Source organism: Gibbsiella dentisursi, from assembly GCF_039539505.1.
GTDB lineage: Bacteria > Pseudomonadota > Gammaproteobacteria > Enterobacterales > Enterobacteriaceae > Gibbsiella > Gibbsiella quercinecans.
Map to the genome: position 1 here is coordinate 114,910 of NZ_BAABDG010000007.1, position 115,343 is coordinate 230,252.

At 56.7% G+C, this 115,343-nt stretch carries 95 protein-coding genes and 2 pseudogenes (2 of these 97 only partly in view); 36 read left to right on the forward strand and 61 right to left on the reverse strand.

Annotated features, from left to right (window positions below; translation table 11 throughout):
* A protein-coding gene (gene ompA / locus ABFX35_RS14855) for a porin OmpA (RefSeq protein WP_279026933.1) crosses the window boundary here: on the forward strand, positions 1 to 167 show its 3' end. Its footprint begins 910 nt before the window's first position; only the last 167 of its 1,077 coding nucleotides appear in the window; its start codon lies beyond the left edge, outside the window; it ends in the stop codon at positions 165 to 167.
* Positions 168 to 261: 94 nt separating this feature from the next.
* Here ompA and matP read toward each other — a convergent pair whose 3' ends face one another.
* A complete protein-coding gene (gene matP, locus ABFX35_RS14860) occupies positions 262 to 720 on the reverse strand; it encodes a macrodomain Ter protein MatP (protein WP_095848094.1) in 459 nt (152 codons plus the stop codon).
* A 209-nt stretch (positions 721 to 929) separates the two neighbouring features.
* On the opposite strand from matP, the gene ABFX35_RS14865 reads away from it, so the two are divergent.
* Together ABFX35_RS14865 and fabA are read left to right on the forward strand one after the other, a co-directional pair.
* Entirely contained in the window at positions 930 to 2,675 is a 1,746-nt protein-coding gene (locus ABFX35_RS14865) for a Lon protease family protein (RefSeq protein ID WP_279026935.1), read from the forward strand.
* Between the two features lie 68 nt (positions 2,676 to 2,743).
* Complete coding sequence (gene fabA / locus ABFX35_RS14870; protein WP_095848092.1) at positions 2,744 to 3,262, forward strand: bifunctional 3-hydroxydecanoyl-ACP dehydratase/trans-2-decenoyl-ACP isomerase; 519 nt, start codon at positions 2,744 to 2,746, stop codon at positions 3,260 to 3,262.
* Between the two features lie 210 nt (positions 3,263 to 3,472).
* Here fabA and rmf read toward each other — a convergent pair whose 3' ends face one another.
* The 6 genes from rmf to rlmKL all read right to left on the reverse strand — a co-directional run bounded on the left by rmf (position 3,473) and on the right by rlmKL (position 11,763).
* Positions 3,473 to 3,640, reverse strand: a complete 168-nt coding sequence (gene rmf, locus ABFX35_RS14875; RefSeq protein WP_095848091.1) for a ribosome modulation factor — start codon at positions 3,638 to 3,640, stop codon at positions 3,473 to 3,475.
* Positions 3,641 to 4,164: 524 nt separating this feature from the next.
* Entirely contained in the window at positions 4,165 to 4,722 is a 558-nt protein-coding gene (gene pqiC / locus ABFX35_RS14880) for a membrane integrity-associated transporter subunit PqiC (RefSeq protein ID WP_346081961.1), read from the reverse strand.
* Positions 4,719 to 6,365, reverse strand: coding sequence for an intermembrane transport protein PqiB (pqiB, locus tag ABFX35_RS14885; RefSeq protein WP_346081963.1), 1,647 nt, complete (start codon positions 6,363 to 6,365; stop codon positions 4,719 to 4,721). Before pqiB ends, pqiC begins: the two co-directional genes overlap by 4 nt.
* A 1-nt stretch (position 6,366) precedes the next feature.
* On the reverse strand, positions 6,367 to 7,665 hold the full coding sequence (gene pqiA, locus ABFX35_RS14890) for a membrane integrity-associated transporter subunit PqiA (RefSeq protein WP_346081965.1): 1,299 nt from the start codon (positions 7,663 to 7,665) through the stop codon (positions 6,367 to 6,369).
* Positions 7,666 to 7,735: 70 nt separating this feature from the next.
* Entirely contained in the window at positions 7,736 to 9,640 is a 1,905-nt protein-coding gene (locus ABFX35_RS14895; RefSeq protein ID WP_346081966.1) for an ABC transporter ATP-binding protein, read from the reverse strand.
* Positions 9,631 to 11,763 (reverse strand): bifunctional 23S rRNA (guanine(2069)-N(7))-methyltransferase RlmK/23S rRNA (guanine(2445)-N(2))-methyltransferase RlmL, encoded by a 2,133-nt coding sequence (rlmKL, locus tag ABFX35_RS14900; RefSeq protein WP_279027552.1) that lies wholly within the window; start codon positions 11,761 to 11,763, stop codon positions 9,631 to 9,633. The genes ABFX35_RS14895 and rlmKL overlap by 10 nt, the downstream gene beginning before the upstream one ends.
* A 102-nt stretch (positions 11,764 to 11,865) precedes the next feature.
* Between rlmKL and ABFX35_RS14905 the strand changes: the two genes are divergently transcribed.
* Complete coding sequence (locus tag ABFX35_RS14905) at positions 11,866 to 12,969, forward strand: YcbX family protein (protein WP_279027542.1); 1,104 nt, start codon at positions 11,866 to 11,868, stop codon at positions 12,967 to 12,969.
* Here the strand turns inward: ABFX35_RS14905 and ABFX35_RS14910 are convergent.
* Positions 12,966 to 13,517 (reverse strand): cell division protein ZapC, encoded by a 552-nt coding sequence (locus ABFX35_RS14910; protein WP_095848085.1) that lies wholly within the window; start codon positions 13,515 to 13,517, stop codon positions 12,966 to 12,968. The genes ABFX35_RS14905 and ABFX35_RS14910 overlap by 4 nt on opposite strands.
* A 174-nt stretch (positions 13,518 to 13,691) precedes the next feature.
* The gene (gene pyrD / locus ABFX35_RS14915; protein ID WP_279027539.1) at positions 13,692 to 14,702 is read right to left on the reverse strand and encodes a quinone-dependent dihydroorotate dehydrogenase; all 1,011 of its coding nucleotides are present in this window, start codon (positions 14,700 to 14,702) and stop codon (positions 13,692 to 13,694) included.
* Positions 14,703 to 14,984: 282 nt separating this feature from the next.
* Here pyrD and ssuE point away from each other — a divergent pair, with 282 nt between their 5' ends.
* The 3 genes from ssuE to ssuB are packed head-to-tail and all read left to right on the forward strand — an operon-like array spanning position 14,985 to position 17,171.
* Positions 14,985 to 15,563, forward strand: coding sequence for an NADPH-dependent FMN reductase (ssuE, locus tag ABFX35_RS14920; protein ID WP_279027537.1), 579 nt, complete (start codon positions 14,985 to 14,987; stop codon positions 15,561 to 15,563).
* Between the two features lie 49 nt (positions 15,564 to 15,612).
* Positions 15,613 to 16,407 carry an aliphatic sulfonate ABC transporter permease SsuC gene (ssuC, locus tag ABFX35_RS14925; protein ID WP_279027535.1) on the forward strand — a complete coding sequence of 265 codons (795 nt, stop codon included), beginning with the start codon at positions 15,613 to 15,615 and terminating at the stop codon, positions 16,405 to 16,407.
* Positions 16,404 to 17,171: an aliphatic sulfonates ABC transporter ATP-binding protein gene (gene ssuB, locus ABFX35_RS14930; RefSeq protein ID WP_346081969.1), complete on the forward strand. Its 768-nt coding sequence runs from the start codon at positions 16,404 to 16,406 to the stop codon at positions 17,169 to 17,171. Before ssuC ends, ssuB begins: the two co-directional genes overlap by 4 nt.
* A 59-nt stretch (positions 17,172 to 17,230) precedes the next feature.
* On the opposite strand, the gene pepN is transcribed toward ssuB, so the two are convergent.
* Complete coding sequence (gene pepN, locus ABFX35_RS14935; RefSeq protein ID WP_346081971.1) at positions 17,231 to 19,846, reverse strand: aminopeptidase N; 2,616 nt, start codon at positions 19,844 to 19,846, stop codon at positions 17,231 to 17,233.
* A gap of 455 nt (positions 19,847 to 20,301) precedes the next feature.
* Between pepN and pncB the strand changes: the two genes are divergently transcribed.
* The 4 genes from pncB (at position 20,302) to ABFX35_RS14955 (ending at position 26,048) form a co-directional block, all read left to right on the forward strand.
* On the forward strand, positions 20,302 to 21,507 hold the full coding sequence (gene pncB, locus ABFX35_RS14940) for a nicotinate phosphoribosyltransferase (protein WP_346081973.1): 1,206 nt from the start codon (positions 20,302 to 20,304) through the stop codon (positions 21,505 to 21,507).
* A 298-nt stretch (positions 21,508 to 21,805) separates the two neighbouring features.
* Entirely contained in the window at positions 21,806 to 23,206 is a 1,401-nt protein-coding gene (gene asnS, locus ABFX35_RS14945; protein WP_279027313.1) for an asparagine--tRNA ligase, read from the forward strand.
* Between the two features lie 299 nt (positions 23,207 to 23,505).
* On the forward strand, positions 23,506 to 24,609 hold the full coding sequence (gene ompC, locus ABFX35_RS14950; RefSeq protein WP_095848077.1) for a porin OmpC: 1,104 nt from the start codon (positions 23,506 to 23,508) through the stop codon (positions 24,607 to 24,609).
* A gap of 248 nt (positions 24,610 to 24,857) precedes the next feature.
* Positions 24,858 to 26,048: an amino acid aminotransferase gene (locus ABFX35_RS14955; protein ID WP_095848076.1), complete on the forward strand. Its 1,191-nt coding sequence runs from the start codon at positions 24,858 to 24,860 to the stop codon at positions 26,046 to 26,048.
* A 67-nt stretch (positions 26,049 to 26,115) separates the two neighbouring features.
* Here ABFX35_RS14955 and ABFX35_RS14960 read toward each other — a convergent pair whose 3' ends face one another.
* The 7 genes from ABFX35_RS14960 to cmoM all read right to left on the reverse strand — a co-directional run bounded on the left by ABFX35_RS14960 (position 26,116) and on the right by cmoM (position 36,934).
* Positions 26,116 to 26,763: an MBL fold metallo-hydrolase gene (locus tag ABFX35_RS14960; RefSeq protein ID WP_279027310.1), complete on the reverse strand. Its 648-nt coding sequence runs from the start codon at positions 26,761 to 26,763 to the stop codon at positions 26,116 to 26,118.
* Between the two features lie 60 nt (positions 26,764 to 26,823).
* Complete coding sequence (mepK, locus tag ABFX35_RS14965) at positions 26,824 to 27,372, reverse strand: peptidoglycan L,D-endopeptidase MepK (protein ID WP_095848074.1); 549 nt, start codon at positions 27,370 to 27,372, stop codon at positions 26,824 to 26,826.
* 181 nt (positions 27,373 to 27,553) lie between these two features.
* Positions 27,554 to 29,389, reverse strand: a complete 1,836-nt coding sequence (gene ldtD / locus ABFX35_RS14970; RefSeq protein ID WP_279027308.1) for a L,D-transpeptidase — start codon at positions 29,387 to 29,389, stop codon at positions 27,554 to 27,556.
* Positions 29,390 to 29,672: 283 nt separating this feature from the next.
* Positions 29,673 to 34,124: a chromosome partition protein MukB gene (gene mukB / locus ABFX35_RS14975; RefSeq protein ID WP_346081977.1), complete on the reverse strand. Its 4,452-nt coding sequence runs from the start codon at positions 34,122 to 34,124 to the stop codon at positions 29,673 to 29,675.
* Positions 34,121 to 34,849, reverse strand: coding sequence for a chromosome partition protein MukE (gene mukE, locus ABFX35_RS14980; protein ID WP_095848071.1), 729 nt, complete (start codon positions 34,847 to 34,849; stop codon positions 34,121 to 34,123). The genes mukB and mukE overlap by 4 nt, the downstream gene beginning before the upstream one ends.
* Positions 34,830 to 36,152 carry a chromosome partition protein MukF gene (gene mukF, locus ABFX35_RS14985; protein ID WP_279027301.1) on the reverse strand — a complete coding sequence of 441 codons (1,323 nt, stop codon included), beginning with the start codon at positions 36,150 to 36,152 and terminating at the stop codon, positions 34,830 to 34,832. The genes mukE and mukF overlap by 20 nt, the downstream gene beginning before the upstream one ends.
* Entirely contained in the window at positions 36,149 to 36,934 is a 786-nt protein-coding gene (cmoM, locus tag ABFX35_RS14990) for a tRNA uridine 5-oxyacetic acid(34) methyltransferase CmoM (RefSeq protein ID WP_121554776.1), read from the reverse strand. The genes mukF and cmoM overlap by 4 nt, the downstream gene beginning before the upstream one ends.
* A 152-nt stretch (positions 36,935 to 37,086) precedes the next feature.
* On the opposite strand from cmoM, the gene elyC reads away from it, so the two are divergent.
* A complete protein-coding gene (gene elyC / locus ABFX35_RS14995) occupies positions 37,087 to 37,851 on the forward strand; it encodes an envelope biogenesis factor ElyC (RefSeq protein ID WP_279027315.1) in 765 nt (254 codons plus the stop codon).
* Here the strand turns inward: elyC and ABFX35_RS15000 are convergent.
* The 15 genes from ABFX35_RS15000 to serC all read right to left on the reverse strand — a co-directional run bounded on the left by ABFX35_RS15000 (position 37,848) and on the right by serC (position 55,247).
* Positions 37,848 to 38,744, reverse strand: a complete 897-nt coding sequence (locus ABFX35_RS15000; protein ID WP_095848067.1) for a YcbJ family phosphotransferase — start codon at positions 38,742 to 38,744, stop codon at positions 37,848 to 37,850. The genes elyC and ABFX35_RS15000 overlap by 4 nt on opposite strands.
* Positions 38,745 to 38,898: 154 nt before the next feature.
* Positions 38,899 to 39,648, reverse strand: coding sequence for a 3-deoxy-manno-octulosonate cytidylyltransferase (gene kdsB, locus ABFX35_RS15005; RefSeq protein WP_346081979.1), 750 nt, complete (start codon positions 39,646 to 39,648; stop codon positions 38,899 to 38,901).
* Positions 39,645 to 39,827, reverse strand: a complete 183-nt coding sequence (locus ABFX35_RS15010; RefSeq protein ID WP_095848065.1) for a Trm112 family protein — start codon at positions 39,825 to 39,827, stop codon at positions 39,645 to 39,647. The genes kdsB and ABFX35_RS15010 overlap by 4 nt, the downstream gene beginning before the upstream one ends.
* Before the next feature lie 290 nt (positions 39,828 to 40,117).
* The gene (locus tag ABFX35_RS15015; RefSeq protein ID WP_346081981.1) at positions 40,118 to 41,344 is read right to left on the reverse strand and encodes a winged helix-turn-helix domain-containing protein; all 1,227 of its coding nucleotides are present in this window, start codon (positions 41,342 to 41,344) and stop codon (positions 40,118 to 40,120) included.
* A 109-nt stretch (positions 41,345 to 41,453) separates the two neighbouring features.
* On the reverse strand, positions 41,454 to 41,675 hold the full coding sequence (locus ABFX35_RS15020; RefSeq protein ID WP_095848063.1) for a cold-shock protein: 222 nt from the start codon (positions 41,673 to 41,675) through the stop codon (positions 41,454 to 41,456).
* 222 nt (positions 41,676 to 41,897) lie between these two features.
* Positions 41,898 to 42,107 carry a transcription antiterminator/RNA stability regulator CspE gene (gene cspE / locus ABFX35_RS15025; RefSeq protein WP_004928244.1) on the reverse strand — a complete coding sequence of 70 codons (210 nt, stop codon included), beginning with the start codon at positions 42,105 to 42,107 and terminating at the stop codon, positions 41,898 to 41,900.
* A gap of 361 nt (positions 42,108 to 42,468) precedes the next feature.
* Entirely contained in the window at positions 42,469 to 43,446 is a 978-nt protein-coding gene (lpxK, locus tag ABFX35_RS15030) for a tetraacyldisaccharide 4'-kinase (RefSeq protein WP_279023233.1), read from the reverse strand.
* Positions 43,446 to 45,194, reverse strand: a complete 1,749-nt coding sequence (gene msbA / locus ABFX35_RS15035) for a lipid A ABC transporter ATP-binding protein/permease MsbA (RefSeq protein ID WP_095848061.1) — start codon at positions 45,192 to 45,194, stop codon at positions 43,446 to 43,448. Before msbA ends, lpxK begins: the two co-directional genes overlap by 1 nt.
* Before the next feature lie 35 nt (positions 45,195 to 45,229).
* Entirely contained in the window at positions 45,230 to 47,536 is a 2,307-nt protein-coding gene (locus ABFX35_RS15040; RefSeq protein ID WP_428832199.1) for a ComEC family protein, read from the reverse strand.
* Positions 47,537 to 47,812: 276 nt separating this feature from the next.
* Positions 47,813 to 48,097 (reverse strand): integration host factor subunit beta, encoded by a 285-nt coding sequence (gene ihfB / locus ABFX35_RS15045; RefSeq protein ID WP_004928264.1) that lies wholly within the window; start codon positions 48,095 to 48,097, stop codon positions 47,813 to 47,815.
* Positions 48,098 to 48,159: 62 nt separating this feature from the next.
* Positions 48,160 to 49,833, reverse strand: coding sequence for a 30S ribosomal protein S1 (gene rpsA / locus ABFX35_RS15050; RefSeq protein ID WP_095848059.1), 1,674 nt, complete (start codon positions 49,831 to 49,833; stop codon positions 48,160 to 48,162).
* Between the two features lie 177 nt (positions 49,834 to 50,010).
* On the reverse strand, positions 50,011 to 50,700 hold the full coding sequence (cmk, locus tag ABFX35_RS15055; protein WP_346081995.1) for a (d)CMP kinase: 690 nt from the start codon (positions 50,698 to 50,700) through the stop codon (positions 50,011 to 50,013).
* A gap of 235 nt (positions 50,701 to 50,935) precedes the next feature.
* Positions 50,936 to 52,336 (reverse strand): GABA permease, encoded by a 1,401-nt coding sequence (gene gabP / locus ABFX35_RS15060; RefSeq protein ID WP_346081997.1) that lies wholly within the window; start codon positions 52,334 to 52,336, stop codon positions 50,936 to 50,938.
* Positions 52,337 to 52,766: 430 nt separating this feature from the next.
* Entirely contained in the window at positions 52,767 to 54,053 is a 1,287-nt protein-coding gene (aroA, locus tag ABFX35_RS15065) for a 3-phosphoshikimate 1-carboxyvinyltransferase (RefSeq protein WP_279023242.1), read from the reverse strand.
* Between the two features lie 108 nt (positions 54,054 to 54,161).
* Complete coding sequence (serC, locus tag ABFX35_RS15070) at positions 54,162 to 55,247, reverse strand: 3-phosphoserine/phosphohydroxythreonine transaminase (RefSeq protein ID WP_279023244.1); 1,086 nt, start codon at positions 55,245 to 55,247, stop codon at positions 54,162 to 54,164.
* Positions 55,248 to 55,833: 586 nt separating this feature from the next.
* On the opposite strand from serC, the gene ycaO reads away from it, so the two are divergent.
* The 4 genes from ycaO (at position 55,834) to pflA (ending at position 62,389) form a co-directional block, all read left to right on the forward strand.
* Positions 55,834 to 57,597, forward strand: coding sequence for a 30S ribosomal protein S12 methylthiotransferase accessory factor YcaO (ycaO, locus tag ABFX35_RS15075; RefSeq protein ID WP_346081999.1), 1,764 nt, complete (start codon positions 55,834 to 55,836; stop codon positions 57,595 to 57,597).
* Positions 57,598 to 58,049: 452 nt separating this feature from the next.
* Positions 58,050 to 58,907, forward strand: a complete 858-nt coding sequence (focA, locus tag ABFX35_RS15080) for a formate transporter FocA (protein ID WP_346082001.1) — start codon at positions 58,050 to 58,052, stop codon at positions 58,905 to 58,907.
* A gap of 61 nt (positions 58,908 to 58,968) precedes the next feature.
* A complete protein-coding gene (gene pflB, locus ABFX35_RS15085; RefSeq protein WP_346082003.1) occupies positions 58,969 to 61,251 on the forward strand; it encodes a formate C-acetyltransferase in 2,283 nt (760 codons plus the stop codon).
* Positions 61,252 to 61,648: 397 nt separating this feature from the next.
* Positions 61,649 to 62,389 (forward strand): pyruvate formate lyase 1-activating protein, encoded by a 741-nt coding sequence (gene pflA / locus ABFX35_RS15090; RefSeq protein ID WP_279023251.1) that lies wholly within the window; start codon positions 61,649 to 61,651, stop codon positions 62,387 to 62,389.
* 86 nt (positions 62,390 to 62,475) lie between these two features.
* Here pflA and ABFX35_RS15095 read toward each other — a convergent pair whose 3' ends face one another.
* The 7 genes and pseudogenes from ABFX35_RS15095 to lrp form a co-directional block, all read right to left on the reverse strand.
* Positions 62,476 to 63,621 carry an MFS transporter gene (locus ABFX35_RS15095; protein WP_346082005.1) on the reverse strand — a complete coding sequence of 382 codons (1,146 nt, stop codon included), beginning with the start codon at positions 63,619 to 63,621 and terminating at the stop codon, positions 62,476 to 62,478.
* 253 nt (positions 63,622 to 63,874) lie between these two features.
* Positions 63,875 to 65,167 (reverse strand): serine--tRNA ligase, encoded by a 1,293-nt coding sequence (serS, locus tag ABFX35_RS15100; RefSeq protein ID WP_346082007.1) that lies wholly within the window; start codon positions 65,165 to 65,167, stop codon positions 63,875 to 63,877.
* A gap of 110 nt (positions 65,168 to 65,277) precedes the next feature.
* Positions 65,278 to 66,621: a replication-associated recombination protein A gene (locus ABFX35_RS15105; RefSeq protein ID WP_279023255.1), complete on the reverse strand. Its 1,344-nt coding sequence runs from the start codon at positions 66,619 to 66,621 to the stop codon at positions 65,278 to 65,280.
* A gap of 7 nt (positions 66,622 to 66,628) precedes the next feature.
* Positions 66,629 to 67,240: an outer membrane lipoprotein periplasmic chaperone LolA gene (gene lolA / locus ABFX35_RS15110; protein ID WP_095848047.1), complete on the reverse strand. Its 612-nt coding sequence runs from the start codon at positions 67,238 to 67,240 to the stop codon at positions 66,629 to 66,631.
* 197 nt (positions 67,241 to 67,437) lie between these two features.
* Positions 67,438 to 70,008, reverse strand: a pseudogene (locus ABFX35_RS15115) (DNA translocase FtsK); the annotation flags it as partial.
* Positions 70,009 to 70,323: 315 nt separating this feature from the next.
* Positions 70,324 to 70,725, reverse strand: a pseudogene (locus tag ABFX35_RS24210) (DNA translocase FtsK 4TM domain-containing protein); the annotation flags it as partial.
* A 234-nt stretch (positions 70,726 to 70,959) separates the two neighbouring features.
* Positions 70,960 to 71,454, reverse strand: a complete 495-nt coding sequence (gene lrp, locus ABFX35_RS15120; RefSeq protein ID WP_004928318.1) for a leucine-responsive transcriptional regulator Lrp — start codon at positions 71,452 to 71,454, stop codon at positions 70,960 to 70,962.
* A gap of 86 nt (positions 71,455 to 71,540) precedes the next feature.
* Between lrp and ABFX35_RS15125 the strand changes: the two genes are divergently transcribed.
* The 6 genes from ABFX35_RS15125 (at position 71,541) to infA (ending at position 77,895) form a co-directional block, all read left to right on the forward strand.
* The gene (locus ABFX35_RS15125; RefSeq protein WP_346082020.1) at positions 71,541 to 71,870 is read left to right on the forward strand and encodes a hypothetical protein; all 330 of its coding nucleotides are present in this window, start codon (positions 71,541 to 71,543) and stop codon (positions 71,868 to 71,870) included.
* Positions 71,871 to 72,113: 243 nt separating this feature from the next.
* The gene (gene trxB / locus ABFX35_RS15130) at positions 72,114 to 73,076 is read left to right on the forward strand and encodes a thioredoxin-disulfide reductase (protein WP_095848045.1); all 963 of its coding nucleotides are present in this window, start codon (positions 72,114 to 72,116) and stop codon (positions 73,074 to 73,076) included.
* A 233-nt stretch (positions 73,077 to 73,309) separates the two neighbouring features.
* Positions 73,310 to 75,076 (forward strand): heme ABC transporter permease/ATP-binding protein CydD, encoded by a 1,767-nt coding sequence (cydD, locus tag ABFX35_RS15135; RefSeq protein WP_346082022.1) that lies wholly within the window; start codon positions 73,310 to 73,312, stop codon positions 75,074 to 75,076.
* A 2-nt stretch (positions 75,077 to 75,078) separates the two neighbouring features.
* The gene (gene cydC, locus ABFX35_RS15140; RefSeq protein WP_346082024.1) at positions 75,079 to 76,815 is read left to right on the forward strand and encodes a heme ABC transporter ATP-binding protein/permease CydC; all 1,737 of its coding nucleotides are present in this window, start codon (positions 75,079 to 75,081) and stop codon (positions 76,813 to 76,815) included.
* Positions 76,816 to 76,845: 30 nt separating this feature from the next.
* A complete protein-coding gene (aat, locus tag ABFX35_RS15145) occupies positions 76,846 to 77,571 on the forward strand; it encodes a leucyl/phenylalanyl-tRNA--protein transferase (protein WP_279023264.1) in 726 nt (241 codons plus the stop codon).
* A 105-nt stretch (positions 77,572 to 77,676) separates the two neighbouring features.
* Positions 77,677 to 77,895: a translation initiation factor IF-1 gene (infA, locus tag ABFX35_RS15150; protein WP_002211347.1), complete on the forward strand. Its 219-nt coding sequence runs from the start codon at positions 77,677 to 77,679 to the stop codon at positions 77,893 to 77,895.
* A 287-nt stretch (positions 77,896 to 78,182) separates the two neighbouring features.
* On the opposite strand, the gene clpA is transcribed toward infA, so the two are convergent.
* Both clpA and clpS read right to left on the reverse strand, forming a co-directional pair.
* Complete coding sequence (gene clpA, locus ABFX35_RS15155) at positions 78,183 to 80,459, reverse strand: ATP-dependent Clp protease ATP-binding subunit ClpA (protein WP_279023265.1); 2,277 nt, start codon at positions 80,457 to 80,459, stop codon at positions 78,183 to 78,185.
* 159 nt (positions 80,460 to 80,618) lie between these two features.
* Complete coding sequence (gene clpS, locus ABFX35_RS15160) at positions 80,619 to 80,939, reverse strand: ATP-dependent Clp protease adapter ClpS (RefSeq protein ID WP_279023266.1); 321 nt, start codon at positions 80,937 to 80,939, stop codon at positions 80,619 to 80,621.
* 410 nt (positions 80,940 to 81,349) lie between these two features.
* Between clpS and cspD the strand changes: the two genes are divergently transcribed.
* A complete protein-coding gene (gene cspD, locus ABFX35_RS15165) occupies positions 81,350 to 81,571 on the forward strand; it encodes a cold shock-like protein CspD (RefSeq protein ID WP_095848039.1) in 222 nt (73 codons plus the stop codon).
* Positions 81,572 to 81,690: 119 nt separating this feature from the next.
* Here cspD and ABFX35_RS15170 read toward each other — a convergent pair whose 3' ends face one another.
* Positions 81,691 to 83,343 carry an ATP-dependent endonuclease gene (locus ABFX35_RS15170; protein WP_346082080.1) on the reverse strand — a complete coding sequence of 551 codons (1,653 nt, stop codon included), beginning with the start codon at positions 83,341 to 83,343 and terminating at the stop codon, positions 81,691 to 81,693.
* 188 nt (positions 83,344 to 83,531) lie between these two features.
* Between ABFX35_RS15170 and ABFX35_RS15175 the strand changes: the two genes are divergently transcribed.
* Entirely contained in the window at positions 83,532 to 84,428 is an 897-nt protein-coding gene (locus ABFX35_RS15175; protein WP_095848037.1) for a LysO family transporter, read from the forward strand.
* A gap of 211 nt (positions 84,429 to 84,639) precedes the next feature.
* Entirely contained in the window at positions 84,640 to 86,361 is a 1,722-nt protein-coding gene (gene poxB, locus ABFX35_RS15180) for a ubiquinone-dependent pyruvate dehydrogenase (RefSeq protein WP_346082081.1), read from the forward strand.
* Here the strand turns inward: poxB and ABFX35_RS15185 are convergent.
* Positions 86,358 to 86,690 carry a DUF1294 domain-containing protein gene (locus ABFX35_RS15185; RefSeq protein ID WP_346082082.1) on the reverse strand — a complete coding sequence of 111 codons (333 nt, stop codon included), beginning with the start codon at positions 86,688 to 86,690 and terminating at the stop codon, positions 86,358 to 86,360. The two genes, poxB and ABFX35_RS15185, sit on opposite strands and share 4 nt — an antisense overlap.
* Positions 86,691 to 86,866: 176 nt before the next feature.
* Here ABFX35_RS15185 and ABFX35_RS15190 point away from each other — a divergent pair, with 176 nt between their 5' ends.
* A complete protein-coding gene (locus tag ABFX35_RS15190; protein WP_346082378.1) occupies positions 86,867 to 88,300 on the forward strand; it encodes a DUF2867 domain-containing protein in 1,434 nt (477 codons plus the stop codon).
* 165 nt (positions 88,301 to 88,465) lie between these two features.
* Positions 88,466 to 89,473, forward strand: a complete 1,008-nt coding sequence (locus ABFX35_RS15195; RefSeq protein WP_346082083.1) for an NAD-dependent epimerase/dehydratase family protein — start codon at positions 88,466 to 88,468, stop codon at positions 89,471 to 89,473.
* On the opposite strand, the gene ABFX35_RS15200 is transcribed toward ABFX35_RS15195, so the two are convergent.
* From ABFX35_RS15200 to ABFX35_RS15235, 8 genes are all read right to left on the reverse strand, one after another.
* The gene (locus tag ABFX35_RS15200) at positions 89,474 to 90,304 is read right to left on the reverse strand and encodes an N-acetylmuramoyl-L-alanine amidase (RefSeq protein ID WP_346082084.1); all 831 of its coding nucleotides are present in this window, start codon (positions 90,302 to 90,304) and stop codon (positions 89,474 to 89,476) included.
* A gap of 27 nt (positions 90,305 to 90,331) precedes the next feature.
* Entirely contained in the window at positions 90,332 to 90,655 is a 324-nt protein-coding gene (locus tag ABFX35_RS15205) for a heavy metal-binding domain-containing protein (RefSeq protein WP_346082085.1), read from the reverse strand.
* A gap of 100 nt (positions 90,656 to 90,755) precedes the next feature.
* Positions 90,756 to 92,717: a TonB-dependent receptor plug domain-containing protein gene (locus ABFX35_RS15210; RefSeq protein WP_346082086.1), complete on the reverse strand. Its 1,962-nt coding sequence runs from the start codon at positions 92,715 to 92,717 to the stop codon at positions 90,756 to 90,758.
* Positions 92,718 to 92,815: 98 nt separating this feature from the next.
* Positions 92,816 to 93,661, reverse strand: a complete 846-nt coding sequence (gene modD, locus ABFX35_RS15215; RefSeq protein ID WP_346082087.1) for a ModD protein — start codon at positions 93,659 to 93,661, stop codon at positions 92,816 to 92,818.
* Positions 93,658 to 94,476: a class I SAM-dependent methyltransferase gene (locus tag ABFX35_RS15220; protein ID WP_346082088.1), complete on the reverse strand. Its 819-nt coding sequence runs from the start codon at positions 94,474 to 94,476 to the stop codon at positions 93,658 to 93,660. The genes modD and ABFX35_RS15220 overlap by 4 nt, the downstream gene beginning before the upstream one ends.
* Positions 94,466 to 95,254 (reverse strand): ABC transporter ATP-binding protein, encoded by a 789-nt coding sequence (locus tag ABFX35_RS15225; RefSeq protein ID WP_346082089.1) that lies wholly within the window; start codon positions 95,252 to 95,254, stop codon positions 94,466 to 94,468. The genes ABFX35_RS15220 and ABFX35_RS15225 overlap by 11 nt, the downstream gene beginning before the upstream one ends.
* On the reverse strand, positions 95,251 to 96,243 hold the full coding sequence (locus ABFX35_RS15230) for a FecCD family ABC transporter permease (protein WP_346082090.1): 993 nt from the start codon (positions 96,241 to 96,243) through the stop codon (positions 95,251 to 95,253). Before ABFX35_RS15230 ends, ABFX35_RS15225 begins: the two co-directional genes overlap by 4 nt.
* The gene (locus tag ABFX35_RS15235; protein WP_279023282.1) at positions 96,240 to 97,262 is read right to left on the reverse strand and encodes an ABC transporter substrate-binding protein; all 1,023 of its coding nucleotides are present in this window, start codon (positions 97,260 to 97,262) and stop codon (positions 96,240 to 96,242) included. The genes ABFX35_RS15230 and ABFX35_RS15235 overlap by 4 nt, the downstream gene beginning before the upstream one ends.
* Positions 97,263 to 97,554: 292 nt before the next feature.
* Between ABFX35_RS15235 and ABFX35_RS15240 the strand changes: the two genes are divergently transcribed.
* The 6 genes from ABFX35_RS15240 (at position 97,555) to artJ (ABFX35_RS15265) (ending at position 102,172) form a co-directional block, all read left to right on the forward strand.
* Positions 97,555 to 98,097 carry a lipoprotein gene (locus ABFX35_RS15240; protein ID WP_346082091.1) on the forward strand — a complete coding sequence of 181 codons (543 nt, stop codon included), beginning with the start codon at positions 97,555 to 97,557 and terminating at the stop codon, positions 98,095 to 98,097.
* A gap of 236 nt (positions 98,098 to 98,333) precedes the next feature.
* A complete protein-coding gene (gene artP, locus ABFX35_RS15245) occupies positions 98,334 to 99,062 on the forward strand; it encodes an arginine ABC transporter ATP-binding protein ArtP (protein ID WP_095848024.1) in 729 nt (242 codons plus the stop codon).
* Positions 99,063 to 99,078: 16 nt separating this feature from the next.
* Entirely contained in the window at positions 99,079 to 99,810 is a 732-nt protein-coding gene (artJ, locus tag ABFX35_RS15250) for an arginine ABC transporter substrate-binding protein (protein WP_095848023.1), read from the forward strand.
* A 9-nt stretch (positions 99,811 to 99,819) separates the two neighbouring features.
* A complete protein-coding gene (gene artQ, locus ABFX35_RS15255; RefSeq protein WP_279023285.1) occupies positions 99,820 to 100,536 on the forward strand; it encodes an arginine ABC transporter permease ArtQ in 717 nt (238 codons plus the stop codon).
* Positions 100,536 to 101,204: an arginine ABC transporter permease ArtM gene (gene artM, locus ABFX35_RS15260; protein WP_346082092.1), complete on the forward strand. Its 669-nt coding sequence runs from the start codon at positions 100,536 to 100,538 to the stop codon at positions 101,202 to 101,204. The genes artQ and artM overlap by 1 nt, the downstream gene beginning before the upstream one ends.
* Before the next feature lie 233 nt (positions 101,205 to 101,437).
* Positions 101,438 to 102,172, forward strand: a complete 735-nt coding sequence (gene artJ / locus ABFX35_RS15265; protein ID WP_346082093.1) for an arginine ABC transporter substrate-binding protein — start codon at positions 101,438 to 101,440, stop codon at positions 102,170 to 102,172.
* A gap of 37 nt (positions 102,173 to 102,209) precedes the next feature.
* On the opposite strand, the gene rlmC is transcribed toward artJ (ABFX35_RS15265), so the two are convergent.
* The 8 genes from rlmC to ABFX35_RS15305 all read right to left on the reverse strand — a co-directional run bounded on the left by rlmC (position 102,210) and on the right by ABFX35_RS15305 (position 109,464).
* Positions 102,210 to 103,337 (reverse strand): 23S rRNA (uracil(747)-C(5))-methyltransferase RlmC, encoded by a 1,128-nt coding sequence (gene rlmC, locus ABFX35_RS15270; RefSeq protein ID WP_346082094.1) that lies wholly within the window; start codon positions 103,335 to 103,337, stop codon positions 102,210 to 102,212.
* A 71-nt stretch (positions 103,338 to 103,408) separates the two neighbouring features.
* Entirely contained in the window at positions 103,409 to 103,888 is a 480-nt protein-coding gene (locus tag ABFX35_RS15275; protein WP_279023292.1) for a YbjO family protein, read from the reverse strand.
* Positions 103,889 to 103,982: 94 nt separating this feature from the next.
* Positions 103,983 to 104,828, reverse strand: coding sequence for a putrescine ABC transporter permease PotI (potI, locus tag ABFX35_RS15280; protein ID WP_095848018.1), 846 nt, complete (start codon positions 104,826 to 104,828; stop codon positions 103,983 to 103,985).
* Positions 104,825 to 105,787: a putrescine ABC transporter permease PotH gene (gene potH, locus ABFX35_RS15285; RefSeq protein ID WP_279023294.1), complete on the reverse strand. Its 963-nt coding sequence runs from the start codon at positions 105,785 to 105,787 to the stop codon at positions 104,825 to 104,827. The genes potI and potH overlap by 4 nt, the downstream gene beginning before the upstream one ends.
* 23 nt (positions 105,788 to 105,810) lie before the next feature.
* Complete coding sequence (gene potG / locus ABFX35_RS15290; RefSeq protein ID WP_279023296.1) at positions 105,811 to 106,944, reverse strand: putrescine ABC transporter ATP-binding subunit PotG; 1,134 nt, start codon at positions 106,942 to 106,944, stop codon at positions 105,811 to 105,813.
* A 127-nt stretch (positions 106,945 to 107,071) separates the two neighbouring features.
* Entirely contained in the window at positions 107,072 to 108,181 is a 1,110-nt protein-coding gene (gene potF / locus ABFX35_RS15295; protein ID WP_279023298.1) for a spermidine/putrescine ABC transporter substrate-binding protein PotF, read from the reverse strand.
* Between the two features lie 395 nt (positions 108,182 to 108,576).
* On the reverse strand, positions 108,577 to 109,056 hold the full coding sequence (locus ABFX35_RS15300) for a type III secretion system chaperone family protein (RefSeq protein WP_095848014.1): 480 nt from the start codon (positions 109,054 to 109,056) through the stop codon (positions 108,577 to 108,579).
* Between the two features lie 114 nt (positions 109,057 to 109,170).
* A complete protein-coding gene (locus ABFX35_RS15305; RefSeq protein ID WP_346082095.1) occupies positions 109,171 to 109,464 on the reverse strand; it encodes a YbjC family protein in 294 nt (97 codons plus the stop codon).
* Positions 109,465 to 109,860: 396 nt separating this feature from the next.
* Here ABFX35_RS15305 and ABFX35_RS15310 point away from each other — a divergent pair, with 396 nt between their 5' ends.
* Positions 109,861 to 110,124 (forward strand): GrxA family glutaredoxin, encoded by a 264-nt coding sequence (locus tag ABFX35_RS15310; RefSeq protein ID WP_095848012.1) that lies wholly within the window; start codon positions 109,861 to 109,863, stop codon positions 110,122 to 110,124.
* A 45-nt stretch (positions 110,125 to 110,169) separates the two neighbouring features.
* On the opposite strand, the gene ABFX35_RS15315 is transcribed toward ABFX35_RS15310, so the two are convergent.
* Positions 110,170 to 110,562: an inner membrane protein YbjM gene (locus ABFX35_RS15315; protein ID WP_095848011.1), complete on the reverse strand. Its 393-nt coding sequence runs from the start codon at positions 110,560 to 110,562 to the stop codon at positions 110,170 to 110,172.
* 315 nt (positions 110,563 to 110,877) lie between these two features.
* On the opposite strand from ABFX35_RS15315, the gene ABFX35_RS15320 reads away from it, so the two are divergent.
* Both ABFX35_RS15320 and ABFX35_RS15325 read left to right on the forward strand, forming a co-directional pair.
* The gene (locus ABFX35_RS15320) at positions 110,878 to 112,566 is read left to right on the forward strand and encodes an aspartate:alanine antiporter (RefSeq protein ID WP_279023304.1); all 1,689 of its coding nucleotides are present in this window, start codon (positions 110,878 to 110,880) and stop codon (positions 112,564 to 112,566) included.
* Between the two features lie 447 nt (positions 112,567 to 113,013).
* A complete protein-coding gene (locus tag ABFX35_RS15325) occupies positions 113,014 to 113,949 on the forward strand; it encodes a glycosyltransferase family 9 protein (protein WP_346082096.1) in 936 nt (311 codons plus the stop codon).
* A 58-nt stretch (positions 113,950 to 114,007) separates the two neighbouring features.
* On the opposite strand, the gene ABFX35_RS15330 is transcribed toward ABFX35_RS15325, so the two are convergent.
* Positions 114,008 to 115,343, reverse strand: partial view of a TonB-dependent siderophore receptor gene (locus ABFX35_RS15330; protein ID WP_346082097.1) — the 3' portion only. Its footprint extends 782 nt past the window's final position; only the last 1,336 of its 2,118 coding nucleotides appear in the window; its start codon lies off the right edge, out of view; its stop codon occupies positions 114,008 to 114,010.

The following is a 115,343-nucleotide window of genomic DNA, read 5'->3' on the forward strand; positions in this document are numbered from 1 at the left end:
AAATCTCTGCACGCGGTATGGGCGAATCTGACCCAGTTACCGGCAACACCTGTGGTTACAAATCTGGCCGCGCTACCGCAGCACAGATCGCATGTCTGGCTCCAGATCGTCGCGTAGAGATCGAAGTTAAAGGCATCAAAGACGTTGTAACCCAGCCTCAGGCTTAAGTTACCGCTGATTAGTAAAAAACCCCGCGCTGCGGGGTTTTTTTTTGGCTCAAACAATAATACGGTTCAACACGCTAGCAGCGTTAAGCATGCATCACTCTTCGTCCTTACCGAGGATCGCTTTCAAATCACGCTTCAACAATGACATCTGGCTGGCATATTTCTCTTTGCGCTCCGCATCTTCGATCAGTTGCACCACCGTTTCAGACAGCGTGGCATTGCGCCGACGCGCCAAGGCGGCCAGCCGCTGCCACACTAAAAACTCCAGATCGATAGATTTTTTACGTGTGTGCTGATGCTCCGCATTGAAATGGCGTTTACGGCGGGCACGGATAGTCTGCTTCATCCGGTTGTTCAGCGCTGGGTTCATGTGCTCTGCAATCCATGCCAGCACGTTCACCGGTTCATTTTCCAGCTTGAGCAGTTGGTCGACCGCTTCTTGCGCGGCGCTGCTTTCAATATGGCGGGTAATTTGCTCCCCTTCCCGGTGCTTCTTCACCAGGTATTTCCATTTCCAACCACTCTCAAGATTTTCCAGTTGCTGATATTTCATCGTGAGCTCTTCAGTGACCACGTAACTTTAATAAGCATAACAGCTTTACAACAAATTTCCCTGGCAATTAGACGCCGTTTTAGCTGATTTTTTGCACAGTCGTCTAACAATGTCAAACTCACCGCAGGCAACGGCGACTCTGCGGGTATCAAGCTGGCGTTATTCTTGTATAATCGCTCTTTCCCTTTTTGACGATTGCATCTAACACTTTGACCAATAACCGACTTGAATGGCAATCTTTGTTGCCTGCCGTTACGCCTTACCAGGCGATATTCGATACCGCCTCTCAGTTGGCACCCTTGCCTTTTGCTGCCGTTCAGCCCAGGCTGGAAAACGCGTTGGCGCTGTTTTGCCACCCGCAGTCACAACCGCGCTTCATGCTGCTGAAAGCCCAGGAAACGCACGAATACCTGGCGCTAATCGCCCGCGCAGTGGCGCCACTGTATACGCCAGGTGCCGTTACGGGCAGCCGTTATCTGATCCAGGATGATGCCGTTGTCATTGAGCCCGCCGCCGATGGTGATGAACCTTTTGCCGCTGGGGGCGCCTGCCTGTATCAGGAATGGGTGGAGCCGGAGCAGCTGTTTGGCTGCGTGCGCATCCATCAGGGCAAAATTCATCTGCAACCCGGCCTGGTGCATCAGGCTAACGGCGGCGTGTTGATTTTATCCGCCCGCACCATTTTGGCACAGCCGCTGTTGTGGTTACGGTTGAAGCAAATGATCACCCAACGCCAGTTCCACTGGGTTTCGCCGGATGAGACGCGCCCATTGCCGTTGACAATACCGCCGATGCCTTTGGCCCTGCGCCTGATTGTGGTGGGCGATCGCCATAGCCTGGCCGATTTCCAGGATATCGAGCCGGAACTGTGTGAGCAGGCCGTCTACGGCGAATATGAAGACGATCTGCAACTCACCGATAACGACGACGTGGCGCTATGGTGCCGCTACGTCAATACGCTGATTGCCGAATACCAACTGCCAGCGTTAGCCGCCGATGCCTGGCCAACGTTGATGACGCAGGCAGTGCGCTTTAGTGGCGATCAGGGCAACATGCCCCTCTCTCCGCTGTGGGTTAACCAGCAGATTTCTGAAGCCGCGTTATACTGCGAAAACCCGTTGATCGACGCCAATGCCCTGGAAGCGGCGCTCAACGCGCGCGCCTGGCGCGAAAGCTATCTGGCCGAACGTATGCAGGATGATATCGAGCTGGGGCAGATCCTGATTGAAACCGAAGGGGAAGTTATCGGCCAGATCAACGGCCTGTCGGTATTGGATTTCCCTGGGCACCCGCGCAGCTTTGGCGAGCCTTCGCGTATCAGTTGCGTAGTGCACCTTGGCGACGGCGAATTCACCGATGTTGAACGCAAAGCGGAACTCGGCGGCAATTTGCATGCCAAAGGCATGATGATCATGCAGGCATTTCTGATTTCCGAACTGGAACTGGATCAACAGTTACCGTTTTCGGCTTCCATCGTGTTTGAACAATCCTACGGTGAAGTTGATGGGGACAGTGCTTCGCTCGCCGAACTGTGCGCGTTGATTAGCGCGCTGTCACAGCAGCCGATCAATCAGCAAATCGCAGTAACCGGCTCCGTTGACCAATTTGGCAACGTGCAGCCCATCGGCGGCGTCAATGAAAAAATCGAAGGTTTCTTCGACGTATGCCAACGCCGCGGCCTGACTGGCAACCAGGGGGTGATCCTGCCCGCCGCCAATGTGCGCCATCTGTGCCTGCGTCAGGATGTGGTCGATGCGGTGCGCGAGGGGCAATTCCATCTGTGGACAGTGGACTGCGTGGCAGAAGCCCTGCCGTTGCTGACCGGCTACCCGTATGCCGATGAACAACGGCCCAGCCTGCTGGCCGCGATTCAGGAGCGCATCGCGCAAGTGAACCCGCAAGAACGCCGGCGCCCGTGGCCATTTCGTTGGCTCAACTGGTTTAACCACGGCTGATCGGACTTGTTCAGCGTACACGTGTTAGCTAATCTGCTCCATTCATTAAATTAAGGCTTACAGAAAACATGGTAGATAAACGCGACTCCTATACAAAAGAAGACCTCGAAGCATCCGGCCGTGGCGAACTGTTTGGCGCCGGTGGCCCACCGTTGCCGGCAGGTAACATGTTGATGATGGACCGCGTGGTCAAAATGAGCGAAGACGGCGGCTCCCACGGCAAAGGCTATGTGGAAGCCGAACTGGATATTCATCCCGATCTGTGGTTTTTCGCCTGTCACTTTATCGGCGATCCGGTCATGCCCGGCTGCCTGGGCCTGGATGCCATGTGGCAGTTGGTCGGCTTCTACCTCGGTTGGTTAGGCGGTGAAGGCAAAGGCCGTGCGCTCGGGGTGGGTGAAGTGAAATTCACCGGCCAGGTGTTGCCAACCGCGAAGAAAGTCACCTATCGCATTAACTTCAAGCGTGTGATTACGCGCAAGTTGATCATGGGCGTTGCCGATGGCGAAGTGCTGGTTGACGGCAAAGTGATCTATACCGCCAACGATCTAAAAGTGGGTCTGTTCAAAGACACCGAAGCATTCTAAGCTGCGGTGTGCCTGTGACGGTGGCCAGCACTGGCCCCGTCCGTTTTTATCTCCCCTTCCCACCAACGCCGGCCTTCCGCTGCTCCGCCTGCGGATAGCCCCTTTATATGCCAAACCGGCGTCGTAAACGCACTCATCATTCTGGGCCCTAAAAAACGAAAGCCTCCGCGCAAAGGCGGAGGCCGTTCCCTACTCATGACAGGGGGCCGCTTAAGCGGTCACCGCCCTGTCCTCCATGGCCTGTCGCCAACCTCCCAGCCAATTTGCCCGGGCGTCTAAAGATTGATAGGGACAATGTTCCCTGGAACGCCCTGAAAGACCTGCCTGATAGCCGCGTGATTGAGCCCGTTCTAAACGATCTCGCTTTTGTCTCTTCATGCCTCGTTTCCCTCATTTTGGTCTGCTGGAAAGAAAACAGTGGCTGCTTTTTACACAACCACACCTAATCAATAGCGCTAAACGGAGGGAAGATCAACGCGCAAATTTCACGCCAATGTCACAATTGTGAGCTACATAGAGAAAAACAGTAACCCGCTGAAAAAGAAAGGATATGTTAATACATTGATCTGTAATGAAAACCCCTGCCATCCTGAAAGATGACTGTTCAGAATGACAGGGGGTTAGGTTATTTTTGTACAACTTATGACTAGGCTGTGTCCCGCAATAGGTCGTGGTGCCGTCGTTGCGTCCAAAGCCCGTCGGCGCAGGGCATAGTGGGCCTATGTTCAAGCCCGATAACGCAGAGGACGGGCCTTGGGGGCACGACCCTCCGGGCTGGGGCCATTGGGTTGCGCTTCTGCGTTGCTCGCCGTTTATTTGGGCCCACCAAACCTCACGGCTTGCGCCTTGACGCGCAGCCCAATGACCGCCAGCGGCACTTACGCACTATTACGGGACACAGCCTAAAACTGGCGAGCCTGCGCAGCTATCGCCTGCGCCTCCTGTTGCCACCCTGCCGCCAGAGTGCGCACCAACGAATCATAGCCGTCGGCATCCTGTTTCAACATCAGGCTAAACGGCTTCTTCACCAGGCGGCCATTTTGGCTCAATACCCATTCACCGCGGATCACCGCAGTGCCATCATGGCGCCCGTGGAAGCCCGTTACCGACACGTTCAGCACGTCCTGCCCGCTGCTCATCGGCTGCGAAGAAACCACCCATCCTGGCAGCGCGCTGCTCAGGTTGGCCACCAGCGCCTGCTGGAGCTGTTGATCCAGCGGGCTGGCCCACAGGTTGTTCTGGGCAATCACATACTGCACATCGTTGGTTTGGTAGACAATCCCATTCTGCGCCAGGTAATCCGCCACGCCAACGTGCTCCAGCCAGAGCTGGCGCGTTGCCGAAGTGGCCTCCACCTGGGCCGGCGCACCTAACGCCGGCAGTTGATAGTAGGTCTTCTGTGGAGAACTGCTGCAGGCGCTGAGCAACAGCGCCAACGCTATCGGAATCCATTTCATCATTTTTTGGCCTTCTTCGGCTGTGGATCGTCACTGCCCGCGGCTTCGAACACCAGGGCATTACTCTTTTCGTTCAGTGTACGCAGCACTGGCTGCAGCTCGCGCAGGACCTGATCAAGACGCTGCATATCAGCCACCATCTTATTGTAAGCCGGTGAGCCAGGCTGGAAGCCCTTCATGCTGCGGTTCAGTTCCTGCAGCGTTTTCTGCATATCCTGCGGCAGATCTTGCATCGACTTGCTGGAGATAATCTCATTGAGCGACTTCATGGTGTTCTGCGTTTCACGCATCACGCGCTGGCTTTCCACCAACGTATTGGTCGCCTGTTCGATCATCGGGTTCAGCGGCATCGCATTGATCTTATCCAGTACGCTGGTCAGCTTGTGCTGGATTTGCGTCAGGCCGCCGCTTACCGTCGGCATTAATGGGTAGCCGAACAGTTCACGCGGGCCTTTCCACTCTTTCGCATTCGGATCGAAGTCCAGATCGATATACAGTGAACCGGTCAGCAGGTTAGCCGATTTCAATGAAGCACGCAGGCCACGCACTTCCGCATCTTTCAGATGCTGTTGGAAATCGAAAGTCTTGCCGAGCTGTTTCTTGAAGCGATCCGGTTCAATGCGGATCAGCACGGGAATACGATAGTCGCTGTCCAGACGCTGTTCCAAACCTTCTTTATAGAACGGCACCTGCGCCACCGTCCCCAGCCGAATGCCGCGGAATTCTACCGGCGCCCCCGGTTGCAGACCACGCACGGAATCGGAGAAGAACATCAGATAGTCAACGTGTTCCGTGTACAGCGAGTCCTGAATACTGCGCTGGTTGTCATACAGCTGGTATTCCGCCTTCTCTTTGGCGAGATCGCCACGGTCCCACCCCTCTGGCACATCAAAGCTGACGCCGCCGCTGAATAAGGTCGCCAGCGAGCCCATTTCAACCCGCATCCCCTGCGCCGACATATCAAAGGCCACGCCGCTGTCTTTCCAGAAGCGCACGTTGGTGGTCACCAGCCGATCATAAGGCGAGGAGATAAACAGCTGATAACGCATGGCGCGCAGCGTAGGATCAAAGTAGCTGGTTTCCACCGAGCCCACGCGGTAGCCGCGGAACAGCACCGGATCGCCGGCATTAAGCTGCCCGGACTGTTCACTGCTCAGCAGGATCCGCAGCCCTTTGGCGTCCGGCGAAGCCAACGGCGGCGCGTCCAGCAATTGATACTCGCTCTTATCGTCATCGCCCTTGCTGCCGGGCTGTAGCTCGATATAAGCGCCGGAAAGCAGCGTCCCCAGGCCGGATACGCCACCGCGGCCGATTTGCGGTTTCACCACCCAGAAAGCGCTATCCTGACGCAACAGCTTTTCCATACCGGCATTCAGGCGCGCCTGCACCAAAACCTTGCTCAGATCTTTACTTAGCGTGACGCTTTCCACCATGCCGACATCCACACTGCGGCTCTTGATGGTGGTTTTGCCCGCTTCCAACCCTTCCGCGTTGGTGGTGTACAAGGTTACTACCGGCCCCTGATGGCTGAAGTGGTAAAACAGGATCCAGGCACCAATCAATGCGGTAACGATGGGAATAATCCACACCGGCGACCAGCGCTTGATCTTCTCAACGTCCGCGACGCTATGGTTAGTTTCCGTCACCTTACGGCTCCTTCTTTATTGTTTCACTTACGCGATCCCAGGTAAGACGAGGATCAAACGTCATGGCTGCAAACATCGTAAGGATCACGACCATGGCAAACAGCAGCGCCCCGGTAGCAGGATAAATACTCATCAATTGCCCCATACGCACCAATGCCGACAATACGGCGATAACAAACACATCGATCATTGACCAACGGCCAACAAATTCGACGACCTCATAAATCAAGTGCATACGTTCGTTATCTGCCTTGACCTTATGCTTATTTTTCACATCCCAGCAGAGCCAGCCGATAGCCAGCATCTTCAAAGAAGGCACCATGATGCTGGCGATAAAAATCACCAGCGCCACCGGGTAAGATCCTTCCCCCCACAGCAGCACAACACCGGCCATAATGGTCGACGTCATTTTATTGCCCAGCGCTTCCGTCACCATAATCGGCAATAGATTGGCCGGGATATACAGCATCAGCGAGGTGATCAGCAGCGCCATCGTCCACTGCACGCTATGGCGGCGGCGCACATAGCCCGTGGTGTGGCAACGCGGGCATTGTTGCTGTTCGGCAGGCAGGATTGCCCCGCAGCACGCACAATTGCGCAGCCCCTGGCGCAACCCGGTGCGCCCGGGCACCATCGGCAGGGCAACGTGCGGCGCCGGCTGGATATCATTCCATAGCCAACGCCGGTCAACGCACTGGAAAGCCCGCACCTGCAGCAGACAAAACAGGCAATAGGGAATAAAACTGGGGCCGATGCCGATATCGCCGTAGGCCATCAGCTTCACGAAACTCACCAGCACCCCGGCAAGAAAGATTTCAACCATGCACCAGGTTTTAAAGCGGAACAGCTGGCGGGCCATCCATTTTTTCAGCCCTGGCGCCATGCGCACTTTGCCGCACAGCAAAATAATGCTCAGCATGCAAAATGCCGGGATCAGTTGGACGAACACCATAAACAACGTGGCCAGGCTGGCGTAATCTTCCGCCACCATAACCTGTGGGATCTGCGTCAGTTGGATTTCATTACCCAGGCCGGCAACGCGCATATTGACGAACGGGAAAATATTGGCCAGCACCAGCATAAACAGCGCGCTAATCGCATAGCCAATCGGCCGTTTGCGCGGTTCATCCCAGCGGGATGACAGCACGGTGTGGCAGCGCGGGCAAACCGCTTTCGAGCCATAGGCCAACGGCGGCAGCCGCACCAGCATATCGCACTGCGGGCATAACATCATGTCACCCTGGCGATCGCCCGCATTTGCAGAGTTATGCTGCTCGTGATGGCTGTGTGAACACACCATATATCTCCTTTATGCAACATCGTTACCGGTGAAACGCCGCCCACTGCAGCACGTGGGCGGTATCGGCTGATTAACCGTTTTTCATGGCTTCCAATTCTTCCCAGCGGGTAAACGCCTCTTCCAAGCGTTGTTCCGCCGCGGCCAGATCGGACAGCACTTGCTGCGTCTCACTGTGCGGCCGTGAGAAGAAATCAGCATCGCTGACCTGCGCCTGCATGGCTTCAATTTCTGCCTCCAACTGCTCCAGCCGCTGCGGCAGTTGTTCCAGCTCGCGTAGCAAGTTGTAACTTAACTTCGCTGTGGTTTTTTTTGGCTGTTCGGCTTTTTTCGCTGCAACCGGTTTGGCCTGGCTGACGGCGGCCTGGCGGATAGGCTGCGCCGTCGCCCGCTGGTGATGGGCATCATAATAGCCACCGACGAAGGCATTGATCACGCCATTGCCCTCGAAGATCCAACATTCGGTAACCGAGTTGTCCACAAACTGACGATCGTGGCTCACCAGCAGCACGGTGCCCTGATAGCTGTCGATCAACTCTTCCAACAGTTCTAGTGTTTCAACATCCAAATCGTTGGTCGGTTCGTCAAGGATCAGCAGGTTGCTTGGCTTCAGAAACAGCTTGGCCAACAGCAGGCGGTTACGCTCACCGCCGGACAGCGCCTTCACCGGCGTCATGGCGCGCTTCGGATGGAACAGGAAGTCCTGCAGATAGCCGAGCACATGGCGGGAACGGCCATTGACCATCACCTCCTGCTTACCTTCCGCCAGGTTGTCCATCACCGTGCGTTCTGGATCCAGCTCAGCGCGGTGTTGGTCAAAATAGGCCACCTCCAGTTTGGTGCCGCAGTGCACTCGCCCGCTGTCCGCCTTCAATTGGCCGAGCATCAGCTTCAGCAACGTCGTTTTGCCGCAGCCGTTCGGGCCCACCAGCGCAATTTTGTCGCCGCGCAGCACCTGCGCGGAGAAATCACGCACCAGCACTTTATTGCCAACCTGATAATTGACGTTTTCCAACTCAAACACGATCTTGCCGGAACGCACCGCCTCTTCCACCTGCATCTTGGCTGCGCCCATCACTTCACGCCGCGCAGAGCGTTCCATACGCAACGCCTTCAGCGCCCGCACGCGCCCTTCGTTACGGGTGCGCCGCGCCTTGATGCCCTGGCGGATCCATACTTCTTCCTGCGCCAGCTTGCGATCAAATTCCGCATTCTGCAATTCTTCAACCCGCAGCGCTTCTTCTTTACCCAGCAGGTACTGATCGTAATTGCCCGGCCAGGAAACCAGTTTGCCGCGGTCAAGATCCACAATGCGCGTTGCCATATTGCGGATGAATGAACGGTCGTGGGAAATAAAGACGATGCTGCCCTGGAATTCTTTCAGGAACCCTTCCAGCCAGTCGATCGTTTCAATATCCAGGTGGTTAGTTGGCTCATCCAGCAACAGCACGCGCGGCGCGCTGACCAGCGCCCGGCCAAGCGCCGCTTTGCGCAGCCAGCCGCCGGACAGCGATGAAAGCTGGGCATTGCCGTCCAGGCCAAGCTGCGCCAGCACTTCGCTGATGCGGCTATCAAGTTGCCACAGGCCCTGATGATCCAGCACTTCCATAATCTGCGCCATGCGCGCCAGGTTTTTCTCGCTCGGATCCTGCTCCACCCGCTTGGAAATGTCATGGTAGGCTTTCAGGTGCTCCGCCTGCTCCGCCACGCCTTCGGCCACAAAATCAAACACGGTGCCGCCGATATTGCGCGGCGGATCCTGTTGCAGCCGGGCGACGATCAGATCCTGCTCATACACGATACGCCCATCATCAAGCGGGATTTCCTTGCCGAGGATCTTCAGCAAGGTGGATTTCCCGGCGCCATTGCGCCCCACCAGACAAACGCGTTCGTTGTCTTCGATATGAATTTCGGTGTTATCTAAAAGCGGCGCATCGCTGAAAGACAGCCAGGCGCCGGACATGCTAATTAACGACATAACTCTTCTTTTCCTTCGCCGGCATGGGTCACCAGCCAACAGTTATGGATCTGACGGTTACGGGCAAAATCCAGCGACAGCGTCTGAGCGGTGATCTCTTTCGCCGCCAGACCCAATGCGCCAAGACCGGCCAGATCCATTTGGAAGCCGCGCTTATTGTTGGAGAACATAATCGTCCCGTTACGGCGCAGCAAACGTTTCAAATCTTTCATCAGCGCCAGATGATCGCGCTGAACGTCAAAGGTGTTTTCCATCCGCTTGGAATTGGAGAAGGTCGGCGGATCGATGAAAATCACGTCGAACTGTTCGTTGGCATTATGCAGCCAAGACAGGCAATCGGCCTGTATCAATCGGTGCTGTCTGCCCACCAGGCCGTTCGCCCGCAGGTTCTTTTCCGCCCATTCCAGATAGGTGCGCGACATATCCACGGTGGTAGTGGAACGCGCGCCGCCCAGCCCGGCGTGCACGCTGGCGGTGCCGGTATAAGCAAACAGGTTAAGGAAATCCTTGCCGGCGCTCATTTCCCCGAGCATACGGCGCGCAATACGGTGGTCGAGAAACAGCCCGGTATCCAGATAATCCGTCAGGTTCACCCATAGCTTGGCGCGGTATTCTTCCACCAGCATAAATTCCCCCTTCTGCGCCAGCTTCTCATACTGGTTTTTGCCTTTCTGGCGCTCACGGGTTTTCATCACCAGTTGGTTGGACGACAGTTCCAAGACCGCCATCGTGGCGTTGATCACGTCGAACAGGCGCTGGCGAGCCTTCTGCGCATCCACCGTTTTCGGCGGCGCATACTCCTGCACCACGACCTTGCTGCCATAGCGATCCACCGCGACGTTATACTCCGGCAGATCCGCATCGTACAAACGATAACATTCAATACCCTGCTGCCTGGCCCATTTATCCAGTTTCTTCAGGTTTTTGCGCAGGCGGTTGGCGAAATCCTCCGCGACTTGCACGCCGCTCCCCGCCGCCGTTTCCGCCAACCGATAATTTTTCTGCACACAGTCCAGCGGGCCGTTTTTCGCCTTGAACTGGCGCTCGGCACGCAGTTGCAAGCAACTCAACAGCTCTGGCGATGCGCTGAACAACGAGAGTTGCCAACCGCCAAAGGCGCTTTTCATCACCCGCCCCAGCATATTATGCAGGGCAATCAGCGCCGGCTCGCTTTCCAGGCGCTCGCCGTAAGGCGGGTTGCTCAGCACGGTACCCACCGGGCCGTCCGGCAGCGGGTTAGTCAGCTTACTGACGTCATTGACATTAAAGGTTATCAGTTCGCCAACCCCGGCGCGGCGCGCATTAGCGCACGCAATCTCAATCACCCGGCGATCGATATCCGAGCCGAAAAAGCGGGAGGGGGTTTCCTGCAGGCCGCGGCGTGCGCGCACCTGGGCTTCGGCAAGCAGTTCGCGCCATAGTTCGGCATTATGCCCGCGCCAGGCGGTAAAGCCCCAGTGCTGGCGTTGCAGGCCCGGCGCGCGATCGCTGGCGATCATCGCCGCTTCGATCAGCAAGGTGCCGGAACCGCACATCGGATCGAGCATCGGCATGCCCACCTGCCAGCCGGAGCGCTGCACGATGGCCGCAGCCAAGTTTTCCTTCAGCGGCGCCAGGCCAGTGAGATCGCGGTAGCCGCGCTGGTGCAGGCCTTCACCGCTCAGATCGAGTGCGACGCTTGCCGTATCACGCTGCAGGAACACGTTAATGCGGATGTCCGGCTGTTGCTTGGCAACGCTCGGGCGCTGATCAAGCTTGCGAGTGAAACTGTCGACGATCGCATCTTTCACCTTCAATGCGCCGTATTGGCTATTGCGGATCTCTTCATTCACACCGCTAAAATGCACGGCAAAGGTGTCATCGACGCTAAAGATCGTTGACCAGTCAATGGCCTGTACGCCAAGGTAAAGGTCCAGATCGCTGTGCACGCGGAATTCGTTGAGCGGCAACAGAATACGTGAAGCCAGGCGGCTCCACAGCAGGCTTTGGTACAGAAGACGATCGTCACCCTGAAAATGTACCCCACCCTGCACCACTTTGCAGGCATGGGCGCCAAGCGCTTCCAGTTCGCTTTTTAACAGTTCTTCCAGGCCACGGGCTGTGCTGGCAAACAGAGAGTTCATATCGTACTTATCACCAAAAAGAAAATTGTTGCGCATTATAGCTAATCCAGACCGCTTGTCATAAAGTTGCCTCTTTCTATTTAATAATCACATGGAGATAAGGTGATTACACTTTCGCGTCTTTATGTCCATCCGGTCAAATCGCTACGCGGTTTGCAGCTCTCCCATGCGCAGGTTGCACCCCAGGGGTTGGCATTTGATCGTGCGTTTATGGTCACCGAGCCGGACGGCACTTTTATCACCGCACGCCAATACCCGCAAATGGTGCTGTTCACGCCGGCGCTGCTGGCCGATGGCCTGCATTTAAACGCGCCGGACGGCGAAAGCATGACTATCCGCTTCAGCGATTTTAGCCAGCAAGCACACCCCACTGAAGTATGGGGCAACCACTTCACCGCGTTAATCGCGCCACCGGCGGTGAATCAGTGGCTTAGCGGCTATTTCCGCCGCAGCGTACAGCTACGCTGGCTGGGGCCGGAACTCACCCGCCGGGTAAAAAAACACCCCGAAGTTCCGCTCTCCTTTGCCGATGGTTATCCCTTTTTGCTGGCCAATGAAGCCTCATTGCATGATGTACAGCAGCGCTGCCCCAGCAGCGTTAAAATGGAACAGTTCAGGCCGAACCTGGTGATAAGCGGTGCCGCGGCCTGGGCCGAAGACGGTTGGCAAACTATTCGCATCGGCAATGTTATTTTTGACCTGGTGAAACCCTGCAGCCGCTGTGTACTGACCACCGTCAGCACCGAACGCGGGCGCAAGCACCCCAGCGGCGAGCCCCTGAGCACGTTACAGCAATTCCGTACCGCTGAGAACGGCGATGTGGATTTTGGCCAGAACATGATTGCACGCAACAGCGGCATTATTCGCGTGGGGGATACGGTCGATGTTTTGGCCCTGAAGCCGCCACGCCCCTATGGCCGCGGGAAGGTCGCCGAGAGCGTGCAGGCGCCGCAGCAGCGCGAACGGCAGGTTACGATTGAATATGCAGGGAAGAGCTTTCAGGGCAATAACCAGCAAATCCTGCTGGAACAGTTGGAACAACAAGGCATCCGCATCCCCTATTCCTGCCGCGCGGGCGTTTGCGGCAGCTGCCATATGGCGTTGCTCAGCGGCAAAGTCGCACCGTTGAAGAAAAGCGCCGTGGCGGCAAATGGCACCATACTGGCATGCAGTTGCATACCGGAAAGCGATCTGAAGCTGGCTTAGGCCGTATTACGCAGCGAGGCGCGGGGAGCGGCGTTGGCCTGTTCATAGGGCTTGAGGCGATCGTGCATGACCTTGATGGCGTCGCCCAAAATCATGGTGCGGCCCGCCAACGACAGTTGCCCCTGCGCCAGCAGGCACAGGCTGGCGTTATCGCCAGCTTCCACCACCAACAGGCGTGCTTCTTCATTGCTGGCCATCACCTTCACCGCCGCCAGTTCGCCGTTTTTCGGCTGCAGCGGAAAGTGTTGCTGTGAGAAGTGCCAGCTTTTTGGCATCAACGGCTTGAGGAAGCGAAAGGCCACCAGCGCGTTCAACACCAATTCGGCCCGCTGCTCGTTGCTCAGGTTAATTTGTTTGCATTGCTCGTCATAGGTGAAATAAAGCGCGGCATCGTCAACACAAAAAGCGCATTCAGCAAACGCATCCGGGGTTAGCATTTTCGCCGGAAAACGCGAACGGAAGATCATACCATTAGCTAAATCGAGCATTAGCCGATCGTGTTCAGCGTCAAAATACCAACGCCAATTATCGTCAGGTTTTATCTTCATTAGTTATCCTTTTCGCCTCGAGCCAACGCCGTATTTACCCCAAGCGACGATGCTAACATCGCCAATGCCGCTTAAACATCGGATAATTCCGCGAACAATATTTATGCCAACGAACAAAATATAAACGAGCCGGGAGCAGAAATAAACCCCCAGCACGATATGAAAGGAAAAATATTAGATATGGGTAACGATATCTTTAATCAATCCTGGGCCACGGAAAATGAACCCGGAATAAATTTGTATCAGCGAAGCGCCCGCAGCCATTTTTTCACGCGCGGCCATCAGCGAATCAATACCGCCAACGCCAATGATGGGCAAACGCCCCTGAAGCTCTTGTGATAAACGGCGTATCACTTCAGTGCTGCTTGACTGTAATGGACGGCCGCTCAAGCCGCCGGTTTGTTCGCAGTGATTAAGGCCCTGCACCAATTTACGATCCAGCGTGGTGTTGGTTGCAATCACGCCATCAATATTATGGCGCACCAGGCTATCGGCTATTTGGATCAATTCTTCTTCAGAAAGATCCGGCGCGATCTTTACCGCCACGGGGACATATTTATGATGGCGGGTATTCAGCTCTGCCTGCTTATTTTTGATCGCCGCTAAAAGATCGTCCAGCGCTTCACCGTACTGCAAGGATCTTAAACCAGGGGTGTTAGGGGAAGATATATTGATCGCAATATAGCCGGCATAAGGATAGATCTTATCCATGCAGATCAGATAATCATCTTTGCCTTGCTCAACCGGAGTATCTTTATTCTTGCCAATATTAATCCCAAGAATGCCGCCGAAGTGGGATTTTTTAACGTTCTCAACCAGGTTATCCACCCCATGATTATTAAAGCCCATTCGATTTATCAGGCCTTCCGCTTCGACAATGCGAAACAGGCGGGGCTTTTCATTACCTGGCTGAGGGCGCGGCGTAACCGTTCCCACTTCAATAAAACCGAAGCCCATCGCGCCCAGGGCATCGATGCAGTCACCGTCTTTGTCCAGGCCGGCGGCCAGCCCTAACGGATTTTTAAACGAGAGCCCCATACAGTTTACCGGCTTTGTCGGCACGGACTGGCGAACCAGAAACTCAAGCGGGGTGCCGGTAATACGGCGCAGTTGTTGGAAGGTTAATTCATGCGCGCGCTCTGGATCGAACTGGAATAGCGCTTTCCTGACGAGGGGGTAGTACATGTACTCTCCTGATTTCCCGGTTGCAGACCGGGGGCGTATTATCCGGGATCCCAGCGCCAATTGGAATTGATTCAGGGCAAAAAATCGCGTGTTCATGGCGTCATTTCCCGCCTTCTCCCTGCCGACAGATTAACAATCTCATCATGCAGGCAACCTAATCCCAACTAACTCATAACAAAATTAAAAAAAGAGATTTAAACAACGCCCTACTTTGCTGGTAGTTTTAAAATACTTCATAAATATTTTCTGATTAAACCTAACTTTTAGTTATAAGGAGCCGTCATGCGGGTTATATCACTGGCGGGTAGCCCTCGTCTCCCCTCTCGTTCAGCAGCGCTGCTCACCCTCGGGCAAAAATGGCTGCAACAGCGTGGGGTGGAAGTGATCGCCTATACCTTGCACGATTTTGACGCTGAAGATTTGCTGTACGCCAACTTTAATAGCCCACAAATCAAGGCATTTACCGCGCAATTGGCACAAGCCGACGGTTTACTGATCGCCACGCCCGTTTATAAAGCATCGTTTTCCGGTGCGCTAAAAACCCTATTGGATCTGCTGCCGGAGCGCGCGCTGGATCATAAAGTGGTGTTGCCGCTGGCAACCGGGGGTTCCATTGGGCATATGCTGGCCGTGGACTACGCCCTGAAACCCGTGCTGGCGGCGCTCAAAGCGCAGGAAGTGCTGCACGGCGTGTTTGCCGACGACAGCCAGGTATTACAAAACGGCGACGATATCCAACTGCAGGAAGGTGTAGCGGCGCGTCTGGAAGAAGCGCTGGAAAGCCTGTATCTGGCGTTGGGCCGCCGCCGCCCCGTCACGGCCAAGACCACGTCGCCGTTACTGACCGGCCAATCGGCGTAATGCGCCACGGGGAACACTATCATGAGCCTTAACGCTGAGGAGCCCAAACATGGCGAGTAATACTACGCGTATACTGCACCGGTTGGCCCCCTGGGCCTTGCCGGTAACGCTGATCGTGCTTTGGCAAATCGCCGTCGAAGCCGGCTGGCTGTCAAACCGTATCCTGCCGGCACCCAGCGCGGTGATCACCGCCTTTTGGGCATTGGCGAAAAGCGGCGAACTGTGGCAACACCTGTCAATCAGCACCTGGCGCGCCCTGATCGGTTTTAGCATCGGCGGCAGCCTGGGATTGACCCTGGGCTTTATTACCGGGCTGTCACGTTGGGGTGAGCGCCTGCTCGACAGTTCTATCCAAATGATCCGCAACGTGCCGCATTTAGCGTTGATCCCACTGGTGATCCTGTGGTTCGGCATCGATGAATCCGCCAAGATCTTCCTGGTGGCCCTTGGCACCCTGTTCCCGATTTATCTCAACACCTATCACGGGATCAAAAATATCGATCGCGGTCTGCTGGAAATGGCGCGCAGCTACGGGCTAAGCGGCTTCCAGTTATTCACTCAGGTCGTGCTGCCCGGCGCCCTGCCCTCGATTATGGTGGGTGTGCGCTTTGCCCTCGGCTTTATGTGGCTGACGCTGATCGTGGCCGAAACCATTTCCGCCAACTCCGGCATCGGCTATCTGGCGATGAACGCCAGAGAATTCTTGCAAACCGACATCGTGGTGGTGGCCATCGTCCTGTATGCCCTGCTCGGCAAACTGGCCGACGTCAGCGCTCAACTGCTGGAGCGCGTTTGGCTACGCTGGCATCCGGCTTACCAACTGAAACAAGGTGAAGCGTTATGAGTACGCCAACTCGCATCCCACAAGGCACGCCAGTCACCCTGGAATCGATCGCCAAACGGTACGGTAACCGCACCGTGCTCAACAATATTCAACTGCGCATTACCGCCGGCCAGTTTGTCGCCGTCGTTGGCCGCAGCGGCTGCGGTAAAAGTACGCTGCTGCGCCTGATGGCCGGGCTGGAAACCGCCAGCGGCGGTGCGCTGTTAAGCGGCAGCGCCCCACTTAGCAGCGTGAAAAACGATACCCGCCTGATGTTCCAGGATGCACGCCTGCTGCCGTGGAAAAAGGTTATCGACAACGTTGGCCTTGGCCTGCGCGGTAACTGGCGCGAGGACGCGCTGCAAGCGTTGGAAGCCGTGGGCCTGGCCGACCGTGCCAACGATTGGCCCAGCGCGCTCTCCGGCGGCCAGAAACAGCGCGTCGCGCTGGCCAGAGCGTTGATTCATCGCCCCCGCCTGTTATTGCTGGATGAGCCTTTGGGGGCGCTGGATGCCCTGACGCGCATTGAGATGCAGGGGTTAATTGAAAGCCTGTGGCAGCAGCACGGCTTTACCGTCTTGCTGGTGACGCACGACGTCAGTGAAGCGATCGCCCTGGCCGATCGGGTGATTTTAATTGAGGAAGGCAACGTTGGGTTGGATCTGACTGTCGATCTGCCGCGCCCACGCCGCAAAGGCTCCGCCAAACTGGCCGAGCTGGAGGCCACCGTGCTTGACCGGGTGCTGACCCCCACCGTAGCGCCAGCGCAGCGCCTGGCTAATTAAAAAAGGGCGGCCCACGAATGTGCCGCCCTTTCCTTCATCACCCTAAAGGCGCCCTGCGCTTAGGCTTCCAGCGCCTTGGTGATTTTCTCGTACAGATCGCCTGACAGGTTTTCCAACCCTTTCAGCTGTTCCAGCGCGCTACGCATCAACCCCTGGCGCGAGGCATCATAACGTTTGAGGCGGATCAACGGTTCAATCAGCCGTGCGGCCACCTGCGGATTGCGCGTGTTCAAATCGCTCAAGATTTCCACCAGGAACTGGTAGCCGCTGCCATCCGCCGCATGGAACGCCGCCGGGTTGGCCGAGGCGAAAGCGCCAATCAACGCGCGCAGACGGTTCGGGTTGCTCAGGCTGAATGAGCGGTGTTGCAGCAGGCTGCGCACCTTGGCTAATACGTTGGCCTCCGGGCTGGTGGCCTGCAGCACAAACCATTTATCCATTACCAGGCCATCCTGATGCCAGCGCTCGTCAAACGCCGCCATCAGTTCATCACGGCACGGCAGTTGCGCGCTGACCGCCGCCGACAGCGCGGCCAGCGAATCGGTCATGTTATCGGCCTGCCGGAATTGCTGCACCACCAGCTTATCGGCCAGCGCCACTTCGCCAAACGCCAGATAGTTCAGGCAGACGTTGCGCAAGGCGCGTTTGGCGATATCCCCGTGCTCAACGCGATAGCCCGCCGTTTTGTTGGCGTGGTAGACGGCCAGCCATTCATCCGCCATTTCATCCGCCAGGCAGCGGGTCATGGCGGTACGCACCGCGGCGATCGCTTGCGGATCAATGGTGGTGAACAACTCGGCGATCTCACTCTCCGTCGGCAGCGTCAGGATCTGCGCCGCCAACGCCGGATCGAGTTTCTCATCCAGCAATACGGCACGGAATGCGTCCACCACATGTAGCGGCAGCGACAGCGGCTGTTGCTGCTGATATTTGGCGACGTTAAGCTTGATATAGGTCGCCAGCAGGCTCTGTGCGGCATCCCAACGGGCGAAGTCGTTGCGCGCGTGCTGCATCAGGAAGGTCAGTTGCCGATCGCTGTACGGGTAATCCAGCTTCACCGGCGCAGAAAATTCCCGCAGCAGCGACACCACCGGTTTTTGCTCGACGCCGTCAAAAATAAAGGTCTGCTCAGCCTGGGTGACATTCAGCACATTGTTGACCGGCTGACCGTCTTTCTGCAACGCAATCACCTGGCCTTCACTGCCATACAGTTCAATATCCAGCGGAATATGGAGCGGCAGTTTTTCCTGCTGTTCCGCCGTTGGCGGCGTTTGCTGGCTGACATGCAGGCGATACTGTTGCTTCTCGGCGTCGTATTCATCGCGCACCGTCAGCAACGGCGTGCCGGCCTGGCTGTACCAGCGGCGGAACAGCGACAGATCGACGTTGGAAGCGTCTTCCATCGCCTGCACAAAATCATCGCAGGTGGCGGCGCTGCCGTCATGACGTTCAAAATAGAGCTGCATCCCTTTCTGGAAGTTCTCTTCGCCCAACAGGGTATGCATCATGCGGATCACTTCCGCGCCTTTCTCATAGACCGTCAGGGTATAGAAGTTGTTCATTTCGATCACTTTATCCGGCCGGATGGCATGCGCCATCGGGCTGGCGTCTTCAGCAAACTGCGCGCCGCGCATCACTCGCACATTATTAATGCGGTTGACCGCCCGCGAGCCGAGATCGGAACTGAATTCCTGATCGCGAAAGACCGTTAGCCCCTCTTTCAGGCTAAGCTGGAACCAGTCGCGGCAGGTAACGCGGTTACCGGTCCAGTTGTGGAAGTATTCATGGCCGATGACCGCTTCAATATTCAGGTAATCCTTGTCCGTGGCGGTTTCCGCCTTGGCCAGCACATATTTGGAGTTAAATACATTTAACCCCTTGTTTTCCATGGCGCCCATATTGAAGAAATCCACCGCGACGATCATATAGATGTCGAGATCGTATTCCAGGCCGAAGCGCGTTTCGTCCCACTTCATCGCATTTTTCAGCGAGGTCATCGCCCAGCCGGCGCGATCCAGATTGCCGCGATCGACAAACAGCTCCAGCGCCACTTCGCGCCCGGAGCGGGTGGTGAAAATATCCCGTAGGACGTCAAAGTCCCCCGCCACCAGCGCAAACAGGTAGCAAGGCTTCGGGAACGGATCCTGCCACTGCACCCAGTGGCGGCCATCGTCCAGTTCGCCCTGCGCCACGCGGTTGCCGTTGGAGAGCAGGAAGGGGTATTTGGCCTTGTCGGCCACGATGCGCGTGCTAAAGCGGGCCAGCACGTCCGGCCGATCGAGATAATAAGTGATATGGCGGAAACCTTCGGCCTCGCACTGGGTGCACAGCGCATCGCCCGACAGGTAAAGCCCTTCCAGCGCGCTGTTTTGCGCCGGGTGAATATCTGTGACGATGGTCAGCGTGAACTGCGCCGGCAGTTGCTCAACCACCAGTGTATTCTCCTGCTGGCGGTAATGGCTCCAGTCCTGCCCGTCAATCTGCAGGCTCACCAGCGCCAGATCTTCGCCATCCAGAATCAACGGGGCATCGATGGCGCCCTGGCGCTTAACCTGGCTGACGGCCGTCACGCGGGTGGTGGCGGCATCCAGCTCAAAATTCAAATCAAGATCGGTAATGGTATAGTCAGGTGCGCGATAGTCGTGGCGATACTTCGCCCGAGGCTGCTGAGTCATAAAAAACCTTCTTATTCCGGAATTACGGGAGTCCCGGCACCATCAACCGCGCGGGCGTTTCGGCTGACCAGAACGCAGTGCAGCAGTAATGTGCCTGATTGTAAACAAACTGTATCACAGCCACAGAAAAAACCCAGAGCCGGAGTCGGTCGCTTTTCAAGGCGGCATCATCTGCCCTCCCGCGTAAATATTTTTCGTTAGATGTAGTGTTTAAAATAATTAACACTATAATTTCTATTACTAAATAAGCTAAGTTCGCCACCTGACTGGTTTACTTGGCTTTTATGCCAGCCCCCCTGGCACCGGCGAGAAAACGGCACGTTTAATCCTCGACCCGCTCCGGCGATTTGTGGTGTCATGGGGCTTCAATCACAGGATAATCCGGGTATACTCCTGCAAAATTTTTATATTGCGCCGGATTTGGACACGCGCCTGACGAGGATGCTGTAACGCATATGACTCAATACGCTTCCCCAATTTTGACATCGTTGCTTGATACCGATGCCTACAAGCTTCATATGCAGCAAGCGGTGTTCCACCGCTACCCTGCGGTTACCGTGGCGGCCGAGTTCCGTTGCCGCGGTGATGAATTGCTGGGTGAGTATGCCGATGAAATCCGCGAGCAGATTGCGCTGATGCGTGAACTGGCGCTGACCGAAGCCGAAAGTCACTATCTTTCGACGCTGCCCTTTTTCCGCCAGGATTACCTTAGCTGGCTACGCAATTTCCGCTACGATCCGCAGCAGGTAAAAGTGACCAATCAACACGGCCGCCTGCATATCCGCATCGCTGGGCCGTGGCGCGAGGTGATCCTGTGGGAAGTGCCGTTGCTGGCATTAATCAGCGAAGTGGTGCATCGCCACCGCTCGCCGCAGGTGACCACAGAGATGGCAACCGACCGCCTGCGCACCAAGCTGGTGCATTTCCAGCAGGTGACGGCCGATCTGGATATTTCGCGCTTTAAACTGATGGACTTCGGTACCCGCCGCCGTTTCTCCCACGGCGTGCAAAAAGCCATCGTCAGTACGCTAAAAGCGGAGTTTCCCTATTTTATCGGCACCAGCAACTACGATCTGGCGCGCCAACTGCAGCTCACGCCCGTCGGCACCCAGGCGCATGAATGGTTCCAGGCCCATCAGCAAATCAGCCCGGTGCTGGCCAACAGCCAACGTGCGGCGCTACAGGCGTGGGTGGATGAATATCCCGACCAGTTGGGGATTGCGCTCACTGATTGCATCACGATGGATGCGTTCCTGCGCGACTTTGGCCAACAGTTCGCCCAGCGCTATCAGGGCTTGCGCCATGATTCGGGGGATCCTTTCGACTGGGGTGAAAAAGCCATCGCCCATTATCAAAAACTGGATATTGATCCGCTAAATAAAACGCTGGTGTTCTCCGACAACCTGGATCTGGACAAGGCGCTGGCGCTTTACCGCCACTTCGATCGGCGCGTCAACCTGGTGTTTGGCATCGGCACCCACCTGACCTGCGATATCCCCGGCGTGAAACCGCTGAATATCGTCATTAAGCTGGTGGAATGCAAAGGCAAACCGGTGGCTAAACTGTCGGACAGCCCGGGAAAAACCATCTGCCAGGACAAGGCGTTCGTCAAAGCCTTGCGTAAAGCCTTTGATCTGCCGTTGGTGAAGAAAGCCAGTTGATCCCCCAGCCGGCGGCACCCGCACGCCGGCTTTGCCTTTCCTTTTCCCTGATGGCCCCCGGCCGGGTAAGAACGTAAAACAGGCAAACCAACGCATAGGCAAGCTGAAGCCGGCAAAGTTGGCCTTTTCACTTCCTTTATATAGCTGTGCTCATCTGCCCTGCGCGGGCATACGAAATGTTGCACCGATTTGGCGATTTCTACTTGTGCTCTGCACCGCGGCAAGTAACATAGTGAGGCTCCCATACTATGGGGTTGTTAGCTATTCCTGAACCAAAAACCTATAAAGAGAGAAATCTATGAGCGTAGTGCCTGTAGTCGACGTACTGCAAGGCCGTGCCCCGGTTGACAGTGAAGTCACGGTGCGCGGTTGGGTACGTACCCGGAGAGATTCTAAAGCTGGTATCTCCTTCCTCGCCGTTTATGACGGCTCCTGCTTTAATCCGTTACAGGCCGTTGTGAATAATTCTCTGCCCAATTACCAGGATGAAGTGCTGCATCTGACCACCGGCTGCTCCGTGGAAGTCAGCGGTAAAGTCGTGGCCTCACCCGGTGGCGGCCAAAGCTTTGAGCTACAGGCAACCGCAGTAAAAGTCGTCGGCATGGTTGACGATCCGGATACCTACCCAATGGCGGCCAAACGCCATAGCATCGAATACCTGCGCGAAGTCGCCCACTTGCGCCCACGCACCAACCTGATCGGCGCCGTGGCTCGTGTGCGCCATACGCTGGCCCAGGCGATTCACCGTTTCTTCCATGAAAATGGTTACTTCTGGGTATCCACCCCGTTGATCACCGCCTCTGATACCGAAGGCGCCGGCGAAATGTTCCGCGTTTCGACGCTGGATCTGCAAAACCTGCCGCGTGACGATAAAGGCGCCGTCGACTTCAGCGAAGATTTCTTCGGCAAAGAAGCGTTCCTGACCGTATCCGGCCAGTTGAACGGTGAAACCTATGCCTGCGCGCTGTCTAAAATTTACACCTTCGGCCCGACCTTCCGTGCCGAGAACTCCAACACCAGCCGCCACCTGGCGGAGTTTTGGATGATCGAGCCTGAAGTCGCCTTCGCTACGCTGGAAGACATCGCCGGGCTGGCGGAAAACCTGCTGAAATATGTCTTCCAGGCCGTGCTGAATGAACGTGCTGATGATATGCAGTTCTTTGCCGAGCGCGTGGATAAAGATGCCGTTGAGCGTTTGTCTCGCTTTGTTTCTTCTGATTTCGCCCAGGTGGACTACACCGAAGCGGTTGAGATTTTGTTGGCTTCCGGCCAAAAATTCGAGAACCCGGTATCCTGGGGTATCGATCTCTCTTCTGAACATGAACGCTATCTGGCGGAGCAACACTTCAAAGCGCCGGTGGTGGTGAAAAACTACCCGAAAGACATCAAAGCGTTTTATATGCGCATGAACGATGACGGCAAAACCGTGGCGGCGATGGACGTTTTGGCACCTGGCATCGGCGAAATCATTGGCGGTTCTCAGCGTGAAGAACGCCTGGCGGTGTTAGATAGCCGCATGGAAGAGATGGGCCTGAACAAAGAAGATTATTGGTGGTACCGCGATTTGCGCCGTTACGGCACGGTTCCTCATTCAGGCTTTGGTTTGGGCTTTGAACGCCTGGTTGCTTATGTTACCGGTGTGCAAAACGTGCGAGACGTGATTCCTTTCCCACGTACGCCGCGAAACGCAACGTTCTGATTGCTAAAACCAAACAGACAACATACCTTTTAGTTACAAAATAAAGGCCAGCTCAGCTGGCCTTTCGCATTTTCTATACTTGACTTTCATCACAAAGTTCCCTTATTTTTACATTCTGTTACAGCATTTTTCTTTTTGAAACCGGATTAGGATATTAGTAGCATTTTCGCTCTAGATTAACCCGGCTTTGAATGGAACACTGCGTGCAGACACAGGACGACACCAAACTATCTACAATAGTTCCCAAGAATTATTGGCGGCAGTGGCAAGGTGTCCGAATAACACCAATGAGGGTAATAATGATGAAGCGCAACATTCTTGCAGTGGTAATCCCGGCTCTGTTAGCGGCTGGTGCTGCTAACGCAGCAGAAATCTATAACAAAGACGGCAACAAACTGGATCTGTACGGTAAAGTTGACGGCCTGCACTACTTCTCTAAAGATAACAGCGCAGACGGCGACCAGTCTTACGTCCGTTTTGGCTTCAAAGGTGAAACCCAAATTACCGACCAACTGACCGGTTACGGCCAGTGGGAATACAACGTTCAGGCGAACCACACTGAATCTGAAGGCACCGAAGGCACCAAAACCCGTCTGGGCTTTGCAGGCCTGAAATTCGGCGACTACGGTTCACTCGACTACGGCCGTAACTACGGCGTATTCTACGATGTAGTTGGTTATACTGACGTTCTGGCTGAGTTTGGTGGCGATTCAGCTTACACTGACGTCTTTATGTCTGGCCGTACCAACGGCGTAGCAACCTACCGTAACACCAACTTCTTCGGTCTGGTCGACGGCCTGAACTTTGCTCTGCAATATCAGGGCGCTAACAATGAAAGCAGCAACAACGGCCCAACAGGCCGCAGCGCTCAGAAATCCAACGGCGATGGCTACGGTTTGTCTGCTTCCTACGATTTCGGCCTGGGCATTGGCGCAGTAGCCTCTTACAGCAGTTCAAAACGTTCATTAGCCCAAAATTCGCTGGCTTACGGTCAGGGTGATAAAGCTGAAAGCTGGGGTGCTGGCCTGAAATACGACGCCAACAACCTGTACCTGGCAACTATCTACACCGAAACCCGTAACGCAACGCCATTCTCTGGCACTGTTAACAACAATGATGTAAGCGGTTTTGCCAACAAAGCCCAAACCCTGGAACTGGTAGCTCAGTACCAGTTTGATTTCGGCCTGCGCCCATCACTGGCATACGTTCAGTCTAAAGGCAAAGACATCGAAGGCATCGGCGACGCTGACCTGTACAAATACGTTGACGTTAGCGTTAGCTACGCATTCAACAAAAACATGTCTACCTACGTTGATTACAAAATCAACCAACTGGACAACAACAACCCACTGGGTCTGAACACCGACGACACCGTGGCTGTTGGCCTGGTTTACCAGTTCTAATTTGTTAAACGCCTGACAGTGGCGGTTTACTGCCACAGGTGTGAAAAACAGGGCTACGGCCCTGTTTTTGTTTTTGCTGCCTTTGCCCCTCTGCGTCTTTTCATCCCTGCTCTTTCATCACCTTTTCCTGCGGATTATGCCGCGGTCACAAGTTCGAGGTATTTTTCTCGCAAACGGTTGGCAAAGCGCATAACTGGCGCTACCCTGAACCTTCTGACTGCTTAACTCTAGGCCACGGAAGCATCTGAATGTTTGAAAAAATCACTGCTGCACCGGCCGACCCGATTCTGGGTCTCGCCGAAACTTTCCGCGCGGACGCCCGCCCTAATAAAATCAACCTCGGGATCGGCGTTTATAAAGATGAAACGGGTAAAACACCGGTGCTGACCAGCGTAAAAAAAGCTGAACAATATCTGCTGGAAAATGAAACCACCAAAAGCTACCTCGGTATCGAAGGCATTCCCGCATTCGCAGCGTGCACCCAGGCATTGCTGTTCGGCAAAGACAGCACAATTATTGCCGAACAACGTGCGCGCACGGCGCAAACCCCTGGCGGTACCGGCGGCTTGCGCGTGGCGGCAGACTTTATCGCTACGCAAACCGGTGCCAAACGCGTGTGGATCAGCAACCCAAGCTGGCCAAATCATAAAAACATCTTCAACGCGGCGGGCCTTGAGGTAGTGGAGTATGACTATTACGACGCGGCCAATCATGCGTTGGATTTTGACGGTCTGGTTAACAGCCTGAAACAGGCGCAGGCCGGCGACGTGGTGGTTCTCCATGGGTGCTGCCATAACCCGACAGGTATCGATCCAACCGAAGCACAATGGCAAGCGCTGTCCGATCTGGCCGCGGCCAACGGCTGGCTGCCGCTGTTTGACTTCGCCTACCAGGGCTTTGCCAACGGCCTGGAAGAAGATGCTCAGGGGCTGCGTATTTTCGCCGCGCAGCATAGTGAACTGATCGTCTCCAGTTCATATTCGAAAAACTTTGGCCTGTACAACGAACGCGTTGGCGCCTGTACGCTGGTCGCTGCTGATGCACAAACGGCCGAGCGCGCATTCAGCCAGGTTAAAGCCGGCATCCGCGCCAACTATTCCAACCCGCCGGCTCACGGTGCGGCTATCGTTGCAACTATCCTGAGCAATGAGTCACTGCGCGCGATGTGGGAACAGGAACTGGCCGATATGCGCCAACGTATCCAGCGGATGCGCCAACTGTTCGTCAATACGCTGCAGGAAAAAGGCGCCCAGCAGGACTTCAGCTTTATCATCAAGCAAAATGGGATGTTCTCATTCAGCGGCTTGACCAAAGACCAGGTGCTGCGCCTGCGTGAGGAATTCGGCGTCTATGCGGTAAATTCCGGCCGCGTCAACGTCGCCGGGATGACGCCAGACAACATGGCGCCACTGTGCGAAGCCATCGTCGCCGTGCTATAAATCAGCACGCATAGATATAACAAAGGGGCGCAGAAGCGCCCCTTTGCTATTCTGCAACGCCCTGCCACTACCAGATGGCAGGTTCGTCGCGCAGAAACGGATTGGTCTGGCGTTCATGCCCTAAGGTGGACATAGGGCCGTGGCCGGGAATAAAGGCCATGTCATCCCCCAACGGCAACAGTTTGGTGCGGATCGCGTTGATCAACGCCTGGTGGTCGCCGCGCGGGAAGTCGCTGCGCCCAACGCCGCCATTGAACAGCACATCACCCACCAACGCCAGGCGTGCCTGTTGGTTGATAAACACGATATGGCCTGGCGTATGCCCTGGGCAGTGCAGCACCTGCAGCGTCATTTCCCCGACCTGCACGCTATCCCCTTCCTGCAACCATTTGGTCGGGGTCAAGGGTTCACACTCCTCCAGGCCGAACATGCGGCTCTGTGCCGGCAGGCCGTCAAGCCAGAAGGCATCTTCCTTATCCGGGCCGATAATCGGCACCTGATAGTGCTGGGCCAGCTCTGCCGCCGCACCCACGTGATCCAGATGGCCGTGAGTCAGCAAAATCTGCCCGACGGTGACGCCCTGGCGAGCGACCTCGGCTTTCAGTTTTTCCGCCTCACCACCGGGATCCACCAACGCGGCCTGCCCGGTTTTGTCACACCATATCAGGGTACAGTTCTGGCTGAACGCGGTGACGGGAATAATCTGGTATTTCATAAGGCTCCATAACAATCACATTGCGGCGTAACCATACAGCTTACCGGAACAGATTGCGGGTTACCAGGTTCTGACCGGCCCGGTATCTATATGCACAAAATTGCTACGCGGATAATATCCTACGCCGCCGGCGCGCATTTTTAACGCCGCTTTACGGATATTGCTTAGCTGAATGCCTTCAATATGAAAATCCATCGCCTGCCCTTTGGTGTGATAACTTTGTTTTGCCACACCGCGGCTATGCCCACGCAGTTCATTATTGGTAGCCAGGGAACGATAACCCGAAATTAATTGAATTGGCTTATGAGTGCCTAACATGCCTTGCAGGCGATAGAGATGATCAAATAAACGCGGATCAATTGATTTGATTTTATTGGCACGGTAATCACGGAACAAATGGTTAAGGCGAGCTAACTCATCGCTATTGTAATTTTTCCCGTCGAAAAACTCGGCCTTAAGTGATTCCCCCGTATTCAGGTTATTGACCACCAAAATACGCGGACGAGAGGTGGATAAACTGGCAAACGCCTGCTCTGGCAGCAGCGCTAACCCCAAGGCGGCGCTACCCAACGCCAGCCATCTACGGCGGTGATGATCGATGTTGTCCATGTTTCTGTCAGACCCGGAAAGAATATCGGAAAAATATGCACAGAAAAGCGCACTACCCGAACCATAACCGCCCGGCCGGGTTGAGTCAACCCGTGTGCCGCGTGGTTTGCGGGCAGAAAGCAAATACCTGCCCGCAGGATGGCCAAATATTCTGACCGTTAGTTATTTAGAATTACTGCATTTACTGCAGTAATTTTTCTGCCTGAGCCAAAATTTGCGCGCCAGATCTCACCGTATCGTCATAATTGTAAATATCTGTACGAAATTGTGGCTTTCCATCATCAGAAACCCAGGCCGTTAAATAATACAGTTTGACCGGAATATGCTGGCGAATATTGACGTAGGTCGTGTTGCCGCCCTTCAGGGTCGAAGAGACGCGGGAATCATTCCAGCCCGCATCCTGCAGCAGCATATTCGCCAAATCAGACGCTTTATTCACACGCACACAGCCGGAACTGAGTGCCCGAATGTCTTTCTGAAACAGCGCATGATTCGGCGTATCGTGCAAATAAATGGCATCGGAGCTTGGCATATTGAATTTGAAACGCCCCAGCGAGTTATTGGTGCCCGGCGCCTGGCGGATGCGATACGGGAAATTACGGGCGGAAACCGTGTTCCAGTCAATCATCGCCGGGTCGATCACCGTTGCGTCGCTGCTCCAGCCTGACAACAATGTATAACCGTGTTTCTGGAAATAGCTGGCGTCACGCATCGCTTTCGGCACGATATCCTCACGCACCAGCGTCGTTGGCACGTTCCACGGCGGATTCATCACCACGTTATTAAGCACGCTGCTCATCATCGGTGTTTTGCGGCTTGGCCGGCCGACAATAACCCGGGATGACAACACCTCATTACCATTTTGGTAGTAAGTCAGCGAATAGTTAGGGATGTTCACCATAATGCCGGTATTGACACTGTTGGGTAGAATACGCAAACGTTGGATATTCAAGGCCAGCAGAGAAGCGCGCATGTTGGGCGACACATTCAGCCACTCGCGCGTACGCGCGCCGATAACGCCGTCGTCGCTCAGGCCCTGCCATTTTTGGAAACGTTTTATCCCCTCCACCAGATCGCCAGTATAAATATTATCGCTAACCGCAACCGGCCCGGCCGGCTGCTGCGCTGTATCCGCCGTTACTGAAGGCGCAATATCCTTTACCGGCGCAGCGGATGGGCTAACCACCGCTGGCGGAGCTTCCTGCGCTTTCTCTTCATCAACGGAAAGACCGCCGTCGTCGCCGGCATTCGATGAAATCAGCACGGCGGCAGGCTCCGTTGCCGGCGCCACCGCTGCAGCGCTTAGCATGCCATTGCGCGTCAGAATTTCGCGCAGCGCCGGGATATCATTGCTCATTTGGCCGGGGCGCAGGCTTGGGCCATTGGCCAACCGCGGCCAGGGGCGACTATCCGCCAGCATGGCGCGCAGCGCCTGGTGCATCTTGGCATACTGCGGGTGTTGCGGCGCCAGGGATTCAACATAGGCTAGGGTTTTCCCATCGCGCACCGCCAACTGCCACTGGTTAATCACCGTATTGGGCGGCAGGCCCAGCTTGTAAGGAATATTACTGTACAGCCAGTCATTGCCATTTGCCGCAATCGACGACACGAATTGCAGGTAGCCCAACATGGCGTCCGACAGCACAATATCACGCGCCATACCGCTGATTGCCGGATCCGTCAGTTGCTTGACCCATTGAGTAAACTGCGGCTGCACGCCGGAGATCGCCAGCTCGGCCAACTGCTGTTGAAACTGCCGTACCGCCTCGCGATCCTGCCACATGGGCTGCATATGATGCCCGGCATACAGCACCGCCAGCGTAGAGAGGTTATGCGGCGTGACGCCAGACGGCAACGCCGCCATCAATTCAACACGACTTTGTGCGGCAGAGATGCCGGATGATGAAACCGGAAACGCTGGCACGGCTGCCCGTGTAGGTAACGACGCACTAATACTGCATGCCATAGCACAACTCAGTGCGAGACGCCGTATAGAGCCTCCATTTTCAAGCAACATCCTTTCCCCCTGTTTGCCCACAAAAAAACAACAATATTACCAGGTCGCCCGGCAAGAGCATTAACGGGCTTTTTTACTGAACGGCACCACGAACCCACTACAAAGACAACCTAGGTTTAGTATACAAACAGAAAACCCGTTTTGCTCTCAGGCGCCGTAGAATAACTGTTTATTTCATGGCGCTACAGCATTCCTGGTAATAAAAACGGCCAGATCATCTCCTTGATGAAAAAAATAGCCATCCTTTGATGGCTATTTTCAGATTTTTAGCAGGCCTTTTTACCTATGGCGTCTCCGCCGCCGCCGAGTCACGCGCCGCTGGCTCGTTAATCGCGAAGCCACGCAGCCCAACCACATGCACATGTTCGTGGTTTTGGAACACTTTACGCACCAGCTTATAAGTGGTGCCTTTTTCCGGGCTGATATTTTCCGGCGCGGCGATAATCAGCTGCATCTCCAAGCGCTCGCACAGTTCGAACAGCGTAGCGATAGACTTCGCATCCAAACGTGCGGCTTCATCCAGGAACAACAGGCGGCAAGGCGAAATGTCTTTACCGCGCAGGCGGCGGGACTCTTCTTCCCAGCTTTGCACCACCATCACCAGGATCGACATACCGGTACCGATCGCTTCACCGGTCGACAGCGCGCCGCTTTCCGCACGCAGCCAGCCGTCGGAGCCACGGAACACTTCGACCTCCAGCTCCAGATAGTTGCGGTAATCAAGCAGTTCCTCACCGATGGTCTGCGGCGTACGCTGCCCCATATCAATCTGCGGGTTCAGGCGCTGATACAGCTTGGCCAATGCCTCAGAGAAGGTCAGGCGGTTGCTGTTGAACAGATCCTGATGCTGCTCCTGCTGTTCAGACAACACGTCCAGCAACGTGGCGTGCGCTTCCCGCACGTTCACGTTCAACCGCACGCTCTTCACCTGGCCGAAGGACACCGCCTGCAGCCCCTGGTTAAGCATACGGATACGGTTTTGTTCCCGCTGAATAGTTTTGCGAATAATGTTGGCCACGCTTTTCGAACTAATCGCCAACTTCTGTTCGCGCGCGGTCAGCTCTTCCGTCAAGCGGCCAAGCTCGATCTCCATCTGTTCAATCGCTTCGATCGGATCGTCCGTGCGGATAATATCCTGGCGAATACGCTCGCGCAGATGCTGATACACCGCAATATAGAACTGGATCTTACGCTCCGGCCGTTTAGGATCTTCGGAAAGGCGCAGCACATCACGCAGGTGTTCGTTATCCGCCACCGCCAGACGCAACGCCCCCAACGCCTTATCCGACATCGAGCGCAGTTCGTCGCCGTCCATATAGGCCAGCTCACGCCGGTGCAGGCGGCGCTCCACGCCGTTGTCTTTCACCAGGCGCATCACCGCGCACCAGCCGGCCTTGGCGGTCACGACCTGTTCGCGCATCTGGTGATAATCACGCTCCAGCTTGCGCAGTTTTTTCTGCAGGCTGTCCATTTCCGCTTCGCAGAAGGTCAGCTGTTTTTCCAACTGATTGCGGCGCGCGCGGTTAGTGCTTAACGCCGTGTGCAGTTCATCACGGCGGATACGCGCGCGCTCTTCAGCATTGGCATCGGCCTGCACGCCGATATCCACCAGTTCCTGGTTAAGCTCTTTGAGCATGTCGCGCTTGGCGTCATACGAACTTTTCAGCGAAGCCAGCACCTGGCTGAACTGGGTGAACTGCGCCTGATACTGGCGCAGTTGGTCGCGGGCACGGCTGCGTTCAGCCTCCGCCTGCTCCAGCCGCTGACGCAGTTTTTCGTTCAGATCGTTATTGGCGTTCTGCATGCCGGCGGAATCGGCATAGCTGAAGTGCGCTCGCCGTTGCACCACTTCCGTCAGCGCAAATGCCTGCTGCTTAGCCTGGCGCTGCGCGTGCTGCGCCTGCTGATAATCCTGCTGCAATTGTTCATGCTGCTGCGGATCGCTCTGCAGCACGGCCAACAGCGGTTCCAGCTTCGCCAGCGCGGCGCCGTGCTGCTGGATATAGCGCGCGGCATCCTGCGCATCGTCAAGCTCATCGCGGATCTCATCGACGCGATCCTGCAACGTGTCGTCGTTGAGCAGGGAAACCAGCGGCATCAGGCGGTTGAGCGCGGAAATGCCCTCTTTGGCCTGCTCATACTGTTGGCGCTGCTGCTGGTTCTGCGCTTCATGGTTATTTAGCGCGCGTTCAATTTCGCCCCGGCGGCCATTGAGCGTGCGGATTTCCGCTTCAGGATCGGCATCGAACGCCACCGCCAGGTGGGTACCGATAAAGCGGCTGAATGCCTGATGCGCACGTTGCGTTTTTTGCACATCAAACGACAGCGTCGCGTAACGCTCTGCCAGAGAATCGCGTTCGGCATGCAGCACTTCCAGGCGGCTTTCCCGCGCCGCACGGCCAAACAACGGCACTTCCGGGAAACGTGAATAACGCCATTGACGATCGGCGATTTTCACCACCACCGCCTTTTCCTGCTCTTCAACGGCGAACACGCTGTCATCGAACGACTGCGGATCCCCTTCAATCAGGTAAAGATCCTCTGGGCAATCCTCCAGCCCTTCAAGCAGTTCGCGCACCAACGACAGATCCGGCACCACAATCGCGTGGCGCGACGGGCCGTACAGCGCGGAGAAGTAAGGCGCATCATCAATGGTGACATCGTCGTAAATTTCCGAAAGCAGCACACCGCCAAAACGTTCGGCCAGCGTGACCAGGCGCTGATCTTCCGCCCCGCTCGGCTGGCTGAGGCGCTCAATCTGCGCTTCAGCCGCGCGCTTACGCGCCGCCACTTCGTCGCGCTCGACGGTGGTTTCGCGCTCGCGCTCCAGCAGTTGCTGCATGTATTCGGTAACCTGCTGGCTGTCTTCCAGCGCTTCGCCGCTCTGTTCGCTAAGCTGGCTCAGGGCATCCTGGGCGGCCAGCCAGACCGGCGCGCGCGCGGTCAGGGCTTTGATGCGCTGCTGGATCTGCTCCAGTTCCTGGCGCATTTCCATACGGCGCTCGCCGGCTTCGCTCACGTTTTGCGATAGCGACTCTAGGCGTTCTTCCAGCTCTTGCTGCAGGCTTTCCAGATCGTCAGGCTGATAGTCCTGCCCATGCCGTTTGCAGAACTCCTGCAACAGGCGCTCGGCGTCTTGCTGTGAGCGCAGACGCTGTTCCAGCTCGCTTAGGCGCATCCGCAGCGGCTGCACACGCTCGGCCAGGTGTTGCTGTGAAGGCCAGTCGCGCAACAGTTCGCGCGCCGTCTGCCAGGCTTCGCTGCGGCTAACTTCGCCGGCAATCTTGCCCACCAACTGATAGGCCTGTTCAAACTGGCCGTGAGCCGCATCGGCCACGCTCAATTTTTGTTCAAGCAGCAGCAGCGCTTCCGTCGCCTCTTGCTCCCGCGCCTGGAAGGTATCCAGCCAGGTTTCCGCATTTTCAGCGGTCAACTCCGGCAGTTGGCACAGGCCGCGGGCCCGCTCTAACGCCTGCAACGCCTGCTGATACTGGATGGCACGGGTTTGCTGCACATCCAGCGCCTGCTGGTAATCCGCCAGTTGGCTCTTCAGCTCATCGACTTCCAGTTCGGCGGCTTCGGCCCGCGCTTCGTTATCGGCCTGTTGCTCACTGGCCTCGGCGACCACCTCATTCTGTTCTTCCAGGCGATAGGACAGCTCTTCCAGATCGGCCTCGTAGCGCTCAACCTTCTCCCGCTGACGCATCGCCGTCTGCACCAGGTTGAGGTGATCGCTGGCGGCCTGGTAATCGGTTTCCAAATCGGATTCGGCGCCGCTTTGCTCAGCCAGCTCGCGCGCCATTTCTACGTGACGGTACTGCTCAGCGGCCAGTTGCTTACGGCTGGTGAACAATTCGCTGCGCAGCGCAATGGCGCTATCCAAATGAATGCGGCGCTCATTGGTATGGCGCATATAGTCGGCGGCCACATAGGCGGTGGCGTCGGCGATCAAGTGTTTGAACAGATCGCGATCCGACTGCGTGACGCGGATCGCTTCCAGCGTCATACGGTTCTCGCGCAGCGCGGCTTCCATATCCTGGAACGCCTTGCGCACGCCGCTGTTTTCCGGCAGCAGGTAATCACGCAGCGAACGGGTAATGGCGCTGGAGATCCCGCCGTACAGAGAGGCTTCAATCAGCCGATAGAACTTGCTGCGATCGGCCGAAGAACGCAGGCGCTTCGGGATCACCCCTAAATCGAACATCAGCGAGTGGTAATCGGTAATGGAATTGAACTGCTTGAACTGCACCCCTTCCATTTCCTCCACGCGCTCTTTCAACTCCTGCAGCGGCAGCACGCGCGCCTGGCGCTCGCCCACCGTCTGCGTGAGCAGTTCCGTGGGCTGGATTGATGTCGGCAAACCCTGAATGGTGAACGGTTTAATGTCCACCTTACGATCGCGGCCGGCCACCTGCTGCAGACGCACACCAACGACCACGCGCTGGTGGCGCGAATTGACCACATCCAGCGTGGAATAACACACCCCGGCGCGCAGTTTGCCGTGCAAGCCCTTATCGCGCGAGCCGCTGGTGGCGCCGGCTTCGGTGGTGTTACGGAAGTGCAACAGCGTCAGATCCGGGATCAGCGCCGTGACGAAGGCCGCCATGGTGGTGGATTTGCCTGCGCCGTTACCGCCGGAAAGTGTCGTAACCAGTTCATCAAGATCAAAGGTGCGGGCGAAAAAGCCGTTCCAGTTAACCAGCGTCAACGAGCGAAATTTACCGCGTTCAATCATTCCTGTTCATCCTCTGCACTGTCCTGGGCATTGGCTGCCGATTGCTCATCGCCTTCGTTGTCATCATGCAGTGACAGGCTATTTTCAATCGGCATGGCCTCACCGTCGCGAATCATGCGCAACTGCGCTTCCCGCGGATCGTCACCGCTGCGCACGTCTGCGCCAAAGCGGAACACCGCTTCGGTAATGCGAAATTTGCTGCTGTCGCCGCCCATGAAGTAAACCATCCCCAAGCGGCGCAGGCGGTTAAGCGAGGTGCGCACCTTTTCATGCAGTTTCTGCCGATCGAGATCGGAACCGGTTGAACGTTGGTTGACGAACTTCAGCAGTTTGCTTTCATCCGCCAGGCTCAGCAGTTCATCATACAGTTCCTGATGGCTGAAGATGCCCTCGTGCGCCAGGCGCTCTGGGCTGAGGTAGAGATAACAAAGGATTTTGCCCACCATCATATCCAGCTCGGACAGCACCGAACGTGCGATCAGCGTGGTAGAACGCGGGCGCAGGTAGAAAAAGCCTTCCGGCGCACGGATCAACTCCACGTTGTAGCGGCCGTAGAACAGCTCAAGCTCTTCCTGAAAATCCATCAGGAAGGCGTGGTTGTCCAGCTCATCAATACCGATGTGGCGGCCGGCGCGTAGTTGGCTGTCCAGCGCCGGGAACAACGCATTAGACAGTGCCTTGGCCAGTTTAACTGGCATTACTTGTTCAATATTTGTCGATGACATGGGCCTGTACCTTGGCTCCGTAATCATTGATTGCCTGCCATTCGGCCGGCAACCCTGAAAAATCAGCTTCAGCCACACCAAGACGCACAGCCTGGTCGACCACTATACGCGCCACGTCAAAATGACGGGCACGCGGATATTGCGCCAGATAATCGCGCATTACCGTTCCTAAATTGAGCGGTATTTTTTGTTCCTGATAAACCTGTAGCGCCTGCTCGATCATGGCGGCCAACTGCTCGCGGATCTCGCTAAACTCTTCGAATTCCAGATCCGGCGGCAGTTCCCCGGTCACTTCCTCGCTGCGCAGCGCCAACTCTTCATCACGCATGTCCAGCAGGCGATCGGCATTGGCGAAGGTCAGCGCCCATGGGTTGTCGAAATAGTTTTGCACCGACTGGCGCAGGCGTTGTGAGAACACCCGGTTTTTATCCATATCGATGGCGGTACGAATGAACTTATGCACGTGGCGATCGTAGCCGATCCACAGATCGATGGCCTGTTGGCCCCAACTGATGATGCGATCCAGCTTGCCCTGCAGATCAAACACCAGCTTATCGACAAAGCTTAGCTCCGCGTCGCCCAGGGTGGCGTCCTGGATACGCAACAGGTTTGCCTGCAGCTTATCGCCTGCGGCTTCCAACGTATCTTGCAGTTCGCGCAGGGTACCGGAAGTTTCCGACAGCAGCATTTCGCAGCTGGAAATGGCTGCGCGCCAATCCTGATTAAGCAAGGCGGCAATGTCTTCTTTGACGCTTTGCTGCTGCTCGTCCATCACGCGTTGGGTCATATCGATGCTGTCGAAGATTTCCGCCACCGAATATTTCAGCGGCGCGAACACGTTACGGTGCCAGTGGAAATCATCCCCGCCCTCTTCCGCGGCGTCCGCCGCGCGTTTGAGCTCTTGCGCCACAATAGACAGTTGCATCGACAACCGCAGCGTCGAAAACTCGCGCTGGCGGATATAGTAGTCGGTAATGCCGATGCCTAGCGGCGTCAGGCGGTAGATGGCATTGCCGTCCGCCAGTTCGCTGGTAAAGCGGTTCAACAGGCGCTGGCGCACCATATCGTTAATGGCATTATTGGCACGAATCGCCACCGTTTCATGCGTCTGCTCAAAGCCTTTGCTGACATGACGAAAGGCATCAACCAGCTCCCCTTCGCTCATCTCGCCATCCAGCCGCTCGCCGTTTAACGTGGCGATAGCGAGCAGAAACGCAAGACGCTCCGTTGGGAGCGAAAGAGAGAAATCATTTTTCCGTGCCCAGGCGACCAGTTCGGGTACAGTCTGGGAAAACTCACTCATAGTTCGTCCTTCAGGTCGGGTTTATGCGCCATCACGTGAATATAGCGCCCCAAACTCACGTACGGCTCTTGCCGGCAATAGCGCTGTTCAAGCGCCAGTAGCTCTTCAAATTTTTCGGTTTGTAACTGCCGGCTTTGCAGATAATCATGGAACACCCGCACACCAGTTTTGCCGCTAATGCGCAGCCCCAGTTGTTCCAGCCAGCCGTAGACATCCTGTGGCTGGTGCGGGTACTGCGGCGACAACGAACGCTTTCTGCGCCTTCTAACCTGCGGATCCACTAGCTGGAAGTTCCCCAACACCACGTTGCGCATCAGCAGACCGTTGGCGTTAAAAAACATCAGCGACAGCGCGCCGCCCGGCGCTAAACAGGCTGACAACGCGCGCAGCGCCGCCAGCGGTTCAGCGATCCATTCAAGCACCGCGTGAAACAATATCAGATCGACAGGCTGTTCCAAGTGCTGGCCGATATCCTGAACAGCATTTTGTCTAAATTGCATGTTCTGGCTCACACCTTTCTGTTCTGCCAACATCGCCGCCCGTTGGATCATCTCACCGGAAAGATCGCACAACAAGACCTGATGTCCTAATTCGGCCAGTTGGCAGGCCATATGGCCTTCACCGCCGCCGGCATCCAAAATGCGCAGCGGCCGCTGCGGCAGTTGCGCCAATAACGCGTTCAGATCCTGCCAGAGCACCGCCTGGCGAATCTTCCCTTTGGTGGTGCCATAAATATTACACGCAAACTTTTCAGCAATATCGTCAAAATTGCGATCCTGCATAAGACAGTGACTCCACTGCTTTTATTCTGGCTCCGGCAAAACGCCCGCCTATTCAAACCTGCTATTTTGGCACAGACTGGCTTAGAATGAATCTTCTTGCAGCCAGATTGCGCCTGGATGTCGTTTTTTCACCCAAAAGGATCGGATTTTTGATGCTGTTTGACCTGAAAAAGTTCATCGGCGGTATTTTGATGCCGCTGCCCGCCCTGCTTTTGCTGATGGGGCTGGCACTGTTACTGATATGGTTCACCCGCTGGCAGAAAAGCGGTAAAGCTATTTTAACCCTGAGTTGGCTGTTTTTATTGCTTTTCAGTCTGCAACCGGTCGCCGATCGCTTATTGCGCCCCATCGAAGCGCAATACGCCACCTACCGCGGCAACGATGCGGCAAAGTATATCGTGGTGTTAGGCGGTGGCTACACGTATAACCCGGACTGGGCGCCGAGCTCCAATCTGATCGGCAATAGCCTGCCGCGGGTTACCGAAGGTATACGTCTCTATCAGGCACGCCCCGGCAGCAAAATGGTGTTTACCGGCGCCAGCGGCGCCAATATGCTGAGCAACGCCGAGACCGCCGCCAGAGTGGCGGAGAGCCTGGGGGTGCCGCGCAGTGATATCGTGGTGCTCGATCGCCCGATGGATACCGAACAGGAGGCTGGACAAGTCGCCGAACTGGTGGGGCAACAGCCGTTTATTTTGGTCACCTCGGCCAACCACCTGCCGCGGGCGATGCGTTTCTTTACCGCCAAAGGGTTGCACCCGATTCCCGCGCCGGCCAACCAGTTGGCAATCACCTCACCGCTGTATTTTTGGGATCGCATATTGCCTTCGGCCATGTTCCTGGGGCACAGCGAACGCGCCTGGTATGAAACGCTGGGCAGCCTGTGGCAACGGGTGAAAGGCGCCGATAAGGATTAACCCGCCAGCCATGGCAACAGTTGCTGCGAAGCATTGCTGAACAGTTGCCGATCAAGCTTGCCGGTGTGGATCATGCGCGCGGCGGCTTCCCATACCGTGTACAACCAGCGGCGCGCCATGAAAGATTCCGCCACCGGCGCCCGCTGCAAATACTCGAACAGCAGTTGGCTTGGCATACCGGGTTCGCTTAGCCGGAAAAGATCGTATTCACGTGGCGCCCAAAGCATCATGCCTGGGTTAAACATCGCCAACAGTTGGTCGGTTTTGGCGTCTTTGAGCATACTGCGCAGCGTCAGGTTGCCGTGCACCAGCACACAGGGATCGTCAAAGCCAACAAAAAAATGGGTCAATGCTTCGCGCGTGCGGTACAGCAAGCGGCGATCGTCCATCGTCAACTGCGGCGAGTTCAGGTTGGTGAGCGTCGACCATAACACCTCGATCCGCTGTTGATACCAGCAAAACCAGTCGTTTTCCTGCGTGCTGTCGACGGTGCCAACGTTACCGTGGCTGTCGATACGATGCCAGGCCAGCATCCCTTCCACGATCTGCCCCTTCAACATATTCCAGCGATCGGGCGTGCGCGTCGGCGCTTCAACCGGCACCCCGCGCAGCCGCTCAATCAGCAGAATTTCCTTATACGGCGCCTGGTGGGTATACACCACGCCAAACACCGTCGGCAAACGGATATCTCCCTCCCGCGCCAGCATTGAAAGCTTATAGGCTTCTTGTTGGGCGATCCCCGCGCAGACATAGCTTTTCGCCATCAACGGAATGGCGTGATCATGTTGATCGTACAATGAGTACATGTGCGCGTAGGGCTGCTCGCTGACGCGTTCAAGGCGGCTGATTGATTCGCCCAGCACAATACTCAGTTCGGCACGTAACTGTTCCATCAAGCGAAACCTCTGGAGGAAAAATAAAGCGCTTTACATCATCAAACGCCATGCGGGGAAATACTTCAATGCAGATCAACAAAACGCAGAACAACGGGCAAAAACGCAACGGCCAGCGCTATGCTCCGCTGGCCGTTCTATCACCCGGCGGAAATTAGCCGCGCAGGGTATCGCGCACCCGTTGGAGATCGTCCGCCGTATCCACCCCAACGGTTGGAATGGCCTTGGCGACCGCTACGTGGATTTTCTCGCCGTACCACAGCACACGCAGTTGTTCCAGCAACTCGATCTGCTCCAGTTGGCTGGGCGCCCAGCGCACATAGCGGCGCACAAAGCCGGCGCGGTAGGCGTAGATGCCGATATGGCGCAGCAGGCTGTCGCCGATGGCGGCTTTTGAGACGGCAAAACGCTCGCGATCCCAGGGAATGGTGGCGCGCGAGAAATACAACGCATATCCCTGTGCGTCCATCACCACTTTCACCGCGTTGGGATTAAACGCCTCTTCCGCGCTTTCAATCGGCACCGCCAGCGTCGCCATGCCGGCGCTGCAAGCCGCCAGGTTTTCCGCCACCTGGCGGATAATCACCGGTGGGATCAACGGCTCGTCACCCTGGACGTTGACAATGATCTGATCATCGGCAAAACCGTAATGTTCAATCACTTCCGCCAAACGCTCCGTGCCAGAGTGATGATCCGGGCTGGTCATACACACTTCGCCGCCAGCCGCCGCCACAGCATCTGCCACATCGGCATGATCGGTGGCGACAATCACGCGCGCCGCGCCAGACTCGCGGGCGCGTTCCATCACGTGCACCACCATGGGTTTGCCATGGATATCCGCCAGCGGCTTGCCCGGTAAACGCGTTGATGCATAACGCGCAGGAATAATCGCGATAAAGCTCATGCGTGTCTCTCTTCCAGTGACAGGGCGCGCGCTTCGTTTTCCAGCAGCACCGGAATACCATCACGCAGCGGATAGGCCAAACCATCCACCTTGCAAACCAGTTCCTGATTCTCTTTATTGTAGTAAAGCTTGCCGTTACAGACCGGGCAGGCAACGATTTCAAGTAAACGGTGATCCATGCTCCCTCCAGGGTGGAGATATGACTTCAGGAAAAGATGCATGAGAATAACATAACGTGGTGTTACGGTTAATCATCGGCTGAACCCTCGATGACATTTCCGTGAAGGGGTTGAATTGCTTTGGCCGCAGGCGTAGAATTTTGTGTGACAAGCATCACATAATTAATCATAAGCAGTCGATGGTGCTTTCTGCCACTCTGTTTTCCCGGTAGTACCGCAAATAACACCACGTATTGTAACGAACGGCGCTGGCACTCGTTTTACCCCCCTTTTTATGGCAACGCCGTTCGTTATTCCACTTGCCAGCCGCAGCCCCAATGCGCAGCCAATTCATCCGGCAGCGTTTTTAACGCCACCTGTCGCGCCCCGTGCCATTGCGCGCAACGGGTAATGGCCTGATACATATCCTGGCAACGCTGTTTGCCCAGGCGAACCCCCGGCTCAACGTGCAAACTGCGTACCTCGAATATGCCCACACGGCGGTGCATTTTGGCATCAATGCGCCCAATCAGTGCGCCGCGCTGCAATATCGGCAGGGTAAAGTAGCCGTACTGCCTTTTTTCGCTCGGGGTATAGCATTCCAGGCGATAATCAAAACCAAATAATTCACTGGTGCGGCGGCGATCCCACACCACCGGATCAAACGGCGACAGCAGCGTGCACACCGTCGATGTCAGTTTGCCCTGCTCGGCCAGCGCCAGTTGCGCGGCCAGCGAACGGTGGACGTAGCATTCCGCTTCCCAACCGGCGACGGCGACAGGGATGATCTCCCCCTGCTGTTGCAATTCGGCAAGCAGTTTTCCTGGCGCGACGCGCTTTAAGCGATAATAGTCCGCCAGCCATTCCGCGCGGAAAAAGCCCAGATAGCGGCAGGTACGCCGGAGCATCTCTCGCCTGGCTGCGTGTTCTGGCAACGCATGTTGTGCATCATCCCATTGCGGCATCAGACGTTCAGTAAGATCGTACACCCGCTGGAAATTACGGCGTTCGGCCACCATCAGCCTGCCGGAAGTAAACAGCAGTTCAAGATGGCGCTTCTCCGGCTTCCAGTCCCACCAGCCGCTGTTGCCTTTGTCCCCGTTGCTGAAATCCGCCGAGCGCACCGGTCCATTTTCCTCAATGAGCTGCACCAGCGCCTCTATGGCATCCTGATGCTGTTCAGCCCACTGCGCCGAATATTTCCAGCCCATGCCCTGTGGCGCCAGCATGCGATGGCGCATCAGAGGAAAGTCGTCAATGGGGAGGAAACAGGCTTCGTGCGCCCAGTACTCAAACAGGCGCCGCTGCGCTAATGCCTGATCCAGCCATGCGGGCGAGTAATCGCCAAGCCGGCTGAACAGCACCAGATAAGGGCTGCGGGCAACGACGCTGATGGTATCGATTTGCAGTAAGCCCATCCGTTGAATCGCCTGGATAACATCGTCTGGGCGAGCTTTACGCCGGACCGGGGTTAATAAGCCCTGTGCGGCAAGGTGTAGTGCGCGGGCGGCGGCCAATGAAATAACCGGCAAAGGCATCCTGTCGTCCTGCTGAAAAGGGGATTATTTGATAATAGCGGAATTGGCGTGATTTTTCTTCGCCAGTGCAAAGTAGCGGCAGCGCCGGCACTGGCGAGGAGGAAGAGACTTAGAACGCGATAACGTCTGCGGCCGACAGCCCATTGGAGCCACGGCAGATCGAAAACTCAACGTTCTGGCCTTCGGTAAGTGATTTGTTTTTGGTATTGGCAATCGCCTGGCGGCTGACGTATATTTCGCCACTGCCATCAACCGGGGAAATAAAACCATAGCCTTCAGCCTGATTAAACCATTTCACCCGACCCATTTTTAACATCCGATTTTTTAACATTACTGATTTCCTTTTTTTGTGGGCACCCGGAACTACGCCATGCGTATTTGTTATCTGGATGCTACCAGCCCATCCTAAGTTTTTCGTCATAAACTCCTTATGAGCAAACATAAAAAAGCCCGCACGCTGGCGGGCTTATTGAACTTAATATCTTCCGCAATAATGCCAGCCTACCGGCTGCATTATGGTTGTATTAAGATCTCGATACGCTATTCCCTGAACTTACAGGGCAACAACGTTGGCGGCAGCCGGCCCGCGCGGGCTGTCCTGAATGGTGTACTCAACACGCTGGCCTTCAGCCAGGGTTTTGAAACCGTCGGTCATGATAGCAGAGAAATGTACAAACACATCTTTACCACCGTCGTGCTGTTCAATGAAACCAAAACCTTTGCTCTCGTTGAACCACTTAACCTGACCCGTCTTCTTAGACATTACATTTACCTTTTAAATATATAAAAACTTGCCATAAGGCACTTTGGACTGCTTGCAGAAACATTACTTATGGGAGGTACTTAGAAGGTTCGTCTTTGAAGCGGAATCGACTGATAACGGCTTTGAAGGAACTGCTTAACTCTAAACTCTGGCATAAATAGGTCTGTATCAAAGGCCGAGGCTTATTTACTCATAAAACAACCGGCTACACAAGCGGGTTTAACATTTTATTTTCATCATCATGCATGATGACACATTATCCCTATGATAATACTTGATTATTTATTTTCTTTTTTATTACAAAAAACGTTTTTTATCAGCGCTGCACGCCGCCCGGCCCTGGGGCTAAGCGGCTTGCAGGTTATTTCAGCAGCGCCTCAATGCGCTGTAGCAACTGTTCGGCCTGTTGCTGGGGCAACTGCGCATCAACCGGTAAATACCACCAGTTCGGCTGAGCAAACGCTCTGCATTTTACAGCGTCTTTTTCGGTCATCAATAGCGTCTGCTGTGGCTGAACCAACGCGGCCAACTGCGACAGGCTATAGGCCTGATGGTCGGCAAACGGAACTTCTCGCACCATTTCAACGCCCTGCTTTTCCAGCGTGGCGAAAAAACGCGGTGGATGGCCAATGCCGGCCATGGCAACCACCTGGGGCAATTCAGCCGCCGGGCGCCGCTCACCACTGAGCAGGTTCACCGCATCCCGGGCCTGCAGCTTCATGGCGATTTCACCCGCCTGGGCCATGCCACCGTTAGCAATGCAAACATCCACGCTGTTTAGCCGAGCAGCCCTCTCGCGCATCGGGCCAGCGGGCAACCACCAGCCGTTGCCAAAACGCCGCACGCCGTCAATCACCACCACTTCAAAATCACGCTGCAGCGCATAATGCTGCAACCCGTCGTCAGTGATCACCACATCCACCGCGTGCTGCTGCACCAATGCCTGTACCGCGGCCACGCGCTTGGGCGCAACGGCAACCGGCGCCCCGGTACGTTGGTAGATCAGCACCGGCTCATCACCGGCCTGCGCCGTTGTGGTCGCGCCATCCAGCAGCAGCGGGTAACTCGCTGACTTGCCGCCATAACCGCGCGACACTACGCCCGCGCGGTAACCGCGTTGCTGCAACTGCTCCACCAGCCAAATCACAACCGGCGTTTTACCGTTGCCGCCGGCGGTCAGGTTGCCCACCACAATAACCGGCACCGGCGCCCGCCAGCTTTTGCGCAGCCCCAGGCGATAGCTTAAGCGGATTAAGTTGCTCACCAAGCCATACAGCCAGGAAAGCGGCAACAGCAGCAAATAGAGCAGTGAACCGCCAGACCAGATGCGCTCGATCATTATTGGCCAAACTGCAAACGGTGAAGCTGCGCGTAAGCCCCATGCCTGGCGAGCAATTCGTCATGCCCGCCACGCTCGACGATACGCCCGTCTTCGATAACCAGAATCTCATCCGCTTTTTCAATCGTGGACAAGCGGTGCGCAATCACCAGCGACGTGCGGTTTTTCTGCAGTTCGTCCAGCGCCGCCTGAATCGCCCGTTCAGACTCCGTATCCAGCGCCGAGGTGGCTTCGTCAAGGATCAGGATGGGACAATCGCGCAGCAGTGCCCGGGCAATGGCAATACGTTGGCGTTGCCCACCGGAGAGCATCACGCCGTTCTCGCCGATCACCGTATCCAGCCCCTTTTCCATCTTGTCGATAAAGTCCATGGCATAGGCCATGCGCGCCGCCTGTTCGATCTCGGCGCGGCTATAGCGATCTTCACGCGCATAGGCAATATTGTTGGCGATGGTGTCGTTAAACAGGTGGACGTTCTGCGATACCAGTGCGACCTGATCGCGCAGGGATGCCAGCGTGTACTCCCGCAGATCGTAACCGTCCATCAGCACCGCCCCTTCCTGCACGTCATAGAAACGGGTCAACAGGTTGGCGATGGTCGATTTACCCGAGCCGGAGCGCCCAACCAGCGCCACCGTTTTGCCTTCAGAAATACTCAGGTTGATGTCACGCAGCGCCGGCGTTTCTTTGCCTGGGTAGAAGAAGGTGACATTGCGGAACTCAATATCCCCTTTGGCGCGTTTTACTTCGCGGGTGCCGCTATCTTTTTCCTGCTCCATGTCCAGAATGCTAAACAGCGTTTGGCAGGCTGCCATACCGCGCTGGAACTGGGCGTTAACGTTGGTCAGCGATTTGAGCGGCCGCATCAGGGCGATCATCGATGAGAACACCACGGTAATGGTACCGGCCGTCAGGGTTTCCATCACACTGGGGAAACTGGCGGCAAACAGCACAAATGCCAGCGCCAACGATGCGATAAGCTGAATGATCGGATCGGAGATGGACGATGCGGAGACCAGCTTCATGCCCTGCTGGCGCATGCGATTGCTGACCGAGTTGAAACGCTCGGTTTCAACCTGTTGGCCGCCGAAAATCAGCACTTCTTTGTGCCCTTTCAGCATTTGCTCGGCGCTGGTCGTCACCTGCCCCATGGTATTTTGCATATTTTTGCTGATATTACGAAAACGCTTCGATACCAGGCGAATCGCGAAGGAAACGATCGGCGCCAGCACAATCAGGATCACCGAAAGCTGCCAGCTATAATAAAACATCATTATGAAGAGGCCGATAATCGAAGCCCCTTCGCGCACCACGGTAACCAGCGCGCTGGACGACGACGACGCCACCTGCTCGGAGTCGTAAGTGATACGCGACAGCAGCGTCCCCGTTGACTGCTGGTCGAAAAAGGCCACGGGCATACGCATCATATGGCCAAACAGGCGGCGGCGCATTTGCATCACCACCATCCCCGACACCCAGGAAATGCAATAGCTGGAAATAAAACTGGTGAGGCCGCGCATAACCATCAGGCCGATAACCACCAACGGCATCCAGACCAGAACGCTGCTGTCTGCTTTGCCAAACCCCTCATCCAACAGAGGCTTCAACAGCGACAACATCAATGTGTCACCGGCAGCGTTCAACACTAACGCGATAGCGGCTACGATCAGCCCAGTTTTAAAAGGTGTGATCATCGGCCATAAGCGACGGAAGGTCTGCCAGGTCGAGAGATCTTTATCATTCATCATGCAAATACCAGCATTGGAAGAAATAGCGGCTCATTTTACTCATTATCCTCCATAACACCAAACCACCGATGATACCAACGGGGCACTAATTGCTCGCGAAAGCCTTGAATCTGCCAATCTTTGTCGAAGAAAAAGACGCTCAGTTGCCCTGAGCGGGCTGTGTCATGCCAGTCCGCCTGATAGCCCACATATCTGGTAACAATTTTCTCGGCAGGGAAACGCCATCTGTTATAACGCGAAGCCGAAGCCAACGCGGCTTTGGGCGCCACTGCGCGAATAAACGGCGAAGAAGACGAGGTTTTGCTGCCATGGTGCGGCACCTGCAGCACCGTTGCCGGCAATAAATGCCGCTGCTGTTGTAATAGCAGCGCCTCCCCTTTCTGCTCGACATCGCCCGTCAGCAAAACGCTGTATTGCCCATCACTCACCCGGACGATACAAGAGTCGTTGTTACCCGCGTCGGCCACCAGTTTGCCAGGCCCCAAAACGCGAAAATCCAGAGTTTGCCATTGCCAGTGCACACCGGCCATGCAGGGCAGATGGCAAGCGCCGAGTTGTGGGCTGCGCACGCTGGCCTGTGGGAATGCCTGCCGCAGCGTTGCCAGCCCGCCGGTATGATCGAGATGATTATGGCTGATGATGATCTGCTCAACAGCCAGGCCACGCCAGGTGAGAAACGGCAGAATATAACGCTCCGCCGCATTGCCGCTCTGCCACTGCCCGCCGCTATCAAACACCACCGCTTTCCCCTGGGCTGAAATCACGACGGCCAGACCGTGCCCAACATCCAGCATATCCACGCGCCAACGGTAGGGATCGTGGCGTTCACGCCACAAAAAACCGCACAGGGCCAAAGCCGCGATCCCGCCGGCATAATGCCACCAGCCGTTGAAACGCCAACAGACCACCAGCAACCACCCCGCCAGGCTGATAAACAAAGATGAAGCGCCAAGCTCAACCCAGCCCCGTTGCAAATAGCCTAACGGGATAAACACCCACAGCAGCGTTTGATCGGCCAGCCACCACAGTGCGGCGCTGAACGTGGGGAGCGCCCCCAATACAATAGCCAGCAAAATCAACGGTACGGTCAAAAAGGAAACCAAGGGCACCGCCCACAGGTTGGCCGGCAACGAGGTTAACGTCATCCCCAGAAACAACCCGGCCTGCATGGGAACCAGCAGTAACGTGATGCCTAACTGCAGGTGCAGCCAGCGTACCGGCGCCCAAAACCAGGCGGTGCGCACACGCTCGCTCAGTGGCACCCAGTCAAACCAGAAGATCAGTGAGGCTACCGCCATAACGGATAGCCAAAAGCTGTCTGACAGCACGGCCAACGGATCGCACAACAGGATTAAACTGACGCACCATAGCCAAACCTGCCACGAGGAGCACTGCACGCCGCCAATACGCAACAACATCCACAGGGTCAGCGCCACTCCGGTGCGCACCGCAGGCGGCTGGCCGCCGGCCAACCAGACATAAATCACAGTGAAAAACCAACTCACGACTAACGGCAAGCGATAGCCAATCCAATAGGGCGGGAAAAAAAACTGCACGCCGCGCAGTAATAACCAAACCAGGATTGCCGCCATCGCCACATGCAGCCCGGAAATCGCCATCAGGTGGGCTATACCGGTTTTCAGCATTAGCGTGCGCAACGCTTTCTCCAGCGACGTTCGCTCGCCAAAGGCCAGCGCCAGCAACACCGATTTATAATTCACGGCGGGAATATTCTGTTCTGCATGGTGGATAATGCGCTGGCGCAGGTTACAACGGGGATCCAGCAGCGCCGCCTGGGTTATCCGCCCGGTAAGCGGTTGCCGCTGCGCCAGTGCCCAACGCTGGCTATCAAACCCACCCTGATTAAGAATGGCGTGTACCGGGCGTAAACGAACCTGCAACCGCCAGCGTTGACCAGCACAGGGGAGCTCCTGCTGCCAGCCGGCACTGAAGTAAAGCGCCGGCAACAGCCAACGGCCATCAACCTGTTCGATGCGAAAAATCACCCGGCCAGGCGCTTCATCCTGCAAGCGGATACTGCTTACGGTGGCGATAAGATTTTGCGGTGCGCCAATTAGCGCGGTGATCTGCCCCACCAATACGCGGGCGCTGCCGCTCGCCAATAAGAAACCGCATAACAGCCAGCACATTGCCTGGCAGAAGGGGTTCTGCGTTTGCCGCCACAACAGCAGCGCGATAGCGGCAATAATCATTAGCCATGGCCAGGGGGGAAGCTGCGGTAACAGCAATAATGGCAATGTGCCGGCAGCCACCCCGATGGCTGCGATATCGACCGAGGTTTTGATATGCCGTCTCCCTGGCTTGCTCTGGTGTCCACACACAGATATAGCGCCAGGCAGTAATGCTAACCAGCCACAAATAGCAAACGCTGAATGCGGAGCGCAGAGGTTTGCAGCAAGCCATGAAACAGAGCAACCGCACTGCGCGCTTTCGCACAAATGAAAGAACCGGTGAGTGGCAACGCCCGGGCAGCGTTGGGCGCGCATCGCAATGCAGCGCGATCACCAAGGAAGTAATAACTGCGGGGGGAATTAAAAAAAGAAAAACGGCGCCATCAGGCACCGTTTTGTATTCGTTACAAGCAACAACTCTATGGATTAACCATAGATATTGGCACGGTCACGCAACTCTTTACCCGGTTTGAAGTGAGGCACGTATTTACCGTCCAACTCAACCTTGTCACCGGTTTTCGGGTTACGCCCAACGCGCGGAGCACGGTAGTGAAGAGAAAAACTGCCGAATCCGCGGATTTCGATGCGTTCACCCTCGGCTAACGTTGCAGCCATGTGCTCAAGCATTTCCTTCACGGCATCCTCAACGGCCTTAGCCGGAATATGAGATTGCTGGCCAGCCAGTCTTTCAATAAGTTCAGACTTGGTCATAGTTCCTCCAAGCTTTTCAGCTAAACTACCGTATCGGGGCGGCCAAAAACCGCCCCCCGTCATTACTCGCCTTTAGCCGCTTTGAAAGCTTCAGCCATAGCGTTAGAGAAGTTACCGTCTTCCTGTTTGTTGTTAACAGTCGCGATAGCGTCTTTCTCGTCAGCTTCGTCCTTAGCACGTACGGACAGGCTTACAACGCGGTTCTTACGATCAACACCGGTGAATTTAGCTTCAACGTCATCACCAACGCTCAGAACCAGAGTTGCGTCTTCAATGCGGTCGCGAGAGGCTTCAGATGCACGCAGGTAACCTTCTACGCCGCCTGCCAATTCAACTGTAGCACCTTTAGCGTCAACAGCGGTGACTTTACCAGTAACAATAGAACCTTTCTTGTTCAGAGACAGGTAGTTATTGAACGGGTCTTCAGCCAGTTGTTTCACGCCCAGAGAGATACGTTCGCGCTCTGCGTCAACCTGCAGAACAACCGCTGCGATTTCGTCGCCTTTCTTGTATTCACGAACTGCTTCTTCGCCTGCAACGTTCCAGGAGATGTCAGACAGGTGAACCAGGCCGTCGATGCCGCCGTCCAGGCCGATGAAGATACCGAAGTCAGTGATAGACTTGATTTTACCTTCAACGCGGTCGCCCTTGTTGTGGGTTTCAGCAAATTGCTGCCATGGGTTGGATTTGCATTGTTTCAGGCCCAGGGAGATACGACGACGTTCTTCGTCGATGTCCAGAACCATAACTTCCACAACGTCGCCCACGTTAACCACTTTGGACGGATGGATGTTTTTGTTGGTCCAATCCATTTCGGAAACGTGTACCAGACCTTCAACGCCTTCTTCGATTTCTACGAAGCAGCCGTAATCAGTCAGGTTGGTCACGCGGCCAGTCAGCTTGGTGCCTTCTGGGTAACGTTTCGCGATAGCAACCCATGGATCTTCGCCCAGTTGTTTCAGGCCCAGGGAAACACGCGTACGTTCGCGGTCGAACTTCAGAACTTTAACAGTGATTTCATCACCAACATTGACGATTTCGCTTGGGTGCTTAACGCGTTTCCAAGCCATATCAGTGATGTGCAGCAGGCCATCTACGCCGCCCAGATCAACGAATGCACCGTAGTCAGTGAGGTTCTTAACGATACCTTTAACTTCCATGCCTTCCTGCAGGTTTTCCAGCAGTTGATCGCGCTCTGCGCTGTTTTCGGATTCGATGACGGCACGGCGAGAAACAACAACGTTGTTGCGTTTCTGATCCAGCTTGATGACTTTGAACTCAAGCTCTTTGCCTTCCAGATGCAGGGTGTCGCGTACTGGGCGCACGTCAACCAGGGAACCTGGCAGGAACGCACGGATGCCGTTCAGCTCGACAGTGAAGCCACCCTTCACTTTGCCGTTGATCACACCGACAACAGTCTCAGCGTCTTCGTATGCTTTTTCCAGCGTGATCCAAGCTTCGTGACGCTTAGCTTTTTCACGGGACAGCAGAGTTTCACCGAAGCCGTCTTCAACAGCGTCCAGAGCAACGTCAACTTCGTCGCCAACCTGGATTTCCAGTTCGCCCTGGGCATTTTTGAATTGCTCTGCCGGAATGGCGGATTCAGATTTCAGACCGGCATCAACCAGTACTACGTCTTTATCGATAGCAACAACAACGCCACGAACGATGGAACCCGGGCGGGTTTCGATTTCTTTTAAGGATTCTTCAAAGAGTTGAGCGAAAGATTCAGTCATGTTTAATCTTCAGGGTTCTTTAGTTTAACGTCCATTTAGCTTCATGCCGAATGGGGTTGTTTCACATCCCTGCCTCTGCTCCCTGCCGGCAAGGTTACTAATTAGCGGTAAATTTTACCTAATATATCAGAATAGTGCTATGACAATACGCTAACAAAAACAAATTACGCCGCCGAGCTATCGCTGCGGCAACGCCAAAATGGTTTGCGCATGTGCCAACGCACGCTGGATGACCTCGTCGATCGACATACTGGTTGAATCCAGTATGAGCGCTTCAGGGGCCGGCACCAGAGGTGCGACAGGCCTGTTGCGGTCGCGAGTATCCCGTTCCTTTATCTCGGCTAAAAGACGTTCGAAGTTAACATTAAAGCCTTTTTCTTGCAACTGCAGCATGCGCCGCTGCGCGCGTTCTTCCGCGCTGGCGTCAAGGAAAATTTTCACCGGCGCGTCCGGGAACACCACCGTGCCCATATCGCGGCCATCGGCAATCAGGCCGGGCGCTTCGCGAAACGCGCGCTGGCGGCGCAGCAGCGCTTCACGCACGCGTGGAAAGGCAGCGGCCTGGGATGCCGTGTTGCCGACGGTTTCAGTGCGGATCTCATTACTGACGTCCTCACCTTCTAAAATGACCTGTAGCCTGCCGTCCTGGGCAATAAAACGGACGTCAAGATGTGCTGCCAGCGGTACCAGCGCTTCTTCTGAAGCGATATCGACCTGGTGGTGCAAAGCGGCCAGCGCCAACACGCGATAGATCGCGCCGGAATCCAGCAAACGCCAACCAAGGGACTCGGCCAACGCTTTGCACAGCGTGCCCTTGCCTGCACCACTTGGCCCATCAACGGTTATCACCGGGGCTATAGCCGTCATTTTCTTCTCCTTCAGGTAAAAACCGTGCAAGGGGCCTGGCGGCGCCCCTGCTGGCCTGCGCCATTGTCGGGCAGGTTCGGGGCATATTATACCTAGCCATAACGGGAACTGTTACCCTGGAACTGTCTGGTTGTTAAAAATAAGCGCTGGCGCGCATTAATGGGGACGCCAAAAGCACAGGCCGCACAAGGCGGCCTGTTTAACGCAGAGATAGCACTTACCCACAGCGCCGCGTTTAATAGCTGTCCACCAGCACGTCACGCCGCCGGTTGGCGCTCTTTTTCCTGCCCTGGACCACGATCCCCACGGCAATCACGCCCAGGCTAAGCACGCCGGTCGCCACGATCTCCATACGATGGGCCGGCATGATGAACATGACCGCCAATACCGCCACGATAAAGGCGATCACCAGATAGGTTAGCCCTGGGAACAACCACATTTTAAAGCTAATGGTTTCGCCCTGCGCTTCCCGTTGGCGGCGCATGCGCAGGTGCGCGATGGAAATCACCAGGTAAACCAGTAACGCAATCGCCCCCGAACTGGCCAGCAGGAAGCTGAACACCTCGGCTGGCGCGACGTAGTTGGCGAAGACGGCCAAAAACGCCGCGATAGTCGACATCAATACCGCACAGTACGGGGTGCCCACGCGGTTAGTGCGTTTGCAGACGGCCGGCGCATCACCGCGTGCGCCAAGAGAAAACAGCATGCGCGACGAGGTATAAAGTGCGGAGTTCAGGCAACTGGTCACAGCCACCAACACCACAATATCCACAATCAGTTTTGCATGCGGGATCCCCATCCGCTCAAGCACCGTTTGATAAGAGCCAACGCTGGGCAGGCTGCTGTCATTCCAGGGAACCAGCGCCAGTACGATGAAAATGGAAAGCAGATAGAACAAGCCAATACGCCAAATCACCGAATTGGTGGCCTTGGTGATTTCCCGCCCTGGGTTTTTCGATTCGGCCGCGGCGATAGTCACGATTTCCGTCCCCATAAAGGAAAACATCGTGGTCAGTATCGCCGCCAGCACGGCGCCAAAGCCGTTGGGCATAAAACCATGGGTATCATAGAGATGAGAAATGCCGCTCACGCTGCTGCCCGGCAGCAAACCAAAAATCGCCAGCAGCCCCAACGCGATAAAACCGACGATGGCCGCCACCTTCAGCAAGGCGAACCAGAATTCAAACTCACCGTAGTTTTTCACGCTGAACAGGTTAGTGGCGGTGAGCAACAGCGTGATCACCAAAGTAAATACCCAGATGGCGATGCCGGGGAACCAGGCGTGCAAAATCGTCGCCGCGGCGTTCGCTTCCAGTGGAATCACCAACACCCAAAACCACCAGTACAGCCAGCCGATGGTAAAGCCGGCCCAGCGACCGATCGCTTTTTCGGCGTAGGTTGAAAACGATCCGGTATCCGGTGAGGCAATCGCCATTTCCGCCAGCATACGCATGACCAGCACAACCAAAGCCCCCGCCGCCGCATAAGCCAGTAACACCGCCGGCCCGGCTTCAGCGATAGCATGTGATGAGCCGACAAACAGCCCTGCTCCAATAACCCCGGCAATTGACAACATCGTGACATGCCGTGGTTTCAGTCCTTGCTGGAGGTGATTCCCATTAACACTATGACTCATTAGTACCCCATCCCGCTCTGACATCATTTATTCCGGCTTATGTTTTTCACTCATTGATAAAGCCGCCATAAAATAAACAGAGCAAATTCCATGCCACAAAAAACGGCCAGTGCACATGGGGTTCTAGGTTTCAGTGATAACAACAAGATGATTTGTAAGGCGTTTGTTTTTTATCCAGCCTGGCTGGGAGATAAAATGCGCCATACTGCAGCCATGCACCACCAATGGGCACAAAAGTAGTGCACAGCGACACACTTAAAACTGATAAGTATAAAAAGATAAATATCGTTATATACCATTATCTTGCTTATATTTAGCAGGCAGCGCTTAAGCCCGGCACTTATAAGGGAAACGTATGTCCCCGTCTCGCCAAAAAGCAAAACCCCCTGCGGGCCAAAGGCCGACAGGGGGTTAATACCAAGGGCGGCAATTATGCCAATTGGCTAATACGGATTAACTGCTCAAAATAGTCCGGGAAGGTTTTCGCGGTACATTTCGGATCGAGGATCGTCACTGGCGTATCAGACAGCGCCACCAGTGAGAAGCACATCGCCATACGGTGATCGTTATAAGTACCGATTTCAGCTGCGCGCAGCTTGGCCGGCGGCACCACACGGATAAAATCCTCACCCTCTTCCACTTCCGCGCCGACTTTACGCAGTTCGATCGCCATCGCCGCCAGGCGATCGGTCTCTTTCACGCGCCAGTTGTAGATGTTGCGGATGGTGGTCGGCCCTTCGGCAAACAAGGCGGTGGTGGCAATGGTCATTGCCGCGTCAGGGATATGGTTCATATCCATATCAATGCCTTTTAGGCTACCGCGAGTGCACTCAATAAAATCATCGCCCCAAACGACCTTCGCGCCCATTTTTTCCAGCACGTGAGCAAATTGGGTGTCGCCCTGCACGCTGTTCTTACCAATGCCGGTAACGCGCACCGTGCCGCCCCGAATGGCTCCCGCCGCCAGGAAATAGGAGGCAGAGGAAGCATCGCCTTCCACCAGATACTCGCCCGGGGAACGGTAGGTTTGCTGCCCACGGATGTGAAACACGCGGTAGTTTTCGTGGCTGACCGCAACGCCGAAGGTTGCCATAAGGTGCAGCGTGATATCAATGTAGGGTTTAGAAACCAATTCTCCTTTGATATGGATGTGGGTGTCTTGCTCCGCCAGCGGTGCAGTCATCAACAATGCCGTCAGGAACTGGCTGGAAACGCTGCCGTCAACGCTGACGTCGCCGCCACGGAAACCACCGCGCAGGCGCAGCGGCGGATAACCGCTTTGCTCGAGATAATCGATCACCGCGCCCCCCTGGCGCAGCGCATCCACCAGGTGGCCAATCGGCCGTTCCTTCATCCGGGGTTCCCCCGTCAGCACCACATCGCCGTGCCCCAGGCACAAGGCCGCTGCCAGCGGGCGCATGGCGGTGCCGGCGTTGCCCAGGAACAGTTCCAACGGCTGTTTGGCCTGCAACGGCCCCGCTACGCCGGTCACGCGGCAGGTCGTACGATCGTCAGAGAGCTGGTAAGACACCCCCAACGCCTGCAGCGCATTAAGCATATGGCGCACGTCATCACTGTCCAACAGGTTAGTCAGCGTCGTGGTTCCTTCGGCGAAGGCCGACAGCAACAGCGCCCGGTTGGATACGCTCTTCGAGCCAGGTAAGTTGACGGTGCCATCGACCAAAGCAACCGGTTGTAACGTCAGGGAATCAGCCATGTAAACCACACTCTCCAAATCTGATAAACGAAACGGCCCCGGGCAAAACCGGGGCCGCTTTAACATACAGGAACAACAGCCCGCCCACCGGGGATTGGGCTAACACAATTAACCGTGGCGGCGCTCGAAATCAACCATAAAGTCGGTCAGCGCCTGAACGCCGGCCAACGGCATCGCGTTATAGATGGAGGCGCGCATGCCGCCCACCACGCGATGCCCTTTCAGCGCCTGCAGGCCCGCCGCTTCGGCTTCGCTGAGAAACACTTTATCCAGCGCGGCATCGGCCAGTTGGAACGGCACGTTCATTTTGGAACGGTTAGCCGGCGCCACCTGGTTGCGATAGAAATCGGAGCTGTCAATGGTGCCATACAGCAGTTCGGCCTTGGCCTGGTTGCGTTTTTCCATTTCCACCAGCCCGCCTTGCTCTTTCAGCCATTTAAACACCAGGCCGGAGAGATACCAGGCAAAGGTCGGCGGCGTGTTAAACATGGAGCCGTTTTCGGCCAGAACGGTGTAATCAAGAATCGAAGGGACTTCCTTGCGCGCGTGGCCCAGCAGATCTTCACGGACAATCGCCAGCGTCAGCCCCGCCGGGCCGACGTTTTTCTGCGCGCCGGCATAGATAACGCCAAAACGGCTCACGTCTATCGGGCGGGAAAGGATGGTGGAGGAGAAGTCGCCAATCACCACGCTGTCAGCGAAATCGGGGGTTTCATCAATAGCCACGCCGTCGATGGTTTCGTTCGGGCAGTAGTGAACATAAGCCGCATCGGCGCTCAGCTGCCATTCGCTCATCGGTTTGATCGCCCGCAGCCCGCCGGCGGTGGTTTGGACGTCGATAACGTTCGGCGTGCAATATTTTTGCGCTTCTTTAATCGCGCTGTGGGCCCAGTAACCGCCGTCAATGTAGTCAGCGCTGGTTTTATCGCCCAGCAGGTTTAACGGCAGCGCGGCGAACTGCGCGCGGGCGCCACCATGGCAAAACAGCACCTTGTAGTTGTCAGGGACTTTCAGCAGATCGCGCAGATCCTGTTCCGATTGCTCAGCAACGGCGAGAAATTCCTTACTGCGGTGGCTGATCTCCATTACCGAAGTACCAAGGCCATGCCAGTTGCACAGCTCCTGTTCCGCACGACGCAATACTTCTACCGGCAACATCGCCGGGCCAGAACTAAAATTATAAACCTGAGTCATTTCCCCTCACCACATTCACTATTTTTGCCAATGGTTCTGGCTTAGATAATACGCCCGAAACCAGACGATGTCTCGCAATTGGTCGGGCGCCGGCTCCCCAAGGGCAACCCACAGCGATCGCGCTCAATGGCAAAACACCGCTTCATTATGTTGAAAACACCTTTGACGGTTTTATCACTCGCGCCATACGGCTGCAATGCTTATTCGCCCTCTGGCAAGGCATGCCAGGCGCAGGCCCCAGCAGGCATTGCCGGTATGGCCGCATTTTTTACCACAGAAAGCGACGAAGCTGGATGATTCAATCGGTTAGCCTGGTTTTTTATGCTGTATTCCGCCACGCCGGCGCGACAGCCCAACTGTTGAATAATTTATCGTGTAAACGCACGGCGGGAAGAGCCGCCTGGCAATATGGCGCTATACGCGGCGTATGCCACGCGCGTTGATGTTCCCGCAGAGCTAACCCATTGATTCACAATTATTACACTCACAGTTTTTAGGGTTTTAATCCACCTGGCGGAATACATGGAGCTTAAGGTTAAAAGCCCGTATTATGGTGGGTTTCCGTCCGCTCAAAATAGTGAAGGCCATGACGCAAACTTTTATCCCAGGTAAAGACGCCGCGCTGGAAGACTCCATAGCCCGTTTCCAACAAAAACTCATCGATCTGGGTTTTAATATTGAAGAAGCCTCCTGGCTTAATCCGGTGCCGCACGTATGGTCGGTGCACATCCGCGATCGCGACTGCCCGCTGTGCTTTACCAATGGCAAAGGCGCCAGTAAAAAAGCCGCGCTGGCCTCGGCGCTGGGCGAGTACTTTGAGCGCCTGTCCACCAACTATTTCTTCGCCGATTTCTATTTGGGCAAACGCATCGCCGAAGGCGATTTCGTGCACTACCCCAATGAAAAATGGTTCCCGATTCCGGCCGATGAAACGTTGCCGGCCGGCATCCTTGATGAACGGTTACAGGCATTCTATGATCCGGAGCAAGAACTGCGCGCCAGCGATCTGGTCGATCTGCAGTCTGGCAATGTTGAACGCGGGATCTGCGCCCTGCCGTTCACCCGCCAGTCCGATCGGCAAACCGTGTATATCCCAATGAATATCATTGGCAACCTGTACGTTTCCAACGGCATGTCTGCGGGCAACACCGCCAATGAAGCGCGCGTGCAGGGTTTGTCGGAAGTCTTCGAACGCTACGTGAAGAACCGCATCATCGCCGAAGCCATCAGCCTGCCGGAAATTCCTGCCGCGGTGCTGAACCGCTACCCTGGCGTGGTCGAGGCCATTGCCCGGCTGGAAGAAGAAGGCTTCCCAATTCTGGCGTATGACGCCTCTTTAGGCGGCAAATACCCGGTCATCTGCGTAGTGCTGTTTAACCCAACCAACGGCACCTGCTTTGCGTCCTTCGGCGCACACCCGGATTTCGGCGTGGCATTGGAGCGTACCGTCACCGAGCTGCTGCAGGGCCGTAGCCTGAAAGATCTGGACGTGTTTACCGCGCCGACCTTCGATGATGAGGAAGTGGCTGAACATGCCAACCTGGAAACCCACTTTATCGACTCCAGCGGCCTGATATCCTGGGACATGTTCAAGCAGGATGCCGATTATCCTTTCGTTGACTGGACGTTCAGCGGCAGCACGGAACAAGAGTTCGCCACCCTGATGGGCATCTTCGATCAGGAAGGGGCCGAGGTGTACATTGCCGATTACCAACATTTGGGCGTATACGCCTGCCGCATTATCGTTCCCGGTATGTCGGATATTTACCCTGCGGAAGATCTGCTGTTGGCCAACAACAGCATGGGGGCGCACCTGCGTGAAACCCTGCTGCAGTTGCCGGGCAGCGAGTGGCAGGGGCCAGAGTATCTGGCGTTGATTCAGCGCCTGGACGACGAAGGCCTGGATGATTTCACCCGCGTCCGTGAACTGCTGGGCATCGCGCCGGGCAAAGACAACGGCTGGCATACGCTGCGCGTGGGCGAACTCAAAGCGATGCTGGCGCTGGCCGGCGGCGATCTGGAACAGGCGCTGGCCTGGGTTGAGTGGACGCAGGATTTCAACGCGTCGGTATTTACGCCCGCACGTGCTAACTATTACCGCTGCTTACAGACGCTGCTGCTGTTGGCGATGGAAGACGAGCGCGACAGCGCGCAATACTATCATGCGTTTGTCAAAATGTATGGTCAGGAGGCGGTAGAGGCGGCGTCGGCCGCCATCAGCGGCGAGGCGTGTTTCTACGGATTATTCGCCGTTGATAGCGATCTACAGGCCCTGCCGGCCCATCAGGCGCTGCTGGCTGCCTATGAAAAACTGCAGCAGGCAAAACGCCGTTATTGGGCGCAGGCATAAGCCATTGCCTTCAGCGCCGGTTTTACGCCGGCGCTATTTAGCCAGAAGTTCAAATACATTAATTAAATTTAGGTATTGCCGAATTTAGCGCGTATTTTTTATTTTCTTAATTAAACAAGCAGTTACCGGTATTCTTACCCGTTCGCCAATTAATTGTTGCACATTGGTAAATTAATAATTAAACGATGATGAAAGTTTAATTTCCGAAAAGCGATAAAACCAGCAGTGTTTTATCCGCAAAAATGGCTACAACGTCACATTTTCAAAATTTTACGTAAAGATTAAAAAATATTTTTTCATTTTAAATCAATAAAATAACACCATTACCCGTAGTTTTTTTGCGGTTTTAGGCCTCTTTACTTCCTTGCGTTATGATCCAAATCAATTTTTACCCTATACTGCTTTGCTAGTATCTCATTGCGTTGTTTTAACCCTTTAGAGCGAGAGTTGGTGTGAAAGCTGACAACACCTTTGACCTGTTATTACCTGCCGCAATGGCGAAAGTCGCCGAAGATGCAGGCGTTTATAAAGCTACTAAGCACCCGCTAAAAACTTTTTATTTGGCGATTAATGCCGGCGTATTCATTTCCATCGCATTTGTGTTCTATATCACAGCAACCACCGGCACCGCCGGCGTACCCTTCGGCCTGGCAAAACTGGTCGGCGGTATCTGCTTCTCCATGGGGCTGATGCTGGTAGTGGTATGCGGCGCCGATCTGTTTACCTCAACGGTATTAACCGTCATCGCCAAGGCCAGTGGGCGCATTACCTGGCGCCAACTGGCAGCCAACTGGATCAATGTCTATATTGGTAATCTGATCGGCGCGCTGTTCTTCGTCGCTTTAATCTGGTTCTCCGGCGAATATATGGTGGCAAACGGCCAGTGGGGGCTGAATGTGTTACAAACAGCAGACCACAAGGTTCACCACACGTTCATCGAAGCGGTCTGCCTCGGCATTCTGGCTAACCTGATGGTGTGCCTGGCAATCTGGATGAGCTATTCCGGCCGCACGCTAATGGACAAGATGTTCGCCATGATCCTTCCGGTAGCCATGTTTGTTGCCAGCGGCTTCGAACACAGCATCGCAAATATGTTTATGATCCCTATGGGTATTGTGGTTAAAGACTTCGCCACGCCTGAATTTTGGCAAGCCGTAGGGGCAGCACCAGAGCAGTTCGCTCACCTGACCGTAAGCAACTTTATCATTGATAATCTGATCCCCGTCACCATTGGCAACATCATCGGCGGCGGCCTGCTGGTTGGGCTGACTTACTGGGTAATTTATCTGCGCGGCGCACAACAGCACTAAACTGTGTTATGACCGCAGCGACGGGTTTACAAAGAAATCCACATTAGAAGGTAGGTGTACAATGACCGAACTTAACGAGAAGTTAGCCAAAGCCTGGGAAGGTTTCAGCAAAGGCGACTGGCAGAATGAAGTCAACGTTCGTGACTTCATCCAGAAAAACTATACGCCTTATGAAGGTGACGAATCCTTCCTGGCTGGCGCAACTCAGGCCACCACCACTCTGTGGGACAAAGTCATGGAAGGGATCAAACTGGAGAACCGCACCCATGCGCCAGTTGATTTCGATACCAGCCTCGCTTCTACCATTACTTCTCACGATGCCGGCTACATCAATAAAGATCTGGAAACCGTGGTTGGTCTGCAGACTGAAGCCCCACTGAAACGCGCGCTGATCCCATTCGGCGGCATCAAAATGATCGAAAGCTCCTGCAAGGCGTACGATCGTGAGCTGGATCCACAGCTGAAAAAAGTCTTCACCGAATACCGTAAAACCCACAACCAGGGCGTATTCGACGTCTACACGCCGAACATCCTGCGTTGTCGTAAATCCGGCGTGCTGACCGGCCTGCCAGATGCTTACGGCCGTGGCCGTATTATCGGTGACTACCGTCGCGTAGCGCTGTACGGGATCGACTACCTGATGCAAGACAAGTTTAACCAGTTCACTTCGCTGCAAAGCAAACTGGAAAACGGCGAAGATCTGGAAGCCACCATCCGTCTGCGTGAAGAAATCGCCGACCAACACCGCGCTCTGGGCCACATCAAAGAAATGGCGGCCAAATACGGCTGCGACATTTCCGGCCCGGCGACCACCGCTCAGGAAGCCGTACAGTGGACCTACTTCGGCTATCTGGCTGCGGTTAAATCGCAGAACGGCGCTGCCATGTCCTTCGGCCGCGTGTCTACCTTCCTCGACGTTTACTTTGAACGTGACATCAAGGCTGGCAAGCTGAGTGAAGAACAGGCTCAGGAACTGATCGACCACCTGGTGATGAAACTGCGTATGGTTCGCTTCCTGCGTACGCCGGAATATGATGAACTGTTCTCCGGCGACCCAATCTGGGCCACCGAATCACTGGGCGGTATGGGCGTTGACGGCCGTACTCTGGTCACCAAAAACAGCTTCCGCTTCCTGAACACCCTGTACACCATGGGGCCGTCTCCGGAACCGAACATGACCATCCTGTGGTCTGAAAAACTGCCACTGAACTTCAAGAAATTCGCGGCGAAAGTGTCCATCGATACTTCTTCCGTTCAGTACGAAAACGACGACCTGATGCGCCCTGACTTCAACAACGATGACTACGCCATCGCCTGTTGCGTCAGCCCAATGGTTGTGGGTAAACAAATGCAGTTCTTCGGCGCGCGCGCTAACCTGGCGAAAACCATGCTTTACGCCATCAACGGCGGCGTTGACGAAAAAATGAAAATGCAGGTTGGCCCGAAAGAAGCGCCAATGATGGACGAAGTGCTGGACTATGACAAAGTCATGGAACGCATGGACCACTTTATGGATTGGCTGGCCAAACAGTATGTGACCGCGCTGAACATCATCCACTACATGCATGATAAATACAGCTACGAAGCATCACTGATGGCACTGCACGATCGCGACGTTTACCGCACCATGGCCTGTGGTATCGCCGGCCTGTCCGTGGCTGCCGACTCCCTGTCCGCCATCAAATACGCGAAAGTTTCCACCATCCGTGACGAAGACGGCCTGGCGGTAGACTTTAAAGTTGAAGGTGAATATCCGCAGTTCGGTAACAACGATCCGCGCGTTGATGACATCGCCTGCGATCTGGTTGAACGTTTCATGAAGAAAATTCAGAAACTGACCACCTACCGCAACGCAGTGCCAACGCAGTCCGTCCTGACCATTACCTCTAACGTGGTTTACGGTAAGAAAACCGGTAACACCCCAGATGGTCGTCGCGCTGGTGCGCCATTTGGTCCTGGTGCCAACCCAATGCACGGCCGCGATCAGAAAGGTGCTGTGGCTTCCCTGACTTCCGTAGCTAAACTGCCGTTTGCCTACGCGAAAGACGGTATCTCCTACACCTTCTCCATCGTGCCTAATGCGTTAGGTAAAGATGAAGATGTGCGCAGAACCAACCTGGCAGGCCTGATGGACGGTTACTTCCACCATGAGTCCGCTATCGAAGGTGGCCAGCACCTGAACGTTAACGTGATGAACCGCGAAATGCTGCTGGATGCGATGGAAAACCCTGAGAAATATCCTCAATTGACCATCCGCGTATCTGGTTACGCCGTGCGTTTCAACTCGCTGACCAAAGAACAGCAACAGGACGTTATCACCCGTACCTTCACCAAAACCATGTAAGGTACTGTGAGCGGGCGCTTCTCCGCCCGCTTCCTGGTAAATCAGGGCCGGTCTATTCCGGCCCTTTTAACAACCAAATCAACATCCCTGACTCGCATGAGTCTGCTTTGCCAGGCAGCTATTGCCCTAAAACTTAAGTAGCAGGAATACGGAACGCCGGCGGATTACGCCGCGAACCGACAGGCTGAGTAATAAAGCCAACGCGCCTGCAACTTGCAGTACGACAGGTATATACTTGATGGATGTCCGGCAAAACAGTTATTCGGCATAATCGCCGGTTAGCAGGAATGATTTCACTTGCCCCTAGTGGGCAGCCACATCGCATCCCCCTGCTCCCCGCAATAAAGCCGGTTTTTAGAGGCTGCGTTTGACAGCCCATATTGGAGAGATTCCCGCAATGTCAGTGAAAGGTCGCATTCACTCTTTTGAATCCTGTGGCACGGTTGATGGCCCCGGGATACGTTTTATCGTTTTCTTCCAGGGTTGTCTGATGCGCTGCCTGTATTGCCATAACCGCGATACCTGGGATACCCACGCCGGGACGGAAGTCACCGTGGAAGACCTGATGAAAGACACCGTATCCTACCGCCACTTTATGAACGCCTCCGGCGGCGGCGTTACCGCATCCGGCGGCGAAGCCATCCTGCAGGCCGAATTTGTCCGCGACTGGTTCCGTGCCTGCCATAAAGAAGGCATCAACACCTGCCTGGATACGAATGGCTTTGTTCGCCGTTACGATCCGGTCATTGATGAACTGCTCGACACCACCGATCTGGTCATGCTCGATCTCAAACAGATGAACGATGATATTCACCAGAACCTGGTCGGCGTGTCCAACCACCGTACGCTGGACTTTGCCCGCTACCTGGCGAAACGTAATCAGCGCACCTGGATCCGTTACGTGGTGGTGCCCGGCTGGTCCGACGACGATAAGTCCGCCCATATGCTGGGTGAGTTCACGAAAGACATGGGCAATATTGAGAAAATCGAATTGCTGCCTTACCACGAGCTGGGCAAGCACAAATGGATTGCCATGGGGGAAGAGTACAAACTGGATGGCGTGCACCCACCAACAACCGAGACAATGGATCGCGTAAAAGGCATCCTGGAAGGTTACGGGCATAAAGTCATTTACTAACCTTCCCTGCCCTGGCCCCTTCCCTTATCGCAAGGGGCCATACTCATTCCGCAAATAAAATACGCCGGGTTATCTGGCGTGCATTATCAAGCCGCAGCCAGCGGCGTGTGGTGATGATCCGGTTTGCGCAGCAGCATAACCAGGTAGACCAGCGCCACCAACGCAATCATCACGAACAGTAAGCGATCGGAGTAATTCTGCATCAGCATGGCGGTCATGCTGGGGCCAAGCAGGCTACCGATGGTGTAGCTCATCAACAGCGCCTGGTTCATCGCCACCAACTCATGCGGCAACGCTTTCTCGCAGGCCCAGGACATGGCAACCGGGTACAGCGTAAAACCGGCGCAGCCGAGCATAAACAGCGACGGCGCCATGCCGTAGTTGCTCAGCATCGCCACGCTGGCGAGGATCACCATAAACACCTGAATACGCAGCACCAGCAAGCGGCCATAGCGATCGGCCATGCGCCCAACCGGCCACTGGCCGACGATGCCGGCGCTGATCAACAACGCCATCCAATAACCGACGTGAGCATCGTTCATCCCCTGATGGGATAAATACAGCGGCATTAAGCCGTACAGCGAACCCAGCACCATGCCGGAGATGATACAGCCGTGCATCCCCAGCCGTGCGCTGCGGCGCTTCAGCATCGGCCAGACGGCGACCCGTGCGGGGGTATTATCTTCACGGCCGACGCGGGCAAACAGCATCGGTAACATCGCCGTGGCAACCAACGCGATCGCCCAGGGCAATACCTGCATCAGTTCCGTTGAAACCCCGCTAAGCAGGATTTGCCCGGCCACGGTACCCAGGTAATACACCATCATATACGCGGCCAGCAATTGGCCACGGTTGGCCAGCGTACCGCTGCGCAGCAGGGCGCTTTCAACGATCACCCAAATCCACGCGCAGCCCACGCCGGCAAAAAAACGCCAGCCCATCCAGCTCCAAAAATCCAATGACAGCGCCATGCCGGCGGTGGCTACGGCAAACAGTAAACAAGAAAGATGGTAACTGCGGGTAAAACCGATGCGCTGAATCAGCTTACCGGCCGTCAGGGTGCCGACCAGGTTGCCGGTAAAATAGGCCGAACTCACCATGCCGATTTTCCAGGTTGACAGCTGGGCGTGGGTTAACCAAAGCGGGACCAAAGTATTCAATACGGCAATCGAAACCGTAAGCAACAACAAACCACAGAGCAGCATCAGCACTGGGCGAGAGTATGCGGACATAGTGAGATGGGAACCGAACGCGCAATAGAAAGTGCGCGCATCATGCCACTGGCGATAAAAAAGTCAATCCACTCTGTGGGGTACAGCGCACAATATGTTTATCGCCGCCGAGACAAGGAGCCAGAGCGGGGATTTAAAGGGAAAAAATACTTAATAGAAGCGGAGGGAACAGGCGTATTGATGCGGGGAAAACGGCACTGCCAGCCAAACAACGTTCCCCCTCGCCGGGCGGCGAAGAGGAACGAAACACCGATCAGCCGATGAACTCAAGACCATTCATATAAGGGCGTAACACTTCAGGCACCTGAATGCGGCCGTCGGCCTGCTGGTAGTTTTCCAGCACCGCGACCAAGGTGCGGCCGACAGCCAGGCCGGAACCGTTCAGCGTGTGTACCAGGCGCGGCTTTTTCTCTGCCTTATTGCGGCAACGCGCCTGCATGCGGCGAGCCTGGAAATCCCACATATTGGAACAGGAAGAGATTTCACGGTAGGTGTTCTGTGCCGGCAGCCAAACCTCAAGATCGTAGGTTTTGCAGGAACCAAAGCCCATATCACCGGTGCACAACAGCACTTTGCGGTATGGCAGGTTCAGCAACTGCAGCACTTTTTCCGCATGGCCGGTAAGTTCTTCCAGTGCATCCATGGAATCTTCAGGGCGGACGATCTGCACCATTTCAACTTTATCAAACTGGTGCATACGGATCAGGCCGCGGGTATCGCGCCCGTAAGAACCGGCTTCCGAACGGAAGCATGGCGTATGCGCCGTCAGCTTCAGCGGCAGGGTTTCTTCATCCAGGATTTCGTCGCGTATCAGGTTGGTCAGCGGCACTTCCGCCGTTGGGATCAGCGCATAGTTGCTGGTCGCCGCTTCTTCTTCCAGCGGGCGGGTATGGAACAAATCCTCGCCAAACTTCGGCAGTTGCCCAGTACCATACAGCGAAGCGTGGTTCACCAGGTAAGGCACGTAGGCTTCCTGATAGCCGTGCTGCTCAGTGTGCAGATCCAGCATAAACTGCGCCAGCGCGCGGTGCATCCGGGCGATTTGCCCTTTCATGACCACAAAGCGCGCGCCGGAAAGCTTCACGCCGGCGGCGAAATCCAGCCCGCTGGCCATTTCGCCCAGTTCGACGTGATCGCGCACCGGGAAATCAAACTGGCGCGGCTCGCCCCAACGGCTAACTTCCAGGTTTTCGCTGTCATCTTTACCTTTCGGCACGGCGTCGTCCGGCAGGTTCGGGATGGTCAGCGCATAGTCACGGATGGTGTTCTGCAGTTGTTCCAGCTCGGTTTTAGCGGCATCCAGCTTTTCACCCAGTTCACTGACTTCACGGCGCAGCGGCTCAATATCTTCCCCACGCGCTTTTGCCGCGCCGATGGATTTCGATCGGGAGTTACGTTCTGCCTGCAATGTTTCAGTTTCTACTTGCAGAACCTTGCGGCGTTCTTCTTGCGAACGCAGCAGATCCAGATCCAGTTTGAAGCCTCTGCGAGCCAGTTTTTCGGCGACTGCGTCTAGCTCATTACGCAGCAGATTGGGATCGAGCATGCTAATCCTGTGCTTGTTGTTATTGAAAGAAAAATTGTCGTTTTACGCCGCGATGAAAAGCAGCGTAAAAAGGGAAACGAATACCCGCTAACCTTACCGCAACGGCAACGCTAGCGGTAGCGTTTTGTCGGGCTATTTTGGTCCTGATCCGCCAGCCACGCCAGCTTTTCGCCGATTTTCCCTTCCAGCCCGCGCGAGGCCGGGTAGTAGTAGCGCGTATTGGCCATTTCCTTCGGGAAGTAGTTTTCACCCGCGGCGTAGGCATTGGGCTCATCGTGGGCGTAGCGGTACTCGGCGCCCAGCCCCATTTCTTTCATCAGCTTGGTTGGCGCATTGCGCAGGTGCTCCGGCACGTCATAATCGGCCATCTCTTTGGCATCGCGCATGGCCGCTTTGAATGCGGTATATACCGCGTTGCTCTTCGGCGCACAGGCCAGATATACGATGGCCTGGGCGATAGCGCGCTCGCCTTCCGCCGGACCAACGCGGGTGAAGCAGTCCCAGGCGGCGATCGCCACCTGCATCCCGCGCGGATCGGCATTACCGACGTCTTCCGATGCGATCGCCAACAGCCGGCGCGCCACGTAGAGCGGATCGCCGCCGGCGGTAATGATGCGGGCGTACCAATACAGTGCGGCGTCCGGCGCAGAACCGCGCACCGATTTATGCAGCGCCGAGATCAGATCGTAATAGCGGTCGCCCTTGTTATCAAACCGCACGCTACGCTCGCCGGAGACTTCTTTCAGCAACGCCGGCGTCAACTGGCGAATACCGCGGGCATCGGTTTCAGCCATGTCAGCCATCATCTCCAGGCTATTCAGCGCGCGCCGCGCATCGCCGTTCACCAGTTCGGCGATCATGCGGCGCGTTTCATCAGGCAGCTCAATGTTCTGCCCCGCCAGGCCGCGGCTGCTGTCATTCATCGCCTGATCCAGCACCTGGCAGATATCCTCCACCGTCAACGCTTTTAGCAGATACACGCGCGCGCGTGAAAGCAAGGCTGAATTCAGCTCGAACGAAGGGTTCTCGGTGGTTGCGCCGATAAAGGTGATGGTGCCGTCTTCAATATGGGGTAGAAAAGCATCCTGCTGGCTTTTGTTGAAACGGTGCACCTCATCAACAAACAGGATGGTGCGGCGCCCGGCATCGCGGTTGTGCCGCGCACGCTCGATCGCCTCACGGATCTCTTTAATCCCGGAGGTAACCGCAGAGATCCGCTCAACGTCCGCCTGCCCATAGCGGCCTATCAGTTCTGCCAGCGTCGTTTTCCCCGTGCCTGGCGGCCCCCACAGGATCATCGAATGCAGTTGACCGGCCTCGATGGCTCTCGGCAGGGGTTTGCCCGGCGCCAGCAAATGCTGCTGGCCGATATATTGCGCCAGCGTGGTTGGCCGCATACGCGCGGCCAACGGCTGGAACTCATTTTGAGAAAAATCGAGTGACAGATTACTCACGCAGACCTCACTGGCGCTGGTCGTCCAGCGTCACCCCCTTTGGCGGGGTAAATGTAAACTTGGCCGCATCAACGCCGCTGTTTTGTTGGCCTTTTAAGCTATAGGCGCTGCGTTGGCCGTCCTGCTCAACGGCGGCGAAGCTCTTGATGGTGCCGCTGTTGCTGACGGAAATCGCAAACTGCTTCAGATTACCGCTGGCCGATTTCGGCGTTAATTCAAAATCATCGCCTTTCTGCTTGATATTGTACTGTTTCCAGTCGCTGGCGCTGTTGCGGGTAATCAGCATAAACGGCGTATTGTTGGTGGCGCTTTTCAGCCAGGTCGCCGTCACTTGTTCCACAAACGGATTATAGAACCACAGCGTTTGCCCATCGGAAACCAGCACGCTTTCATCCGGTGAGGTCATATGCCAGTTAAACAGGTTCGGGCGCTTAACCCACAGCTCACCCTCACCCTGTTGCACGGCGGCGCCATCGCTGCTGGTGACCGCCTGCGTGAAGCTGGCATGGAAACTGTTCACCTTCGCCAAACGGCTTTGCAGATCCTGTGCGGCATCCGCCAATGCTGAAGTGGCGACGAAACCAGAAAGCAAACAACAGGCAACTAACAGTTTTTTCATTATTCCAGATACCTTATGCGTTACATGAATCGCCGGGCCTAATCATGCGCCCAACAAATGACTATCCTGCGCCATTGTAGCCAATGTCTGCCCGGCGCGGGCGGTGCATTACTCCTAGAAACGCCTGGGTTTACGCTTCTTTGCACAAGGGCCGCTAAGCGGCCCTTGGTGATACAATCAAGCTGATAAGAAACCCTTTAACCATGCCGCGGCGGCGCCAGCACCTCGCGGTTGCCGTTATGGCCCTGCTCGCTGACAATGCCCTGCGCTTCCATCTGTTCAATGATGCGCGCGGCGCGGTTATAGCCGATACGGAACTGGCGTTGAACGCCGGAAATGGAGGCGCGGCGTTTATCCACCACAAACTCCACCGCCTGATCAAACAGCGGATCCAGCTCTTCGTCGCCCTCGATCCCACCACCTTCGCCGTCTTCTCCGCCGCTCAGGATACCCTCTTTATATTGGGGCCGTTCACGCGCTTTCCAATCCTTAACCACCGCATGTACTTCCTGATCGCGCACAAAGGCACCGTGCACACGAACCGGAATCGAAGAGTTTGGCGCCAGATACAACATATCCCCCATGCCGAGCAGCGATTCCGCCCCGCCCTGATCGAGGATAGTGCGTGAGTCGATCTTGCTCGATACGGTAAAGGCAATGCGCGTTGGGATGTTGGCTTTGATCAGGCCGGTGATCACATCCACGGAAGGACGCTGCGTCGCCAGCACCAGGTGAATCCCCGCAGCACGCGCTTTCTGCGCCAGGCGAGCGATCAGTTCTTCAACTTTCTTGCCCACCGTCATGATCAGATCGGCAAACTCATCCACCATCACCACGATGTACGGTTCTTTTTCCAGCGTCGGCGGCGTGATATCCATGCTGTCCGTCGGCTTCCAGAATGGATCCGGGATCGGGCGGCCCATCGCTTCGGCCTGGTCGACGCGCTCGTTATAACCGGCAATGTTACGCACCCCAAGCGCCGACATCAGCTTGTAGCGGCGTTCCATCTCGGCCACGCACCAACGCAACGCATTGGCGGCATCTTTCATGTCGGTGACCACGTCAGTCAGCAGATGCGGGATCCCCTCATAGACCGACAGCTCGAGCATTTTCGGGTCGATCATGATAAAGCGCACTTCTTTCGGCGTGGCCTTATACAGGATGCTCAGGATCATGGCGTTGACCCCGACCGACTTACCGGAGCCGGTAGTACCGGCAACCAACAAGTGCGGCATTTTGCCCAGATCGGCCACCACCGGCTCGCCGGAAATATCTTTACCCAATACCACCGACAGCGGCGACAGGCTATCGCGGAACGCCGGGCAGTCCAGCACTTCGCGCAGATACACCGTTTGGCGTTTGGTGTTCGGCAACTCCAACCCGACATAAGGCCGGCCGGGAATCACTTCAACCACACGCACCGCCGAGGTTGACAGCGAACGCGCCAGATCGCGCGACAGGTTGGAAATACGCGCCGCTTTCACCCCAGGCGCCAGATCCAACTCGAAGCGGGTAATCACCGGGCCTGGCAGAATATCGACAACGTCGGCCTTCACCCGGTAATCCGCCAGGCTGGCTTCCACCAGGCGCGCTTTTTGTTCCAGGGCGAACATATCCACCGGCTCCACTTCTTTCGGCGCCGCCGCCAGCAGATCCAACGTCGGCAGTGGCGTCGTTGGCTTCTGCAACGGCTGATCGTTACGCATCAGGAACGGGTGAATCAGGCTGTCCATCGCGGGTTGTTGTGCCGCTGGCGCTTGCTGCACCTGGCTACCAGGGTGGGCAGACGGTTGTGAATAGCCGTGCTGTACCGGTTGCTGCGCAATGGGGGCCGATGGTGGATCGGCAGGCGTAGCTGGCTGGCTCTGAGCCAACGGCTGAGCGGCGGCCTCTGCCTCTTGCGGTGACAGGGTAAACAACGGCGCTTTCGGCCCCTCGTCGACCAGATCGGCTATCGGCGAGAAGCTGAACGCGTTGCGGGTATCCACCGGGTTTGATGCGGTTGGCTGTGCCAATTCCTCATCTTGCTGGCCGTAGCGCGCCTGCTGTTGTTCAGCAAAGGCCTGGCTTAGCGCCGCTTCCTGCAGGGCGTCTTCATCGTCGGCCTGAGAGGATTGTTCGCCATAGCGGGCATTTTGCTGTGCCAAAAACTCCTGGCGCAGCGCTGCCTGCATAGCTTCGTTATCGTCATCCTCCGCCCCATGCGCACCCTGCGGTTCAGGCGCCTGGTGACGCTGCTCCTGTTCGGCCTGGCGCTGCGAAGGCAGCTTGATGCCATAGGAAGCCAGCTCACGCCGGGTGGGGATGCGCACCGGGTTCGGGCGCGGCAGTTCCGGGCCTATCCCCTGCTTCACCTGCGGGTTATCGTCGCTGGTGGCGCTGAAGGCTGGCATAAAGGTCGTGCTTGCGGCGGCCACTTCGGCTGCGGAAGGGGAAGGCACTGCCGGTTTGGCGCCCGCGGCGTTGAAATCAAAGTCCGCGCCGATATCTTCATCACGCTGCGCGGCGGAGAAATCGAATGGGGAATGCGGGGTGCGTTCCGGCTGCGCCGGCGCGTTCCAATTGCCCAGGCGAGGCTCGTCGTCTTCCTGATAGGCCGCCTGTGGTGTTTTAGGTGCGGGCGTTTCTTCCGGCAATTCAAATGAATACAGCGGCGGCGTTTGCGGCTGCGCTGCTGCATCGGCGGCAGGCGCTTGCGGCTCGGCGTTGGCAACCGGCGCTTGCGGCGCCGCAGGTTCGCTATGCGCCGCTACCGGCTGGGCATCTGCCTGCGGTGGGGCTTGTTGCGCATCCGCTGCCGCGTCGTCTGCCTGTGCCGTATCTTGCACGCGCTCATTAACCGACGGCGCCGAAAACAGCACATCATCGTCTTGCGCGGCGCTAATGCTGTTAGCCAGCTCCGCCGCCTCTTTACCTAGCGGCTGCTTCTCGCCCGGCGCCTGTTCATCGTCATCGTCGTCCAGATAGCGAACGTCGCGGCGCGAGCGGTTGGACATAAAGGTCAACATGCCCAGCACCACCCCACCCATTTTTTCTGCGATCACCAGCCATGACCAACCGGTAAACAAAGTCAGCCCCACAGCCCAAATGCACAGCGACACCAACGTGGCGCCAATGCCGTTAAACCAAGGCAACATAGCATTGCTCAGCAGGCTGCCAATCACGCCGCCTGAAGCAAAATAGTACAGATCGTCAACGTTTAACGCGGCCAGGCCGCATGAAGAAAGAATCAGCGCCAACGTTCCGATCAAACGTAGCGAGAGTGCAAAATAATCGATGTAATCACGAGTATCACGCTGGCGATAAGCAGCCCAGCACAGAATAATCATGATCGGCGGGATCGCGTAGGCCAAGACCCCGAAGGTGAAGAGCAACGTATCGGCCATCCAGGCGCCAACGCCCCCCCCAATGTTATGGATAGGTTCATGCCACGCCGTTTGCGACCAGCTCGGATCGGAGGGATTGAAGCTGACCAGCGCAACCATGAGATAAACGGCGAAAATCGCCACCACAATCAACACAGCTTCAAGCAGGCGGTTCCCGCTGCTGAGTTTTTTTAGGGTGACTTCTTTGTCTTCTGTGTATTCCTGGCTCAAGAAAGGCTCTCCAGGTTCCTGTTGCCTGATGACATAGCAACAACGCCGAGAGCTCGCCCCGGCGCTGAAGCTGTATGAATGAACAGGAGTGTAACCAATTTAATCAGGTTTTGCACCTGTACCTTACCGTGTTTTAATCACCAGACGGTTACTCTGTTTCACTTCTTCCATGACTACGTATGTGCGGGTGTCATTTACCCCCGGCAGACGCAGCAAGGTTTCACCAAGCAGCTTACGGTAAGCGGACATATCCGGCACGCGGGTTTTCAACAGGTAGTCGAAATCACCGGAAACCAGATGACACTCCTGAATTTCCTCAAGCTTCTGCACTGCAGAGTTAAATTGCTCAAACACATCCGGCGCACCGCGGTTCAGCGTGATTTCCACAAAAACCAACAGCGAAGCATCCAGATAATGCGGATTAAGCAATGCAGTATAACCATGAATAAAACCCTGGCGCTCAAGGCGGCGCACACGTTCTAAACACGGCGTTGGGGATAACCCCACGCGCTTTGAAAGCTCAACGTTCGAAATACGCCCATCCTTCTGTAACTCGTTCAGGATATTGCGATCGATACGGTCAAGATCTTTACCCGGGCGTTTTTTATTGTCTGCCATTATTATTGTCTCTCTTATATTCTTCTTACACTTGCCACACCCTAGCCGACGTCAATGTATAAGGGCTAGTCCCAAGCGTAGACCCGATGCCTGTCATAGTTTTTCACTATCATCATTCGCCATCGCGCACACTGTCTGCCAAACACTGCGCAACCTATACAAATGACGTCCCACCGAAACAAGAAACCACCACCTCGTTTGGACGATATTCCCCGCCACCGGCCCGTTTTGGCGCAATCTGCTACATCGGCGCCGTAAATACGTACTATTTGCTGCTGGTGCGGGGGGTAATTTCTTCTTCCTCTGATGTTTTCGCAAATGCACAGCGGATTGTCAAAGTAAAAGAAGCAAAATCAGAACAACATACCGCCATGAAAACGCAAATCCCCATTTTTAGTTATGAATTTCCGTCGTGACATGGCGGCCCGATGGCGATATTAACCTGATAAAAATCAGGTTTTTTGTTAACTCTCACTGCGCAGTAACGCTGTTTTCATAAGTGAAACTGCGCGTTTTATATTCTTTTATACAGCGTGGAATTCATTAATAGACAATATCTATCAAACAAATCGTTAACAACACCCCAGCACGCTTTTTTTACTGCCGCATTTTCCCTACAATCGGCGAACTGTCCGCCATTGTGGGAAAAGAGGTCATTCATGGGCACGGCTAAACATAGCAAGTTATTGATCCTGGGCTCCGGCCCGGCGGGTTACACCGCGGCAGTCTACGCTGCCCGGGCAAACCTGAAACCGGTGTTGATTACCGGCATGGAACAGGGTGGCCAATTAACCACCACCACCGAAGTGGAAAACTGGCCGGGGGATGCGGAAGGCCTGACCGGCCCGCTGCTGATGGAACGGATGCGCGAACACGCAGAAAAATTTCAGACTGAAATCGTGTTCGACCATATCAACAGCGTTGATTTGCAAAACCGCCCTTTCCGCCTGTTCGGTGACAGCGGCGAATATACCTGCGACGCGTTGATCATCGCCACCGGCGCCTCAGCCCGTTACCTTGGCCTGCCGTCAGAAGAAGCGTTCAAAGGCAAAGGCGTTTCCGCCTGCGCAACCTGCGACGGCTTTTTCTATCGTAACCAAAAAGTGGCCGTTGTCGGCGGCGGCAATACCGCCGTGGAAGAGGCGCTGTATCTGTCCAACATTGCCGCTGAAGTTCACTTGATTCACCGCCGTGATAGCTTCCGCTCAGAAAAAATCCTGATCGATCGGCTGATGGATAAAGTCGCAAACGGCAACATCGTCCTGCACACCGATCGTACTCTGGACGAGGTTTTGGGCGATGAAATGGGCGTTACCGGCGTGCGCCTGCGCAGCACCCAGGCCGAAGGGCAGACGGAAGAACTGGCGGTCGCCGGCGTCTTTATCGCCATTGGGCACAGCCCGAACACCAGCGTGTTTGGCGGCCAGTTGGAGCTGGAAAACGGCTATATCAGAGTGCAGTCCGGTATTCATGGCAACGCAACCCAGACCAGCATTCCGGGCGTGTTTGCCGCAGGCGACGTGATGGATCACATCTACCGCCAGGCGATCACCTCCGCCGGCACCGGCTGCATGGCGGCTCTGGACGCCGAGCGTTATCTGGATGGGCTCATCGCCAAATAACCGCAGAGCGGTTCGCGATCAAGCGGCTGGGTTCCCCAGCCGTTTTTTTTACCTGACGCTCCTCCCTCACGTGTCTCCCATCCTGATGCAATGATGTGCTTTATTATTTTCAGCCAGCCCGGTGACGAGGTAACATTAGCGTTCGCTTATTTGCTTGCATTTAAAGCAGATACTTTTTCAACAGGATGCTAACCAGGCCCGTTGCCGCAAGCGTCAGCAACGCAGACTCTTTCATGAAAAACACCAGACAGCACCAGTTAACCCGTTGGCTTAAAGCACAAAGCGCATTAGCGCAGCGTTGGCTGCGCCTTTCCATGTTATTGGGGCTGATCAGCGGCATGCTGATCGTTGCCCAGGCCTGGCTGTTGGCCGCCCTGCTGCACGCACTGATTATTGAACAGGTGCCGCGGGAGCGGCTGATCCCGTCCTTTTGCTGGCTGGCCGCCGCCTTCGCCTTGCGAGCGCTATTAAGCTGGCTGCGCGAACGCGTCGGTTTCCGCTGCGGGCAGGTGATCCGCCAGCAGCTTCGCGGCCGGGTGCTGGACAAGCTGCAGCAGCTTGGGCCGGCCTGGGTGCAGGGTAAACCGGCCGGCAGTTGGGCCAGCATTATCATCGAACAAATCGAAGATATGCAGGATTACTACGCGCGCTACCTGCCGCAAATGTATCTGGCGGCCTTTATTCCTTTATTAATCCTGATCACCGTGTTCCCCATCAACTGGGCCGCCGGGCTGATCCTGTTAGCCACCGCGCCGCTGATCCCACTTTTTATGGCGCTGGTCGGCATGGGCGCCGCCGACGCCAACCGCCGCAACTTTGTCGCCCTGGCGCGCCTGAGCGGTAATTTCCTCGATCGGCTGCGCGGCCTGGACACGCTGCGCCTGTTTCACCGGGCGCAGGCGGAGACTGAACAGATCGCCAAATCGTCCGAGGACTTCCGGCGCCGGACGATGGAAGTACTGCGCCTGGCGTTTCTCTCCTCCGCCGTGCTGGAGTTTTTCGCCTCGATTTCCATCGCCGTGGTGGCGGTTTATTTTGGCTTCTCTTACCTGGGCGAACTCAATTTCGGCAGCTACGGCACCGGCGTAACCCTGTTCGCCGGTTTTCTGGTGCTGATCCTGGCGCCGGAGTTTTTCCAGCCGCTGCGCGATCTTGGCACCTTCTATCATGCCAAGGCGCAGGCCGTGGGGGCTGCGGAAGCGCTGGAGACGTTTCTGAACGCCGAAGGCGAGCAAATGGGCAACGGTAGCCAGGCCATAACGGGCGATACGCCGCTGGCGCTGCAGGCGCACAACCTGGAAATTCTGGCGCCAAATGGGGTGCTGTTGGCCGGGCCGTTGAACTTCAGCGTGCCGGCGCAGACGCGTATCGCGATCGTCGGGCTAAGCGGCGCAGGCAAAAGTTCGTTGCTCAACCTGCTGCTGGGCTTCCTGCCTTACCGCGGCTCGCTCACGATTAACGGCCTCGAACTGCGCGAGCTGGCTGCGCCAGGTTGGCGCCGCCAACTGGGTTGGGTAGGGCAAAACCCACACCTGCCGGCGCAGACGCTGCGTGACAATATCCTGTTAGGCCACCCGCAGGCGACGGCGGCCCAACTGCAACAGGCGATCGAACAGGCGTACGTCAGCGAATTTCTGCCGAACCTGCCCGACGGGTTGGAAACCCAAATCGGCGACGGCGCCGCACGCCTTTCCGTTGGCCAAGCGCAACGCGTCGCCGTAGCGCGCGCCCTGATCAGCCCACGCCGCTTGCTGCTGCTGGACGAACCGGCGGCCAGCCTGGATGCCGACAGCGAACGGCTGGTGATGCAGGCGCTGAACGCCGCCGCTCGCCAGCAAACCACGCTGCTGGTAACGCACCAGTTGGAAGAAATTGAAGATTACGATCGGATCTGGGTGATGAATGACGGGCAAATCGTGCAACAAGGCGATTACGCCACCCTGAGCACCCAACCTGGGCTGTTTGCCGATTTACTTGCACACCGCAGCGAGGAGCTATAACCATGCGTGTTCTGCTGCCGTTTTTGGCGCTGTATCGCCGCCACACGTTTCTGATTAGCCTTGGCATCATATTGGCCATCATTACCCTGCTGGCCAGCATCGGCCTGCTGGCGCTCTCTGGGTGGTTCCTGGCTGCTTCGGCATTGGCCGGGCTGGCCGGCCTGTTTACCTTCAACTATATGCTGCCTGCCGCCGGCGTGCGTGGCGCGGCCATTTTCCGCACCGCTGGGCGCTATGCCGAACGCGTGGTGAGCCACGATGCCACCTTCCGGGTGCTCGCGCACTTGCGCGTCTTCACCTTCCAAAAGATCCTGCCGCTGTCGCCGGGCGGCATCGCGCGTTTCCGCCAGGCGGAACTGCTCAACCGCCTGGTGGCCGATGTGGATACCTTGGATCACCTCTACCTGCGCGTGATTTCGCCGTTGGTCAGCGCCGCGGTGGTGATCGCGGTGGTCACCGCCGGCCTGAGCCTGCTCGATACCGGCCTGGCGCTGACGCTGGGCGCCATCCTGCTGTTGCTGCTGTTGCTGATCCCGCCGATCTTTTATCGCGCAGGCAAGCCGATTGGCGCTGAACTGACGGCGCTGCGCGGCCAGTACCGCACCGATCTGGCCGCCTGGCTTCAGGGCCAGGCCGAGCTGGTGGTATTCGGCGCCGCGGAGAGCTTCCGTGCAGTGCTCAACGTCACCGAGCAACGCTGGCAACAACGCCAGTGGCAGCAAACGTCGCTCGGCGGGCTAGCGCAAGCGTTGCTGATCCTCGCCAGCGGCCTGACGGTAACGCTGCTGCTGTGGCTGGCCGCCGCCGGCATTGGCGGCAATACCCAGCCCGGCGCGCTGATTGCCCTGTTTGTCTTCGCCGGGCTGGCTGCGTTTGAAGCAATGATGCCGATAGCCGGCGCCTTCCAGCACCTGGGGCAGGTCGTGGCTTCCGCGACGCGGGTAAAGCAGATCATCGATCGGCAGCCGGAAGTTAACTTCCCGCCCCAGGGCGCGGATGCTGCGGCAACGGCGGCACTGAGCCTGCGGCAGGTTGATTTTACTTACCCCGGCCAACCCCAGCCGGTGCTGCGGCACATCACGCTGGATGTGGCGCCCGGCGAACATATCGCGTTGCTGGGGCGCACCGGCTGCGGCAAATCGACGCTGCTGCAGTTGCTGACCCGCGCCTGGGATATCGACAGCGGCAGCATCAGCCTTAACGGCCAGCCGCTGGCCAGCTATAGCGAAAGCACGCTACGCGCCATGACCACCGTCGTGAACCAACGGGTGCATATTTTCAGCAGCACGCTGCGTGAGAACCTGCAGCTGGCCGCCCCCGGCGCCACCGACGCACAGTTCAACGCCGTGCTGCGCCAGGTAGGGCTGGATAAATTGCTGGAAAACGAAGGGCTGAACGCCTGGCTGGGTGAAGGCGGCCGCCAGCTTTCCGGCGGCGAACAGCGCCGCCTGGGAATTGCTCGCGCACTGCTGCACCCGGCTCCGCTGCTGTTGCTGGATGAACCGACCGAGGGGTTGGATGCCGAAACCGAACGGCAGATTTTGCAACTGCTGCGCCAACATTGCCAGGGCAAAACGCTGATCCTGATCACCCACCGGCTGTATGGGCTCGATCATTTTGATCGCATCTGCGTGATGGACGGCGGTAAGATTATCGAACAGGGTGACCATGCGGCGTTACTGCGTCAGCAAGGCCGCTATGCGCAATTCCACCAGCGTGTCAGCCGTGTTTCGCTTTAATACCGCCTGTAGCGCACACCAGGGGGCACTGTGCGCATCATGAAGCTTTCCCCGCACTCGCTTGCGTTCCCGGCGCCAGACAGCGCCCTGCGCGATCCTAACGGCCTGCTGGCCATCGGCGGCGATCTTAGCGCGCCGCGGCTGCTGGCCGCCTATGCGCAAGGCATTTTCCCCTGGTATTCCCCCGGGGAGCCGATCCTGTGGTGGTCGCCGGATCCGCGCGCGGTGCTGTTCCCGGGCGAGCGCCATATCAGCCGCAGCCTGAAACGCTTTCTGCGCACCAACCCGTTTCGCATTACCCTGAACCAGGATTTCGCCGCGGTGGTCCATGCCTGCGCGCAACGCCCGCTGGAGGGCACCTGGATCAACCCGGCGGTGCAGCGCGCCTATCTGCAGTTGCATCACCTCGGCCATGCGCATTCCGTCGAGGTATGGCAGGATCAGCAACTGGTCGGCGGCATGTACGGCGTGGCGCAAGGCGCGGTGTTCTGCGGCGAATCCATGTTCAGCCGCACCACCAATGCGTCAAAATGCGCGCTGATGGCTTTTTGCCAGCATTTCACCGCTTTTGGCGGGGAATTGATTGACTGCCAGGTGCTTAACGCCCACACTGCCTCGCTGGGGGCTCGTGAAATCCCCCGCAGCCAATTTTTACGGCAGCTCAGCCACCTTCAGCGTAAAGCGCTGGCGCCAGCATGCTGGGCAAAGCAAGACATACCCCCACAGCAGGTTGAACCACCCTCCTCAACAAACTAATTTGCGGAAATGGTGCATTGTTCGCCAACACTTCTTTACATAATGGGGGTTTTTCGGCATTATCTTGCCGGTTAAAAACTAAGGTAGTTACACCTAGAGGATTCGATGGCCAAAGAAGACAATATTGAAATGCAAGGCACCGTTCTTGATACGTTGCCGAACACCATGTTCCGCGTTGAGTTGGAAAACGGGCACGTGGTAACCGCTCATATCTCCGGTAAAATGCGCAAAAACTATATCCGCATCCTGACGGGTGACAAAGTCACTGTAGAGCTGACCCCGTACGACCTGAGCAAAGGCCGCATTGTCTTCCGTAGCCGTTAATCGGCTTATCCGCCCAACGGCGGCACCGAGGATGTAATCCCTCCAGAGCCCTTTCCGTTTAGCTGCGCCGTGGCGTTCCGTATAGCGACGTATGCACGCAGATAAACTGAGAGGGCTCAATCATTTCCGCCCTACCCCGCTCATTAAAGATTCAGGCCATAAGTGCGCTGAACGGCAACGCTATCTGCCGCCGCTGGGCAACCTACGTGCGTAGCCAGAAAAGCGCAAAAAAAAGCCGCAACGTTATCCGTTGCGGCCATAGATAGAACGCTTAACCAGCAAGCCGATTAATGCACGCCCTCATCCGCCTTGCGTTTCTGCGCGCTGAGGAAGTGATAGGTCAGTTTCTGCGTTTCCTTATCCAGCTCCACTTTCACTGAGCCACCATCGACCAGCGAACCAAACAGCAGTTCGTTAGCCAGCGGTTTCTTCAGGTTTTCCTGCATGATGCGGGTCATTGGGCGGGCCCCCATCGCACGGTCATAACCTTTCACCGCCAGCCAGTCGCGCGCTTCGTCGCTCACCTCCAGCGACACGCCTTTCGCATCCAACTGCGCCTGCAGTTCCACGATGAACTTGTCGACAACCTGCTGGATCACACTGCTCGACAGATGGTTGAACCAGATAATGTTGTCCAGCCGGTTACGGAACTCCGGCGTGAACACTTTCCTGATCTCTTCCATCGCGTCGTGGCTGTTATCCTGCTCAATCAGGCCAATCGATTTACGTTCCGTCTCACGCACCCCGGCGTTGGTGGTCATCACCAGGATCACGTTGCGGAAGTCCGCCTTGCGCCCGTTGTTGTCGGTCAGCGTGCCGTTATCCATCACCTGCAGCAGCAGATTGAATACGTCCGGGTGCGCCTTTTCGATCTCGTCGAGCAGCACCACGGCGTGCGGGTGCTTGATCACCGCATCAGTGAGCAGGCCGCCCTGATCGTAGCCGACGTAGCCTGGAGGCGCGCCAATCAACCGGCTGACGGTATGGCGTTCCATGTATTCCGACATGTCAAAGCGCAGCAGTTCAATATCCAGCGCTTTTGCCAACTGCACCGTGACTTCGGTTTTCCCGACGCCGGTCGGGCCAGCAAACAGGAAGGAACCCACCGGTTTGTGCTCATGGCCCAGCCCGGCACGGCTCATCTTGATCGCCTCGGTCAGCGCTTCAATCGCCGGATCCTGGCCAAACACCAGCATTTTCAGCCGATCGCCCAGGCTTTTCAGCACGTCGCGATCGCTGGCGGACACGGTTTTTTCCGGGATGCGTGCAATACGCGCCACCACGGTTTCAATATCCGCCACGTTAACGGTTTTCTTGCGCTTGCTCACCGGCATCAACCGGCTGCGCGCACCCGCTTCGTCAATCACGTCGATCGCCTTATCCGGCAAATGACGGTCGTTAATGTATTTCACCGACAGTTCCACCGCGGCACGCACGGCCTTGGCGGTGTAACGCACATCGTGATGCACTTCATACTTGGTCTTCAGACCGTTGATGATCTGAATGGTCTCTTCCGGCGTCGGCTCAGTAATATCAATTTTCTGGAAGCGACGCGCCAGCGCACGGTCTTTTTCGAAAATGTTGCTGAATTCCTGATACGTGGTCGAGCCGATCACCCGGATCTTGCCGCTGGAAAGCAGCGGTTTAATCAGGTTGGCGGCATCCACCTGGCCGCCTGAAGCCGCACCGGCGCCAATGATGGTATGAATTTCATCAATAAACAGGATGCTGTTCTGATCCTGTTCCAGCTGTTTGAGCAACGCCTTGAAACGTTTTTCAAAATCGCCGCGGTATTTGGTGCCCGCCAGCAACGAACCGATATCCAGTGAGTACAGCGTACAGTCAGCCATCACTTCCGGCACGTCACCCTGCACGATGCGCCACGCCAGCCCTTCGGCTATCGCCGTTTTGCCCACACCGGATTCCCCGACCAACAGCGGGTTGTTTTTACGGCGGCGGCACAGCACCTGGATGGCGCGCTCCAATTCACGATCGCGGCCAATCAACGGGTCAATGCCCCCCACCCGAGCCAGCTGGTTGAGGTTGGTGGTGAAGTTCTCCATACGGTCTTCCCCTCCGGACTGCTCTTCGTTTACCGGGTTTTCCGCATTTGGTGCCTGGCCCGGCTCGTCTTTACGCGTGCCATGTGAAATAAAGTTCACCACGTCAAGACGGCTGACGTCGTGTTTACGCAGCAGATAGGCCGCCTGCGACTCCTGCTCGCTGAAAATCGCCACCAGCACATTGGCGCCGGAAACTTCACTGCGGCCGGATGACTGCACGTGGAAGACCGCACGTTGCAATACGCGCTGGAAGCTGAGCGTAGGCTGCGTATCGCGCTCTTCTTCGCTGGCCGGCAGCGTTGGCGTGGTCTGTTCGATGAAGGCTTCCAGTTCCTGACGCAATGCCGCCAGATCCACCGTACAAGCCTCAAGCGCTTCACGCGCGGCTGGGTTGCTGAGCAGCGCCAGCAACAGGTGCTCCACGGTCATAAACTCATGTCTGTGCTCACGCGCCCTGGCGAAAGCCATGTTGAGACTGAGTTCCAGTTCTTGATTGAGCATAGGCACCTCCCCCAATAAATTACCTTTGAGCCTGTTCACTAGGCTATCTTACCTACCACTTTAAGCCTGGGCAGAATACCCGCCATCTTGCCTCTTTGGCGGCTCGCTGCCCGCGCCCAAACTGGCTGCGCTGATGACGCCTATTGAAGCACGCCCCGGTCAGGCTTTCTCCAGCGTACACAATAACGGATGCTCGTTCTCCCTGGCATAACGGTTAACATGAGCTACTTTGGTTTCTGCGACTTCGGCGGTGAACACCCCGCAGATCGCTTTCCCCTGATAGTGCACCGTGAGCATCAGTTGCGTTGCGCGTTCAATATCATAAGAAAAGAACTTTTGCAGAACGTCAATCACAAATTCCATCGGTGTGTAATCGTCGTTGTTAAGTATAACTTTATACATAGACGGCGGTTTTACCGCATCGATTTGTTTTTCTTTAGCTAAATGTTCAAAATTCAGCCAATCGTTGTTATTGCCCATCGCTGCTTATCTTCTCTTCTGTACCCTGATATGGGGTCACATACGGGTTATTCAAACGGGAACATTCGGCTGCGCGCAAAAAAAGGCGCCAAACGATGCCGACCGCACAGTGTGTTCTCTGGCGGCGCACAGCCTAAGTTCATTTTAACATCTTCGGCCACATCCTGCCGTATTGCCCAATGCGCGCTCCCCGGCAAAAACGGCCAGTATTTGCGCTAAAAACGGCCAATAGCGTTACCCGCTTCAAACTTTGATGAACTGCCTGCGGTGGACAAAAGCCATCCCCTTGACGTGATGATCATTTGCTCTAGAGTGTAATTTTGTGAGCTGCTGGTCTTTTAACCAACTGAGGCTCACCAGGAATCAGTTATTCATCTCACTTAAAATAGCATTGCGAGGGATGTAAAAGCATGGAGACGGGTACTGTAAAATGGTTTAACAACGCCAAAGGTTTTGGTTTTATCTGCCCCGAAGGTGGCGGCGAAGATATCTTTGCCCATTACTCAACGATTAAGATGGATGGTTACAGGACGTTGAAGGCGGGCCAGCAGGTCCGGTTTGACGTGCACCAAGGGCCCAAAGGAAACCATGCAAGCCTTATCGTGCCACTGGAAAATGAGGCGATTGCCTAAAACGCATCCGGCAGTTCACCACGGCACTGCCAGGTTAACAATGCCAGCCGCAGTATGACTGGCATTTTATTTCCTCGCTGGCACGCGCGTCAATCAGATTCCGGCCGTGAATGGGCCGGCTAATCAGCCCGCCCGCGTGCCAGCCAGATCACGCGCGAAAACATCTTTTTCAGCAACGGCGGCACCGAATCGGTGCCCCACTCACCGGCCTGCATCGCCACTTCAATCGCTAAATCGGGTTTTGAGGAGTGATGCACCGCCTTTTGGATCACTTTGCGCAGCGGCATCTGGGCATTGGCCGGCACCGCCGCCACGCGGTGATACACCGCGCTGAACCCTTCTTTGTACATGAACTGCTCCATGTCCATCGCCGGTAGCGCGGTCAGGCGATCGCGTTCAATATCAACGTGGTTGTCCAGCAGGCCGCGCACGGTATTGGCGTATTTTTTACCGGCCTCATCGCCGTCCACCAGAGCGTGCCATTCGATCCCCATCCGGCGCGCAAACTTCAGCAGCGGCTTCAGCCCGCACTGGGCGAATTCAATCACCCGCACGCCTTCCGATTCGAAATGGTAGCCGCACTGGCGCGCCAATTCGTTCAACAACCAGACTTCAGTTTCCCCCTCCACCAGCAACCAGCAGCGGGCAAACAGCGATGAAGGCCGGTTGAACCGGATATGGAAGGCAATGCGGCGGCCGTCCTCCGCCCCCAGGCCGCGCGCGCCCAGGCGATAGGTCGCCACCCGCCCGGAGCCGCGCACCAGCCGGCAAACGTGCTCAATCGGCACCAGCGACACCAACTGGCTGGAATTGGTGGTGGTGATGCGCTGCAAGGGCAGTTGATCAAGCAACCCCCAGGCGACCGACAGCATAATCGGATGCAGGCGAGTTTCCGGATCCTCCACCAGCAGCAGCGGCCGCGCATGGGGATCGAGCGTGACATCGCCTTTGGCCTGCAACAGGGTGGAGAACATACCCAGCAGGATCAAACGCATGCTTCGGCTGTTGGGCTCCGCCGCCATACGGTTAAGGCCGTCCAGCGCGCGCCAGGCCTGCTGTTCCTCCGGCTGGCGCCGCCGGGTGCGCGCCACCTGGGAACCATGCTCGGCAAAATAGTGATCCAGCAGTTGCTGCATCGCCGCCAACCCCTGGCGCAATTCGTTGTTGGTCAGTTTTTGCGGATTGCGCACCAGTTCGCGCGTCAATTGCTCCAACTGCTGCGCCAGCGCAGCCTGATCGGGCTGATTGTTGGCCAGGCGGTTCGGCCGCAAGCGGCGGACAAAGCGCGCATCGCGCAGGCGCAGCACGGGGTGAATACGCACCAGCGCCAGCACCAGCTTATCGATATGATGCAGGTGAATCGGGTTGCCGTCCGCATCCAGAAAACTGCGCCAGGTGCACACGGTGCCGTCGTCCTCGAGTTCCCCTTCGCAGCGATAATGAATACGGTTCAGGTTGTCTTCGCCTTTCACCCACAGCGGGGAAAGCGCGCGGTAACGTGGCAAGTGCGCATGCCCGGTGTCTTTTTCACAGAAGGTTAAAATAACCTGCAGATGCCGTTCCTTCGCCGCTTCATCGCCGGGCGGGAAATGAAAGTCATGCGCCTCAAAGCGATACAGCACCTGTTCCGGGGCCAGCAGCAGCGTCAGCGCATCCAGCAGGCTCGATTTGCCCCAGGCGTTTTCCCCCAACAGCAGGGTGTTGTCATCCAGCACCAGCGATAGCCGATTGATGCCACGGAACCCGACAATTTCCAGACGTTCTAAATACATTCACCGCCTCCCAGGCGTGCCTTTCTCCGCCCCAACGGGGTGGGTTCCCCAGAGCATGGGCAAAAAACCCCTTACAGGTCAAGCAGACATCATTAAATCTGCCGCTTTACTCCGCAGCCGGATTTGGTTAGCGTGTTCACCCGGCCATCGGCCCGGGTATTTCTCATTCCAAAGGACGCGCATTTTTCATGTATTCAGGACTGCTGATCATTCTGGTGCCGCTGATTGCCGGTTACCTTATTCCGCTGCGCAGTAAAACGTTAATTCGCACCGTCAACCGCCTGCTTAGTTGGATGGTGTATGTCATCCTGTTTTTTATGGGCATCAGCCTGGCATTTCTGGATAATCTGGGCAGTAACCTGCTGCTGATCTTCCAGTATACGGCCGTGTTTTTCCTGTGCATTTTCTGCTTTAACCTGCTGGCCCTGTATCTGCTGGAGCGCCGCTCGCCCTGGCGCAGTGCGCATAAGCAAGAGGCCTTGCCTTCCCGCCTGCTGATGGCGCTGGAATCACTCAAGCTCTGCGGCGTGGTGCTTGCCGGCTTTATTCTGGGGCTGGCGCAGTGGCCGTGGTTGCAGTATGCGACGCAGGGCGGAGAATACGCGCTGCTGTTCTTGCTGTTACTGGTCGGGACACAGCTGCGCAACAGCGGTATGACGCTGCGCCAGGTGGTGATTAACCGCCGCGGCATGATCGTCGCCGGCGTAGTGTGCGTCAGCGCGCTGGCGGGCGGCGCGCTGGCCGCGTTGCTGCTCGGGCTGCCGCTGAAAGAAGGGCTGGCGATGGCCTCCGGCTTTGGCTGGTATTCCCTCTCCGGCATTCTGATCGCCGATACCTATGGCCCGGTGATGGGCAGCGCCGCGTTTTTCAACGATCTGGCGCGTGAGCTGGTTGCGATCATGCTGATCCCGGCGCTGGTGCGCCGCAGCCGCTCTTCTGCCCTGGGCCTCTGCGGCGCCACCTCCATGGACTTTACCTTGCCGGTGCTCCAGCGCAGCGCTGGGCTGGAAATTGTGCCCTCGGCGATTGTGCACGGTTTCTTGCTGAGCCTGTTGGCGCCGGTGCTGATCGCCCTGTTCTCATAAGCATTCGTCAGGCGCCGCCCCCGCGCCTGACAAACGTCAGGGCATTTATCGGTAAACCGCCCCGGCGGCGCTCTCCTAGACTCGGTGAAGCGCTGCGCTTTACCTTTCCTGACGTTCATCGACAAAAGACCCGGTAGCCTGTACAGGTAACCGCTCTGTCTGTGACTCATCGGATTGAGTTCATATTATTTTCACTATGCTTGGGGGAACTATGAAGCAAACAGTAGCCACGCTGGTCGCTAAAACGCTGGAAAAAGCGGGAGTAAAACGAATTTGGGGCGTCACCGGCGATTCGTTAAATGGGCTGAGCGACAGCCTGCACCGCATGGGCACCATCGAATGGCTGGGAACCCGCCATGAAGAGGTGGCCGCCTTTGCCGCCGGCGCCGAAGCGCAACTCACCAGCGAGCTGGCGGTGTGCGCCGGTTCCTGCGGCCCCGGCAACCTGCACCTGATCAACGGCCTGTTCGACTGCCACCGCAACCACGTGCCGGTGCTGGCGATCGCCGCACATATTCCTTCCAGCGAAATCGGCAGCGGCTATTTTCAGGAAACCCACCCGCAGGAGCTGTTCCGCGAGTGCAGCCATTACTGTGAGCTGGTGTCCAACCCCGAGCAGCTGCCGCGCGTACTGGAGGTCGCCATGCGGCAGGCGATCCTGAACCGCGGCGTTTCAGTCATCGTGCTGCCGGGCGACGTGGCGCTGCGTATGGCGCCGGAAGACGCGCAGGTAGTGTGGCAAACCCCAGCGCTGCCGCTGGTGCAGCCGCCGCTAAGCGAGCTACAGAAGCTGGCGCAAACCCTTAACGGCGCCAAGAACATTACCCTGATGTGCGGCAGCGGCTGCGCCGGCGCCCACGAAGAAGTGGTAAAACTGGCCGAAACGCTGCAGGCCCCGGTCGTGCATGCGTTGCGCGGCAAGGAGCACATTGAGTGGGATAACCCTTACAGCGTAGGCATGACCGGGCTGATTGGCTTCTCCTCCGGCTATCATGCGATGATGAACGCCGATACGCTGGTGCTGCTGGGCACCCAGTTCCCCTACCGCGCGTTCTACCCGAGCAACGCCACCATTATCCAGATCGACATCAACCCTGGCAGCATCGGCGCCCACTGCCCGGTCAATCAGGCGTTGGTCGGCGATATCAAAACCACCCTGACCACCCTGCTGCCGCTGTTGGAGCCGAAACAGGATCGCAAATACCTTGATAAAGCCTTGGAGCACTATCGCGATGCCCGTAAGGATCTCGACAGCCTGGCGACCCGTAATGACGATCAGCCGATTCACCCGCAGTATCTGGCGCAGCAAATCAGCCAATACGCCAGCGAAGACGCGGTTTTTACCTGCGACGTCGGCACCCCGACGGTATGGGCAGCGCGCTACCTGAAGATGAACGGCAAACGCCGCCTGTTGGGCTCGTTCAACCACGGCTCCATGGCCAACGCCATGCCGCAGGCGATTGGCGCACAGGCGACGGCGCCAAACCGCCAGGTAGTGGCGCTGTGTGGCGACGGCGGCTTCAGCATGTTGATGGGCGATTTTCTGTCGCTGGCGCAGCTCAAACTGCCGGTGAAGGTGGTGGTGTTCAACAATAGCGTGTTGGGGTTTGTGGCGATGGAAATGAAAGCGGGCGGTTACCTGACCGACGGCACCGATCTGCACAACCCGGACTTCGCGGCGATTGCCAACGCCGCCGGCATTAAAGGCATCCGCGTCGAGAAAGCGTCCGAACTGGACGCCGCGCTGCAGGAACTGCTGGCGCACCCCGGCCCGGGGCTGCTGGATGTCGTCACCGCCAAACAGGAACTGGCGATGCCGCCGCAGATCAAATTTGAACAGGCCAAGGGGTTCAGCCTGTATATGCTGCGCGCCATCATCAACGGCCGCGGCGATGAAGTGGTTGAGCTGGCCAAGACCAACTGGTTGCGTTAACCGCCGTATCGCCAATAGCCGATCGCCAGCGCCAGGTTCAGCACCACGCTGCAGATAAACCAGGTTTTGAACGGCTGCTTGCGCGTTTTATGGCGAAAGAGTTGCTGGCCGCAGATCGCTCCCGGCCAACCGCCTACCAACCCAAAGGCCAACAGGGTGCTTTCCGGCACCCGTTGCCACGCCCGGATGGCCGCCAACTTATCTGCGCCGTAAATCAGCAGCGTCAACAGGTTAATCAGCACCACCGCCGCCCAAAGCGGCTGCGGCGAAAACAGGCTGGCGCTGCAGGCCACGGCCAGCAGCAGATAACACAACGCCCCTACTCGCATCGCTCACTCCCCACCAGAAAAGGCGCCCAGTGTGCCGCGGCCGGCATGCCCTGGCAAACAGAAATCGTCCATTACGCAGTGCTTTTACTCGGCAGGTTTGGCATGCTATGCGCTATGAAACTCAAGCGCCACGGCCGCTTGGGCAAGGCGTTCACATTGACGATAAGGCGGCATGGATGATCCCCCAACGCATACTGGTGCTTGGCGCTAGCGGCTATATTGGCCAGAACCTGATCCCACATCTGGCGGAGCTTGGGCATGACATTACCGCTGCCGCCCGGCGCATTGAATGGCTACAGGAACAGCACTGGCCGCGCGTGCGTTGCCAATACGTGGATGTCTACCGCCCGGAAACGCTGGCCGCGGCGTTGTGGAATATCGATACGGTGTATTACCTGATCCACGGCATGGGCGACGGCGATGACTTTATCGAAAAAGAGCGCCAAGCGGCGGAAAATATGCGTGACGCGCTGCGCAACGCCAGTGTCAAACAGGTGATCTTTCTCGGCGCGTTGCAGCCGCGCGACGCCCGCTCACCGCATCTGGTCGCACGTCAACTGACCGGCGATATCCTGCGCAGCAGCGGCGTTCCGATCACGGAACTGCGCGCCAGCATTATCGTCGGCCCCGGTTCAGCCGCTTTCGAGATCATGCGCGATATGGTGTACAACCTGCCGATACTGACCCCGCCGCGTTGGGTGCGCTCCAAATCATCGCCGGTCGCGTTGAGCAATCTGCTGGTCTACCTGGCCGGTATATTGCAGTATCCGGCGGCGGAGAATCGGGTTTTCGACATCGCCGGCCCGGAATACATCAGCTATCAAACCCTGTTCGAGCGCTTTATCGCCATCAGCGGCAAAAAACGCTGGCTGCTTCCCCTCCCCCTGCCGACACGCTTTATCTCCGCGTGGTTTATCAGCATGATAACCTCGGTACCGGTGCCGATCGCCAACGCGCTGATCCAAGGCCTGAACCACGATCTGCCGGCCGACGGCAAAGCACTGCAAGCGCTGATCCCGCAAACGCTGTTTACCTTCGATCAGGCGGTGAAAGACACGTTGCGGCGTGAAGATGAAGTGGTGGCCTGCGCCGACTGGGGCTACGATCCCGAAGCGCGCGCCCGCTGGCGCCCCGGCTATGGCTTTTACCCGAAGCAGGCCGGCTTTACCATCGATACCACGGCATCCAGTGAAGCGCTGTGGCACGTGGTGCAGCAGTTGGGCGGCAAAGAAGGCTATTTTTACGCCAATATCCTGTGGCGCATTCGGGCCTGGATGGACGATCTGGCGGGCAACGGCGTGGTCTATGGCCGCCCGGCGCGCGCGACGCTGCAAGTGGGCGATCTGGTAGACGGCTGGAAAGTGATCACCATGAAGCCGCTGCGCCAGTTGGCATTGCTGTTTGGTATGAAGGCGCCGGGGCTGGGGCGACTGACCTTTAGCATTAAGGATTTTGGCGCATACCGGCAGCTTGATGTGCGCGCCTGGTGGCACCCGGCCGGGTTCAGCGGCTTGCTTTATTGGTTCCTTATGATGCCCGCTCACCTGTTTATTTTTCGTGGCATGGCAAAGCGCATTGCCCGGTTGGCGCAGCGGCAAGATCGGCATTAAAGGGCGTCAGGCGGTTATTTGTCGGCCAACCGCACACTTTGCTGCCGCAGTTAAACCCTTTCCGATTGCATAGCGCACAAAATCACGGAAGAATGGCACCTCATTTGCAGGGGTGCTGGCAACCGCTCCCGCAGTCTACAATTTGGGGTGAGAATAGAGTCTGTTATGAAGGTATTGGTTACCGGTGCAACCAGTGGGTTAGGCCGCAACGCCGTTGAATATCTCCGCCATCAGGGTATAAAAGTGCGCGCCACCGGCCGCAACCAGGCCATGGGCAACCTGCTGGAAAAAATGGGCGCCGAGTTTATCGCAGCCGATCTCACCACGCTGGTATCTTCACAGGCCAAGGCCATGCTGGCGGACGTGGATGTTCTGTGGCACTGCTCCAGCTTCACTTCCCCCTGGGGCAGCGAGCAGGCGTTCGAGCTGGCCAACGTGCGCGCCACCCGCCGGTTGGGGGAATGGGCCGCCGCCTATGGCGTATCGCAGTTTATCCATATCTCCTCCCCTGCTATTTATTTCGATTATCGCCACCACCGCAATATCAAAGAAGATTACCGGCCGGTACGCTATGCCAACGAATTCGCGCGCAGCAAAGCTGCCGGCGAACAGGTGATCCACCAGTTGGCACTGTCCAACCCGCAGACCCATTTCACCATTCTGCGCCCGCAGGGGCTGTTCGGCCCGCACGACAACGTGATGTTGCCGCGCCTGCTGCAGATGATTAAGCACTACGGCAACCTGCTGCTGCCGCACGGCGGCAGCGCGCTGGTGGATATGACCTATCTGGAAAACGCCGTACACGCCATGTGGCTGGCCACCCAGGCGGAAAACACCGTCTCCGGGCGCGCCTACAATATTACCAACCAGCAGTCACGCCCGCTGCGCACCATCGTCCAACAACTGTTTGACGATCTTGGCATGGCGTGCCGTATCCGTTCGGTGCCCTATCCGATGCTGGATATGATGGCCCGCGGCATGGAAAAGTTGGGAAATAAAGACAAAGAGCCGGTGCTGACCCATTACGGCGTCGCCAAGCTCAATTTCGATTTGACGCTCGACACCACGCTGGCACAAGACGAGTTGGGTTACCGGCCGATCGTTTCGCTGGACGAAGGCATCAACCGCACCGCCCAATGGTTGAAAACCCACGGCATGTTGCACGCGCGCTAATCAGCGCGCCGCCCCATATTTACTTAGCAAAGCATCCGCAATCGCTTCGGTTTCCGCATCCGGCACGCCGCTAAAATCTGCCGGCCGGAAGTGCATCTGAAACGCCGCCACCAGTTGCCGCTGCTGGCGCGCATCCCACCCCGGCTCCACGCCATAGCCGTAGCGCGCCAGCTTGGCCAATAGCGGCGCCATGGCGACCGGCGCATGGCGATCGCGGCCGGCCAGATAATGCTGCACGTCCGCCTCGTTCGGCCAGGCACCGATGCCAGCCTGCGCCAACTGCCGCCACGGGAATAGCGGGCCGGGATCCTGTTTGCGCAAAGGAGCGATATCGCTGTGCCCGACCACATCCACCGGCTGAATGCCATAGCGCTTAATGATGTCGCGGCTAAGATCCACCAGCAGCGCAATTTGCTCCGGCGTATAGGGCTGCCAATGGGTGAACAGCAGGCTGCGGTAAAAGCCGCGATTGACGATTTCAATGCCGATGGAGGTATCGTTAAGGCCGGTGCGGCCACGCCACTGGCTGGCCCCCGCATGCCAGGCGCGCTGCGCCTCGGGCACCAGTTGATACACCACCGGTTGGCCGTTTTGCCGCGGCGGATGAGCCGGCAGCAGGTAGTGCGCGCTGACGTGTTCGTCGGTCAGCGTCTTCAGCGAGGCGTGAAAATCATCCGCCGTGTAATGCATCACCAGAAAGCGGATGCGCGCATCGGCGCCCTGCGCCCGGTAACGCGTCTCCACGTGATAAGCGCCATCTTCGTGCTGTTGGCCGCTCTGGCAGCCGGCCAACAGGCTGGCGGCGGCTATGATCCATAATCCCTTCGCCACTGCATGCTCCTTTGCCTTGCGTTCGGATTAACGGTCCACTTTCACCGCCGTGCCGCTGACGGTAACCATCAACATGCTGGCGTCTTTGCCGACGGTTTCATAATCGATATCGATACCAACCACCGCGTTGGCCCCCAGTTCCTTGGCCTGTTCTTCCAATTCCCTGAACGCCAGTTGGCGCGCCTTGCGTAACTCTTTCTCGTAGGCGCCGGAACGGCCGCCGACGATATCACGCACGCCGGCAAAAAAATCACGGAAGATATTGGCGCCGAGAATGGCTTCGCCGGTAACGACGCCGCAATAGGCGGTAATGGTGAACCCTTCCAGGGTTGGGGTCGTCGAAAGCTGCATCAGGATCTCCTGTTAATGATGAACTTCTTGCTCCGACCTCCTTTTTAACACGATGCCGCCACGGCGTCAGCCCTGACGACAACCTACCCGACCGGCGCGGTCAGTAGCGGTACTCTACCCCCAGCCAATAATTGCGCCCCTCTTCGATAAACCCTTCGGCATAGGCGTAGGTGGTATCGAACAGATTGTTGACCGACGCATTGACGCTCAGGCCATGCCCAATCTGGTAATCGGTACGCAGGTTGGTGACGGAAAAGCCGGCCGCCTTCTGGCTGCCGTCGGTGTCGCTGTAGCTATAAGAACGCGCCTCCTGCGACACGGTAATACTCAGCGGCTGCCACGGCGTCAGCGTCGCCCAGGCCACCAGCGTTTGCTTCGGCAAACCGGTAATCTTGCCGATTTCCAATTGCTTGGGATCGCTATGGGTGAAGCTGTAATTCACCCCGGCCGACAGCATATCCAGCAGTTTGCCTTTAACGCCCAGCTCAAACCCGGTGTAATCCACCCGGCCGCTGTTGCGGTTCTGCACCACGTCTGCGCTGACGTTTTGCGACAGAATGGCGTCACTGACGCGGTTGTAATACACGCTGGCGTCATAACCCCACCGTTCAGACAGCGCGCCGGTATAGGTTAGATCGAGGTTACGGCTGCGTTCCGCCTTCAGGCCGGGGTTCACCAGCGCCGTCTGCCCCGTGGCCGGGCGCGAGGTGGTGTAACGTTCTTTCAGCGTGGGGAAGCGGCTGCGTTCAGAATACGACAGGGCAATATCGTTACGGCTGTCAAAGTGATATTTCGCCATGCCCTGCCAGTTGAATGCCCGCTGGGTATTGTCGTCATAACGGGTGATCCCGGCCGTCTCGTGCTTCATGGCCTGCCGGCTGTCGCGCCAGTCGTAGCTGATGCCCGCCACTACGTCCAGATCGTCAGTTGCCGCCCATTGGTATTCGCTGGCCAGCGACCAGGTGCGGTCTTTATAGCGATCGTAGGCCGCCGAAGGCGCGCTCTTTTCACGGTGGACGTCTTCTTTCCAGTGCGCGGCGAACGCCAGTTGATCGCGCTCGCGCATATCTATTGCCAATTGCAGCCCGGCGCCGTTGCTGTAATCGTCGTAGTGGCTGTAGCTGCCGCTCCCGCTTTTGAGTGCGGCCAGGCTGTTGTACATCAGCAGGGTGTTTTTAAACGCGTCGTGGTAAACCCGGCTTTTCAGGGTATAGCCATCGGCCAACCGCGTGGTGCCCTGATAGTAATAACTTTCCTTATCGTATTGCGGCCATTGCCAATAGCGCGCCTGCTGGCTGCTGACGCCTGCATAGGGCGGGTTGTTCTTCTCGCCGTCCTGTTTGATGTAGGTAAAGGTGTACTCATCCGATGGCCGTGGGGTGAAACCGATTTTTAGCATACCGCGCTGGTCGTCGGCCGCCGAATTACTGCGCTTGCCCTGTTCCCCCACCACCGGGCCGTCACTGCCATGGGGCAAGCCGACAAAATCCTGTTTCAGCCGGCTGCCGCTGACCTGGATATAGCCGAGATCGCTTTTGATCCCCAGCGCGGCGTTAGCGTCATAAGCGCTGTGTTTGCCGCGCGCCCAACCCTGACGAAAGCCGATGCTGGCTTCCAGCGGGTTCTTCGGCTTCTGTGTTGTCAGGTTGATCGAGCCCCCCATTTGGTTTGGCCCTTGCAGCAGCGACGTGTAGCCTTTGGAAACCTCCAGCGTCGCCAGCCCGGAAGTGAGCAGGCGCCCAAGATCTAAATTGCCGTCGTAAGGCACATAAATCGGTACGCCATCATAGAATATCGGTACCTGCCGGCTGTCGAAGCCGCGCACCCGCACCTGCAGTTCATTACGGCTGCCGGACTTCTGTAACGTTACCCCTGGGATCACGCTAAGCGCCTGTGCGACGTTGCGTTTATCAAGCTGGGTGACGGTTTGCTGGTCAACAATATCGCTGGTCGCCGCGACGGCGCTGCCCCATACGGTGACCGTGTCCTCCTGCGCCGCCAACGCCGCATCCATGGCCAACAGAGTGAACGGCATACACAGAGAGATGGTTTTTATTTTCATCAGGATATCCTTCCCAAAAGTGTGCTGTGTTGTTTTTATATAACGGTGTTCCATCGCACAGCCGCTGCGCCGATGTGGCGCGGCGGCGGCAAAACGCATCACGCCAACGGCAACAGTTGAACCTGAATATCCGCTGGCGGTGCATAATAAGGGGCTGAAGTGATCAACAGCGGCACGCCAGTGCGAGCGAAGGCTTCAACCGTGTGCAGTGTGATACCGCCGGTGGCGGAAATACGGCAATGAGGCGCTATTTGCCGCGCCAGTGCGAGCAGCGCGGCAATATCGTGCGGCGTAAACTTATCCAACTGCAACACGTCGGGCTGGGCGGCCAGCGCCAGGCGGGCTTCTGCCGGAGTATCGGCTTCCAGCACGATGGCCTTTTCCGGCGCCGCCATGCGCAGGCGGGCGACCATCGCCGGCCAGTCATCATCGGCCAGAAAGCGGCGGTGGTTGGCAAAAACCAGCAGCGTATCCGCCGTGCCGGCGCGGTGGATGAGCCCGCCGCCGGCCAACACCGCCTGCGCGGCAAGCAGCCGCGTCCCGGGCACCGCCTTGCACGTGCAGGCAATCTGCCCGTTCGGCACATAGCGCCGCAGGATCTGCAGCATCCGGAACTGGTAGTCCGTCACGCCGCAGCTCCACTCCAGCAGGTTCTGCACCGCCTTCCACCCTTGGTGTAATGCTTTTGCCCTGCCCTGAGCGGACACCAGCCGCGCACCGGCGCCAACCAGCGAGCCGTCTTCCACCCGCGCCTGCGCCTCAATGCCAAGGCGGCGCAGCATGCGGCAGGCGGTGTCAATGGCGCTGACGCAACCGCCTTGGCGGTGAATAAAGTGCATTTCACCGTCCCGTTCGCCAATCCCCAACGCCCGGGTGGTCACATCTCCGCCCTGGATGTCTTCCTGGAGTAGCCGATCCAACAGCGCATCAGGAATAAAGATCATTGCGCCACCTCAAAATCAACGCGATCCCACCAGAGCAACGCCCAGTCACGGGTCGGCGCCACCAGCGGCCGCGGCCCGTGTTTGCACTGGGTGAAATAATCAAACAGGCGCTGTTTTTCCTCATCGTTCAGCTCGCCGGTTGACCAGGCAACCGCAGAAAGAAACGCGTCGAAGGTATCGGTTTGCGCCTGGCAGTTCGGCCCGCGGATAAAATCGACCCGCGGCTGAATGCCCATCTGGTACAGCACGTTGAAGGCGTACGCGTAGTTGGGCAGTTCGACCACCGGCCGGCCAAGGGCACGCTGGATCGCCGGATCGACAAACGAGGGGCTTACCGTATGAGTGGTGTATACCCGCAACCTGGCCTTGTCGTTCAACTTACGCATCGCCTGGCGCAGATCGGCCACCAGCGTAGAGCGCGAGGCAACGGCGATGTCGCATTGCGGCACATCGTCCCAGCTGTCTTCCCACGCCTTGCGCAGCAGAGTGGCATTGGCGATGCCCTGCGCCTGGGCGCGCTGACGCGCCACCGCCAACATGCCGCTGCTGTAATCCAGGCCATAGACACGTTGCAGGCGATCGGCCACGTTCAGGCACACGGAGCCCGGCCCGCACCCCATATCCAGCAGCGTTTGCACGCCGGTAAAATCCATGCGGGCGATCAGTTGCGCCAGATAAGGATCCTGCGGGTTGGCGCAGGTCTGTGCCATTTTCTCCGCCCGCCGATCCCAGTGTTCGGGCGTTTTTTCCGTTCTTTTCGCCAGCTTCATCTGCTGTTGGTACAGCGTGGCGAAATCAATGTCATCAATCAGCATGGTATTTGTCCTGAATGTCGTTTACGGGGTTCCCCTGAAAGTGGCGGCGAATTTGCGCGGGTGAAACCTGATAAATGGCCGCCAGCGCTTCCGCACTGAGCATTTCTGCCGGTGCCCCCTGGCGCACGGCGTGCTCTGGGCTCATCAGTATCACACTGTCGGCAACGGCCTGGGCATGCATTGGGTGATGGGTCGACATCAGGATCGTCATCCCGCCGGCCTGTAAGCGCCGCACCTGCTCCAGCAACGCGATTTGGTGGCCAAAATCCAGGCTGGACGCCGGTTCATCCATCACCAACAGCGAGGGTTGCTGCACCAACGCGCGGGCGATCAACACCAACTGGCGCTCGCCGCCGCTGAGCGTGGGATAAAGACGACGTTCCAGATGCGCGATCCCAAGCGCCGCCAATGCCTGCCGGGCCAACGCATGCTCCCGCTTGCCCGGTGACGTGAACAGCCGCAGCCGAGCGCTGCAGCCCATCATCACCATCTCCCGCACCCGAAACGCAAAGGGGCCGTCATGCGCCTGCGGCACATAGGCTACGGCCCGCGCCAGCTCGGCAGCCGGCCAACGGGATATCGGCCGATCATAAAGGCTGATGTCGCCCGCAAGCGGCGGCATCAGGCCCAACAGCGTGCGCATCAGGGTGGTTTTTCCGCAGCCGTTTGCGCCGAGCAGGCAGGTTATCTGCCCGGCCCGCAGCGTAAAGTTGACATCCCGCACCAGCCGCCGCCGCCGGTAACCCAGGCTGACCTGCTCGACCTTCACCACATTCATCGCCGCCCGCCCCCCAGTAACAGGGCCAGAAAGAACGGCGCCCCCACCAGCGCGGTCAGGATGCCGAGCGGCAACTCAATGGCGGCGATGCTGCGCGCCAGGGTATCGGTCAATAGCAGCAGCAATGCGCCGCAGCCCATGGCCGCCGGCAGCAGATAGCGGTGATCCGCGCCCACCAGCAGCCGGCTGATATGCGGCACAACCAGCCCGATCCAGCCAATAATACCGGCAACCGAAACCGCGGCGGCGGTCACCAGCGTTGCGCACAGAATCAATACCAGCCGCAAGCGGGCAACATTGACCCCCAGCGTGCGCGCTTCGTCGTCAGGCAAGCTGAGCAGGTTCACCCGCCAGCGCAACAGCAGCATTGGGATCATCCCCAGCAATAGCGCCGGCGCCACCGCCAGTAAGTCCGCGGGTGTCAGGGTTGACAGGCCGCCAAGCAGCCAGAAGGTGATCGACGGCAGTTGCAGGTAAGGATCCGCCAAAATCTTGATCAGAGAGATCACCGCGCCGCACAGCGTCCCGATCGCAATCCCCACCAGCACCAGCGACAGAACCGGATCGTGGCGGGTTGCCAACCTTGCAATCAAACACACCGCGATCACCGCTGCCAGGCCGCCGAAAAAAGCCAGCAATTGGATCATCAGCATCGGCAAGCCGAGGAAAATGGCGATGCTGGCCCCCATACCGGCGCCGGCGGAAACGCCCAGAATATCCGGCGACACCAGCGGGTTGCGAAACATACCCTGATAGGCGGCCCCTGCCGCCGATAACGCGGCGCCAATCAGCAGCGCCCCGGCCACGCGCGGCAAGCGCACCTGCCAGAAAACCACCGCCAGGCGCCGGTCTGCCGGCGCGATCGCTTCCGGCGCCATCAGGTGCAAGATTTGCGTTAACGACAGCGAAAACGGGCCGGTGCACAGCGCCAACAGCACGGCGGCGCCCCCCAGCGCGCAAAGCAGCACCATGCGTATCCGTATGCTCATGAGCGCACCAACAGCTCGGCCAGCTGCGCATCGCTCAGTTCCGCGTGATAAAACAAGCGAAAGAACTGCTTGATATCATCGGCGATACCGGCGGCCAGTTGCGGATCGAAATGGCTTTGCAAACGGCGCAGCCCCAACAGGCGGTTGATGCCCGGCGGCGCATCCAGCCAGCCGAACGGCAGACCGGTAAAACCGTATACCCGCCCTTGCGCCACCGCATCCAGGCTGCGCCAGACGGGGCTGGTGTTCAGATACTGCCGCGTCATATCGCTTTGCGTGATGATAATCTCGGGGTTCCAGTGCGCGATCTGTTCAAAAGACACCTGCGCTAACCCGCTCAGCCCCTGTTCGGCGGCAACGTTCACCAGCCCGAGCATTTCAGCCGCTTGCGTATGCAACGAGCCGCGCAGACCGGTTTCCAACCCACGCGGCCCGCGTGCGGCATAGAAACGCCTGGCGCTACCTGGCCTGGCGGCAAATGCCTGCGCGTCCGCCAGGAAACGCGCGGCCATATCGGCCAAAGGCGCGCTGCGAGCTTCAACACCAAGCAGCGCGGCCAACTGCCGAATCTGCTGCGCCGCATGGGGCAGCCCGCCATCAATCAATACGTAGGGAATGCCGGTTTGGGCGGACACCCGTTGCGCCAGCGAGCGGTAGGTAGCGTCGACGCTGCCGCAATCAATGATGATGTCCGGATTGATTGCCAGGATTTTTTCAATGGAGAGCGTGCTGCCGCGCCCGGCTAAACGCCCCAGCCGGGGCAACCGGCGCAAGCTGTCGGGCAACATGGCCGCCGTGGAGAAATCGAACGACGACAAACCGACCAGGCGCTCCGGCGCCACAGCCAGCAACAGAAGATCGGCCGGCGCCCCAGCGCAGAGCACGCAGCGGATCGCGGACGGCGCCGGCAATTGCCCAAAGAGGCTGGCGAGCGCCGGCGGGCGCGCCACCGCGGGGAACACGCTAAGACAGGCGGCGGTAAACGCATAGCGAAGCAAGCGGCGCCGAGATATGTCCATATCGATACCTGTGATTCCATCCGTTATATAAAATATAACATAACGAAATAGTCACCCTGTTGTATTGATGTACATCAACAGGCCGGCCAGGGCATGGCCACGCCCGGCGGGCAAGCGGCGAGAATAGCCATTTCAGACACCTACCTTCACGGCAAAATCTATTTATACTGTAAGCTGCTGATGTATTCATGGCATGCTCTGTGACAACGGCCTGCTGGGGGAGAGCTTCGCTTGCCGCCTGCCGGTGCCTTGAAATCTATGGGATAGAGAGACTTTCACAAAAGGTATTAAGATGAAAACAAAAACGATTGCGGCTGTTTTGCCTTTAGCGTTATTACTGAGTGCCTGTACCACCGTTGAGCCGGCTTACAAGGATATCGGCACCCGCAGCGGCGGCTGTATAGACGGCGGCCCAGACAGCGTGGCGCAAGCGTTTTACGATCTGCGCATTGAGCAAGGCGCTGCGCGGCCAGACAGCGCCCGCCTGGGCGAACTCCAGCCCTATCTGAGCCAGCAGCTCTATCAGGAATTGCTAAAGGCCAGCCGGCAGCCGGGTAAACTGGCCGCCAACGGCGATTTGTTCTCGGGCAGTGCCACAGGGCCGACCAGCGCCAACGTCGCCAGCGCTTCCACCATTCCGAATACCGATGCGAAAAATATTCCGCTGCGCGTCGCGCTGAGCTACCAGAAAGCCGGCGGCAATGACGTTAACTGGCAGAATGAAGTGCTGATGGTGCGTGAAGGCACCTGCTGGACCGTTAACGATATTCGCTATCTGAATACCCCGACGCCGGTTTCCCACGCCACCCTGCGACAAACCCTGGAAGATCAATAATCACTATGCGAAACCGGCGCTCCGGCACCGGTTTGATTATCGCCCGCAGGCAGAAGCAAACTGACTGGGGTTTTCATCGGCGGCGCGACAAATTCATGCGCTGCGGCTGCTGCCCGGCACATTGTGCTATTATTTATTAAATAACCGCACATAAATAAATTTTAACTCACAAACATTGCATAACTATGCTGTGGAAGTTAACATTCGCGGCATCTAAATCTATCCGATCCTGGCGCATGAGCATTCAATTAAAAGATATCAATTGCTTTTACGGCGCAAACCAGGCGCTGTTTAATATCACGCTGGACTGCCCAGCGGGCGAAACGTTAGTGCTGCTTGGCCCAAGCGGCGCTGGGAAAAGCTCCCTGCTGCGGGTGCTGAACCTGCTGGAAATGCCGCGTTCCGGCCATTTGCAGATTGCCGGCAACCAGTTTGACTTCACACAACCCCCGGGTGAAAAAGCCATCCGCGAACTGCGCCAGAACGTCGGAATGGTGTTTCAGCAATATAATCTGTGGCCCCACCTCACCGTGGTGCATAACCTGATCGAAGCGCCCTGCCGCGTGCTGGGCTTGAGCAAAGCGCAGGCGATGGAACGCGCCGACAAACTGCTCAAGCGCCTGCGCCTGAGTGATTTCGCCGATCGTTATCCGTTGCATCTTTCCGGCGGCCAGCAGCAGCGGGTCGCGATTGCCCGCGCGCTGATGATGGAACCGCACGTGCTGCTGTTCGACGAACCCACCGCCGCGCTGGATCCAGAAATCACGGCGCAGATCGTCAGTATCATTCGTGAGTTATCCAGCACCGGGATTACCCAGGTCATCGTGACTCATGAAGTGGAAGTGGCGCGCAAAACCGCCAGCCGCGTAGCCTACCTGGAAAATGGCCGGGTAGTGGAACAGGGCGATGCCCAACATTTCGCCCAGCCGCAAACGGCCGAGTTCGCCAACTATTTATCACACTAGGCTTAGGGGATTTTTAATGAAAAAATTGTTTATCGCCGCCGTCTTAGCCGGCATCAGCGTTTCCGCCGCCGCCGCTGAAACCATCCGCTTCGCGACGGAAGCCTCTTACCCGCCGTTTGAATTCGTTAACGCGGACAACCAGATCCAGGGTTTTGACGTCGATTTGGCCAATGCCTTGTGCAAAGAAATCCAGGCCGAATGCACCTTCACCAACCAGGCATTCGACAGCCTGATCCCCAGCCTGAAGTTCAAACGCTTCGATGCCGTGATGGCCGGCATGGACATCACCCCCGAACGCGAAAAACAGGTGCTGTTCACCCAGCCTTACTACGATAACTCCGCGCTGTTTATTACTGAAAAAGGCAAAGTGGCCGATGTCGCCGCGCTGAAGGGCAAAAGAGTCGGCGTGCAAAACGGCACCACCCACCAAAAATACCTGGCGGATAAACACCCGGAAATCACCACCGTGCCCTACGACAGCTACCAGAATGCCATTCTGGATCTGAAAAACGGCCGCATCAACGCCGTCTTCGGCGACTCCGCCGTGGTTAACGAATGGCTGAAACAGAACGACACGCTGGCGGTAGTGGGCGAAAAAGTGACAGACAAAGACTACTTCGGCACCGGCTTAGGCATTGCCGTGCGCCAGGGCAACACCGCGTTACAGGGTAAATTCAATGCGGCGCTGGACAAGATCAAACAGGATGGCACTTACGAAACCATCTACAAAAAATGGTTCCAGCAGTAATTAACCCCGATGAATGAAATCCAACCCTTAGCAAGCGCCGCCGGCATGACCGTCGGCCTTGCCGTTTGCGCCCTGGTGCTCGGGCTTGCCCTGGCCATGCTGTTTGCCGCCATCGAATCCGCACGCTGGCGCTTGGTCAGTTGGCTGGGCACCGCCTGGGTTACGCTGCTGCGCGGCCTGCCGGAAATCCTGGTGGTGCTGTTCATCTATTTCGGCTCGTCGCAGTTACTGCTGTTGCTGTCCGACGGTTTCACCCTGAATTTCGGCCTGTTCCAACTGCCCATCCAGTTGGCGATTGAAAACTTCGACGTCAGCCCGTTCCTGTGCGGCGTGATCGCCCTTGCCCTGCTCTATTCCGCCTATGCTTCGCAAACGCTGCGCGGCGCGCTGAAAGCGGTGCCGCAGGGGCAATGGGAATCCGGCCAGGCATTGGGCATGCGCAAATCAGCGATATTTTTCCGCCTGATTATGCCGCAGATGTGGCGCCATGCCCTGCCCGGCCTTGGCAACCAATGGCTGGTGCTGCTGAAGGATACCGCGCTGGTGTCGCTGATCAGCGTTAACGATCTGATGCTGCAAACCAAGAGCATCGCCACCCGCACCCAAGAGCCGTTTACCTGGTATGTGGTCGCCGCCGCTATTTATCTGGTTGTTACCCTGCTTAGCCAGTTCGTCATTAAACGGATCGAACTGCGCACCACGCGTTTTGAACAGGGGGCATCCTGATGCTTGACTACCTGCCCGAAATCGCCAAAGGGCTGCACACCAGCTTAACCCTCACCGTGGCCGCACTGATTGTCGCCCTGCTGATGTCGCTGGCGTTGACGGTGGTGCTGACGCTGAAAACGCCGATCCTCACCCCGCTGGTGAAAGCCTACATCACGCTGTTCACCGGCACGCCGCTGCTGGTGCAGATCTTCCTGATCTACTACGGCCCCGGCCAGTTCCCGGCGATCCGCGATTACCCGTGGCTGTGGAACTTGCTGTCGCAGCCGTGGCTGTGCGCCATGATCGCGCTGGCGCTCAACAGCGCCGCCTATACCACCCAACTGTTCTATGGCGCGGTGCGGGCCATCCCAGCGGGGCAGTGGCAATCATGCGAAGCGCTCGGCATGTCGCGCCGGCAATCGCTGCGCATCCTGCTGCCGTTCGCCTTTAAACGCGCGCTGTCGTCGTATTCCAACGAAGTGGTGCTGGTATTTAAAAGCACTTCGCTGGCCTACACCATTACGCTGATGGAAGTGATGGGCTACAGCCAACTGATGTACGGCCGCACCTATGATGTGATGGTGTTCGGCGCCGCCGGCCTGGTTTATCTGGTGGTCAACGGCCTGCTAACGCTGCTGATGCGCCTGGTGGAACGCCGCGCGCTGGCGTTTGAACGCCGCAACTAGCCGTTTTTCCCTTGCGCCCGGGGCCGGGCGCTGCCTCATGCCCGGCCTGCATTTCACCGCCCTTTGCGTCAATCCAACGCCAAACCACTTTTTTAATCATTTTTATTGCATATTAATTCACTCAATGGCATGGTTAACGCCATCACCACCACGGATGATTTTCGGCGGTTTGCCCGCAAAATCAAACGGTGGCCTAAAATAACAGCAGATAAATTGCAGACAGGAATTTGTGCATGAAAAAACTATTGCTTGCCGCCACGATGTTGGCCGGGATCGCCTTTACCGCCCAGGCGGCCGATACCATCCGTTTCGCCGCTTCCGCCACCTACCCGCCGTTTGAATCGCTGGACGCCAATAACCAGATTGTCGGCTTTGATATCGATCTTGCCAAGGCGCTATGCAAACAGATGCAGGCGGAATGCACCTTCACCAACCAGGCTTTCGACAGCCTGATCGCCGCGCTGAAATTCAAAAAATACGATGCGGTGATTTCCGGCATGGATATCACGCCGGAGCGCAGCAAACAGGTGGCGTTCACCCAGCCGTATTATGCCAACTCGGCGATCGTCATTGCGCAGAAAGGCAAATACAGCAGCCTGGCGGATTTGAAAGGCAAAAAGGTGGGCATGGAGAACGGCACGACCCATCAAAAATACATGCAGGATAAGCACCCGGAGATCAATACGGTGGCCTACGACAGCTACCAGAACGCAATTCTTGAGCTGAAGAACGGCCGTATCGACGGCGTATTCGGCGACACCGCCGTGGTCAATGAATGGTTGAAGAACAATCCGAACCTGGCGCCGGTCGGTGAACATATCACCGATGCGCAGTATTTTGGTACCGGCCTGGGCATCGCCGTGCGCCCGGATAACAAGGCGCTGCTCGCCAAGCTAAATGCCGCGCTGGAGGCGATCAAGGCCGATGGCACCTATAAGGCCATCAACGACAAGTGGTTCCCGCAGTAAACGCCCCATTGCCCTCGCCGCCGGCGGGGGCAGCCTTTCAGGCCCGCACCAGCAATGCCAACACTTCGTAATGCGCCGTATGCGGGAACATATCAAACAGTTGCACGCGCGCAACCCGGTAACCGGGCAGCAAGGCGATATCGTTCGCCATGGTTTGCGCATTACAGCTGGAATACAGCAGATAATCCGGCGCCATGGCATTTAGATACTCGCACAGCGCCTGGCCGATACCGCGCCGCGGCGGGTTGACCACCACCAATTGCGGCACCTGGCCTTCGGCGGTGGCAAAGCGGGTTGAATCCAACGCCTGAAACCCAACCTTACGCAGCCCCAGCGCTTGCGCTGACTGGCGGGCGCAGGCGATCGCCTCGGCGCTGATTTCAATACCGGTCAGCTGCGTTTCCCGATCGGCGCAGTGCAGGCCAAAGCCCCCCACGCCACAAAACAGATCCCACATGCTGCTGATGCCAAGCGCCCGCACCCAGTCACGGGCAGTGGCGTAAAGGCGGGCCGCCACCTGCGGGTTGGTCTGGAAAAAGCTCTGCGGACGGATATACAGCGGCACCTGATTAAACTGTTCCTCCAGCGCCTGCTGCTCGGTGAGCGGGATCTCGCGTTCACCTTCCATGATCGCCATATGCACCGGTTGGATATTGGCGGATATTACCTTCAACTGCGGCAGTTGCTGCTGCAACCAGGGCAATGCGGCGCGCAACTGGGCCAGCTTGGTTTCCGAACGCAGCACAAAACGCAGCATCACGCCGCCGCTGTGGGTGCTTTCGGTCAGCAACAGGTATTTCAGCTCGCCGCGTTTGCGCGCCACGTTATAGGGCGTTAACCCCGCGCGAGCGATAAAGGTTTTCAATAGCGGAAACAGCGGCGCAAAGCCGGCGGGATACAGCGGGCAAGCGCATAAATCGGCGGGCGTGCCGTCGCGCTGTAATATGCCGAGCAGCGGCCTTTCCACGCTGCCGCTGACTACCATCTTGGCTTTGTTGCGAAAAGCCGCCTGCGGGCCGGTTACCGGCGCCAGCCACTGCGCCACCGGGTGCTGCGCCAGCAGATTTTGCAGGTGTTGCTGTTTGTCAGCCAATTGCTGCGGATAAGGCTTTTCCAGCCACTGACAGGAACGGCAGTTGCCCGCCGTGTACAAAGCGCAATGCATGACGATTAACCGGTAAAATTCAGGATGACGATTCAAGGGCGCAGAGTTTACCACTCTGCGCGGCTAAAATCTCAGTTGCGCGCGCGGAAGAAACGGCGGCTGGCGCGTGGAACAAACAGCAACAGCAGGATCACCAGATCGGGCAGTTTGGCCAGTATCAGCCGGTGGAGGATCTGGCTGCTGGTTTCCCCTTCCACGGTAAACACTTCGGGAAACTGGCTGCCGATGGTCGCCAGCAGCAGGTAACCAACCACCAGGCATTGGCAGGCAACGTAGCCCCAGCGCCCCCAGTTGCGGCCACGCGTCACCATAATGCCACAGCCGATCTGCCCGCACAGCACCACAATGCCCGCCAGAAAAATCAGCGTTGAATCCCACGCCTGCGCACTGGTGCTGACGAACTCCCTGGCGCCGGAAAAACCCAATTCACCCAGTAACAACACCACGCTCAGGCACTTGATCGCCACTATCGCGGTGCCTGCTACCATCACCGCTACCGGTGCATCAGCCCGCATATATATTCCCTGCCCGCTTTTCAGCATATCAGCCATATCCGTATTCCGCGCAACAGCGCCGCCCGGCAGGGCGGCGGATCGGGAGATTATGCAACCACAACCCAAGCAAAAGTAGCAGGTTTAGCCGCATTCAGCCACGGGCGGCCTTATGCAACTCGCGCACGCGCTGTTTTTCCGCTCGCGCCATAAACCACCAGGCGATAGTGCCGATGATCCCCACCACCAGCAGGATCAGCGTCGCCAGGGCGTTAATTTCCGGGTTGACCCCCATACGCACGCTGGAGAACACCAACATTGGCAGCGTTGTCGCCCCTGGGCCAGCAACGAAGCTGGCGATAACCAGATCGTCCAGCGACAGCGTAAACGCCAGCATCCAGCCCGAGATCAGCGCCGGCGCGATCATCGGCAGCGTGATCACAAAAAACACTTTCAGCGGCGCCGCGCCGAGATCCATCGCCGCCTCTTCGATCGAACGGTCAAGCTCACGCAGGCGAGAAGCGATCACCACCGACACATAGGCGGTACAGAAAGTGACGTGCGCCAGCCAAATGGTGAACATACCGCGCTCCGACGGCCAGCCGAGCGTGTGCCCCATCGCCACAAACAGCAGCAGCAGCGACAGGCCGGTGATAACGTCCGGCATAACCAGCGGCGCCGTCAGCATGAAGGCAAAGCCGGTGGAGCCGCGGAAGCGGCCGAAGCGCACCATCACCACCGCGGCGATGGTACCGAGGATCACCGCCGCCGTCGCCGAAGCCGCGGCAATGGTCAGGCTCAGCCCCACGGCGCTGATCATCGCAGAGTCGTGGAACAGTTCGGTGTACCAGCGCGTCGACCAGCCGGCCCACACCGTCACCAGTTTTGAGCTGTTGAAAGAATAGATCACCAGCATCAGCATCGGCGCGTACAGGAAGGTGAAGCCCAACACCAAAATAAAAATACGCCACGGGGAACGCACTACCGGCAAATTGCTCATCCCTGGCCCCCCATTTCTTTGCTCTGGTGCTTGTGGAACCAGAGAATCGGTAAAATCAGCAGCAGCAGCATGATAACCGCCACCGAAGAGGCCACCGGCCAATCGCGGTTATTGAAAAACTCCTGCCACAGCACGCGGCCGATCATAATGCTGTCCGGCCCGCCGAGCAGTTCCGGAATAACGAATTCACCCACCGCCGGGATAAACACCAGCATCGAGCCGGCGATGATGCCGCCGCGCGTCAGCGGCACGATCACGCTGAAAAAGGTTTTGAGCGGCCGGGCGCCAAGATCGAGCGACGCTTCCACCAGGCTATAATCGATCCGGGTCAGTGCGGTGTAGATCGGCAACACCATAAACGGCAGGTAGGAATAGACGATACCGATATATACCGCCAGGTTGGTATGCAGGATCACTAACGGCTGATCGATCACCCCCAGCCACATCAGGACGTTGTTCAACACCCCGTTGTTTTTCAGAATCCCCATCCAGGCGTAAACGCGGATCAGGAACGAGGTCCACGAAGGCAGGATCACCAACAGCAGCAGGATATTGCGCGTTGAGGCTTTGCTGTGCGCCACCGCCCATGCCAACGGGTAACCAATCAGCAGGCAGCAAACCGTTGAGACTGCCGCCACCTGCAGCGATTGCAGATAGGCCTCCACGTACAGCGGATCGTCCGTCAACTGCAGGTAGTTGGCAAAGTTGAGCGCAATATCCAGCTTGCCGTCGGCCCAGCTCATAAGGTCGGTATAAGGTGGGATAGCGCGCGCCATTTCGGCCAGGCTGATTTTGAACACAATCAGGAACGGCAGCAAAAACAACAGCACCAGCCACAGATACGGCAGCGCGATCACCAGCTTGCGGCCATGCGCCATTTGCACACGGCGGAAAAACGCTTTCAGCGGGCCGGGTTGCTGCACCGGCGCCGATGGGGGCTGTTCAGAAAGTATTGTCATAACGGTAACTCCTCACATCCCCATTAGACCGTCAGCACCACACAGCTATCGGTATCCCAGCACAAGCGCACTTCATCGCCCCAGGTGGGCATCCCTTTGCGGAAGCGGTGACCGTTTTGTAACTGGGCGCTGATCATCTGGCCGCTGAGCAACTTCACATGGTAAATCGACAAATCGCCCAGGTAGGCGATGTGCACCACTTCGCCCACGGCAAAGTTGCAACCGTCTTCCGGCACGTCTTCGCACAGCGTGATCTTTTCCGGCCGCAGCGCAACCTGGATCGGCACCCCGTCCACCACCGATGCATCCGGATCCACCTTGATGGCGTGGCGCAGGCCGGGGCTTTGCAGAATCAGTGCGTCGTCCTGCCGCTGCTGTAAAACGCATTCGAACACGTTAACCGAGCCGATGAATTCCGCACTGAAGCGGCTGTTCGGGTGTTCATAGATCTCTTCCGGCTCGCCGATCTGAACAAACTTGCCGCGGTTCATGATGGCAATGCGCCCGGCCATGGTCATCGCTTCTTCCTGATCGTGGGTCACCATCACGCAGGTGACGCCAACGCGCTCAAGAATATCCACCACTTCCAGTTGCATGCGATCGCGCAGCTTTTTATCCAGCGCGCCCATCGGTTCATCCAGCAGCAGCAGCTTCGGCCGTTTGGCCAGGCTGCGCGCCAGCGCCACACGTTGGCGTTGGCCGCCGGAAAGCTGGTGCGGCTTGCGCTTGGCGTATTCCTGCATATGCACCAGCGCCAACATCTCTTCAACGCGCGCGTTGATTTCGCCGCGCGGCATTTTGTCCTGCTTGAGGCCAAAGGCGATGTTCTGCTCCACGCTCATGTGCGGAAACAGCGCATAAGACTGGAACATCATGTTCACCGGCCGCTGATACGGCGGCACCAGCGCCAGATCCTGGCCATCAAGGACAATCTGCCCGGCGGTGGGCTGTTCAAAGCCCGCCAGCATACGCAGCAGCGTGGATTTGCCGCAGCCCGAAGGCCCCAGCAGTGCGAAGATCTCGCCTTTGTAAATAGTCAGGCTGGCATCTTCCACCGCGTTCTGGCCATCAAAGGTTTTCGTGAGGTTACGGATTTCCAACAGCGGGGTGAAAACCTTCTGCTGCCGGGTTTGAGGACGAGGAATCGCGTCGTTCAACGAGGGGCTCTCCGGTGCTAAATCAGTACAAACCGCCACGGCAATGGCCGTGGCACTAAAATGGCAACGCAGGCGGGAAAACACCCGCCTGCAGTTGATGATTACCGTGAGGGTTGCCCCTTACTCATCACTTCCCACTTTTAACCTTAGTCCAAGAGCGGGTAATAACACGGTCAATTTTTGGATCCTGCACCTTCAGCGTGAACAGCTTGGCGCGAATATCCGCCGGCGGATAAACGTTCGGGTTATTACGCACTTCGGCGTCCACCAGCGGCGTTGCGTCTTTCACCGCGTTGGCGTAGTAGACGTGGTTGCTGATATCAGCAATCACGTCCGGCTTCAGCAGGAAGTTAAGGAACTGGTAGGCTTCGTCCTTGTTCTTGGCATCCGCCGGCATCGCGAACATATCAAAATAGGTCAGCGCCCCTTCTTTCGGAATCGAATAGGCGATATTCACGCCGTTCTTCGCCTCTTTGGCACGATCGGCCGCCTGCATGACGTCGCCGGACCAGCCGATCGCTACGCAGATATCGCCGTTAGCCAGATCGTTAATGTACTGGGAAGAGTGGAAGTAACGCACGTTCGGCCGCAGTTTGAGCAGCAGATCGTTCGCCGCGCCGGTGTAATCCGCCGCATTGGTGCTGTTGGGATCTTTACCCAGATAGTGCAGCACGGTGGCGTAGACTTCGCTCGGCGCATCCAGGAAGGAAACGCCGCAGCTTTTCAACTTCTCCAGGTTTTCCGGCTTGAAGATCAGATCCCAGCTGTTGACCGGCGCGTCTTTGCCCAGCACCGCCTTCACCTTGTCGACGTTATAGCCGATGCCGGTGGTCACCATCATGTAAGGGATGCCGTATTTGTTGTCCTTGTCGTTATGCGCCACCAGTTGCAGCATTTCAGGATCAAGGTTTTTGTAATTCGGGATTTTGCTCTTGTCGAGCGGCTCGAAGATGCCGGCCTGCGATTGGCGCTCCAGGAAGTTGGAGGAAGGCACCACCAGATCATAACCGGTGCTGCCGGCCATCAGTTTACCTTCCAGCACTTCGTTGGAATCGAAGACGTCGTAAACCACTTTAATGCCGGTTTCCTGCTGGAATTTGGCTAAGGTATCTGGCGCGATATAGTCTGACCAGTTATAGACGTGCAGCGTTTTCTCCGCTGCTGACGTGGTGACGGAAGTCGCCATCAGCAACCCCGTAACAACACCCGCTAACCATTTTTTATGTTGGGCGACCATCCGTAACTACCTCCAAGAACAAGGGGAGCTCAATTTGTATCGGCAATGATACAAAACCTTTCCTGATCGAGCGCAATCGCTGCAACCGCGGGTGCATAGCCATGCAATTGATGCTGCAGGCATTTTTACCGCCCAGCCCACGTGGTCACAAAGGTAATCGCAAGCCCTTAGCAGAATCAGCAGCATACCCGCTGTTGTAAACAGGCACCAGTCCTGAGGGTGAAAAACGCCTTTTATCGATTTTCTATGCAAATTTTCTCTATGTGCTACGCCAATAACGGCGAACTAACGAAGAATATCTGGCAAAGCGGTTTGAAATGCAGAATATATGATTACTGAATGGAATAACGCTGGCGCACCGCCGCGCTGGCGGTGCGCATCATTTAAACAAGTGGTTAGTGCACGGTTATTTGACGGGGAGCGCTAGCCGGGTTCTCTTCTTCCTCACCCATAAACAGCAGATCGTTCGCCCGGGCTTCCAGGATAATCATCGAAATCTGCTCTTCGCCCTGCTGCATAAAGTGGGCGAACTGTTCCAGAGTAATGCCGACCACGCCGCTCAAGGACTGGCACACCACCAGTTTGGGCAAATTGTCATCTTGAATATCGACAAACGCTTTGGTGGTCAGAGAACTGGCATTGATTTGGCTGAGATCGCCCACCAGCGGGATCAATGCGGTTGGTTTTACCTCCGCCAGCGCCGAGAACAGGATCACGTTGTCGACCAAATCAATCTTGGCGTCGAACACCCCATCAAAGTTCTGCATGTGCGGCAAGTGCAGCGCCTGGCAGGCATCGCATTCGAAGAAGGAGATCCCTAACTGATCCAGCCAACGTCGTAATAACGCTAAATCCGGGACGATGAGTGAATCCATAAATACCAGCCTCAAATATTCAACATGCGAAAAGGCGCATAGCTTACGGAATATTCACCCAATACGCCACGGCCAATCCGCCTTAATTGACAAATCTGCTCGAACGCACAGGGCTTAACGGCGCGGATCCCGATCCTGCTTCTCGCCGCCGCGTGGTTCGCCGTCCGGCGGCAAATCACCGCGCATCAGCGGGCTAAACCCCTGCACCACGCGCCACACCAGAAAAGCGGCGGCCGGCACCATCAGCGCGACGCCAAGAAAAATCATCCCGACCGCCGCCATTTGGCTGCCAAGCAGCCCCGGCAGTTGCACATGCCCATGGATGCACAAATACGCCAATATCAGCAATAGCATGCCGATCCCTTCCAACACCAGAACCGGACGCGGCAGATCACCCAACGATCGCATATTTTTCTCTCCAGCAGGTCAATGGCTAAACCATCGATTGTATGAATGAGATTAACAGGTAATTCCTGCTTTGTTTTACGCCGCCATATGGGCATAGTGTGCCGCAGCAACAGTGGTGCGCCAACGGCCGTCTTATTTTAACCGGCAAAGCACCATTGCAATGACAGCTATTTATACTCTAAATAATTCGAGTTACAGGACAAAAACGCAAAAGCGTTTTTGAACAGCGTTAGCGCTGGCCCCGTAGGGGTGAGGCCGTATGGCCGAATCACGCGGCGACGCAGCGAGTCCCCAGGAGCTTACTCCAGTAAGTGACTGGGGTGAGTGAGGAAAGCTAACACACCTGTAACTTGAAGTATGACGAGTATTTTGAATATAAAAACGAAGGAGTATTGCATGTATGCAGTAATTTTTGGGCGCCCTGCTTGCCCTTATTGTGTCCGGGCAAAAGAGCTGGCGGAAAAACTGGCTAACGAACGTGACGATTTCAACTACCGCTATATTGATATCCATGCCGAAGGCATCACCAAGGCCGATCTGGAAAAAACCGTCGGCAAACCGGTAGAAACCGTTCCGCAAATCTTCCTGGATGAAAAACACATTGGCGGCTGCACCGATTTTGAAGCCTATGCCAAAGAACACCTGAGCCTGTACCAGTAATCAGGTTGGTGCCCTCCCCTCTCTCAGAGGGCACCGCGGCCTTGTTTACTTTAAGTGCGAGCCGTTGCCGCCGCCCTGGCGGCAAGCCTGCAGCATCACCTTGATACACAAAAACAGCATCGCACCTGATAAGCACCAGAATACTGCACTGGTGGCATAAGCCAATTCCTGCCAAAACCAATACGCTGTCGGCCGGAAATAACGGACGAGCAGGCACAGCGGCACCGCACACAGCGTGCCGATCAGCGGGCAGCGGATACGCCGACGGCCGGAGAGCGCGCTGGCAATAAATCCTGGGATCATAAACAGCAGCAGGCCAATTTCGCCACGATGCTCGTGATCCATACTGCGCAGCACATCATCCCGCTGGCCCAAAAACACCAGGCTGAACAACAGGAAACTGCTGACTATACCTGCCCAGTAACGATAGGTCGTCATGGAACTCCTCCTCGATAGTGACGGCCAGGTACTCATACCCAATGACATACCCGCCTTGCCATTTACCTGTAGGCAAAGGCCGAACTTTCCCTTGTCAATAAAAAGAGGATTAATGCAGCAGGCGGTAAACGTTATCCCGCTTTGTGCTGGCTGTCATGCGCCAGAGCGACTAGAATAAGCGCCGCTGAACGATGGAGCGAATTGCCTTCGGCGTTCGGCAATTTTTATAGGATTTTTCTATGTATTTGATGGCTGAATTTAGCGCTTATAGCCATTAATATCAAGCACTTACTGGTAAACAATAAGTTATCCTCCGTGAACATAAACGTCGCTAGTTTGTTAAACGGTAACTACATCCTGTTACTGTTTGTGGTACTCGCCCTGGGGCTATGCCTCGGAAAAATTCGTTTGGGCTCCGTCCAACTCGGTAATTCGATTGGCGTTTTGGTCGTGTCGCTGCTGCTTGGGCAGCAACATTTCACCATTAACACCGAAGCGCTAAATCTGGGCTTTATGCTGTTTATCTTCTGCGTCGGCGTTGAAGCCGGGCCTAACTTTTTTTCCATTTTCTTCCGCGATGGCAAAAATTACCTGATGCTGGCATTGGTGATGGTCGGCTCCGCTATGGTGCTCGCCATCGGCCTGGGTAAACTCTTCCACTGGGATATTGGCCTTACCGCCGGTATGTTGGCCGGCTCAATGACCTCAACCCCGGTGCTGGTGGGGGCCGGCGATACGCTACGCAACACCATTACCAACGGCCCGGCGCTACTGGCCGCGCAGGATCACCTCAGCCTGGGCTACGCCCTGACCTATTTGATTGGCCTGGTGAGCCTGATATTCGGCGCACGCTACCTGCCGAAACTACAGCATCAGGATCTGTCGACTTCCGCCCAGCAAATCGCCCGCGAACGCGGCCTGGATACGGACAGCCAACGCAAGGTCTATCTGCCGGTTATCCGCGCCTACCGCGTGGGGCAAGAGTTGGTGGCCTGGGCCGATGGGAAAAACCTGCGTGAGCTGGGCATTTATCGCCAGACGGGCTGTTACATCGAGCGTATCCGCCGCAACGGTATTCTGGCGAACCCGGACGGCGATGCGGTGCTGCAAGTGGGCGACGAAATCTCACTGGTGGGTTACCCAGATGCGCATGCGCGGCTGGATCCGAGCTTCCGTAACGGCAAAGAAGTGTTTGATCGCGATCTGCTGGACATGCGTATCGTCACCGAAGAAATCGTGGTGAAAAACAGCAATGCGGTCGGCAAACGCCTGAGCCAGTTAAAGCTGACCGACCACGGCTGTTTCCTCAACCGCGTGATCCGCAGCCAGATTGAAATGCCTATCGACGACAGTATCGTGCTGAACAAGGGCGATGTGCTGCAGGTCAGCGGCGACGCGCGCCGGGTGAAAGGCGTGGCGGAAAAGATCGGCTTTATCTCGATCCACAGCCAGGTTACCGATCTGCTGGCCTTCTGCGCCTTCTTCATTATCGGCCTGCTGATTGGGCAAATTACCATTCAGTTCAGCAACTTTTCGTTCGGCATCGGTAATGCCGCCGGGCTGCTGATGTCCGGTATCATGCTTGGCTTTTTGCGGGCCAACCACCCTACCTTCGGCTATATTCCGCAGGGCGCGCTGAATATGGTGAAAGAGTTCGGCCTGATGGTCTTTATGGCCGGCGTTGGCCTGAGCGCTGGCGCCGGCATCGGCCATGGCCTGGGCGCCATCGGCGGCCAGATGCTGATCGCCGGGCTGCTGGTCAGCCTGGTGCCGGTGGTGTTCTGCTTCCTGTTCGGCGCCTATGTGTTGCGCATGAACCGGGCGCTGTTGTTCGGCGCCATTATGGGGGCCCGCACCTGCGCCCCGGCAATGGAGATCATCAGCGATACGGCGCGTAGCAACATCCCAGCGTTGGGCTATGCCGGCACCTATGCTATTGCTAACGTATTGTTAACTCTCGCGGGTTCGCTGATTGTGGTGATTTGGCCCGGCCTGTTTGGATGACGGGAACAATATCGGCAAAAATCGGCGGTAAATCTTTGCGATTTTTTTACCTTTCGTGAGAACTTTCCGCCCAGGCCACAGTCTTAATTAGTGCCACTGCTTTTCTTTGATGTCCCCATTTTGTGGAGCCCGATAATCCCGCCTTTTTAGGTTCAAGATTATCGGGTTTTTTATTGCCTGTATAACCTCTTTTGCCGCCCAATAATCCCCGTCCCACAAGCGAAAAACTGCCGCTATCTGCACGAAATACATACGATTTTATTTCCAACTATTTACCCGGCGTCACCTGAACTTACGAGAAAGCAGTGAGTCATATGAAATATTTTTTGAATTACGCGGGAGCCATGTTTGAAAGCCTTGATTATCTGCAGAGATAACATTGGGGATACCATTGTTGCGACACCACTCATCAAGAGTATTTCTGCCGAACTTAATTATGATGTCGATGTGCTGGCTAATAGTTACAACGCTGCAGTATTAGAAGGCAATAGCCACGTCAATAAGTTGTATATTTACCAAAAAACCCACCACCGGGAAAAAAATGCGTCGGTGGTGAAAATTGTTTTCAGGCGCATAGCGCTGGTGCTGGCATTGAGAAAAAATAAGTACGACGTGGTATTTATCGCCAAGGGCTGCTGGGATAAACGTGTAATGCGGTGGATCACGTTGATTAAGCCGGGGCGCGTTATCGCCCTGGGTAAAGAAAAACATCCGCTTATCAGCGATTTGGTCACGCCGTCGGAAAACTGCGCCATGAGTATCGTCACGCGTTTTCACTACCTGATGAAGCCCTTTGCCGCTCACTCACAGCCCGGGCCGTTAGCGATCGCCGCCGATCCGTATCGGGTTTCATCATTGCGGAAAAAATACCCGATTTCGGATACGCTGCCGGTGTTTGGTTTAAACATCAGCTCACGTAAAGTCCGCCAGCGCTGGTCAGTGGAAAACTTTGCCGAATTGGCCAAACGCCTGGCCGCAACGCTACCTTGCCAGCTCGTTCTCCTGTGGTCGCCGGGCGCAGAAGATAACCCCTGCCATCCCGGCGATGATGAAAAGGCCCGGAAAATGTTGGCGCTTTGCCAAGGGCTACCGATAACAGCCGTCCCGACCAGCGAACTGAAAGACATGATGGCGGCCACGCAGCTGTGCGATTTCGTGGTGTGCAGCGACGGCGGGGCCATGCATATCGCCGCCGCCCTGCAAAAGCCGATCGTGGCGCTGTTCGGCAATAGCGATCCTGTCTGCTGGGCGCCGTGGGGTGTGCCCCATGAAATACTGCAAACGCCCGACGAGAACGTGATGTCGCTCTCCGTCGACGCGGTGTTTGAGAAAACAATGCATCTTGCCCGCGCGGTTAACCTGGTTAATTCGAACGTGGCGTGATACGGCTGGTTGGCCCCGCACGGTAAATAACCGCCGCGGGGCCGCTCATCGGCTTTGATTAAAAATCATAACCCACGGTCGCCATCACCGTGCGTTCTGCCCCCCAGTAGCAATATCCCGTGCCATAGCAGGCAGCCACATACGCTTTATCCGTCAGGTTATTGGCATTCACCTGCACAAATGCCCCCTTCAGCGCAGGGTTCCAGGCCGCCAGATCCATCCGCACCGACGCATCAACCAGGGTTGTCGAAGGCAGGCGCAGCGTATTTTCATTATCGGCCCATTGTTTGCCAATGTAGCGCACGCCGGCGCCCACGCTGATGCCGTAGTCAAACTGGTATTTCGCCCAGGCAGATGCCATCTGGTTAGGCACTACGTATGGCGTATGGCCATCGTTGCCGTCCACCGAATCTTTAAAGCGTACGTGGCTTAGCGTATAGCCCATAATGGTGCTCAGGCGCGGGGTCAACTGGTTGCGCGCTTCCAGCTCGATCCCCTGCGAGTGCACCTTACCGGCCGGGACATAAGTAGCCGTCAGCACATCACGGTTGGCCACATCTTTTTGCATCAAGTCATACACCGCCAGCGTATACAAATCTGAAGTGCCAACCGGTTGGTATTTCACCCCGGCTTCATACTGCTCGGCCGTGGTCGGTTTGAGCAGCTTACCGTTGGCGTCGGAAAGCGAAGTGGGCGTAATCGCCTGGCTGTAGCTGACATACGGCGAAATGCCATTATCAAATGCGTACAACACCGAACCACGCCCGCTGATGTGATCATCACTGCGGCGATCGGCGGTAGCATAACTGTCGCTCACCCGTTTGGAGACGATACGATCGTAACGCATGGACAAATCAACGTGCCATTTATCCAGCGTCATCGCATCCTGCAAATAAATGCCGGTTTGGTAGTAACGCCGATTATTATCATCGTCTTTATAGAACGTCAGCGCATCGCCGCCGGAAACGCCGGTTACCGCGTTCAGCGTGCTGGCATAAGCCCCGCCGTCCCACAGATTATTGCGGTACTGATGATATTCCGCCCCCAGGATCACTTGGTGCTCCAGCGCGCCGGTGGCGAAATCCGCCTCCAGTTGGTTATCAATGGCAAACGCATCCAACGATGAGCGCTCACCGGTGTAGTAGCGGCTCATCTCATTGCTATTGCCCACCCAGTCGGCCTGGTAAATCTGATCGATTGCAACGTTGGAGTGGGTATAGTTGGCGTTGGAGCGGAACGACCAGGTATCGTCAAAGGTGTGGGCAAACTCATAGCTGTACATCTGGATACGGCGCTTGTATTGATCCAGACTGCTTTCCCCGTCGTAAAAACTGCGGCTCAGTTTGTAGCCATTGCGTGAGAAAAGGCTGCCTTCGGCGGGAACGGCACTGTGA

Bases quoted from the DNA above. Each gene is read 5' to 3' on its own strand.
- matP (WP_095848094.1), bottom strand. From the start codon at position 720: ATGAAATATCAGCAACTGGAAAATCTTGAGAGTGGTTGGAAATGGAAA.
- fabA (WP_095848092.1), top strand. From the start codon at position 2,744: ATGGTAGATAAACGCGACTCCTATACAAAAGAAGACCTCGAAGCATCC.
- rmf (WP_095848091.1), bottom strand. From the start codon at position 3,640: ATGAAGAGACAAAAGCGAGATCGTTTAGAACGGGCTCAATCACGCGGC.
- pqiC (WP_346081961.1), bottom strand. From the start codon at position 4,722: ATGATGAAATGGATTCCGATAGCGTTGGCGCTGTTGCTCAGCGCCTGC.
- pqiA (WP_346081965.1), bottom strand. From the start codon at position 7,665: ATGGTGTGTTCACACAGCCATCACGAGCAGCATAACTCTGCAAATGCG.
- ABFX35_RS14895 (WP_346081966.1), bottom strand. From the start codon at position 9,640: ATGTCGTTAATTAGCATGTCCGGCGCCTGGCTGTCTTTCAGCGATGCG.
- rlmKL (WP_279027552.1), bottom strand. From the start codon at position 11,763: ATGAACTCTCTGTTTGCCAGCACAGCCCGTGGCCTGGAAGAACTGTTA.
- ABFX35_RS14910 (WP_095848085.1), bottom strand. From the start codon at position 13,517: ATGAAGATAAAACCTGACGATAATTGGCGTTGGTATTTTGACGCTGAA.
- pyrD (WP_279027539.1), bottom strand. From the start codon at position 14,702: ATGTACTACCCCCTCGTCAGGAAAGCGCTATTCCAGTTCGATCCAGAG.
- ssuE (WP_279027537.1), top strand. From the start codon at position 14,985: ATGCGGGTTATATCACTGGCGGGTAGCCCTCGTCTCCCCTCTCGTTCA.
- ssuC (WP_279027535.1), top strand. From the start codon at position 15,613: ATGGCGAGTAATACTACGCGTATACTGCACCGGTTGGCCCCCTGGGCC.
- ssuB (WP_346081969.1), top strand. From the start codon at position 16,404: ATGAGTACGCCAACTCGCATCCCACAAGGCACGCCAGTCACCCTGGAA.
- pepN (WP_346081971.1), bottom strand. From the start codon at position 19,846: ATGACTCAGCAGCCTCGGGCGAAGTATCGCCACGACTATCGCGCACCT.
- pncB (WP_346081973.1), top strand. From the start codon at position 20,302: ATGACTCAATACGCTTCCCCAATTTTGACATCGTTGCTTGATACCGAT.
- asnS (WP_279027313.1), top strand. From the start codon at position 21,806: ATGAGCGTAGTGCCTGTAGTCGACGTACTGCAAGGCCGTGCCCCGGTT.
- ompC (WP_095848077.1), top strand. From the start codon at position 23,506: ATGATGAAGCGCAACATTCTTGCAGTGGTAATCCCGGCTCTGTTAGCG.
- ABFX35_RS14955 (WP_095848076.1), top strand. From the start codon at position 24,858: ATGTTTGAAAAAATCACTGCTGCACCGGCCGACCCGATTCTGGGTCTC.
- ABFX35_RS14960 (WP_279027310.1), bottom strand. From the start codon at position 26,763: ATGAAATACCAGATTATTCCCGTCACCGCGTTCAGCCAGAACTGTACC.
- mepK (WP_095848074.1), bottom strand. From the start codon at position 27,372: ATGGACAACATCGATCATCACCGCCGTAGATGGCTGGCGTTGGGTAGC.
- ldtD (WP_279027308.1), bottom strand. From the start codon at position 29,389: ATGTTGCTTGAAAATGGAGGCTCTATACGGCGTCTCGCACTGAGTTGT.
- mukB (WP_346081977.1), bottom strand. From the start codon at position 34,124: ATGATTGAACGCGGTAAATTTCGCTCGTTGACGCTGGTTAACTGGAAC.
- mukE (WP_095848071.1), bottom strand. From the start codon at position 34,849: ATGTCATCGACAAATATTGAACAAGTAATGCCAGTTAAACTGGCCAAG.
- mukF (WP_279027301.1), bottom strand. From the start codon at position 36,152: ATGAGTGAGTTTTCCCAGACTGTACCCGAACTGGTCGCCTGGGCACGG.
- cmoM (WP_121554776.1), bottom strand. From the start codon at position 36,934: ATGCAGGATCGCAATTTTGACGATATTGCTGAAAAGTTTGCGTGTAAT.
- elyC (WP_279027315.1), top strand. From the start codon at position 37,087: ATGCTGTTTGACCTGAAAAAGTTCATCGGCGGTATTTTGATGCCGCTG.
- ABFX35_RS15000 (WP_095848067.1), bottom strand. From the start codon at position 38,744: ATGGAACAGTTACGTGCCGAACTGAGTATTGTGCTGGGCGAATCAATC.
- kdsB (WP_346081979.1), bottom strand. From the start codon at position 39,648: ATGAGCTTTATCGCGATTATTCCTGCGCGTTATGCATCAACGCGTTTA.
- ABFX35_RS15010 (WP_095848065.1), bottom strand. From the start codon at position 39,827: ATGGATCACCGTTTACTTGAAATCGTTGCCTGCCCGGTCTGTAACGGC.
- ABFX35_RS15015 (WP_346081981.1), bottom strand. From the start codon at position 41,344: ATGCCTTTGCCGGTTATTTCATTGGCCGCCGCCCGCGCACTACACCTT.
- ABFX35_RS15020 (WP_095848063.1), bottom strand. From the start codon at position 41,675: ATGTTAAAAAATCGGATGTTAAAAATGGGTCGGGTGAAATGGTTTAAT.
- cspE (WP_004928244.1), bottom strand. From the start codon at position 42,107: ATGTCTAAGAAGACGGGTCAGGTTAAGTGGTTCAACGAGAGCAAAGGT.
- lpxK (WP_279023233.1), bottom strand. From the start codon at position 43,446: ATGATCGAGCGCATCTGGTCTGGCGGTTCACTGCTCTATTTGCTGCTG.
- msbA (WP_095848061.1), bottom strand. From the start codon at position 45,194: ATGATGAATGATAAAGATCTCTCGACCTGGCAGACCTTCCGTCGCTTA.
- ihfB (WP_004928264.1), bottom strand. From the start codon at position 48,097: ATGACCAAGTCTGAACTTATTGAAAGACTGGCTGGCCAGCAATCTCAT.
- rpsA (WP_095848059.1), bottom strand. From the start codon at position 49,833: ATGACTGAATCTTTCGCTCAACTCTTTGAAGAATCCTTAAAAGAAATC.
- cmk (WP_346081995.1), bottom strand. From the start codon at position 50,700: ATGACGGCTATAGCCCCGGTGATAACCGTTGATGGGCCAAGTGGTGCA.
- gabP (WP_346081997.1), bottom strand. From the start codon at position 52,336: ATGAGTCATAGTGTTAATGGGAATCACCTCCAGCAAGGACTGAAACCA.
- aroA (WP_279023242.1), bottom strand. From the start codon at position 54,053: ATGGCTGATTCCCTGACGTTACAACCGGTTGCTTTGGTCGATGGCACC.
- serC (WP_279023244.1), bottom strand. From the start codon at position 55,247: ATGACTCAGGTTTATAATTTTAGTTCTGGCCCGGCGATGTTGCCGGTA.
- ycaO (WP_346081999.1), top strand. From the start codon at position 55,834: ATGACGCAAACTTTTATCCCAGGTAAAGACGCCGCGCTGGAAGACTCC.
- pflB (WP_346082003.1), top strand. From the start codon at position 58,969: ATGACCGAACTTAACGAGAAGTTAGCCAAAGCCTGGGAAGGTTTCAGC.
- pflA (WP_279023251.1), top strand. From the start codon at position 61,649: ATGTCAGTGAAAGGTCGCATTCACTCTTTTGAATCCTGTGGCACGGTT.
- ABFX35_RS15095 (WP_346082005.1), bottom strand. From the start codon at position 63,621: ATGTCCGCATACTCTCGCCCAGTGCTGATGCTGCTCTGTGGTTTGTTG.
- serS (WP_346082007.1), bottom strand. From the start codon at position 65,167: ATGCTCGATCCCAATCTGCTGCGTAATGAGCTAGACGCAGTCGCCGAA.
- lolA (WP_095848047.1), bottom strand. From the start codon at position 67,240: ATGAAAAAACTGTTAGTTGCCTGTTGTTTGCTTTCTGGTTTCGTCGCC.
- lrp (WP_004928318.1), bottom strand. From the start codon at position 71,454: ATGGCAGACAATAAAAAACGCCCGGGTAAAGATCTTGACCGTATCGAT.
- ABFX35_RS15125 (WP_346082020.1), top strand. From the start codon at position 71,541: ATGCCTGTCATAGTTTTTCACTATCATCATTCGCCATCGCGCACACTG.
- trxB (WP_095848045.1), top strand. From the start codon at position 72,114: ATGGGCACGGCTAAACATAGCAAGTTATTGATCCTGGGCTCCGGCCCG.
- cydD (WP_346082022.1), top strand. From the start codon at position 73,310: ATGAAAAACACCAGACAGCACCAGTTAACCCGTTGGCTTAAAGCACAA.
- cydC (WP_346082024.1), top strand. From the start codon at position 75,079: ATGCGTGTTCTGCTGCCGTTTTTGGCGCTGTATCGCCGCCACACGTTT.
- infA (WP_002211347.1), top strand. From the start codon at position 77,677: ATGGCCAAAGAAGACAATATTGAAATGCAAGGCACCGTTCTTGATACG.
- clpA (WP_279023265.1), bottom strand. From the start codon at position 80,459: ATGCTCAATCAAGAACTGGAACTCAGTCTCAACATGGCTTTCGCCAGG.
- clpS (WP_279023266.1), bottom strand. From the start codon at position 80,939: ATGGGCAATAACAACGATTGGCTGAATTTTGAACATTTAGCTAAAGAA.
- cspD (WP_095848039.1), top strand. From the start codon at position 81,350: ATGGAGACGGGTACTGTAAAATGGTTTAACAACGCCAAAGGTTTTGGT.
- ABFX35_RS15170 (WP_346082080.1), bottom strand. From the start codon at position 83,343: ATGTATTTAGAACGTCTGGAAATTGTCGGGTTCCGTGGCATCAATCGG.
- ABFX35_RS15175 (WP_095848037.1), top strand. From the start codon at position 83,532: ATGTATTCAGGACTGCTGATCATTCTGGTGCCGCTGATTGCCGGTTAC.
- poxB (WP_346082081.1), top strand. From the start codon at position 84,640: ATGAAGCAAACAGTAGCCACGCTGGTCGCTAAAACGCTGGAAAAAGCG.
- ABFX35_RS15185 (WP_346082082.1), bottom strand. From the start codon at position 86,690: ATGCGAGTAGGGGCGTTGTGTTATCTGCTGCTGGCCGTGGCCTGCAGC.
- ABFX35_RS15190 (WP_346082378.1), top strand. From the start codon at position 86,867: ATGATCCCCCAACGCATACTGGTGCTTGGCGCTAGCGGCTATATTGGC.
- ABFX35_RS15195 (WP_346082083.1), top strand. From the start codon at position 88,466: ATGAAGGTATTGGTTACCGGTGCAACCAGTGGGTTAGGCCGCAACGCC.
- ABFX35_RS15205 (WP_346082085.1), bottom strand. From the start codon at position 90,655: ATGCAGCTTTCGACGACCCCAACCCTGGAAGGGTTCACCATTACCGCC.
- ABFX35_RS15210 (WP_346082086.1), bottom strand. From the start codon at position 92,717: ATGAAAATAAAAACCATCTCTCTGTGTATGCCGTTCACTCTGTTGGCC.
- modD (WP_346082087.1), bottom strand. From the start codon at position 93,661: ATGATCTTTATTCCTGATGCGCTGTTGGATCGGCTACTCCAGGAAGAC.
- ABFX35_RS15220 (WP_346082088.1), bottom strand. From the start codon at position 94,476: ATGCTGATTGATGACATTGATTTCGCCACGCTGTACCAACAGCAGATG.
- ABFX35_RS15225 (WP_346082089.1), bottom strand. From the start codon at position 95,254: ATGAATGTGGTGAAGGTCGAGCAGGTCAGCCTGGGTTACCGGCGGCGG.
- ABFX35_RS15230 (WP_346082090.1), bottom strand. From the start codon at position 96,243: ATGAGCATACGGATACGCATGGTGCTGCTTTGCGCGCTGGGGGGCGCC.
- ABFX35_RS15235 (WP_279023282.1), bottom strand. From the start codon at position 97,262: ATGGACATATCTCGGCGCCGCTTGCTTCGCTATGCGTTTACCGCCGCC.
- ABFX35_RS15240 (WP_346082091.1), top strand. From the start codon at position 97,555: ATGAAAACAAAAACGATTGCGGCTGTTTTGCCTTTAGCGTTATTACTG.
- artP (WP_095848024.1), top strand. From the start codon at position 98,334: ATGAGCATTCAATTAAAAGATATCAATTGCTTTTACGGCGCAAACCAG.
- artJ (WP_095848023.1), top strand. From the start codon at position 99,079: ATGAAAAAATTGTTTATCGCCGCCGTCTTAGCCGGCATCAGCGTTTCC.
- artQ (WP_279023285.1), top strand. From the start codon at position 99,820: ATGAATGAAATCCAACCCTTAGCAAGCGCCGCCGGCATGACCGTCGGC.
- artM (WP_346082092.1), top strand. From the start codon at position 100,536: ATGCTTGACTACCTGCCCGAAATCGCCAAAGGGCTGCACACCAGCTTA.
- artJ (WP_346082093.1), top strand. From the start codon at position 101,438: ATGAAAAAACTATTGCTTGCCGCCACGATGTTGGCCGGGATCGCCTTT.
- rlmC (WP_346082094.1), bottom strand. From the start codon at position 103,337: ATGCATTGCGCTTTGTACACGGCGGGCAACTGCCGTTCCTGTCAGTGG.
- ABFX35_RS15275 (WP_279023292.1), bottom strand. From the start codon at position 103,888: ATGGCTGATATGCTGAAAAGCGGGCAGGGAATATATATGCGGGCTGAT.
- potI (WP_095848018.1), bottom strand. From the start codon at position 104,828: ATGAGCAATTTGCCGGTAGTGCGTTCCCCGTGGCGTATTTTTATTTTG.
- potH (WP_279023294.1), bottom strand. From the start codon at position 105,787: ATGACAATACTTTCTGAACAGCCCCCATCGGCGCCGGTGCAGCAACCC.
- potF (WP_279023298.1), bottom strand. From the start codon at position 108,181: ATGGTCGCCCAACATAAAAAATGGTTAGCGGGTGTTGTTACGGGGTTG.
- ABFX35_RS15300 (WP_095848014.1), bottom strand. From the start codon at position 109,056: ATGGATTCACTCATCGTCCCGGATTTAGCGTTATTACGACGTTGGCTG.
- ABFX35_RS15305 (WP_346082095.1), bottom strand. From the start codon at position 109,464: ATGCGATCGTTGGGTGATCTGCCGCGTCCGGTTCTGGTGTTGGAAGGG.
- ABFX35_RS15310 (WP_095848012.1), top strand. From the start codon at position 109,861: ATGTATGCAGTAATTTTTGGGCGCCCTGCTTGCCCTTATTGTGTCCGG.
- ABFX35_RS15315 (WP_095848011.1), bottom strand. From the start codon at position 110,562: ATGACGACCTATCGTTACTGGGCAGGTATAGTCAGCAGTTTCCTGTTG.